The sequence below is a fragment of the Mesorhizobium sp. P2_D6 genome (genome assembly GCF_056404315.1).
The window spans coordinates 171,083-284,240 of sequence record NZ_JBFUEG010000001.1 but is presented as its reverse complement, the minus strand read 5'-3'; the positions used below and the strand labels follow the sequence as shown (position 1 = coordinate 284,240).

103 protein-coding genes, 1 tRNA gene and 1 riboswitch (2 of these 105 cut by a window edge) are annotated in these 113,158 nt (G+C 63.2%); of the genes, 59 read left to right on the top strand and 45 right to left on the bottom strand.

Annotation, left to right across the window (positions count from 1 at the left end):
• A protein-coding gene (gene metK, locus AC1D1L_RS01265) for a methionine adenosyltransferase (RefSeq protein WP_112566418.1) crosses the window boundary here: on the top strand, positions 1–509 show its final stretch. It extends 757 nt beyond the left edge of the window; only the last 509 of its 1,266 coding nucleotides appear in the window; its start codon lies beyond the left edge, outside the window; it ends in the stop codon at positions 507–509.
• A gap of 20 nt (positions 510–529) precedes the next feature.
• Positions 530–1,231 (top strand): tRNA (guanine(46)-N(7))-methyltransferase TrmB, encoded by a 702-nt coding sequence (gene trmB, locus AC1D1L_RS01260; RefSeq protein WP_477338166.1) that lies wholly within the window; start codon positions 530–532, stop codon positions 1,229–1,231.
• Between the two features lie 45 nt (positions 1,232–1,276).
• Here the strand turns inward: trmB and AC1D1L_RS01255 are convergent, their stop codons facing one another.
• A complete protein-coding gene (locus tag AC1D1L_RS01255; protein ID WP_352587157.1) occupies positions 1,277–1,441 on the bottom strand; it encodes a hypothetical protein in 165 nt (54 codons plus the stop codon).
• A gap of 375 nt (positions 1,442–1,816) precedes the next feature.
• Here AC1D1L_RS01255 and rimP point away from each other — a divergent pair, with 375 nt between their 5' ends.
• From rimP to AC1D1L_RS01205, 10 genes are all read left to right on the top strand, one after another.
• Complete coding sequence (gene rimP / locus AC1D1L_RS01250; protein ID WP_112566409.1) at positions 1,817–2,449, top strand: ribosome maturation factor RimP; 633 nt, start codon at positions 1,817–1,819, stop codon at positions 2,447–2,449.
• A 51-nt stretch (positions 2,450–2,500) separates the two neighbouring features.
• The gene (gene nusA / locus AC1D1L_RS01245; RefSeq protein WP_142868410.1) at positions 2,501–4,096 is read left to right on the top strand and encodes a transcription termination factor NusA; all 1,596 of its coding nucleotides are present in this window, start codon (positions 2,501–2,503) and stop codon (positions 4,094–4,096) included.
• Between the two features lie 38 nt (positions 4,097–4,134).
• On the top strand, positions 4,135–4,785 hold the full coding sequence (locus AC1D1L_RS01240) for an RNA-binding protein (protein ID WP_112566403.1): 651 nt from the start codon (positions 4,135–4,137) through the stop codon (positions 4,783–4,785).
• Entirely contained in the window at positions 4,782–7,346 is a 2,565-nt protein-coding gene (infB, locus tag AC1D1L_RS01235; protein WP_112566400.1) for a translation initiation factor IF-2, read from the top strand. The genes AC1D1L_RS01240 and infB overlap by 4 nt, the downstream gene beginning before the upstream one ends.
• Before the next feature lie 171 nt (positions 7,347–7,517).
• Positions 7,518–7,937, top strand: coding sequence for a 30S ribosome-binding factor RbfA (rbfA, locus tag AC1D1L_RS01230; protein WP_352555306.1), 420 nt, complete (start codon positions 7,518–7,520; stop codon positions 7,935–7,937).
• On the top strand, positions 7,937–8,902 hold the full coding sequence (gene truB / locus AC1D1L_RS01225) for a tRNA pseudouridine(55) synthase TruB (protein WP_352587171.1): 966 nt from the start codon (positions 7,937–7,939) through the stop codon (positions 8,900–8,902). The genes rbfA and truB overlap by 1 nt, the downstream gene beginning before the upstream one ends.
• Positions 8,903–8,946: 44 nt before the next feature.
• Positions 8,947–10,041 (top strand): magnesium/cobalt transporter CorA, encoded by a 1,095-nt coding sequence (gene corA / locus AC1D1L_RS01220; protein WP_477338163.1) that lies wholly within the window; start codon positions 8,947–8,949, stop codon positions 10,039–10,041.
• Between the two features lie 179 nt (positions 10,042–10,220).
• A complete protein-coding gene (gene rpsO / locus AC1D1L_RS01215; RefSeq protein ID WP_477328788.1) occupies positions 10,221–10,595 on the top strand; it encodes a 30S ribosomal protein S15 in 375 nt (124 codons plus the stop codon).
• Positions 10,596–10,874: 279 nt separating this feature from the next.
• The gene (gene pnp, locus AC1D1L_RS01210; protein ID WP_112566388.1) at positions 10,875–13,022 is read left to right on the top strand and encodes a polyribonucleotide nucleotidyltransferase; all 2,148 of its coding nucleotides are present in this window, start codon (positions 10,875–10,877) and stop codon (positions 13,020–13,022) included.
• A gap of 89 nt (positions 13,023–13,111) precedes the next feature.
• The gene (locus AC1D1L_RS01205; protein WP_477338160.1) at positions 13,112–14,248 is read left to right on the top strand and encodes a class I SAM-dependent methyltransferase; all 1,137 of its coding nucleotides are present in this window, start codon (positions 13,112–13,114) and stop codon (positions 14,246–14,248) included.
• 40 nt (positions 14,249–14,288) lie between these two features.
• On the opposite strand, the gene AC1D1L_RS01200 is transcribed toward AC1D1L_RS01205, so the two are convergent.
• The 4 genes from AC1D1L_RS01200 to fabA form a co-directional block, all read right to left on the bottom strand.
• Entirely contained in the window at positions 14,289–15,842 is a 1,554-nt protein-coding gene (locus tag AC1D1L_RS01200) for a putative bifunctional diguanylate cyclase/phosphodiesterase (RefSeq protein WP_477338158.1), read from the bottom strand.
• A gap of 284 nt (positions 15,843–16,126) precedes the next feature.
• Entirely contained in the window at positions 16,127–16,939 is an 813-nt protein-coding gene (gene fabI, locus AC1D1L_RS01195; RefSeq protein ID WP_192249988.1) for an enoyl-ACP reductase FabI, read from the bottom strand.
• 31 nt (positions 16,940–16,970) lie between these two features.
• A complete protein-coding gene (gene fabB, locus AC1D1L_RS01190) occupies positions 16,971–18,191 on the bottom strand; it encodes a beta-ketoacyl-ACP synthase I (protein WP_477338156.1) in 1,221 nt (406 codons plus the stop codon).
• 124 nt (positions 18,192–18,315) lie between these two features.
• Positions 18,316–18,831, bottom strand: a complete 516-nt coding sequence (fabA, locus tag AC1D1L_RS01185) for a 3-hydroxyacyl-[acyl-carrier-protein] dehydratase FabA (protein WP_477338154.1) — start codon at positions 18,829–18,831, stop codon at positions 18,316–18,318.
• Positions 18,832–19,177: 346 nt separating this feature from the next.
• Here fabA and irrA point away from each other — a divergent pair, with 346 nt between their 5' ends.
• Together irrA and AC1D1L_RS01175 are read left to right on the top strand one after the other, a co-directional pair.
• Entirely contained in the window at positions 19,178–19,609 is a 432-nt protein-coding gene (gene irrA, locus AC1D1L_RS01180) for an iron response transcriptional regulator IrrA (RefSeq protein ID WP_192249994.1), read from the top strand.
• Positions 19,610–19,620: 11 nt separating this feature from the next.
• Positions 19,621–19,980 (top strand): DUF4260 domain-containing protein, encoded by a 360-nt coding sequence (locus AC1D1L_RS01175; protein ID WP_477338152.1) that lies wholly within the window; start codon positions 19,621–19,623, stop codon positions 19,978–19,980.
• 18 nt (positions 19,981–19,998) lie between these two features.
• Here the strand turns inward: AC1D1L_RS01175 and AC1D1L_RS01170 are convergent, their stop codons facing one another.
• Positions 19,999–20,556: an SH3 domain-containing protein gene (locus AC1D1L_RS01170; protein ID WP_477338150.1), complete on the bottom strand. Its 558-nt coding sequence runs from the start codon at positions 20,554–20,556 to the stop codon at positions 19,999–20,001.
• Between the two features lie 157 nt (positions 20,557–20,713).
• Between AC1D1L_RS01170 and AC1D1L_RS01165 the strand changes: the two genes are divergently transcribed.
• The gene (locus AC1D1L_RS01165; RefSeq protein WP_477338148.1) at positions 20,714–21,715 is read left to right on the top strand and encodes a 2-hydroxyacid dehydrogenase; all 1,002 of its coding nucleotides are present in this window, start codon (positions 20,714–20,716) and stop codon (positions 21,713–21,715) included.
• 13 nt (positions 21,716–21,728) lie between these two features.
• Here AC1D1L_RS01165 and AC1D1L_RS01160 read toward each other — a convergent pair whose 3' ends face one another.
• The 11 genes from AC1D1L_RS01160 to AC1D1L_RS01110 all read right to left on the bottom strand — a co-directional run bounded on the left by AC1D1L_RS01160 (position 21,729) and on the right by AC1D1L_RS01110 (position 33,284).
• Positions 21,729–22,136: an aconitase X swivel domain-containing protein gene (locus AC1D1L_RS01160; protein WP_477338146.1), complete on the bottom strand. Its 408-nt coding sequence runs from the start codon at positions 22,134–22,136 to the stop codon at positions 21,729–21,731.
• A complete protein-coding gene (locus AC1D1L_RS01155) occupies positions 22,133–23,386 on the bottom strand; it encodes an aconitase X (RefSeq protein ID WP_477338144.1) in 1,254 nt (417 codons plus the stop codon). The genes AC1D1L_RS01160 and AC1D1L_RS01155 overlap by 4 nt, the downstream gene beginning before the upstream one ends.
• Positions 23,383–23,871: a GNAT family N-acetyltransferase gene (locus AC1D1L_RS01150; protein WP_477338142.1), complete on the bottom strand. Its 489-nt coding sequence runs from the start codon at positions 23,869–23,871 to the stop codon at positions 23,383–23,385. Before AC1D1L_RS01150 ends, AC1D1L_RS01155 begins: the two co-directional genes overlap by 4 nt.
• Before the next feature lie 4 nt (positions 23,872–23,875).
• Entirely contained in the window at positions 23,876–24,631 is a 756-nt protein-coding gene (locus tag AC1D1L_RS01145) for a molybdopterin-synthase adenylyltransferase MoeB (protein ID WP_477338140.1), read from the bottom strand.
• A gap of 31 nt (positions 24,632–24,662) precedes the next feature.
• Positions 24,663–25,808 carry a DNA replication/repair protein RecF gene (gene recF / locus AC1D1L_RS01140; protein ID WP_477338138.1) on the bottom strand — a complete coding sequence of 382 codons (1,146 nt, stop codon included), beginning with the start codon at positions 25,806–25,808 and terminating at the stop codon, positions 24,663–24,665.
• 59 nt (positions 25,809–25,867) lie between these two features.
• A complete protein-coding gene (dnaN, locus tag AC1D1L_RS01135) occupies positions 25,868–26,986 on the bottom strand; it encodes a DNA polymerase III subunit beta (protein ID WP_477338136.1) in 1,119 nt (372 codons plus the stop codon).
• Between the two features lie 357 nt (positions 26,987–27,343).
• A complete protein-coding gene (gene dnaA / locus AC1D1L_RS01130; protein ID WP_477338134.1) occupies positions 27,344–28,888 on the bottom strand; it encodes a chromosomal replication initiator protein DnaA in 1,545 nt (514 codons plus the stop codon).
• A gap of 850 nt (positions 28,889–29,738) precedes the next feature.
• Positions 29,739–30,005 (bottom strand): 30S ribosomal protein S20, encoded by a 267-nt coding sequence (rpsT, locus tag AC1D1L_RS01125; RefSeq protein WP_023681995.1) that lies wholly within the window; start codon positions 30,003–30,005, stop codon positions 29,739–29,741.
• Positions 30,006–30,244: 239 nt separating this feature from the next.
• On the bottom strand, positions 30,245–31,018 hold the full coding sequence (locus AC1D1L_RS01120; protein WP_477338132.1) for an enoyl-CoA hydratase: 774 nt from the start codon (positions 31,016–31,018) through the stop codon (positions 30,245–30,247).
• Between the two features lie 141 nt (positions 31,019–31,159).
• Entirely contained in the window at positions 31,160–32,050 is an 891-nt protein-coding gene (mutM, locus tag AC1D1L_RS01115; RefSeq protein WP_477338130.1) for a bifunctional DNA-formamidopyrimidine glycosylase/DNA-(apurinic or apyrimidinic site) lyase, read from the bottom strand.
• Positions 32,043–33,284, bottom strand: a complete 1,242-nt coding sequence (locus AC1D1L_RS01110) for a phosphopentomutase (protein ID WP_477338128.1) — start codon at positions 33,282–33,284, stop codon at positions 32,043–32,045. Before AC1D1L_RS01110 ends, mutM begins: the two co-directional genes overlap by 8 nt.
• Positions 33,285–33,453: 169 nt before the next feature.
• Here AC1D1L_RS01110 and AC1D1L_RS01105 point away from each other — a divergent pair, with 169 nt between their 5' ends.
• Positions 33,454–34,410: a phosphate/phosphite/phosphonate ABC transporter substrate-binding protein gene (locus AC1D1L_RS01105; RefSeq protein ID WP_477338126.1), complete on the top strand. Its 957-nt coding sequence runs from the start codon at positions 33,454–33,456 to the stop codon at positions 34,408–34,410.
• Positions 34,411–34,419: 9 nt separating this feature from the next.
• Here AC1D1L_RS01105 and AC1D1L_RS01100 read toward each other — a convergent pair whose 3' ends face one another.
• The 3 genes from AC1D1L_RS01100 to AC1D1L_RS01090 all read right to left on the bottom strand — a co-directional run bounded on the left by AC1D1L_RS01100 (position 34,420) and on the right by AC1D1L_RS01090 (position 36,271).
• The gene (locus tag AC1D1L_RS01100; protein ID WP_477338124.1) at positions 34,420–35,043 is read right to left on the bottom strand and encodes a TadE/TadG family type IV pilus assembly protein; all 624 of its coding nucleotides are present in this window, start codon (positions 35,041–35,043) and stop codon (positions 34,420–34,422) included.
• Positions 35,044–35,079: 36 nt separating this feature from the next.
• Positions 35,080–35,694, bottom strand: coding sequence for a TadE/TadG family type IV pilus assembly protein (locus AC1D1L_RS01095; RefSeq protein ID WP_477338122.1), 615 nt, complete (start codon positions 35,692–35,694; stop codon positions 35,080–35,082).
• A 154-nt stretch (positions 35,695–35,848) separates the two neighbouring features.
• Complete coding sequence (locus AC1D1L_RS01090) at positions 35,849–36,271, bottom strand: pilus assembly protein N-terminal domain-containing protein (protein WP_352555265.1); 423 nt, start codon at positions 36,269–36,271, stop codon at positions 35,849–35,851.
• 353 nt (positions 36,272–36,624) lie between these two features.
• Here AC1D1L_RS01090 and AC1D1L_RS01085 point away from each other — a divergent pair, with 353 nt between their 5' ends.
• The 9 genes from AC1D1L_RS01085 to AC1D1L_RS01045 all read left to right on the top strand — a co-directional run bounded on the left by AC1D1L_RS01085 (position 36,625) and on the right by AC1D1L_RS01045 (position 45,796).
• Positions 36,625–36,804 carry a Flp family type IVb pilin gene (locus tag AC1D1L_RS01085; protein ID WP_477338120.1) on the top strand — a complete coding sequence of 60 codons (180 nt, stop codon included), beginning with the start codon at positions 36,625–36,627 and terminating at the stop codon, positions 36,802–36,804.
• Positions 36,805–36,995: 191 nt separating this feature from the next.
• Complete coding sequence (locus AC1D1L_RS01080) at positions 36,996–37,514, top strand: A24 family peptidase (protein WP_477338119.1); 519 nt, start codon at positions 36,996–36,998, stop codon at positions 37,512–37,514.
• A gap of 216 nt (positions 37,515–37,730) precedes the next feature.
• On the top strand, positions 37,731–38,546 hold the full coding sequence (cpaB, locus tag AC1D1L_RS01075; protein ID WP_477338117.1) for a Flp pilus assembly protein CpaB: 816 nt from the start codon (positions 37,731–37,733) through the stop codon (positions 38,544–38,546).
• Positions 38,543–40,066, top strand: a complete 1,524-nt coding sequence (locus AC1D1L_RS01070) for a type II and III secretion system protein family protein (RefSeq protein WP_477338115.1) — start codon at positions 38,543–38,545, stop codon at positions 40,064–40,066. The genes cpaB and AC1D1L_RS01070 overlap by 4 nt, the downstream gene beginning before the upstream one ends.
• Positions 40,067–40,079: 13 nt before the next feature.
• On the top strand, positions 40,080–40,817 hold the full coding sequence (locus AC1D1L_RS01065) for a CpaD family pilus assembly protein (protein WP_477338113.1): 738 nt from the start codon (positions 40,080–40,082) through the stop codon (positions 40,815–40,817).
• 54 nt (positions 40,818–40,871) lie between these two features.
• Positions 40,872–42,155 carry a CpaE/TadZ family protein gene (locus AC1D1L_RS01060; protein ID WP_436257976.1) on the top strand — a complete coding sequence of 428 codons (1,284 nt, stop codon included), beginning with the start codon at positions 40,872–40,874 and terminating at the stop codon, positions 42,153–42,155.
• Between the two features lie 29 nt (positions 42,156–42,184).
• The gene (locus tag AC1D1L_RS01055; RefSeq protein WP_477338112.1) at positions 42,185–43,696 is read left to right on the top strand and encodes a CpaF family protein; all 1,512 of its coding nucleotides are present in this window, start codon (positions 42,185–42,187) and stop codon (positions 43,694–43,696) included.
• Between the two features lie 29 nt (positions 43,697–43,725).
• Positions 43,726–44,739, top strand: a complete 1,014-nt coding sequence (locus AC1D1L_RS01050; protein ID WP_477338110.1) for a type II secretion system F family protein — start codon at positions 43,726–43,728, stop codon at positions 44,737–44,739.
• Between the two features lie 40 nt (positions 44,740–44,779).
• Positions 44,780–45,796, top strand: a complete 1,017-nt coding sequence (locus tag AC1D1L_RS01045) for a type II secretion system F family protein (protein WP_477338108.1) — start codon at positions 44,780–44,782, stop codon at positions 45,794–45,796.
• A gap of 107 nt (positions 45,797–45,903) precedes the next feature.
• Here the strand turns inward: AC1D1L_RS01045 and AC1D1L_RS01040 are convergent, their stop codons facing one another.
• Positions 45,904–46,725 (bottom strand): tetratricopeptide repeat protein, encoded by an 822-nt coding sequence (locus AC1D1L_RS01040; protein ID WP_352555966.1) that lies wholly within the window; start codon positions 46,723–46,725, stop codon positions 45,904–45,906.
• A gap of 241 nt (positions 46,726–46,966) precedes the next feature.
• Between AC1D1L_RS01040 and AC1D1L_RS01035 the strand changes: the two genes are divergently transcribed.
• From AC1D1L_RS01035 to pdeM, 5 genes are all read left to right on the top strand, one after another.
• Entirely contained in the window at positions 46,967–48,328 is a 1,362-nt protein-coding gene (locus AC1D1L_RS01035) for a leucyl aminopeptidase family protein (protein WP_477338106.1), read from the top strand.
• A 70-nt stretch (positions 48,329–48,398) separates the two neighbouring features.
• Positions 48,399–48,749: a MarR family winged helix-turn-helix transcriptional regulator gene (locus tag AC1D1L_RS01030; RefSeq protein ID WP_181056278.1), complete on the top strand. Its 351-nt coding sequence runs from the start codon at positions 48,399–48,401 to the stop codon at positions 48,747–48,749.
• A 27-nt stretch (positions 48,750–48,776) separates the two neighbouring features.
• Positions 48,777–49,637: a C40 family peptidase gene (locus tag AC1D1L_RS01025; protein ID WP_477338104.1), complete on the top strand. Its 861-nt coding sequence runs from the start codon at positions 48,777–48,779 to the stop codon at positions 49,635–49,637.
• Between the two features lie 200 nt (positions 49,638–49,837).
• Positions 49,838–52,384, top strand: coding sequence for a ligase-associated DNA damage response DEXH box helicase (locus AC1D1L_RS01020; RefSeq protein ID WP_477338102.1), 2,547 nt, complete (start codon positions 49,838–49,840; stop codon positions 52,382–52,384).
• Position 52,385: 1 nt separating this feature from the next.
• Positions 52,386–53,102 carry a ligase-associated DNA damage response endonuclease PdeM gene (gene pdeM / locus AC1D1L_RS01015; RefSeq protein ID WP_477338100.1) on the top strand — a complete coding sequence of 239 codons (717 nt, stop codon included), beginning with the start codon at positions 52,386–52,388 and terminating at the stop codon, positions 53,100–53,102.
• Positions 53,103–53,104: 2 nt separating this feature from the next.
• Here pdeM and AC1D1L_RS01010 read toward each other — a convergent pair whose 3' ends face one another.
• On the bottom strand, positions 53,105–54,076 hold the full coding sequence (locus tag AC1D1L_RS01010; protein WP_477338098.1) for a quinone oxidoreductase family protein: 972 nt from the start codon (positions 54,074–54,076) through the stop codon (positions 53,105–53,107).
• 92 nt (positions 54,077–54,168) lie between these two features.
• Here AC1D1L_RS01010 and AC1D1L_RS01005 point away from each other — a divergent pair, with 92 nt between their 5' ends.
• On the top strand, positions 54,169–55,041 hold the full coding sequence (locus tag AC1D1L_RS01005; protein WP_477338096.1) for a LysR substrate-binding domain-containing protein: 873 nt from the start codon (positions 54,169–54,171) through the stop codon (positions 55,039–55,041).
• A 7-nt stretch (positions 55,042–55,048) separates the two neighbouring features.
• Here the strand turns inward: AC1D1L_RS01005 and AC1D1L_RS01000 are convergent, their stop codons facing one another.
• From AC1D1L_RS01000 to AC1D1L_RS00990, 3 genes are read right to left on the bottom strand one after another with little or no spacing between them, the layout of a single operon-like run.
• Complete coding sequence (locus AC1D1L_RS01000) at positions 55,049–55,987, bottom strand: dimethyl sulfoxide reductase anchor subunit family protein (protein ID WP_477338094.1); 939 nt, start codon at positions 55,985–55,987, stop codon at positions 55,049–55,051.
• Positions 55,988–55,990: 3 nt separating this feature from the next.
• Complete coding sequence (locus AC1D1L_RS00995) at positions 55,991–56,725, bottom strand: 4Fe-4S dicluster domain-containing protein (protein WP_477338092.1); 735 nt, start codon at positions 56,723–56,725, stop codon at positions 55,991–55,993.
• Complete coding sequence (locus tag AC1D1L_RS00990; RefSeq protein WP_477338090.1) at positions 56,722–59,652, bottom strand: molybdopterin oxidoreductase family protein; 2,931 nt, start codon at positions 59,650–59,652, stop codon at positions 56,722–56,724. The genes AC1D1L_RS00995 and AC1D1L_RS00990 overlap by 4 nt, the downstream gene beginning before the upstream one ends.
• Before the next feature lie 278 nt (positions 59,653–59,930).
• Here AC1D1L_RS00990 and AC1D1L_RS00985 point away from each other — a divergent pair, with 278 nt between their 5' ends.
• Entirely contained in the window at positions 59,931–60,824 is an 894-nt protein-coding gene (locus AC1D1L_RS00985; protein WP_477338088.1) for a LysR substrate-binding domain-containing protein, read from the top strand.
• Positions 60,825–60,829: 5 nt separating this feature from the next.
• On the opposite strand, the gene AC1D1L_RS00980 is transcribed toward AC1D1L_RS00985, so the two are convergent.
• From AC1D1L_RS00980 to AC1D1L_RS00965, 4 genes are all read right to left on the bottom strand, one after another.
• Complete coding sequence (locus AC1D1L_RS00980) at positions 60,830–62,086, bottom strand: Hsp70 family protein (RefSeq protein ID WP_477338086.1); 1,257 nt, start codon at positions 62,084–62,086, stop codon at positions 60,830–60,832.
• A gap of 176 nt (positions 62,087–62,262) precedes the next feature.
• A complete protein-coding gene (locus AC1D1L_RS00975) occupies positions 62,263–63,054 on the bottom strand; it encodes a TIGR02186 family protein (RefSeq protein ID WP_477338084.1) in 792 nt (263 codons plus the stop codon).
• On the bottom strand, positions 63,054–63,977 hold the full coding sequence (locus AC1D1L_RS00970) for a sulfite exporter TauE/SafE family protein (RefSeq protein ID WP_023669608.1): 924 nt from the start codon (positions 63,975–63,977) through the stop codon (positions 63,054–63,056). The genes AC1D1L_RS00975 and AC1D1L_RS00970 overlap by 1 nt, the downstream gene beginning before the upstream one ends.
• Before the next feature lie 193 nt (positions 63,978–64,170).
• Positions 64,171–68,130, bottom strand: a complete 3,960-nt coding sequence (locus tag AC1D1L_RS00965) for a peptidoglycan-binding protein (RefSeq protein ID WP_477338082.1) — start codon at positions 68,128–68,130, stop codon at positions 64,171–64,173.
• Between the two features lie 482 nt (positions 68,131–68,612).
• On the opposite strand from AC1D1L_RS00965, the gene AC1D1L_RS00960 reads away from it, so the two are divergent.
• The 8 genes from AC1D1L_RS00960 to AC1D1L_RS00925 all read left to right on the top strand — a co-directional run bounded on the left by AC1D1L_RS00960 (position 68,613) and on the right by AC1D1L_RS00925 (position 78,193).
• Positions 68,613–69,071, top strand: a complete 459-nt coding sequence (locus AC1D1L_RS00960) for a MerR family transcriptional regulator (protein ID WP_112560507.1) — start codon at positions 68,613–68,615, stop codon at positions 69,069–69,071.
• 278 nt (positions 69,072–69,349) lie between these two features.
• Complete coding sequence (locus AC1D1L_RS00955) at positions 69,350–71,140, top strand: acyl-CoA dehydrogenase (protein WP_477338080.1); 1,791 nt, start codon at positions 69,350–69,352, stop codon at positions 71,138–71,140.
• Between the two features lie 233 nt (positions 71,141–71,373).
• Positions 71,374–72,543, top strand: a complete 1,170-nt coding sequence (locus AC1D1L_RS00950; RefSeq protein ID WP_477338078.1) for an acyl-CoA dehydrogenase family protein — start codon at positions 71,374–71,376, stop codon at positions 72,541–72,543.
• A 33-nt stretch (positions 72,544–72,576) separates the two neighbouring features.
• Positions 72,577–73,785 (top strand): acetyl-CoA C-acetyltransferase, encoded by a 1,209-nt coding sequence (locus AC1D1L_RS00945; RefSeq protein WP_477338076.1) that lies wholly within the window; start codon positions 72,577–72,579, stop codon positions 73,783–73,785.
• A 22-nt stretch (positions 73,786–73,807) separates the two neighbouring features.
• Positions 73,808–76,027 carry a 3-hydroxyacyl-CoA dehydrogenase NAD-binding domain-containing protein gene (locus AC1D1L_RS00940; RefSeq protein ID WP_477338074.1) on the top strand — a complete coding sequence of 740 codons (2,220 nt, stop codon included), beginning with the start codon at positions 73,808–73,810 and terminating at the stop codon, positions 76,025–76,027.
• A gap of 11 nt (positions 76,028–76,038) precedes the next feature.
• Positions 76,039–76,584 (top strand): thioesterase family protein, encoded by a 546-nt coding sequence (locus tag AC1D1L_RS00935; RefSeq protein WP_477338072.1) that lies wholly within the window; start codon positions 76,039–76,041, stop codon positions 76,582–76,584.
• 89 nt (positions 76,585–76,673) lie between these two features.
• The gene (locus AC1D1L_RS00930) at positions 76,674–77,321 is read left to right on the top strand and encodes a S24 family peptidase (protein ID WP_477338070.1); all 648 of its coding nucleotides are present in this window, start codon (positions 76,674–76,676) and stop codon (positions 77,319–77,321) included.
• Positions 77,321–78,193, top strand: a complete 873-nt coding sequence (locus AC1D1L_RS00925) for a thermonuclease family protein (protein ID WP_477338724.1) — start codon at positions 77,321–77,323, stop codon at positions 78,191–78,193. The genes AC1D1L_RS00930 and AC1D1L_RS00925 overlap by 1 nt, the downstream gene beginning before the upstream one ends.
• On the opposite strand, the gene AC1D1L_RS00920 is transcribed toward AC1D1L_RS00925, so the two are convergent.
• Positions 78,156–79,805, bottom strand: coding sequence for a lysine--tRNA ligase (locus AC1D1L_RS00920; protein ID WP_477338068.1), 1,650 nt, complete (start codon positions 79,803–79,805; stop codon positions 78,156–78,158). The genes AC1D1L_RS00925 and AC1D1L_RS00920 overlap by 38 nt on opposite strands.
• 156 nt (positions 79,806–79,961) lie before the next feature.
• On the opposite strand from AC1D1L_RS00920, the gene AC1D1L_RS00915 reads away from it, so the two are divergent.
• On the top strand, positions 79,962–80,357 hold the full coding sequence (locus AC1D1L_RS00915; RefSeq protein WP_477338066.1) for a tellurite resistance TerB family protein: 396 nt from the start codon (positions 79,962–79,964) through the stop codon (positions 80,355–80,357).
• 43 nt (positions 80,358–80,400) lie between these two features.
• Here the strand turns inward: AC1D1L_RS00915 and AC1D1L_RS00910 are convergent, their stop codons facing one another.
• Positions 80,401–81,237 carry a transporter substrate-binding domain-containing protein gene (locus AC1D1L_RS00910; protein ID WP_477338722.1) on the bottom strand — a complete coding sequence of 279 codons (837 nt, stop codon included), beginning with the start codon at positions 81,235–81,237 and terminating at the stop codon, positions 80,401–80,403.
• A gap of 275 nt (positions 81,238–81,512) precedes the next feature.
• Here AC1D1L_RS00910 and AC1D1L_RS00905 point away from each other — a divergent pair, with 275 nt between their 5' ends.
• The gene (locus tag AC1D1L_RS00905; RefSeq protein ID WP_112560498.1) at positions 81,513–82,241 is read left to right on the top strand and encodes a helix-turn-helix transcriptional regulator; all 729 of its coding nucleotides are present in this window, start codon (positions 81,513–81,515) and stop codon (positions 82,239–82,241) included.
• A gap of 336 nt (positions 82,242–82,577) precedes the next feature.
• Positions 82,578–83,216, top strand: a complete 639-nt coding sequence (locus AC1D1L_RS00900; RefSeq protein ID WP_112560497.1) for an acyl-homoserine-lactone synthase — start codon at positions 82,578–82,580, stop codon at positions 83,214–83,216.
• An 84-nt stretch (positions 83,217–83,300) separates the two neighbouring features.
• Here AC1D1L_RS00900 and ppk2 read toward each other — a convergent pair whose 3' ends face one another.
• Positions 83,301–84,206 (bottom strand): polyphosphate kinase 2, encoded by a 906-nt coding sequence (ppk2, locus tag AC1D1L_RS00895; protein ID WP_477338063.1) that lies wholly within the window; start codon positions 84,204–84,206, stop codon positions 83,301–83,303.
• Positions 84,207–84,412: 206 nt separating this feature from the next.
• On the opposite strand from ppk2, the gene AC1D1L_RS00890 reads away from it, so the two are divergent.
• The 3 genes from AC1D1L_RS00890 (at position 84,413) to AC1D1L_RS00880 (ending at position 87,607) form a co-directional block, all read left to right on the top strand.
• Entirely contained in the window at positions 84,413–85,678 is a 1,266-nt protein-coding gene (locus AC1D1L_RS00890; RefSeq protein WP_477338061.1) for an ATP-binding protein, read from the top strand.
• Positions 85,679–85,793: 115 nt separating this feature from the next.
• Positions 85,794–86,516, top strand: coding sequence for a phosphate signaling complex protein PhoU (gene phoU, locus AC1D1L_RS00885; protein WP_352555202.1), 723 nt, complete (start codon positions 85,794–85,796; stop codon positions 86,514–86,516).
• Between the two features lie 83 nt (positions 86,517–86,599).
• A complete protein-coding gene (locus AC1D1L_RS00880; RefSeq protein ID WP_436258003.1) occupies positions 86,600–87,607 on the top strand; it encodes a magnesium and cobalt transport protein CorA in 1,008 nt (335 codons plus the stop codon).
• A gap of 113 nt (positions 87,608–87,720) precedes the next feature.
• Here AC1D1L_RS00880 and AC1D1L_RS00875 read toward each other — a convergent pair whose 3' ends face one another.
• The gene (locus tag AC1D1L_RS00875) at positions 87,721–88,239 is read right to left on the bottom strand and encodes a GcrA family cell cycle regulator (RefSeq protein WP_477338058.1); all 519 of its coding nucleotides are present in this window, start codon (positions 88,237–88,239) and stop codon (positions 87,721–87,723) included.
• Between the two features lie 358 nt (positions 88,240–88,597).
• Here AC1D1L_RS00875 and AC1D1L_RS00870 point away from each other — a divergent pair, with 358 nt between their 5' ends.
• The 3 genes from AC1D1L_RS00870 to AC1D1L_RS00860 all read left to right on the top strand — a co-directional run bounded on the left by AC1D1L_RS00870 (position 88,598) and on the right by AC1D1L_RS00860 (position 91,870).
• The gene (locus AC1D1L_RS00870) at positions 88,598–89,797 is read left to right on the top strand and encodes an acetylornithine transaminase (protein ID WP_477338056.1); all 1,200 of its coding nucleotides are present in this window, start codon (positions 88,598–88,600) and stop codon (positions 89,795–89,797) included.
• Between the two features lie 17 nt (positions 89,798–89,814).
• Complete coding sequence (argF, locus tag AC1D1L_RS00865) at positions 89,815–90,726, top strand: ornithine carbamoyltransferase (protein ID WP_352587336.1); 912 nt, start codon at positions 89,815–89,817, stop codon at positions 90,724–90,726.
• A gap of 112 nt (positions 90,727–90,838) precedes the next feature.
• The gene (locus AC1D1L_RS00860; protein WP_477338054.1) at positions 90,839–91,870 is read left to right on the top strand and encodes an Hsp33 family molecular chaperone; all 1,032 of its coding nucleotides are present in this window, start codon (positions 90,839–90,841) and stop codon (positions 91,868–91,870) included.
• Between the two features lie 184 nt (positions 91,871–92,054).
• On the opposite strand, the gene apaG is transcribed toward AC1D1L_RS00860, so the two are convergent.
• Complete coding sequence (gene apaG, locus AC1D1L_RS00855) at positions 92,055–92,447, bottom strand: Co2+/Mg2+ efflux protein ApaG (protein ID WP_112565540.1); 393 nt, start codon at positions 92,445–92,447, stop codon at positions 92,055–92,057.
• A gap of 208 nt (positions 92,448–92,655) precedes the next feature.
• On the opposite strand from apaG, the gene AC1D1L_RS00850 reads away from it, so the two are divergent.
• Positions 92,656–93,810, top strand: coding sequence for a ceramide glucosyltransferase (locus AC1D1L_RS00850; RefSeq protein WP_477338052.1), 1,155 nt, complete (start codon positions 92,656–92,658; stop codon positions 93,808–93,810).
• 39 nt (positions 93,811–93,849) lie between these two features.
• On the opposite strand, the gene AC1D1L_RS00845 is transcribed toward AC1D1L_RS00850, so the two are convergent.
• Positions 93,850–95,040 (bottom strand): O-succinylhomoserine sulfhydrylase, encoded by a 1,191-nt coding sequence (locus tag AC1D1L_RS00845; RefSeq protein ID WP_477338050.1) that lies wholly within the window; start codon positions 95,038–95,040, stop codon positions 93,850–93,852.
• 58 nt (positions 95,041–95,098) lie between these two features.
• Positions 95,099–95,176, bottom strand: a riboswitch (SAM riboswitch).
• Between the two features lie 78 nt (positions 95,177–95,254).
• On the opposite strand from AC1D1L_RS00845, the gene AC1D1L_RS00840 reads away from it, so the two are divergent.
• Both AC1D1L_RS00840 and AC1D1L_RS00835 read left to right on the top strand, forming a co-directional pair.
• Positions 95,255–96,349 carry a 2'-deoxycytidine 5'-triphosphate deaminase gene (locus AC1D1L_RS00840; protein ID WP_477338048.1) on the top strand — a complete coding sequence of 365 codons (1,095 nt, stop codon included), beginning with the start codon at positions 95,255–95,257 and terminating at the stop codon, positions 96,347–96,349.
• Between the two features lie 97 nt (positions 96,350–96,446).
• A complete protein-coding gene (locus AC1D1L_RS00835; RefSeq protein WP_477338046.1) occupies positions 96,447–97,217 on the top strand; it encodes an ABC transporter substrate-binding protein in 771 nt (256 codons plus the stop codon).
• A 175-nt stretch (positions 97,218–97,392) separates the two neighbouring features.
• Here AC1D1L_RS00835 and araD1 read toward each other — a convergent pair whose 3' ends face one another.
• The 4 genes from araD1 to chvE all read right to left on the bottom strand — a co-directional run bounded on the left by araD1 (position 97,393) and on the right by chvE (position 102,596).
• A complete protein-coding gene (gene araD1, locus AC1D1L_RS00830) occupies positions 97,393–98,385 on the bottom strand; it encodes an AraD1 family protein (RefSeq protein WP_477338044.1) in 993 nt (330 codons plus the stop codon).
• Between the two features lie 196 nt (positions 98,386–98,581).
• Positions 98,582–99,874: a multiple monosaccharide ABC transporter permease gene (gene mmsB / locus AC1D1L_RS00825; RefSeq protein WP_112565523.1), complete on the bottom strand. Its 1,293-nt coding sequence runs from the start codon at positions 99,872–99,874 to the stop codon at positions 98,582–98,584.
• Positions 99,871–101,403, bottom strand: a complete 1,533-nt coding sequence (mmsA, locus tag AC1D1L_RS00820; RefSeq protein WP_112565521.1) for a multiple monosaccharide ABC transporter ATP-binding protein — start codon at positions 101,401–101,403, stop codon at positions 99,871–99,873. Before mmsA ends, mmsB begins: the two co-directional genes overlap by 4 nt.
• Before the next feature lie 122 nt (positions 101,404–101,525).
• Positions 101,526–102,596, bottom strand: coding sequence for a multiple monosaccharide ABC transporter substrate-binding protein (gene chvE, locus AC1D1L_RS00815; RefSeq protein ID WP_192258872.1), 1,071 nt, complete (start codon positions 102,594–102,596; stop codon positions 101,526–101,528).
• Between the two features lie 314 nt (positions 102,597–102,910).
• Here chvE and AC1D1L_RS00810 point away from each other — a divergent pair, with 314 nt between their 5' ends.
• Complete coding sequence (locus tag AC1D1L_RS00810; protein ID WP_352587406.1) at positions 102,911–103,900, top strand: LysR family transcriptional regulator; 990 nt, start codon at positions 102,911–102,913, stop codon at positions 103,898–103,900.
• Between the two features lie 279 nt (positions 103,901–104,179).
• The gene (locus AC1D1L_RS00805) at positions 104,180–104,638 is read left to right on the top strand and encodes a hypothetical protein (RefSeq protein WP_477338041.1); all 459 of its coding nucleotides are present in this window, start codon (positions 104,180–104,182) and stop codon (positions 104,636–104,638) included.
• A 66-nt stretch (positions 104,639–104,704) separates the two neighbouring features.
• Here AC1D1L_RS00805 and AC1D1L_RS00800 read toward each other — a convergent pair.
• Positions 104,705–104,778: transfer RNA gene (locus AC1D1L_RS00800), tRNA-Gly, on the bottom strand.
• Between the two features lie 298 nt (positions 104,779–105,076).
• On the opposite strand from AC1D1L_RS00800, the gene AC1D1L_RS00795 reads away from it, so the two are divergent.
• Positions 105,077–105,340, top strand: coding sequence for a DUF6460 domain-containing protein (locus AC1D1L_RS00795; protein WP_477338039.1), 264 nt, complete (start codon positions 105,077–105,079; stop codon positions 105,338–105,340).
• Positions 105,341–105,350: 10 nt separating this feature from the next.
• Here the strand turns inward: AC1D1L_RS00795 and AC1D1L_RS00790 are convergent, their stop codons facing one another.
• Positions 105,351–106,253 carry a histone deacetylase family protein gene (locus AC1D1L_RS00790; RefSeq protein WP_477338037.1) on the bottom strand — a complete coding sequence of 301 codons (903 nt, stop codon included), beginning with the start codon at positions 106,251–106,253 and terminating at the stop codon, positions 105,351–105,353.
• Between the two features lie 133 nt (positions 106,254–106,386).
• On the opposite strand from AC1D1L_RS00790, the gene AC1D1L_RS00785 reads away from it, so the two are divergent.
• Positions 106,387–107,724 carry an MATE family efflux transporter gene (locus tag AC1D1L_RS00785; RefSeq protein ID WP_477338035.1) on the top strand — a complete coding sequence of 446 codons (1,338 nt, stop codon included), beginning with the start codon at positions 106,387–106,389 and terminating at the stop codon, positions 107,722–107,724.
• Here the strand turns inward: AC1D1L_RS00785 and AC1D1L_RS00780 are convergent.
• The gene (locus AC1D1L_RS00780; protein ID WP_477338033.1) at positions 107,721–108,791 is read right to left on the bottom strand and encodes a quinone-dependent dihydroorotate dehydrogenase; all 1,071 of its coding nucleotides are present in this window, start codon (positions 108,789–108,791) and stop codon (positions 107,721–107,723) included. The genes AC1D1L_RS00785 and AC1D1L_RS00780 overlap by 4 nt on opposite strands.
• A complete protein-coding gene (locus tag AC1D1L_RS00775) occupies positions 108,788–109,138 on the bottom strand; it encodes a DUF952 domain-containing protein (RefSeq protein ID WP_477338031.1) in 351 nt (116 codons plus the stop codon). The genes AC1D1L_RS00780 and AC1D1L_RS00775 overlap by 4 nt, the downstream gene beginning before the upstream one ends.
• Positions 109,139–109,244: 106 nt before the next feature.
• On the opposite strand from AC1D1L_RS00775, the gene AC1D1L_RS00770 reads away from it, so the two are divergent.
• Both AC1D1L_RS00770 and AC1D1L_RS00765 read left to right on the top strand, forming a co-directional pair.
• A complete protein-coding gene (locus tag AC1D1L_RS00770; protein WP_477338029.1) occupies positions 109,245–109,679 on the top strand; it encodes a hypothetical protein in 435 nt (144 codons plus the stop codon).
• 101 nt (positions 109,680–109,780) lie between these two features.
• Positions 109,781–110,440, top strand: a complete 660-nt coding sequence (locus tag AC1D1L_RS00765; protein ID WP_477233728.1) for a response regulator transcription factor — start codon at positions 109,781–109,783, stop codon at positions 110,438–110,440.
• A gap of 54 nt (positions 110,441–110,494) precedes the next feature.
• Here the strand turns inward: AC1D1L_RS00765 and AC1D1L_RS00760 are convergent, their stop codons facing one another.
• A complete protein-coding gene (locus AC1D1L_RS00760) occupies positions 110,495–111,145 on the bottom strand; it encodes an O-methyltransferase (RefSeq protein ID WP_477338027.1) in 651 nt (216 codons plus the stop codon).
• A gap of 94 nt (positions 111,146–111,239) precedes the next feature.
• On the opposite strand from AC1D1L_RS00760, the gene AC1D1L_RS00755 reads away from it, so the two are divergent.
• The gene (locus AC1D1L_RS00755; protein WP_477338720.1) at positions 111,240–111,872 is read left to right on the top strand and encodes a TetR/AcrR family transcriptional regulator; all 633 of its coding nucleotides are present in this window, start codon (positions 111,240–111,242) and stop codon (positions 111,870–111,872) included.
• 15 nt (positions 111,873–111,887) lie between these two features.
• Here AC1D1L_RS00755 and AC1D1L_RS00750 read toward each other — a convergent pair whose 3' ends face one another.
• Positions 111,888–113,158 carry the final stretch of a PAS domain-containing hybrid sensor histidine kinase/response regulator gene (locus AC1D1L_RS00750; protein ID WP_477338025.1) on the bottom strand. It continues 2,218 nt past the right edge of the window, so only the last 1,271 of its 3,489 coding nucleotides appear in the window; its start codon lies beyond the right edge, outside the window; its stop codon occupies positions 111,888–111,890.

The window sequence follows — 113,158 nt, the reverse complement described above, 5'->3', positions numbered from 1 at the left end:
ATTGCATGTGGTATATCAACCCGACCGGCAAGTTCGTCATCGGCGGCCCGGATGGCGACGCTGGCCTGACCGGCCGCAAGATCATCGTCGACACTTATGGCGGCGCGGCCCCGCATGGCGGCGGCGCTTTCTCCGGCAAGGATACCACCAAGGTCGACCGTTCCGCTGCCTATGCGGCGCGTTACCTCGCCAAGAATGTCGTGGCGGCCAAGCTCGCCGATCGCTGCACCATCCAGCTTTCCTACGCCATCGGCGTTGCCCAGCCGCTGTCGGTCTATGTCGACCTGCACGGTACCGGCAAGGTCGACGAGGCTAAGCTCGAGGAGGCGCTGCGCACCGTGATGGATCTGTCGCCGTCCGGCATCCGCAGGCATCTCGACCTCAACAAGCCGATTTACGCCAAGACGTCGTCCTACGGCCATTTCGGCCGCAAGGCCGGCCGTGACGGGTCCTTCTCCTGGGAGAAGACCGATCTGGCCAAGGCGCTCAAGGACGCGGTCGCCGCCTGAGGGCGGCGCGCGACCCAGCCATGGATCCAAAGGAAAGGCGGAGCCGGGCGACCGAAGGGTTCTTCGGCCGCCGGCATGGCAAGACCATTCGCCCGCAGCAGGCGGCCGCGCTGGAAAGCGGTCTTGGCGCCTATGGCCTCGACCTCTCGGCCCATGCACCGGCAGACTTGCGCACGCTGTTTGCCGCGGATGTTTCAACGGTTCGGCTGGAAATCGGCTTCGGCGGCGGCGAGCATCTGCTGCATCGGGCCACGGAGGCCCCGGCGGCCGGCTTCATCGGTGTCGAGCCGTTCGTCAACGGCATGGCCAAGCTGATGATGGCGGTGCGGGAAAAGCCGCTCGCCAATCTTCGCGTTCACAATGACGACGCCACGCGGCTGCTCGATTGGTTGCCTCAGGCTTCGCTCGACGGCATCGACCTGCTCTACCCCGATCCCTGGCCGAAGAAAAAGCACTGGAAGCGGCGCTTTGTCAGCCCGCTCAATCTCGATCGGTTCGCGCGTGTTCTGAGGCCCGGCGGAAAATTCCGCTTCGCGTCTGACATCGACACCTATATTAATTGGACCTTGTTGCACTGCCGGGCGCATGGCGCGCTCCTGTGGCAGGCTGAGGACGCGGCCGACTGGCATCGGCCCTATGAAGGCTGGCCTGGCACACGCTACGAGGCAAAAGCCATTCGCGAGGGCCGGCGGCCGGCCTATCTCACCTTCTTCAGGAAATAGTCCGATGCGGGACCAACGGTCCCGGCATCGTGGTCCGCTTCAGATTTAGAAACGGCCGATCTTGTCGAAAGCGGTCGGGTCCATGCCGAGCCGGCGCAAATCGTTCGCGCGCGGCTTGCGGCCGGCTTCGACGGCCCGCGAGGCAGCAACGGCGCTGCCGAACAGGGCGAAAGCGTCGCCTATGGTGGAAAACACAGTACGCTTGTTCATTGTCTTGACCTTTCGCGCGCCACCGCGCGCCATCTCGGTTTGTGCAGTGCAACGCAGATAGGGATGCGACGTCTGAAATCACAGGGCCGTTACCGCATAGGCGGCATGCGCTCCGCGCAATCCTGGCCAGCCGTCGCCAGCTGCACTTTGCCCGGCCCGTCAACAGGCTTGAAACACCGGCCGGGATCGTTTATATCAGCCTCAAATTCTTGGTCGGTATGACGAAGAGTGGGTCCACCCGGTCCCGCTCTTTTTTATTACCTGCCGGTCAGTATCAGAGCATGATCCCGAAAAGTGGGACCCGGTTTTCTCGGACAAACGGGAACCGTTTTGTCCAGGGACCATGCTCCAACGAAGAGTTGGATTAGGAACCGCATGACTGCAACGGCAAGCGAAGCCGACGACCGCATCATCCGCGAAAGCGGCATCGATGCGCGCATCGCGCTGATCGTTCAGCCGGTGTTGCGCGGCATCGGCTTTCGCCTCGTGCGGGTGCATCTGTCGGGCCAGAATGGGCTGACGCTGCAGATCATGGCCGAACGCGAGGACGGCACCATGACCGTCGAGGATTGCGAAGAGGTCAGCCGCGCTGTGTCGCCGGCGCTCGACGTCGACGATCCGATCGAAAAGGCCTATCATCTCGAAGTGTCGTCGCCCGGCATCGACCGGCCGCTGGTACGCAAGTCGGATTTCGTCACCTGGACCGGCCATCTGGTGAAGATGGAAACCTCGGTGCTGGTCGCCGACCGCAAGCGCTTCAAGGGCAAGATCGCCGAAGCCGCTGAAGACGATGTGCTGATCGAGCGCGACAAGGCCGCGTATGGCGAAGAGCCGACGGTGCGGGTTCCCTATGACGCGATCGCCGATGTGCGGCTGATCCTCACCGACGACCTCATCCGCGACGCCCTGTCGAAGGACAATCGGGAACGCAAGGAAGCCAAGAAACGCCGCGGCGAGCCGGAAGACGATGTTTCCGAAGACGCCACGGAAGAACACGAACAGGAATAACGATTGAGCTGCCGGGCCAAAGCTCCGGCACCCAGTTCGGGAGATAAAGACATGGTTGTAAGCGCCAACAGACTTGAACTGCTGCAGATAGCCGATGCGGTCGCGCGTGAAAAGTCGATCGACAAGTCGATCGTCATCGCCGCCATGGCCGATGCGATCCAGAAGGCTGCGCGCTCGCGCTACGGCCAGGAAACCAACATCCGCGCCGACATCAACGCCACCACCGGCGAGATGAAGCTGCAGCGGCTGATGGAAGTGGTCGAGAAGGTCGACGACTACGCCACCCAGATCGCCATCTCCTCGGCGCGCGAGCGCAATCCCGACGCCCAGCTCGGCGACTTCATCGCCGAACAGCTGCCGCCGATGGATTTCGGCCGCATCGCCGCCCAGTCGGCCAAACAGGTCATCGTGCAGAAGGTGCGCGAGGCCGAACGTGACCGCCAGTATGACGAATACAAGGACCGCATCGGCGAGATCGTCAACGGCACCGTCAAGCGCGTCGAATATGGCAACGTCATCGTCGATCTCGGCCGTGGCGAGGCGATTATCCGCCGCGACGAGCTGATCCCACGCGAAAACTACAAGTATGGCGACCGCGTCCGCGCCTATGTCTACGACGTGCGCCGCGAACAGCGCGGCCCGCAGATCTTCCTGTCGCGTACCCATCCACAGTTCATGGCCAAGCTCTTCACCATGGAAGTGCCGGAAATCTACGACGGCATCATCGAGATCAAGTCGGTCGCCCGCGATCCGGGCTCGCGCGCCAAGATCGCCGTCATTTCGCGCGATAGCTCGATCGATCCGGTCGGCGCCTGCGTCGGTATGCGCGGTAGCCGCGTTCAGGCCGTCGTCGGCGAATTGCAGGGCGAGAAGATCGACATCATTCCGTGGTCGCCTTCGGCCGCGTCCTTCATCGTCAACGCGCTGCAGCCGGCGGAAGTCGCCAAGGTCGTGCTCGACGAAGATGCCGAGCGCATCGAGGTGGTGGTGCCGGACGACCAGCTGTCGCTGGCCATCGGCCGCCGCGGCCAGAACGTGCGTCTTGCCTCGCAGCTCACCGGCTGGGATATCGACATCCTGACCGAGGCCGAGGAATCCGAGCGCCGCCAGAAGGAATTCGTCGAACGTTCGTCGCTGTTCATGGAAGCGCTCGATGTCGACGAGATGGTCGGCCAGGTGCTGGCCTCCGAAGGCTTCACCAGCGTCGAGGAAGTTGCCTATGTCGATTCGGGTGAGATCGCCTCGATCGACGGCTTCGACGAAGACACCGCTTCGGAGATCCAGACCCGCGCCCGCGAATATCTGGAGAAAATCGAAGCCGAGCATGACGAGAAGCGCAAGGCGCTGGGCGTCACCGACGAGCTGCGCGAAATCCCCGGCGTCACCACCGCAATGATGGTGACGCTCGGCGAGGATGGCGTGAAGACGATCGAGGATTTCGCAGGCTATGCCGCCGACGACCTCACCGGCTGGAAGGAACGCAAGGACGGCGAGACCAAGGTCTATCCGGGCGTTCTCGCCAATCACGGCGTGTCGCGCACTGACGCCGAGCAGATGGTTCTGGCAGCCCGCCTCAAGGCCGGCTGGATCACCGAAGACGAGCTTGCAGCCGAACAGGTCCCGGCTGACGAAGCTGTTGGTGCGTGAGGTGAAACCGCATCGCACACAACCCGCCCCAGGACGAGATGAACGATCGCACCTGCATCGTTACCCGCAGGCAAGCCGAGCCGGATGAGCTGATCCGTTTCGTCGTCGGCCCGGATTCGGCCGTCGTTCCGGACATCAAGAGAAACCTGCCCGGCCGTGGTTGTTGGGTGAGCGCCGACCGCCTACATATCGACAAGGCGGCGGCGAAGAACCTGTTTGCCCGCGCCTTCAAGGCGCAAGTGACCGTGCCGCCCGATCTCGGTGGCATGGTCGACGGACTGCTTGCACGATCCGCTCTGGGCATGCTCGGCCTTGCTCGCAAGGCCGGCGCGATCGCTCTCGGCGCCACCAAGGTCGAGAGCGCGGTGCGCAGTGGACTGGCGCTTTTCGTGCTCCACGCGACCGAAGCATCCGACGATGGCGTGCGCAAGATCAGCCAGGCGCGGCGGGCAACTGTCCACCTCGGCGGGCCTGCAGTCCTTGCCTACAAACTTTTCTCCGAGGCCGAGTTGAGCTTGGCATTGGGGGGCACAAATGTGATACATGCTGCCGTTCTCGCGGGAGACGCGGGCAAGGCGGTTGAGAAGCGCATGGTTGCGCTCGACCGATATCGGGGCGGAACCCCCGACGATCTGGCAATGCTTGCGGCCGTTGCTGACGAAGATGATGCTGCAGAGGATATGGAATGAGCGATACGAAATCGGGCGACGACAAGACGTTGAGTGTTACACCGAAGAAGACCTTGACGCTGAAGCGCCCCGGTACCGAGCAGAGCGTCGTGCGCCAGAATTTCTCGCATGGCCGCACCAAGCAGGTCCAGGTCGAGATCAAGAAGCGCAAATTCTCCATGCCCGGCGACAAGCCGGAGCCGGTGGCTGCACCTGTTTTGACGCCCAAGCCCGCGGTTGTGGCAGCCCCCGTGGTGCAGGAAGCGCCCAAGGCGCCGCCCCCGCCGCCGCCGGTCGAACGCAGCGGCATGGTGCTGAACGAATTGTCGCGTGGCGAAATGGAAGCCCGGCGCAGGGCGCTCGAAGGTTCCAAGGTTCGCGAAGTCGAGGATCGCCAGCGCGCCGCCGAAGACGCCAAGCGCCGTGCTGAGGACGAGGAGCGCCGCAAGCGCGAGCGCGAGGAATCCGCGCGCCGTCAGGCCGAGGAAGAAGCTCGTCTGCAGACTGAGGCCGAGTCCCGCCGCCGTGCCGAGGAAGAGGCGCGCCGTCGCGCGCCGCTGGCCGCCGAACTGGCGACGGTCGATGACGAGGAAGAGGTCAAGCCGAAACGCACCGGCGTCGGGGCACCGGTTCGCCGTCCGGTCACGCCCGAAGTGGCGCGTCCGGCCAAGCCGACCAAGGCCGAGGAAGACCGTCGTCGCGGCAAGCTGACCCTCAACACGGCGCTTTCCGACGAGGATGCGCGCGCCCGCTCGCTATCGTCGATGCGTCGCCGCCAGGAAAAATTCAAGCGCGCGATGCACAATGAGCCGCGCGAGAAGGTTATGCGCGAAGTGATCCTGCCCGAAACCATCACCATCCAGGAACTGGCGCAGCGCATGTCCGAGCGCGCCGTCGATGTGGTCAAGTACTTCATGAAGCAGGGCCAGATCCTGAAGCCGGGCGACATCATCGACGCCGACACGGCCGAACTGGTCGCCACCGAATTCGGCCACACGGTCCGCCGCGTCGCTGAGTCCGACATCGAGGAAGGCCTGTTCAACATCGCCGACAATGCCGAAGACCTGGTGTCGCGTCCGCCGGTCGTGACCATCATGGGCCATGTCGACCATGGCAAGACCTCGCTGCTCGATGCCATCCGCAATGCCAATGTCGTCTCCGGCGAAGCCGGCGGCATCACCCAGCATATCGGCGCCTACCAGGTCGAGAAGAACGGTCAGAAGATCACCTTCATCGACACGCCCGGCCACGCCGCCTTCACGGCGATGCGCGCCCGCGGCGCCCAGGCCACCGACATCGCCATCCTGGTGGTAGCGGCCGACGACAGCGTCATGCCGCAGACGATCGAATCGATCAGCCATGCCAAGGCGGCCGGCGTTCCGATCATCGTGGCGATCAACAAGATCGACAAGCACGGCGCCGATCCGCAGAAGGTACGTTCGGAACTGCTGCGCCATGAGGTGTTCGTCGAATCGATGGGCGGTGAAGTGCTGGACGTCGAAGTGTCGGCAACCAAGGGCACCAATCTCGACAAGCTGCTCGAGGCGATCCTTCTGCAGGCCGAAATTCTCGACCTCAAGGCCAACCCGGACCGCACCGCCGAGGGCGTCGTCATCGAAGCCCAGCTCGACAAAGGCCGCGGCCCCGTCGCCACCGTGCTGGTGCAGACCGGCACCTTGATGCCCGGCGACATTCTCGTCGCCGGCAACGAATGGGGCCGGGTGCGCGCGCTGGTCAACGACCGTGGTGAACAGGTCAAGGAAGCCCCACCGGCTATGCCGGTCGAGGTGCTTGGCCTGCAAGGCACGCCGCAGGCCGGCGACCGCTTCGCCGTCGTCAACAACGAGGCCCGCGCCCGCGAGATCACCGAGTATCGTCAGCGTTTGGCCCGTGAGAAGGCGGTGGCCAAGCATGCCGGCCAGCGCGGCTCGCTCGAACAGATGATGTCGCAGTTGCAGACGAGCGGGCTGAAGGAATTCCCGCTGGTCATCAAGGGCGACGTCCAGGGTTCGATCGAGGCGATCAGCGCTGCTCTGGACAAGCTCGGCACCGACGAGGTGCGTGCGCGCATCGTTCATGCCGGCGCCGGCGCCATCACCGAAAGCGACGTGTCGCTGGCGGAGACTTCGGGCGCCGCCATCATCGGCTTCAATGTCCGCGCCAATGCGCAGGCACGTGCTGCCGCTGTCGCTGCCGGTATCGAGATCCGCTACTACTCGATCATCTACAACCTCGTCGATGACGTGAAGGCGGCGCTTTCCGGCCTGCTGTCGCCGGAACGTCGCGAGACCTTCATCGGCAATGCCGAGATCCTAGAGATCTTCGACATCACCAAGGTCGGCAAGATTGCCGGCTGCCGTGTCACCGAAGGCAAGGTCGAGCGCGGTGCGGGCGTACGCCTGATCCGCGACAACGTCGTCATCCACGAAGGCACGCTGAAGACGCTCAAGCGCTTCAAGGACGAAGTTGCGGAAGTCCCGGGCGGTCAGGAGTGCGGCATGGCCTTCCAGAACTACGAGGACATGCGCGTCGGCGACATCATCGAGTGCTTCCGCGTCGAGATGGTGACCCGGACGCTCTGAGTTCGTATACTGTCGATACGACCGGGCGGTGGTCGAAAGACCGCCGCCCTAACTTTAATGCCTGTCGCCCAAAAGTGCGTAGCGGTTTTGGGACAAACGACATGCATAGAACAAGTATGAGACGTGCGGCACGGTCCCATCCCGCGCCTCACGCTTTCAGGATTGAGAACAATGCCCCGTCCAACCGTCTCCAGCCCATCCCAGCGCATGTTGCGCGTCGCCGAACAGGTGCGCCATGCACTCTCCGAAACCTTGCAGCGCGGCGAGATCATCGATCCGCTAATCGAGAATACCGTGGTGTCGGTCTCGGAAGTGCGCATGTCGCCCGACTTGAGGGTTGCCACTGCTTTTGTCTCGCCGCTCGGCGCCAAGGACACCGGTGCCGTGATCGACGCGCTCAACAAGCACGCGAAATTCGTCCGTGGCCGAGTCTCCGGCGCGCTGCGGCAAATGAAGTTCATGCCTGAGTTCCGCTTCAAGCTCGACACGTCGTTCGACAATTTTGCCAGGATCAACGATCTCTTGAAGTCGCCCGAAGTCGCGCGAGACTTGGGTGCCGATGGCGAAGACAACGACAAGGACCAGAAATAGTGGGGCGCCGCGGCAAGAAGAAGGGCCGGCCGATTTCCGGCTGGGTGGTGCTGGACAAGCCTGTCGGCATGGGCTCGACCGAAGCAGTCTCCAAGATCAAATGGCTGTTCCAGGCCGAAAAGGCCGGCCATGCCGGCACGCTCGACCCGCTGGCCTCCGGCATGCTGCCGATCGCGCTCGGCGAGGCCACCAAGACAGTGCCTTACGTCCAGGACGGCGCCAAGATCTATCGTTTCACCGTTGCCTGGGGCGAGGAGCGCTCGACTGACGACCTCGAGGGTCCGGTAACGCAAAACTCCGACCGGCGTCCGGCCGAGGTCGACGTCAGGGCGCTGCTGCCGAAATACACCGGCGTCATCATGCAGACGCCGCCGCAATTCTCGGCCATCAAGATAGCGGGCGAACGCGCCTACGACCTCGCCCGCGAGGGCGAGACGGTCGACATACCCGCGCGGGAGATTGAAATCGGCCGCCTCGATATTGTGGAGCACGCCGCCGACCGCACCCTGTTCGAGGTCGAATGTGGCAAGGGCACCTATGTGCGCTCGCTGGCCCGCGACATGGGCCGCGACCTTGGCTGCTTCGGTCATATCGCCGAACTACGCCGGGTTGAGGTAGAGCCGTTTACCCAGGAAGATTTCGTCACCGTCGCTGAGTTGGAGGCCGCCCGTTTCGGCGAACAGCGCGAAGCTGACGGCGACGCCGATGTTGTCGATGCGCCGATCGACTTCGGCGCCATCGATGCGCTGCTTGTCGATACGGCGGCCGCGCTCGACTGCCTGCCGCAGATCGCCATCAGCGACGAAGCGGCGACCAAGATTCGTCTTGGCAACCCCGTCATCATCCGCGGTCGCGACGCGCCCGTGGAAGCCGAGGAAGCCTGCGCCACCGCGCGCGGCAAGCTGGTCGCCATAGGCGCCATCGAGCAAGGCATGTTCAAGCCGAAGCGGGTCTTTGCCGGCTGACCACTCTCGTCTAGTTTCACTTCGAGGTTACATCCGAGGGGCAGATGGCAAAGGCTGAGGCTGTGAAGAAGCGGGCGCCGGTGAAAACGCGGCGACCGCCGGTCGGCGCCTCGCCGGGCACGCTGATCGCCGATCCGGCAGCGCGCCGCTCCGAGCTCCGGCTGACGCTGATCTCACCGGAAAAATTCAAGACCATCGACAAGGCCAGCATCGATGATCTCAACACCAATTGCGACAACTGGCCGGTCGTCTGGCTGGATTGCACCGGGCTGGCCAACATCCAGCTGATCGAGGAGATCGGCCGGATTTTCAACCTGCATCCGCTGGCTCTGGAAGATGTCGTCAACACCGGCCAGCGGCCGAAGGTCGATTTCTTCGAGGATCACGCCTTCGTCGTCATGCGCATGATCGACGACGTCAAGGCGCATCGCTACGAGCAGATCGCGGTGTTCTTCGGCAGGAATTTCGTCGTCACCTTCCAGGAGCGCGAAGGAGATCCCTTCGATCCCGTGCGCAAGCGCATTGCCGCCTCGCTGCCCAACCGCTTGCGGATGCGCGGCGCCGACTATCTGGCCTATGCGCTCATCGACTCCATCGTCGACAGCTATTTCCCGCCGATTGAGGCCGCGAGTGAGGAGGTCGACGGCATCGAGGACGAGATGCTCAACACGCCGCACAAGCATCAGATGCGGCAACTGCACGAATTGCGGCGCGACGCCAATGTGCTCAAGGGCGTGCTGTGGCCGATGCGCGACGCACTGGCGACGCTGATCCGCAACGACGTGCCTTATGTGAAGCCCGAGACGAAAATCTTCTTCAACGACACCCTCGATCACGCACTGCGGCTGATCGAGCTGGTCGAGAACCAGCGCGACATGCTGACCGGCCTGATTGAAATGCATCTGTCGCTGAGCCAGGCGCGCACCAACGATGTCATCTCTTATCTGACCATCGTCTCGGTGATCTTCATGCCGTTAACCTTCCTGGTTGGTATCTGGGGGATGAATTTCGACCCCGAAAGCTCGCCATGGAATATGCCGGAACTGAAAGCCTATTATGGCTACCCGGCTTCGCTGCTGTTCATGCTGGCCGTTGCTGTCGGCCTGATCGTCTTCTTCAAACGCAAGAAGTGGCTCTAATGCATGTCGCCCAGAAGTGTCAGCGGTTCTGGGTCAACGACATGCGGAACAAAGATCTCAAGCGCGTAGCCCACGCGCTTGAGGCCTCCGGCATCAAGGAAATCTTGAATTCCCCAGCAAAAGCCTGCGACAAGCCGGCTTTATGAATTGGGCTGGTGTTTTCCAGGGAATTGCCCTATATGCGCCGCAGCATCGCGCCATGTCGCGTTGCTTGCACCGGCCCCTGCTGGACGACATCCCGGCTGAGGGCGACCCGTTTCCTCAAACAGATAAGGAAAAACACGATGTCGATTACTGCCGAGCGCAAACAGGAATTGATGGGTGAATTCGCAACCGCCAAGGGCGATACCGGGTCTCCGGAAGTCCAGGTGGCCATCCTTTCCGAGCGCATCAAGAACCTGACCGACCACTTCAAGGACCACAAGAAGGATAACCATTCCCGCCGTGGTCTGCTCGCTCTCGTCTCCCAGCGCCGCAGCCTGCTTGATTATCTCAAGCGCAAGGACGACGCGCGCTATCAGACGCTGATCGAGAAGCTCGGTCTGCGCCGTTGACGAATTGACCGGCGGGCTTTCTTCGGAGAGCCCGCCGGTCGCGCATTCTGCCAGTCGCATCGATTGGCCAGACCCGGTTTCGAGCGTGCAGAGGGCCACTCGAAACCGCCCATGGACGGTCATGGGGCAGGATTGCAGGACGCTCGTGCGCTGACCAGCGCCGAAATTTACCCGAGCTTCCCGTTGTCTTGCCCGTGGCTGCCCGAGAAAGGAAGCCAGGGAAAGGGCATCCGCGCACCGTGAAACGGCGCGGCCCTTTCCGCTTATTAAGGACAAGACATGTTCAATCACCACAAAGTGGAAATCGAATGGGGCGGTCGTCCGCTCATCCTGGAAACCGGCAAGATCGCGCGTCAGGCTGACGGCGCGGTGCTCGCGACCTACGGCGAAACCAAGGTTCTCGCCACCGTCGTTTCGATGAAGGAGCCGAAGCCGGGTCTCGATTTCTTCCCGCTGACCGTCAACTACCAGGAAAAGACCTACGCCGCCGGCAAGATCCCGGGCGGCTACTTCAAGCGCGAAGGCCGTCCGAGCGAAAAGGAAACGCTGGTTTCCCGTCTCATCGACCGCCCGATCCGCCCGCTCTTCGCCGACGGCTACAAGAACGACACCCAGATCGTCGTCACCGTCGTCCAGCATGACCTCGAAAACGATCCGGACATCCTGTCGATCGTTGCCACCTCGGCCGCTCTGACGCTCTCGGGCGTCCCCTTCATGGGCCCGGTCGGCGGCGCCCGCGTCGGTTACATCAACGGCGAATATGTGCTCAACCCGCATGTCGACGAGATGCAGGAATCCAAGCTCGACCTCGTTGTCGCCGGCACCGCCGACGCCGTTCTGATGGTCGAGTCCGAAGCCAAGGAACTTGGCGAAGAGCTGATGCTCGGCGCCGTCATGTTCGGCCACAAGGGCTTCCAGCCGGTCATCGACGCCATCATCAAGCTGGCCGAAGTTGCCGCCAAGGAGCCGCGCGATTTCACCGCGCCGGATTATTCCGCGCTTGAAGCCGAGATGCTGAAGATCGTCGGCGACGAACTCAGCAATGCCTACAAGAATGTTGACAAGCAAAAGCGCTACGCCGCCGTCGACGCCGTCAAGGCCAAGGTCAAGGCAGCGTTTGCCCCGGCCGAAGGCGAAGACGCCAAGTACACCTCCGAGCAGATCGGCTCGGTGTTCAAGGAACTCCAGGCCAAGGTCGTGCGCTGGAACATCCTCGACACCGGCTCGCGCATCGACGGCCGTGACCTCAAGACGGTCCGCAAGATCGTCTCCGAAGTCGGCGTTTTGCCGCGCACCCACGGTTCGGCGCTGTTTACCCGCGGCGAGACCCAGGCGCTGGTCGTTGCCACGCTCGGAACCGGCGAAGACGAGCAGTATGTCGATTCGCTGACCGGCATGTACAAGGAGAAGTTCCTCCTTCACTACAACTTCCCTCCCTACTCCGTCGGTGAGACCGGCCGCATGGGTTCGCCAGGCCGCCGCGAAATCGGCCACGGCAAGCTCGCCTGGCGCGCCATCCGACCGATGCTGCCCTCCGCTGACCAGTTCCCCTACACGCTGCGCGTTGTCTCGGAGATCACCGAGTCCAACGGCTCGTCGTCGATGGCCACCGTCTGCGGCACCTCGCTGGCGCTGATGGATGCCGGCGTGCCGCTGGCCAAGCCCGTCGCCGGTATCGCAATGGGCCTGATCAAGGAAGGCGAGCGCTTCGCGGTTCTGTCCGACATCCTGGGTGACGAAGATCACCTCGGCGACATGGACTTCAAGGTCGCCGGTACCGCCAACGGCATCACCTCGCTGCAGATGGACATCAAGATCGAGGGCATCACCGAGGAGATCATGAAGATCGCGCTGGACCAGGCCAAGGATGGCCGCCAGCATATCCTCGGCGAGATGGCGCATGCTCTGACCGGCGCCCGCCCGGAACTCGGTGAGTTCGCACCGCGCATCGAGGTCATGCACATCCCGACCGACAAGATCCGCGACGTCATCGGCTCCGGCGGCAAGGTCATCCGCGAGATCGTCGAGAAGACTGGCGCCAAGATCAACATCGAGGATGACGGCACGGTCAAGATCGCTTCGTCGAACGCCAAGGAGATCGAGGCGGCCAAGAAGTGGATCCACACCATCGTCGCCGAGCCGGAAGTCGGCGAGATCTACGAAGGCACGGTCGTCAAGACCGCCGACTTCGGCGCTTTCGTCAACTTCTTCGGCCCGCGTGACGGCCTCGTCCACATTTCGCAGCTTGCCAACGACCGGGTCGCCAAGACCTCGGACGTCGTCAAGGAAGGCGACAAGGTCTGGGTCAAGCTGATGGGCTTCGACGAGCGCGGCAAGGTCCGCCTGTCGATGAAGGTCGTCGACCAGGCCACCGGCAAGGAAATCGTCCGCGACAAGAAGGCCGAAGGCGAAGAAAACGCCGCCTGAGCGGTCTGATAGTGAAATTGAACGGGCGCGGCATAGGTCGCGCCCGTTTTCGTTTAAGACCCGGTTTGTTTCAGGCATGAGATCGAAGAATGGCCGCTGAGCCGCTGAAGACACTGTTCCATCCCTTCGAGGCCGAGGCGCTGCCTCTGCCGCAAAAGGGCGAACGTGTGCTGTTCCTCGGCGCCGAGCCCGGCTTCCGCCTGCCGGGAGGTTTTGAGGCGGCGCTTCACCTCGTGCAGGGCTTCCGGCCGCATTTCCGCGCGCTGGAGCGTGCCGGCAACACGGTGACGCCGCGTCCGGAAGGCGATGCATTCGATGCAGCGCTCGTCCTCGTTGGCCGCCATCGCGGCCAGAACGAAATGCGCATTGCCGAGGCGATCGAACGCGTCGCCCTTGGCGGGCTGATCGTTGTCGCCGGCGGCAAGGAAGACGGCATCGACAGCCTGCGCAAGCGCATGGCCGACAACGAGGACAAGCTCGCAGCTGCTATCTCGCGCCGAGAATCGGGCCGTGTTGTCGTTGAACGGCAGGGCCAGGCTCCAGAGATAGTCAGCGAAAGGCGCTACCATCCTTCGAAGGCGAATGTGCCTCTGGGTGGACACCTGTCGAAGAACCATGGCGTTGCGTTCTGGCTGGCGCGCACGCCTCAGGCAGAGGCGTTTGCGAAGTCCATCAAGGATTGGCAAGGCGACTGGCCGTTGATCGAAGGCCGCTTCCGCACCGCGCCCGGCATGTTCTCCTTCGACCGCATCGACGCCGGCTCAAAGCTTCTGGTCGACAACCTGCCCAAAGACCTGCGTGGCAACGTCGCCGACTTCTGCGCCGGCTGGGGCTATGTCGCCGCCGAGGTCGCGGCAAGTTCGCCCGGCATAACAGGGCTCGACCTCTACGAGGCGGATTTCGACGCACTGGAGGCGGCAAAGGGCAATATCGGCGTGACCAGCCTCGAGCCGGGCTTCTTCTGGATCGATCTGCTGAGCGAGCCGGTCGAGCGGCGCTATGACGTGATCGTCATGAACCCGCCCTTCCATCGCAGCCGGGCGGCCGAGCCGGAAATCGGCGCCGGCATGATCCAGGCGGCAGGCAAGGCGCTGAAGCCGGGAGGGCGGCTGTTCATGGTGGCAAACCGCCAGCTGCCTTATGAGCCGGTTCTGAAGGCTGTCTTCTCCAGCCATGCCGAAATCGCCCGCGATGGCATGTTCAAGGTCTTTTCCGCACGCCGCTAGAACATCGTCCTAAGGCGATCATGCGCGGAACAGAACCGCCTCAATGCATGCTGACGATGCGCGCCGGCTCGTGGACGGGAATGGTCGCTCTGATCTCGCCGGGCTTGATCTTGAGCGGCGCCGGCCTGCCGAACAGATAGCCTTGCACCATCTCGCAGCCGGCCGCTCTCAAGAGCGTCGCCTGGTTCTCGGTCTCGACGCCCTCGGCGATAATGCCGACGCCGAGCGCCCGTGACAGGCCGACGATGGTCGAGACCACGGCGCCCGAATTGGAATCGGTGTCCATGCGGCTGATGAAGGAGCGGTCGATCTTCAGCTTGCCGAAAGCGAAGTCGATCAGATAGCTCAGATTGGAATAGCCTGTGCCGAAATCGTCGACGGCCACCGAAATGCCCATGTCGGCAAGTTGCTGCAGGATGATGGCGGCGCGGTCGCGGTCCTGCATCATCGCCGTCTCGGTCAGTTCGAGCTCCAGCCGTGACGGCTTGATGCCGGTGCTGGCCATCGTGTCGCGCACGATACCGACGAAATCCTTGGTCATGAACTGGACCGGCGAGATGTTGACGGCAACAAAGCAGTCCTCGGGCAAATGGCGGGCATCGCTGCAGGCCTTGTGCAGCACCCAATTGCCGATCGGGTGGATCATGCCGGTCTCTTCGGCGATCGGAATGAACTCCATCGGCGGGATCATGCCCCGTTCGGGATGTTTCCAGCGGATCAGCGCCTCGTAGCCGACGATGCGGCCGCTCGGGAGATCAAGCTGCGGCTGGTAATGGAGGTCGAAATCGCCGCGGTCGAAGGCAATGTGCAGCTCGGATTCGACCCAGTGGCGGTAGTCGGCGACCTGGCCCATGTCGGAATGGAAGACCGCCCAGTTGCCCACTCCGCCGGCGCGCGCATTCTGCAGCGCCAGGTTGGAGCGGCGCAGGACGAGGACCGGATCGACGCCGTCCTTCGGCATCGCCACGATACCCACCGACAGGCCGACCGATTGCAGGTGGGAATCAAGCTGGTAGGGCTTCAGCATCTCCTCGATCAGGGTTTCGACAGTGGCTTCCATCGATCCCTGCATCTCATGTTCCGAGACGAGGATGGCGAACTCGCCGGCGCCGATGCGCCCCATCACCGTGCCTTCAGGCATGCAAGCCCTCAGTCGCTTGGTGAAGGCGCGGATCAGTTCGTCGCCATCGCTGTAGCCGATCGCGTCGTTGATCTGCTTGAAGCGGTCGATGTCGATGTCGATGAGGAACACAGGCTCGCCGGTCTTGATCGTCGCCGACGCCGCGTCGGCAATCTTGCCGACCATGGCCGGCCGCGCCAAAAGCCCGGTCAGCTTATCGAACTGGGTTTCGTTGAAGACGTAGTCCACCGATTCATCGACGCCGGCAAAGAACGAGAGTGCAGCACCGGCGGCGGCCAGCGCGCACAAAGCCGATGCGATGCCGACCATGGTTCCCGCCTGCATGCCGGCAAAGCCGTCACCTAAACCGAACCGGAGACCCCAGAGTCCGAGAACGAAGCTGCCAAGGCCCGAGGCGGCGACGGTGAGCAGCCGGAACACAGGTGTTCGCTTCGGGTTGCTGACAGCAGGCATTACTCAGTCCCTGTTGCATGATCCCAAAAATCAACTCGACTTTCCGGAAAGATCACACGCGAATTCACAAATCCTAAAGCACGCGCAGTGCCCTAGCCATAGGACTTATAGCGGGTATCTCCTTAAAATGAGTTTCTACCAATGCATCTAATTTTACTGGAAGAACTGGAGCATGATAGCGAAAGGTGGTCTCAGCTTTTCTCGGACAAACGGGAGCCGTTTGTCCGGAGATCATGCTTAACCAAAAGAGATAGAGCCCCGATTTCATCGGGATGGAACAGGCTCTAATCGCGTCCGCTGTCGGTCTGCTTCAATTCATCCAGCGTCGGCATGGACACGATGTGATAGCCGGAATCGACATAATGGATCTCGCCGGTCACGCCTGACGAGAGGTCGGACAAAAGATAGAGCGCCGAGCCGCCGACCTCATCGATGGTCACCGTGCGGCGCAGCGGCGAGTTGCGCTGCTGGTAGGAATACATGTGCCGCGCGTCCGAAATCCCTGCGCCGGCCAGCGTACGTACCGGCCCCGCCGATATGCCGTTCACCCTGATGCCGCGCGGGCCGTAATCATTGGCGAGATAGCGCACGCTGGCCTCGAGCCCGGCCTTGGCGACGCCCATGACGTTGTAGTTCGGCATGACGCGGACGGAGCCGGCATAGGTCAGAGTGATCATCGCGCCGCCATCGCTCATCAGAGCGGCGGCATGCCTGGCGATCTCGGTAAAGGAATAGCAGGAGATCACCATGGTGCGGACGAAATTGTCGCGGCTGGTGTCGGCGTAGAGCCCCTTGAGTTCGTTCTTGTCGGAAAAGCCGATGGCGTGGACGACGAAGTCGAGCCCGCCCCATTCCTTGCCGAGCGTCTCGAAGGTGGCCGCGACTGATGCGCTATCCTCGACGTCGCAGGGCACGACCAGCGACGCCCCGAGCTTCTCGGCGAGCGGCTTGACGCGGCGTCCGAAGGCATCGCCCTGATAGGTGAAGGCGAGCTCCGCCCCGTGTTCGGACAATTTCCTGGCGATGCCCCAGGCGATCGAATGATCGTTGGCGACGCCCATGACAAGCCCGCGCTTGCCCTTCATCAGTCCGTCCATGGCCGGCAATCCTTATATAAAAGCGCTGGCCTTATGCGGAATAGCGCTGGAAAACGAGCGTTGCGTTGGTGCCACCGAAACCGAACGAATTTGACAAAACCGTGTCGATCCTGGCGTCGTCGATACGCTTGCGCACAATCGGCATGCCCTCGAATTCGGGATCGAGGTTTTCAATATGGGCGCTTTCGCCGATGAAGCCGCCTTGCATCATCAGGATCGAGTAGATCGATTCCTGCACACCGGCGGCGCCCAGCGAATGGCCGGTCAGCGACTTGGTCGAGGTGATGAATGGCATCTTGTCGCCGAACACCTCGCGGATGGCGGCCATTTCCCGGGAATCGCCGACCGGCGTCGAGGTGCCGTGGGTGTTGATGTAGTCGACCGGCGTAGACACCGTCGCCAGCGCCTGGCGCATGCAGCGCACCGCGCCTTCGCCGGACGGCGCCACCATGTCATAGCCATCCGACGTCGCGCCGTAGCCGACGATCTCGGCATAGATCTTGGCGCCCCGCGCCTTGGCGTGTTCGAGTTCCTCCAGGATGAGGACGCCCGCGCCGCCGGCGATGACGAAACCGTCGCGATTGGCGTCGTACGCGCGGGACGCCGTTGACGCCTTGTCGTTATACTTCGACGACATCGCGCCCATGGCGTCGAACAGGTCCGACATCGTCCAGTCGAGGTCTTCATGGCCGCCGGCAAACATCACATCCTGCTTGCCCCATTGGATCAGCTCGTAGGCATTGCCGATGCAATGCGCGGAGGTCGAGCACGCCGACGAGATCGAATAATTGACGCCGTGGATCTTGAACCAGGTGGCGAGCGTCGCCGATGCGGTTGACGACATCGCCTTCGGCACCGCGAAAGGACCGATGCGCTTGGGGCTGTTGTTCTTGAGCGTGATCTCGGCCGCCTCGACGATGGTGCGGGTGGACGGACCGCCCGATCCCATGACGATGCCGGTGCGCTCATTGGTGATGTCGCTTTCGCCAAGGCCGGCGTCGGCGATGGCCTGGTCCATGGCGACATGGTTCCAGGCTGCACCCTGGCTCAGGAAGCGCATGGCGCGACGGTCGATCATGGCCGACGGGTCGAGCGTCGGCGCGCCCCAGACCTGGCAGCGGAAGCCGTGTTCGGCGAAGGATTCGGAGAAGCTGATGCCGGATTTGGCATCGTAGAGCGAGGATTGCACCTCGTTGGCATTGTTGCCGATCGACGATACGATGCCGAGGCCTGTGACGACGACCCTTCTCATTCGCAACTCCTTCCAGCGGATGATCCCGAAACCGTAGCCGGTTTTGGCCGGCGATCATACGCAAAATCAAAATGCTGCAGCGTCATTGCGCGTTCCGGGAAACGCCCTGCTGCAGTGGCGCCGGTCAGGTGGCCGATTGCTTGGACAGCCCCACCTTGAGGTCTGTCGCCGCGTATATGGGTTCGCCGTCGGCCTTAAGCCAGCCATCGGCGATGCCGAGCACCAGGCGCCCGCGCATGACGCGCTTGAAATCAATGCCGTATTCGACCTTCTTGACCGATGGCGTCACCATGCCCTTGAATTTCACTTCGCCGGTCGACAGCGCCATGCCCTTGCCCGGTTCGCCGAGCCAGCCGAGGTAGAACCCCGTCAATTGCCACATGGCGTCGAGGCCGAGGCACCCCGGCATGATCGGATTGCCGATGAAATGGCAGGCGAAGAACCACAGGTCCGGCTTGATGTCGAATTCGGCGCGGATGAAGCCCTTGTCGTGGGCGCCACCGGTCTCGCTGATCTCGGTGATGCGGTCGAACATCAGCATCGGCGGGTAGGGCAACTGGGCGTTGCCGGGTCCGAACAGCTCGCCGCGGGCACAGGCCAGCAATTCCTCATAACCGTAGCTGGATTTCGAACCCGCCATCAATCTCGTCCCCATAATAGTCCCGGGCGGTGGGCGCCCTTGTCGTTGGTTTCCTAACACAATCCATTTCGAGCCGGAAACCGGCGTTTGCGCTTAACCCGCCCGTCTGCCCGGGTCAATGCGCGCTCTCGCATCGGCCCGGAAATCGATTTCGATTTCCGGAAAGCACGATGCGACGCCAAAAAAGTGATAGAGCGCACTTAGTGCGTCCAACTGGACGCACGTCGCTCTATTGATCGCATTCGGCCAACAGAATATATGTCGAGAGGTGTCCAGTTTCGGTCGATGACGTTTTTTCGCCACTCTGGGGGTGTCTTGAGGCGGAACTGTGGGCTTGGACGAATAGATGGATCTGGGCTGCCGGAAGGAAAATGTCGCTGTGGACAAGCGGGTTCGCGAAGCCGGCCTAAGGCCGACGCGCCAGCGCATTGCGCTGGCCGATCTGCTTTTTGCCAAAGGCGACCGCCACCTTTCGGCCGAGGAACTGCATGAGGAGGCGATCGCCGCCGGCGTGCCGGTCTCGCTTGCCACCGTCTACAACGCCCTTCACCAGTTCACCCAGGCCGGCCTGCTGCGCATCCTCGCGGTCGAGGGGTCGAAGACCTATTTCGACACCAACACCTCCGATCACCATCATTTCTACATCGAAGGCGAAAACAGGATCTTCGACATCGAAAGCGGTCCGGTGACCGTCTCCAACCTGCCGGAGCCACCCGCGGGCATGGAGATCGCCAATGTCGACATCGTGGTGCGGCTGCGCCCGAAGCGCGGCGCCTGAATAGCACATCAATGAAACCGGTCGATCTGGTGATCCGGCTCGAATGGGCCGCCGTCGCAGTGGTGGGCATCGTCCTTTACGCGCTGTCGGGTACTTCCTGGTGGCTGTTTGCCCTGCTCATCCTGGCGCCTGACCTGTCGATGCTGGGCTATCTCGCCGGGCCGCGCGTTGGCGCCGTCGCTTACAATGCTTTGCATATCCTGATTGTCCCGCTTTTCCTGGCGCTCGCCGGATACGTCCTGGCCAATTCGATGGCGACGGCAATCGGGCTGATCTGGATTGTCCACATCGCGGTCGACCGTGCTCTCGGCTACGGTTTGAAATTGTCGAGCGGCTTCCAGGATACCCATCTCGGCCGCATCGGCCGTTAGCCGGCCCTTCCAGCAATCTCAGTTCTTGACGTGCTCGCCGGGATAGGCGCCCCAGACCTGCGACTGGGCGATCCAGCCGGTGTGGCCGTCGAAGGTCATTTCGCACCACTGGCCATCGCAGGTTTTGATCGTGCCCGTCACGCCCGGTTCGATGATGGCGACGACGCTGGCGTCCTTGTCCGCATCGTCGAGCAGATTGATTCGGCCACCCTTGCTGCGCTGCCAGGGGGCGACGATCGCCGTGCGGCGGCCCGACAGCAGCGACTGGTTGATCCAGCCCTCCGAACCGTCGGCATCGCGCACGCGCCGCCACGTATCGAATTCCTGGATGATTTCCATCGGCAGCCCGGCCTTTGTGTACATCCAGTCGACGGAATAGTTGGCGCCCGGGCCGACGCGCGAGTTGACGCGGGCTGATTTCAGGCTGACGAAACGCGGCAGCGGCAGGCCGCTCGGACCGAGCGTCACCGTCTGCACCGGTGCGGCGGCACCTTGCGCCGCGGCTTGCGGGGAATGCAGGAGAGCGCCGAGAAGCGCTGCGCTGAGGACCAGGCGAAGCGACGCGAAACCAGACACTTTCGTTCCTTTCGGCGCCTGCCCTTTGGCCATGGCGCCCCTTTTTCTTTGTCTTCGGCGGCACCGCTTGTTACAGGAGTGGCAGGCACCGCGACCGGTATTCAGTTTCGCCTGTCTTGGTTAAAGAGGTCTCAACGAGATCGGGTTCGAGGAAACAATGGCAGGCAAAAAACGGCCCCTCGTCGTCATCACGCGCAAGCTCCCTGATCCGGTCGAGACCCGCATGCGCGAACTCTTCGACGCCAGGCTGAATGTCGAGGACAGGCCGATGACGCAGCCGGAGCTGGTCGCGGCGGTCAAGGAAGCCGACGTGCTAGTGCCGACCATAACCGACCAGATCGACGCGGCGCTGATTGCCCAGGCCGGCGACAATCTCAAGCTGATCGCCAATTTCGGCAATGGTGTCGACAAGATCGACGTCGAAGCAGCGGCGAAAAAGGGCATCACCGTTACCAACACGCCGAACGTGCTGACCGAAGATACGGCCGACATGACCATGGCGCTGATGCTGGCGCTGCCGCGGCGATTGGCGGAAGGCGCCAATGTCTTGACCGGCGACAAGAAATGGGTCGGCTGGTCGCCGACCTGGATGCTGGGCCGGCGCATCTGGGGCAAGCGCCTCGGCATTGTCGGCATGGGCCGCATCGGCACCGCGGTCGCCAAGCGCGCCAAGGCCTTCGGCCTGTCGATCCACTACCACAACCGCCATCGCGTGCTGCCGGCGGTCGAGGAAGGTCTGGAGGCGACCTATTGGGAAAGCCTCGATCAGATGCTTGCCCGCATGGACATCATCTCGGTCAATTGCCCGTCGACGCCGGCCACCTTCCATCTCCTGTCGGCGCGGCGGCTAGCGCTGATGCAACCCACCGCTTACATCGTGAACACCGCGCGCGGCGACATCATCGACGAGGAGTCTCTGGTCAAGCTGATCCAGGACGGCAAGATCGCCGGCGCCGGCCTCGATGTCTACGAGCACGAACCGGCGCTGAACAACAAGCTCTTGAAACTCGCCGCCAAGAACAAGGTGGTGCTGTTGCCGCATATGGGCTCGGCGACGCTCGAAGGCCGCATCGACATGGGCGAGAAGGTGATCATCAACATCCGCGCCTTCGTCGACGGCCACCGTCCGCCAGACCGCGTGCTGCCACTGCGGACCTGAAGTCGGCGGGCGCTCAAGCAGTGATGGCGCCGTCCGCTGCAACCCGCACATGTTTGCCGCGATAGGCCTCGAACGCATCGCGCCCGAGCCGCAAAGCCAGCGGTGTCTGCCAGCCCATTTCCTTGGCCACGATCAGTCCGAGTAGCAGGATCGCGTCCGGCTCGTGCAGCACCAGTGCTGCCGGCGCATGACCATTGTGGACGAGCTCCATCAGCACGGCCGACGCCGAGGACGAGCCGATCGTGCCGGGCAGGAACAGCACGCGGCCGGCAATGGTCTCGCCATGCTGCGGGTGGCGGACATCGGCGATGCGGCCACTCTTCGGATCGACGCCGCCCCAGAAGCTGATCGGCGCCGTCAGCACCAGCGCGGCGCCTTCGCCGCCACTGCCGGCCACCAGGATTTTGGCCAAGGCGCTCATACGGCGATATCCGTAAAGCACGGCTTACCGATGACGGCGCTTTCGACGCAGTCGGCCAGCGAGCCATAAAGCACGGCGTAACCGGTATTGCCCGGCGCGTATTGCGCGAATTTTCCCGAATTGGTCATCAGCACGCCGCCGGCAAGCTTCGGCAGGATCGGCGTCACCACAACACAAGTGTCGGCGACGATGACCACGCCGCTCGCCTCGAGCGTCTTGCGCTGGCCGTTCCGTTCGAGCGTCGTGAGCACATGGCGGCCGGTGCAGGCATATATCGGCACGCTAAGCCGCCGCCCAGCGATCAACCGCTCCAGCGCATCGAATTCGGCCGAAGACAAATGCGGACTGCCGATCGCCACCGCATCGATGGCGGTTTGCGTGATTGCGGTGGACAGGCCGACGCGGGTCTTCGCGGCCATTTCCGGCGTGACGCGGATCACCGTTTCCGGCCTGCCGCCGGCCAGGATGGTCTCAGCGTCGGGTGCCTCAGGCGTGACGCCGGCAATGTGGAAGAGACCGACTGCGCCGGACGATGCTGCCGCCGCGCCGAAAGCTTTCAGCGCGTCCTCGCCGGGATGGTGGGATACGCCGGTGACGACGCCGACGGCATTGCCCACCTCGCGGCCATAGAGGCTGCCCAGCACCGGGCAGGCGATCTCCGAACCGAGGAACGAGGCGGAGAGGCCTGAAACATCGAACACCAGCCGCGCCTGCCGGTTCTCGACGCGGTGCAGGCCGTAATCCGGCGCCCGGCCCGATATGGCGCAAGCAATGTCCAAAAAGTCGCCATAACGGTTGGTGCGCGCGCCGAGCACCGAATTGCAGAAGACCACGGCGTTGGATTCACCCCAGGCGACGTCAGTGCCCTGGGCTGGCCTGTGGCCGGCCTGATAGGGCGCGCAGGTCCAACTCTGCTCGCAGCCCAGCTTGCGGTAGGCCTCCATCATCCGCCGCGCCATGCCGCGCGCCGGCTCTTCGAGGCGCACGCGCGAGCAGCCCATCAAATCGAGTGCGCCGACATTGAGCGTCGAGCGCACGGCAACGCGCGCGCCGCTCTCGACCAGCCTTTCGGCAAACAGCGTGCCGGAATCGCCGTGATAGAGCGCGCCGTCTATATGCGCCGAGGCGATCGGGATCAGCCGCGGCGCGCCGAGCAGCGCAGCACTTTCGGCAACGATGCGCATTGCCATCGCAGTCCCGTCATGGCCCGAGGCGACAGCCTGTTCCTGCGCGCTGAGGGAGAGGCTCACTTAAGCTCCTTGCGCATGGTGATGGAAGTCGGCCGGTCATAGCCCTGATGCGCGGTGCGCGCGATTTCGTGAAAGCCGAGACGGGCAAAGGTCGCGTGATTTGCCGTAAGTTCGATCCGTGTCTGAAGTTCGATGGCTGGCTTGTTACGGCCGCGGGCAAAATCCTCGACAGCCTGCATCAGCCGCCGGCCGATGCCTTGCCCCTGAAATTCAGCTTCGACGGCGAGCTTGCCGACATAGAAATCGGCGGACCTCTCCAGCGCGAAAACGCAACCGGCGATCCGGCCATCCTGCAGCGCCAGGAACACCGCCTCCTGGCCGGCCTTGTCCCGGAGCCTTTCAGTGCTCAGCAGATGGGCCGAGGAAGGTGGGTCGATGACGCCGTCCATCGGCGCAAAGGCTCGCATGATCAGGCCAAGTACTTCGTCCCAGCACTCGAAGCCGGGGGCAAGCTGCGTGACCAAAACACCGATGGACCGATCCATACGATCAGCTTCTCTTGTAGCGGATCGTATCGAAGCGCGCCGACAGCGCATCGTAGAGCAGCAGCCGGCCGACCAGCGGCTCGCCGATGCCGGTGATCAGCTTGATCGCTTCCATCGCCTGCAGCGTGCCGATGACGCCGGTCAGCGCGCCGACAACGCCGGCCACGGCGCATGACGGTACCAGCCCTTCCGGCGGCGCTTCGGGAAAGAGGTCGCGATAGCTCGGGTTAGGTTTGCCGTCGGCGCCGGTGTCGAACGGCATCAGCACCGTCACCGAGCCGTCGAAGCGGCCGACGGCGGCGTGCACCAGCGGCCGCTTTTCCGCCGCGCAGGCATCGGCCACGACATAGCGCGTCTCGAAATTGTCGGAGCCGTCGACGACGATGTCGTAGCGCGCAATGAGGGCAGCGGCGTTCTCGGCCGTCAGCCTGAATTCGTGCTGTTCGACAGCGACATGGGGATTGATACGGGCGATCGCCGCCTTGGCGCTCCCGGTCTTTGCGGTGCCGACCGCGTCGGTGGCATGGATCACCTGCCGCTGCAAATTGGACAGCGAGACGATGTCGTCGTCGACAATACCGAGCGTGCCGACGCCGGCGGCAGCAAGATACTCCAGCACCGGCGCGCCGAGCCCGCCTGCGCCGATGACCAGCACCCGGGCCCGCTTCAGCCTCTGCTGGCCGGCGCCGCCGATCTCAGGCAGCACGATGTGGCGGGCGTAACGTTCAAGCTCTTCGTCGGTGAGGGCGGCAGGGGTCATTGCCGGACCATATAGTGAGAGGAAAATCTTGTCAGGGGGCTTCGGTTGGCCCAACCGTGCCGTGGTCGACCGTGAGGAATTGCGCGCGTCCTCTAAGGCTGGAAAACAGCGAGGCGTCGGTTCCGGTCATGAAGGCCTGGCAGTTCAGCTCTTCCAGGATCGAGAACAGTGCGGCGCGCCGGCCGGCGTCGAGATGCGCGGCGATCTCGTCGAGCAGCAGGATCGGCGTCATCCCCGACATCTCGCCCGTCAGCCTCGCATGCGACAGCACGATGCCGACCAGCAGCGCCTTCTGCTCGCCGGTCGAGCAGAGTTCGGCCGGCATCGCCTTCGGGCGGTGGCGCACGAGAAGATCCGAACGGTGCGGACCGTCCAACGTGCGTCCGGCAGCGCGGTCACGCTCGCGGCCTTCGGCGAGGGCGGCGCGATAGCGTTCCTCGACGTCGACCGCTGGCGAAGAGGCCACATCGCTTTCCAGGTCGCCGAACAGGCTGATGTCGGCCTGCGGAAACGGCCCGCTGCTGGGCAGCCTGTCGATCATGGCGGCGAGCAGGCGCACCAGTTCGGCGCGCGCCGCGGCAATCGCCACGCCGGTCTCGGCCATCTGCATCTCGATGGCATCGAACCAGGCGCTGTCGCGCGAGCCTTCCGTAAGCAATCGGTTACGCCCGCGCATCGCCTTCTCATAGTCGAGCGCGCGCTGGCCGTGGCCGGGATCGATCGCCAGCACCAGCCGGTCGAGGAAACGCCGGCGGTCGGCGGCAGGTCCCGGGAACAGGCCGTCCATGGCCGGCGTCAGCCAGACGACGCGCAGCCACTCGAGCATGGCATCGGCAGAACGCGCCGGCGCGCCATTGATGCGCACCTTGCGGCCGCCTTCGCCGGCGGCTTCGCCCCCGGTGATTCCGGTGCCGATCTCGACCTGGCCATCCGGTCCGTCGAGCCTTGCATGCAGCGCAAAGCCACCATCGCCGCCTTCGCGGGCCACGTCGGCATAGGGCGCGCGGCGCAGGCCGCGGCCGGGCGTCAACAGGGAGATGGCTTCCAGGAGATTGGTCTTGCCGGCGCCATTGTCGCCGGAAAACACCACGGCGCCCGGAGAAAAGCCGATCGACAACGCCGCATAGTTGCGGAAATTCGTAAGTGTAAGCTTACTTATATGGCTTTGCTGGGGCAACCGCTATCCGCCTGTAGAAGTCGCCGCAGCCGTCACGCCGAAGGTTTGCCGCAGCGCGGCTACACCCGCATCGGCATCAGCACGTAGAGCGCGGTTTCGTCGGCCATGTCGTGGATCAGCGTCGGCGAACCGGCATCGGCCAGCATGAATTTCGCTTCCGTGCCGGTCAGCTGGGCGGCGACGTCGAGCAGATATTTCGCATTGAAGCCGATCTCGATTGGATCGGACGAGTAATCGGCGGCCAGTTCCTCGGTGGCGCTGCCAGAATCCGGATTGTTCACCGCAAGCGTCACCTGGCCTTCTGTAATCGAAAGCTTTACCGCGCGGCCTCGCTCCGAGGAGATGGTCGAGACGCGATCGACGGCTGCGGCAAAACTCTGGCGATCAATGATCAGCTTCTTGTCGTTGCCGGTCGGGATGACGCGCTGATAGTCCGGGAAGGTGCCGTCGATCAGCTTCGAGGTCAAAACCACGCTGCCGATGGTGAAGCGGATCTTGGTGTCGGACAATTCGGTGGTGACAGCGACATCCGGATCATCGACCAGCTTCTGCAGCTCACTGACCGTCTTGCGCGGAATGATGATGCCCGGCATGCCTTCGGAACCCGCCGGGGCGTCGATCTCTGCGCGCGCCAGGCGGTGGCCGTCGGTTGCAACGGAGCGCAGCTTCAGCTTGCCGCCGGTCTCATGCGTGTGCAGGTAGATTCCGTTGAGATAATAGCGCGTCTCTTCGGTGGAGATGGCGAACTGCGTCTTCTCGATCAGGCCTCTCAAGGAGACGGAATCGAGCCGGAAGATGTGCGAGAACGACCCGGCCGAAAGCTCGGGGAAATCGGACTGCGGCAGGCATTGCAGGCGAAAGCTCGATCGCCCCGACGTCACCGTCATGGCATTGCCGTCCTCGTCGGTCTTCAGCATCACCTCGGCGCCGTCGGCCAGTTTGCGCACGATGTCGTAGAGCAGGTGCGCCGGAACCGTCGTCGCCCCGCCGCGCTCGACCTTGGCGGGTGTCGCTTCGGTTACTTCGAGGTCGAGGTCGGTGGCTTTCATTTCAAGGCTGGCGCCCTCGGCGCTGAGCAGCACGTTCGACAGGATCGGTATGGTGTTGCGCCGTTCGACCACGCGATGAACGTGGTTGAGCGACTTCAGGAGATTTGACCGTTCCAGGATAACACGCATGACGAAACAGGCTCGCTTGAATGAATGAACGGGTCACCAGTGGGCGGCGCCCCGCGAAAGGTCTGAACAGGCTCAGAATCTATGCAAACTGACAGGAAAAAGCCGTTAAACGCAAGCCCGCGCCACCGGTTCGCGCCGGTTACGCGGGCTTTCTGGGGATAAAGCGGGCAATGGCTGCCAACCTATGCATGTCGCCCAAAAGTGCGCAGCGGTTTTGGGACAACGACATGCATCAAAAAGGACTATGTCGCCCAAAAGTGCGCAGCGGTTTTGGGACAACGACATGCATCAAAACAAGAAATTTAAAGCGCGCCGACCGAATACTCTAAACCCGGCGCGCTCTGTTTGCCTCGCCGCTCAGGCCTGGTCGTTGATCAGCCGCCTGAGTAGTTCCAGCTCTTGCGCCAGCGTGTTGTCGACGCCGGAAAGGTCCTCGATCTTTCGCACGGCATGCAGCACCGTGGTGTGATCGCGACCGCCGAAACGCCTGCCGATCTCCGGCAGCGAACGCGGCGTCATCACCTTCGACAGGTACATGGCGACCTGCCGTGGCTTGACGATGGTGCGCGTGCGCCGGTTGGACAGAAGCTCTGTCTTCGACACATTGTAGTGGCGCGCCACGATGCGCTGGATGTCCTCGATGCGCACCCGCTTCGGCTCGCCCGAGCGATAGATATGGCCGAGGATTTCGTCGATGCGGTCGATGGTGATCGCCGGCTCGAACGACTGACGGAACAGCAGCTGGTTGAACGCACCTTCCAGTTCACGCCCGCTGCCGGTCACGGTGCGGGCGACATGGTTGAGGATCTCCTCCGAAATATTGAGCGACGCATCGTCGACCTTGGCTGTGGCAAGCCGCAGCTTGAGCATGCCGATGCGCATGGCGAAATCCGGCGCCGACATTTCCAGCGCGACACCGCCATTGAGGCGCGAGCGCACGCGCGGCTCCAGCGATTCCAGTTCCGACGGCGGCCTGTCGGCTGCGACCACCACCTGCTTGGCGCTGTCGAGCAGCATATTGATGAGATGGCAGAATTCATGCTGGATCGACTTGCCCTGCAGGAACTGCATGTCGTCGATGATCAACAGGTCGATGTCGCGCAGCTGTTCCTTCAGCGTCAGCGCATTGTTGTCGCGGATCGCGGTGGCGAAGCGCCACATGAAATATTCGGCCGTCAGGTAGACCACGCGCGATTTCGGATTCTGCTTCAGCGACTCGGCCGCGATCGCCTGCAAAAGGTGGGTCTTGCCGAGGCCGACGGTGGCATGGATGAACAGCGGATTGAAGCGAACCGCGCTCGACTGCGATTCCGCCACGGCTTTGGCGGCAGCGAAGGCCACCCGGTTCGACGGGCCTTCAATAAAGGAGCCAAACGTGTAGCGCGGGTCGAGCGGCGACCCCAGCACATTGTGCCGGAACTCGGCCTCGATCGGCGTGCCGGGGCGAGGGGCGGGTGCCCGCTCCACCCGGCCTGGACCCGCCGTACCGGCCGCCAGTGCGGTCTGCGTCTGCTTGGTCATCTTGCGCGCAGGTACGGCTTCGGGCTCGACGCCATTGCGGGCCGGACGGGTCGCGGTGCGCACGACGATCTCGATTTTCAGGACCTCGGGGTCTTCGTGCTTCCACAGGTCGGCGATGAGATCGAGATAGTGACCATTGATCCACGAGCGCAGGAAGGCCGTGGGCACAGAGATGCGTACAATGCCCCGGGACGCCTCCGCCACCTTCATCCGCCCGAACCAGCTCGAATAGACCTCGGTTCCCAGACGCGCCTTCAACTGGGCCTTGACCCGGTCGAACTTCTGTTCCGCGTCGCTGGAAGCCCCCATGTCGTGCGCTCCGACCAATGTTCCAGGAAATGGCAGGTCGCCCGTAAGCTCCCGCTCGATGCCGCTCTGCATGATTGTGCGTCCCTTGTTCTTCTGTACCTTTTTTCCGCCGGGGATGCGCCTCCTGCACCCATGTTTCCGACGACCGTATCTTCGCTACAACACCACCACCGCCGCCGGCGAATGACGTTGCCTCGTCAACAAGGGATCGGTCCCGGCTGCTTAAAGCCAGTCCGTCTGACATGTTCGGGCAAAGCGACACCACCCGGCGAAAACGCCGGTGTGCCATCGACCTGCCATGTACAAATTACGCCAGTCCCCTACCGCATCGAACAGACAAACCGTACCCGTTCGCGGAATTGATCCGCGTCATGAATTCTGCCACTGTGAGCTGGCCGATTCAGGCTGGGTTATGGGCTAACGGCCCGTCCCTTTCGATAGATCGACATTACCGAAATCGCTGTGGATAGGGCAAGGCCACGTCTAACGGATTTTTAAGGAATCTGGCTACTGATGAACGGTTCGGGTCCCGTCCTGGAACCGTAGATTTTGACAAAGCCATTGTGATTCAAACCCTTTTGCCGCGAATATGAAAATGGCTGTGCGGTTTGAAATTTTCTGAAATAATTCGCTTGACACCAACTTGCCGCCTGTCGCCCACAGGCGATGTGAACAAGCTGTGGATCACCGACTGCAAGCCATTGAAAAATATCAGTAATTTGTGACAGTCAAATTTATTGGCGTGGGCCGTTTCGGCGGATTGGGATATCAGTGGGAGTGTATATGCCGGCAAAGCATTCCGAACTCTGGAATGCGGGCCGGGCGCGCTTTGCGGGCGTTCTTTTTTAAGTACTTGCCGGCAAACGAAAAAACCCGGCGCGATCGGCCGGGTTTGAAAGAACGACAGTTCAGGAACGGTCGATCAGGCCGACAGCACCTTGAGGCGGTGTGCCAGACGCGACACCTTGCGCGATGCCGTATTCTTGTGGATCACGCCCTTGGTCGCGGCGCGCATCAATTCCGGCTCTGCGGTCTTGAAGGCTTCCAGCGCGGCTGCCTTGTCGCCGGCAGCCAGTGCCTCTTCGACCTGGCGGACATAGGTACGCACGCGCGAGCGGCGGTTCTTGTTGATCGCTGCGCGGCGGGCGATCTTGCGCGTTGCCTTTTTGGCCGAGGAGGTATTGGCCATGGTGCCTCTCTTCTGATCTGGTGAGCGCATGCGGGATGCCGCAGGGCGCAAAAAACAAACGGGCAGCCAACGGCCGCCTCGGTTGGAGCGGCTTATAGTTCAGCTTTCCTGGCACGTCAACGCCGCTTTGGCTTCTTTTTGGCCTCCGCCGCCAGAGCCTGATGCCGAAAGGTGTGAAGCCGTTTTTCTCGGACGAACGGAAACCGTTTGTCGCGGCATCATGCTCTAACGCGTTGACGCTAGCGGTTGGTGAAATTCGGCTTCCGTTTCTCGGCAAAGGCCGCCATGCCTTCCTTCTGGTCGTCGAGCGCAAACAGCGAGTGAAACAGCCGGCGTTCGAAGCGTAACCCCTCGGCCAGCGTCGTCTCGTAGGCGCGGTTGATGGCCTCCTTGGCCATCATCACCGAGGGCAGCGAAAATTCGGCGATCCTGGCTGCGGCCTTCAGCGCTTCGTCGACCAGTTCTCCAGCCGGCACGACGCGCGACGCCAGGCCGCTCCGCTCGGCCTCCGCGGCATCCATCATCCGTCCGGTCAGGCACATGTCCATGGCCTTCGACTTGCCGACCAAGCGAGTGAGCCGTTGCGATCCGCCCATGCCGGGAATGACGCCAAGCGTTATTTCGGGCTGGCCGAATTTTGCCGTGTCGGCGGCAATGATGAAATCGCACATCATCGCCAGTTCGCAGCCGCCGCCCAGCGCATAGCCGGCGACCGCCGCGATCATCGGCTTGCGCGTGCGTGTGAATTCCTCCCAGCCGACGAAAAGATCCTGCACATAGGCGTCGGCGTAGGCGATGGTCTGCATTTCCTTGATGTCGGCGCCCGCCGCAAAGGCCCTCTCGGAACCGGTGATGACCATGGCGCCGATGCCCGGATCAGCATCGAACCCCTTTGCTGCCACCAATATGTCCGCCAGCACCTGGGTATTTAGTGCGTTGAGCGCCTTGGGCCGGTTCAGCGTGATCAGGCCGACCTTGCCGCGCGTCTCCGCGATGATGGTTTCATAGCTCATGGGCTGGCCTCCTCGTTCCGGCATTGAAGGATCGGTCTAGAGCAATTCCAGGAAAAGTGTGAGCGGTTTTCCGTCCGGATTTGCGTCAAAACAATAGCTAGAACGGGTGGCCGTTTCCGTGAAACGGTGAGCCGCTCTAGCTCACCGCTGACAGGTCCGGCAATAGAAGGTCGAGCGGCCGCTTTGCACGACGCGCTCGATATGGCCGCGGCAGCCGGGCGTCGGGCAGGGCTCACCCTCGCGATCGTAGACCGCGAAGGAATGCTGGAAATAGCCCAGCGACCCGTCTGTGTGCACATAGTCGCGCAGCGACGACCCGCCGGCGGCGATCGCATCGGCGATGACCGAACGGATTGCCTCGGCCAGCCGTTCGCTCTGTTCCTTGGCCTTCTTGCCGGTCCCGGCGATAGTGCCTGCCTCGCGCAATGGCGACAGGCCGGCGCGCCACAGCGCCTCCGACACATAAATGTTGCCGAGTCCGGCGATCAGCTTCTGGTCGAGCAGCGCCGCCTTCAACGGCGATCTGCGGCCCTTCAGCAGCGAGGCGAGCAGGGCGCCGTCCAGCGCGTTGCCGGTCGGCTCAACGCCCAGCCCCGCCAGCATCGGATGCGCGTCGGCCAGCCCTTCGGCAAACAGCATGAAGCCGAAGCGGCGCGGGTCGTTGAAGACCACGCGAGATTGGACGCCGGCTGGCGATACGAGGTGGAACACGACATGGTCGTGCTTGGCATCCTTCGAGCGCTCGTGATGGAACGTGCCTGGCGTCGCGCTGTCATCAGCGGTTTCGATACGAAACGAGCCCGACATGCCGAGATGGCAGATAAGAACCGGGCCGCCGTCCAGATGCATGGTCAGATATTTGGCGCGGCGGCCAAGCGCGGTGATGGTCTTGCCGGTCAGCCGCTGCGCAAATTTCGCCGGAAACGGAAATCTGAGATCGGGCCGGCGTGCCTCGACGCGCACGACGCGCGAGCCTTCCAGAACCGGCTGAAGGCCACGCCGGACCGTTTCGACCTCAGGCAGCTCAGGCATGGCCGCCTATCGTCGCATGGAAGGAGGTACCGTGTCGGCCTTGCCCCAGCGCGAGGTGTTCGGCCACGGTTTCACCGATATCGGCGAAGGTCGTCCTGAGCCCAATGTCGCCGCCCGTGAGACCCGGTGCGGTGCCGATGACCGGAATGCGTTCACGCGTGTGGTCGGTGCCGCGCCATGTCGGGTCGTTGCCGTGGTCGGCGGTGAGGATCAGCAGATCGCCCGGCTTCAGTTTCACCAGCGCCTCGGGCAGCCGGCGGTCGAAGGCTTCGAGCGCCGCCGCATAGCCGGCGACGTCGCGACGGTGGCCGAATTCGGTGTCGAAGTCGACGAAATTGGCGAACACCAGGTCGCCGTCGCCGGCATCGTCCATCGCGCCCAGCGCCTTGTCGAACATTGCCATGTTGCCGGGCGCCTTGCGCACTTCCGAGATGCCGCGGTGGGCGAAGATGTCGCCGATCTTGCCGACCGCGATCACCCGGCTGCCGCGCCCGGTCAAGCGGTCGAGCAGCGTCGGCTCGGGCGGCGGCACGGCGTAGTCATGGCGGTTGTAGGTGCGCTCGAAGGTGGCGGATGTTTCGCCAAGGAAGGGCCGTGCGATCACCCGTCCGATTTTCAGCGGGTCGACCAGCCGGCGCACCGTCTTGCAGAACTCGTAGAGACGCTCCAGGCCGAAATGCACCTCGTGCGCTGCTATCTGCAGGACGGAATCGACCGAGGTGTAGCAGATCGGCTTACCGGTGCGGATATGCTCCTCGCCGAAGCGCTCGATGATCTCCGTGCCCGGCGCATGGCAATTGCCGAGAATGCCCGGCACGTTGCCTTCGCGGATCATCGCTTCGGTCAGTTCGGCAGGGAAGGCGGGCACCGTATCGGGGAAATAGCCCCAGTCGAAGCGCACCGGCAGGCCGGCGATTTCCCAGTGGCCCGACGGCGTATCCTTGCCGCTCGAAATCTCCTGCGCGGCGCCGTGGAAGGCGGAGGCCGAAACAGCGTCGGCCGTGCTGTCGAACCGGAAGCCGGTCGCAGTGTGCGCGGCGCGGGCTAGACCGAGTGAAACCATGTTGGGCACCAGAAGCGGTCCCTTGCGCAGGCCTTCGCGATCGGCGCGGCCTTCCGCGCAGGCCTGGGCGATATGTCCGAATGTGTTCGACCCGGCGTCGCCATAGCGTTCGGCATCGGCCGCGCCGCCAATGCCGAAAGAATCGAGAACGAAGAGGAAAGCGCGCGCCATCGGTGCCGTCATTGCCAGTCTGGGTGACCAGACATAAGGTCCCGTCGCGGCATTGGCAAATCGGAAACCAGGCGGCAACGCAATAGTCGCAACGGCGGGCAGGCGCGGGTGTACGCATCCTTGCGACACGCGGCGCGCTTCGAGGAACGGCGGTACGAGGCATGAAACGATGACACGGGCGGATCTCGCCATAGGGCCGGGTTGGAGGGCATTGGCGACCAGCGTGGCGTTGCTGGCCTTGCCGCACGCCGCGCACGCCGACTGGCGCGACCAGATCGGGACGTTTCGGATCGGCATCGTCGCCGAGCCGGGCTCAGGCAACACGGTTCCGGGTCTGGCCCTGCTGACAGACGCCTACGGCAAGGCGCTTGGCATGAAGGTGGAATTTGTCGTCGCGCATGACTATGCGGCGCTGATCGAGGCACAGGCCACTGCCCGGATTCAGTACGCGGTCTATTCGGCGACCGCCTACGCCACCGCCTTGGAGCGCTGCGGCTGCGTCGAACCTCTGGTGGCGCCGGTCGATGCCGACGGCGCCACCGGCATCCGCTCCGTGCTTTTGACGCGCGACAGCAAGCTTCCCGATCTTGCAGCCATGCAAACGCACCGCATCGCCATGGCGCCTTCCGATAATGTCGGCGGTTCTCTTCTGCCGCTCGCCGGGCTGGCCGCCGATGGCATCAAGATCAGCCAGGATGCGCCATTCCTCACCCATGCCGGCTCGGCCGCCGCTGCCGAAGCGATGCTGGTCGATGGCCAGGCCGATGCCGTGTTCGGCTGGGAGCGGGCCACGGCGGAAAACCGGACCGCCATCGCTGGCGATCAGCCGACTGACCCGGACGGCACTGCGGCGCGGCTGGAGGCGGCGGGAATTCCAAAAGCCGCGCTCCAGATCATCTGGACCTCCGATGTACTGCGATACGGCCCCCACGCCGTCCGCAGCGATCTCGATCCCGAAGCCAAGCGCCGGCTGACCGTCTTCCTCACCAATCTCCGATCGCAGTCGCCGGAAGTGTACGACTTCGTGGAAGCGAAACATTCCGGCGGCTTCATATCAGCCGCCGCTGGCGACTATGCGATGGCAACAGCCATCGTGCGCCTGCTGTCGGATAGCAGCGGCCAATAGATCCGGGGATCAGCAGTTGCTGCAGGGCAGCGTCAGAACCCGGCGCGGCCTGAGATAGTAGGTCTCGCCCATGTTGATGGTGCTGAAGAAGGAGCTGGTCAAGCCAACCCGTTTCGCATTGTCGACGTCCCATGCGATGATGGGCTGGTAGCCGAGCTGGCTTTCGACACGGATAAGGAAAGTGTTCCTGATCCTAAGCGTAGCGGGCACCGTGGTTGGATCGTCCTTCTTAGCGTCGGCGGAATAGGTGCCGTTCACCACCTTGCGCGACCACACTACTCTTGCCGTGGGCGAGGCCTCGTCCGTCATCTGTATCGCCGTGACGATGATGTTCGGCGTTGAGCGGTTGTAGGGCTGCAGGGTCGAGGTACCGATCTTCATGATCGCATCGACGTCTGCTTGCGTGACCGACGTCTGCTGCGTCACGAGATCCGCAACCATGGAGCCGATGCGGCTGACCTTCTTGCTGGTCTCGATGGCCTGCGAGGCCTCCATGGTCACGAAATACATGACCAGGAGCACAGGCACGATGAAGGCGAACTCGATGGCCGCGACGCCGCGGCGATCCGAGCAGAATCGCATCGCTCTTGCCCAGATACTCGAAAACCCCTGATGCGCCCCCGCACGATACATGCCTGTTTCCCTTTAAGCCAAAATGACGCTGCGTTCTCAGTCGTCGAACGGTTCGTTCTGCCAGGTCACCGATGCGAAATGCAGCGTGTTGCCGTCTTTCAGATTGGCCATCGATTTGGCCATGAAATCGGTCATGACCGGCCATTTGTAGAAGACCCGCAGCATATTCTTCGTTTCCGCCAGGCCCGGCGTCACGGCTAAGCTCATCGAGTTCGTGCCTTGCGTCAGCACGATCTCGCCATTGACGATCTTGAAGCCAGCCGTGGCGGCATCGGCAAAGGTCGGATATTCGCGCAGATCCACCAGCAGTCCGGGGCAGGTCTTGGCGACCATGATCTCCAGTCTGGTGCAGATGAGGTCCCGGAGCTTGGTTCCGGTCAGGTCGGCCGGCTTCAACTGGCCGGTGCGTACCTGGCGGGCAACGTCGTCGGTGATGTTGGCCATCACCTCCTGGCCGGCAAATGAAATGCAGCTCTCGAGGATGGCGAAGACGAGAAGCGCAAACGGGATCGCCAGCATGGCGAATTCCATCGCCGTGCTGCCGCGACGATCGCCAAGGAAGCCGCGGGTAAACGTTACGCGTCCAGCCTTGCCCTTCGCGATCTCGCGTCCTGAATCCTCGTCCAAACGCCCGTCCAAAACGTCGCCCATGTCACGTCCCTGCCGATCCTGATGCGGTACCGTCAGCAACATTAGCGAGAACCCATTGAGGTCCGGTTTGGATGACCGCTAAATTCGGCGGGAAGGCATTAACCCGCCGCTAACCGATGCGACATTTCGATGAAACAGCGAGCAGCCCGGGCGCTTACTGGCCGGCGCTCATTTCGGCTTCGGAGGCCTTCTCCGACTCGCTCTTGAACGAGCTCTCGCAATAAGGCGTGCAGGACATGGTCTGCACCGAAGCGCGCCTGTAGATACGCACCGACGACGCGTCCTGGCGCACCACCGTCACCTGCTCGTCGATGATTGGGCTGCCCTCCTGGTCGAGGACAACCAGATTGGTGACGCCGAACCCCTTGCCCGTTAGCACGATCGTCGATGCATCCTGGACGGATGCGTCGGCAATCGCCGGATTGCCGACCACGATGGTGTCGGCTGGGCGTGTCAGTTTGACGATCTTGGCCTGGTTCATCGTCACTTCGATGCCGGCTCCGGCCTTGGCCGGCAGCACAAAGGCCGGAACGGCGAGAAGCGCGGCAAGCAGGAATGACGATTTCATGGCGGTCATCGAGGCGCTCCACGGCAACTTGTTCAACGGAACATGAAGGAGATTGGTGAACCAACGGTTAAGCCGATGACCGGGCCTGGGATATTCGCAGGCATTTTGCCACTGGCTAATATAAAGAGCGTCCTGTCGATAGCCCTGAAGTTCCAGCTTTCGCGGCCTTTTCACGGGTAGGCGAGCCGCTGTCCGGCGTTTAGTTTACGGTTAACCACGCAAGCTGTTCGAAGCGCTAAAGGAATCGGTAAGGCTGTTTATTAAGCCGATTGAAAGAGCTTCTCCCTAGATTGGCAGCATCCGATCAACCACCACACAGAAGTTGACGGAAGTGCTGTAACACGTGGAGTAGGAGCTCTCGAATGTCTAATCTCATCGCACGTTTCGTGAAGGACGAGTCCGGCGCGACCGCTATCGAATACGGTCTGATCGCCGCTCTCATCGCGCTTGCCATCATGGTCGGTGCTGGTTCGCTCGGCAACGCCCTGGGCGTCAAGTTCAACGACATCGCCACCGCCGTCTCGACCGGCAAGGCTCCGTAATACTTACGGATCAGTGGTTGTTTGGGAACAAGGGCCGCTGTTTGCGGCCCTTGTTTCATTTGTGCGATGCGCAGGATCTGAATCCGCAATTCGCAGGCGATACCTGTGAATTTGAGATCGCTGCCTCATCAATCGTTAATCGAACCTGTCTAGGCTGAAGTCCGGTACAATTTGACCAAGGCGCCGCGCCGATGCTTGAAGCCCTGATCTTCGTCGTCTTTCCCTTCTGCATGCTCTTTGCCGCGATCTCCGACATGCTGTCGATGACGATCGCCAATCGCGTACCGGTGTTGCTGCTGGCGGTATTTGCCCTGGTTGCGCCGTTGACGGGCATGGACTGGGCAACCTATGGCTGGCATTTCGCTGCCGGGGCCATGGTGCTGGCCGTGACGTTCGGTCTGTTTGCGCTTGGCGGCATGGGGGGCGGCGACGCCAAGCTGCTGGCCGGCACCGCCGTCTGGATGGGGTTCAGCCCTCACCTTGTCGAGTATCTCGTCATCTCGACGTTCATTGGTGGTCTGCTGACGCTCGCCATCCTTCTCTATCGGAAATCGCCGCTGGCGACTTATACCAGCCACAATCCGTTCCTGCGCCATTTCGCCGACGACACGACTGGCGTTCCCTACGGCATTGCACTCGGCATTGGCGGGCTGCTGACCTATCCGGATTCACCTTTGATGGTATGGGCATTGGCAAGGCTGGCGAGCTGATACAGCGAACCTCTTTGCCGCTCCGGCATCGATGAAAAGAGGCGGCTTGGCCGGCGGCTTGGCCGCCTTTTTGTTGTCGCAGCGTTGGATGTGTCCAATTTATGTAAACCTTAAATTAATCACGATCGTAAGCATTATATTAACCTTGTTTTGACGATTGCCGCTGCAAAGTCCGGCCTGGCTAGGTGGTTTGCCTAAAGGCGAGGGTTCGGACAGATGCCAGCATCCCGACTGATCATTCTGGGCGTGGCGGTGGCTGCGGCGGGTGGTGCAGGTTACGTTGCAAAGAACATGGTGGCGGTCTCGCCGCCCCAACAGGTCGTCGTCGACGCGCCTCAGGCGCCTGCAATCGCCTTGCAAGATGTGCTCGTGCTTTCCGGCGACGTCGCCATGGGCAGTCCGCTTGAGAACAACATCAGCTGGGAGTCCTGGCCGGCCGAAGGGATCAACGCAAATTTCATCACCCGCGCCGTCGAACCCGACGCGCTGGAGAAGCTGAAAGGCTCAGTTGCCCGCGTCGCGATGTACACCGGCGAGCCGTTGCGGCGCTCCAAGCTGATCGGCGAGGGGCAGAGCTTCATGTCGTCGATCCTGCCGAGCGGCATGCGGGCCGTCGCCACTGCGATCTCGGCCGATACGTCGGCAGGCGGCTTTATCCTGCCCAACGATTTTGTCGACGTCATCATGACCCGCAGATCCGACACCGGCAACGCCGGCAGCGGATTCACCACAGAAACAATCCTTAAGAACATCCGGGTCCTGGCGATCGACCAGACCATCCAAGAGGACGAGGAAGGCAAGAAGACCAGGGTTGGACAGACCGCGACGCTGGAGCTGACGCCGCAGCAGGCCGAGATCATCACTGTCGCCCAGCAGATGGCCGATCGCCTGACGCTGGCATTGCGCTCGATCACCGACAACAATGAAAAAGGTACGGATGAAGCCGACTACCTCGTTTCCGGCAATGGGCGGCGCGGAACTGTACGGTTGATCAAATCGGGCGAAGTTTCCGAAGTAGGGGCAAGGAAATGAGGTTAATCGCTAAACTGCCGGTCACCATGGCTGCGGCAATCGGCCTGCTTTTCCTCGGAGCCCATGCAAGTGGCCTCCTCGAGGCCAAGGCCGCCGGCAAGAGCGCCGGGGTTACCGCTTCGACGGCCACGCAACGGGTCAAGCTCGGCCTCAACAAATCGGTGGTCATCGACCTGCCGAGCGATGCCTACGACATCCTCGTCGCCAACCCCGCGGTCGCCGATGCGGTGACTCGCACGGCAAGGCGCATCTATCTGTTCGGCAAGGCAGTGGGCGAAACCAACATCTTCGTCTTCGGTCCCAATGGCGAGCAGATCGTCAGCCTGGATCTGGCCGTCGAACGCGACGTCGCCGGATTGGAGGACTACCTCAAGCGCTTCCTTCCGAACGCCGAGATCAAGGTTGAACTGCTGAACGACAACGTCGTCCTGACCGGCACGGTGGATACGCCGCTCGATGCCAAACGCGCCGTCGATCTGGCAACCATCTTCGTGTCCGGCGGTGAAGCGACAACCGGCCAGTATTCGCAGACAGCGGCCGGCGGCTCGGCCAATGGCGGCGTCGACATCGACAATCCGGATGCCGAACGACGGGTCTCGAAGATCGTCAATCTGCTGCAGATCATCGGCGACGACCAGGTGACGCTGAAGGTAACCGTGGCCGAAGTCAGCCGCTCGGTGATGAAACAGCTCGGCGTCAACATGGTCGGCAGAGGCAGCATCGACGGCATTTCCTACAGTGCGCTGAGCTCGCCCAACTACGGGCTGGGCAAACCGCTTTCGCAGAATTCGGCGCTGAATCTGCTGGGTGACGGGAAAGGCAATGGCCTTCAAGCCTACATCAACGCCATGGAGCAAAGCGGCGTCATGAAGACGCTTGCCGAACCGACCCTCACGGCGGTTTCGGGCGAGAAGGCAACGTTCAGGGCCGGCGGCGAATTCAATCTTATCACCGCACGTACGGGCACCGCACCGGTAACCTATACCAACGAAAAGCTCGAATACGGCATCGGCCTGGAGTTCCAGCCCGTGGTGCTGTCGGCGGGGCGGATCAGCCTCAAGGTCAGGACGTCCGTGTCTGAGCCGACCATGGAAGGTTCGACCACCCTGGAAGGCCTCGGCAGCTTGCCCGGCACGACGCTCCTGTCGATCCGCAAGCGACTTGCCGACACCACCGTCGAATTGCCGTCAGGCGGCTCGATGATGATCGCCGGCCTCGTTCGCGACGACGTCCGCCAGGCCGTATCGGGCTTGCCCGGCCTGGCCAAGATCCCGGTGCTCGGCACGCTGTTCCGCAGCCGCGATTTCGTCCGCAACGAAAGCGAGCTGGTCATCATCATCACGCCCTATCTGGCGCGGCCGGTGGCGCGCAACGACCTGGCCAAGCCGGACGACAATTTCAATGCTGCCGGCGATGGCCCGGCCATGTTCCTTGGCCGCGTCAACCGCGTCTACGGCACCATGCAGACCGACAAGCCCAACGGCCGCTACCACGGCGTTGTTGGCTTCATCTACAAGTAAGCGGGGAGCGGACATGTCTCAGTCAGCATCGAAGGCAATGGCGGTCGCCGCAACAATGCGGTCCGGTCGTGCCCGGATCCGCCGATCGGCAATGCCGATCCTGGCGATCGCGATCGCGGCCTCGCTTTCCGGATGCGCCAAGCGCGACAGCATCACCGTTGGGGCAATTCCCGATGACTATCGCACCACGCATCCGATCGTGATTGCCGAGAAGAACCAGAAGATCGACCTTCCGGTCGGCGCCGGTGATCGCGGCATGACCGGCTCGCAGCGCGATACGCTTCTCGGCTTCCTCGACGGCTACGACAAGAGCGCTGCCCCGGCGCTGACGATCGCAACCCCCATCGGCTCGGCCAATGAGGTGGCAGCGACCGCCGCGGCGCGCGATTTCGCCAGGCTGGCGGTTGCCAGCGGCATCAAGCGAAACCGGATCGTCGTGACCTCCTATCAGTCGGTTTCCCCGGAAGCCTCGGCGCCTATCCGCGTCTCCTATATTTCGGTGAGAGCCCAAACCGACAAATGCGGGCGCTGGCCCGAGGACTTGTTCGAGACCTCGGAAAACAAGCACTACGCCGATTACGGCTGCTCGTCTCAGAACAACCTCGCCGCGCAGCTCGCCAATCCGGCCGATCTGCTGGGGCCAAGAAAGTCGACCGATATCGACGCCGAGAACCGCGGTGCGGTGATCGACGTCTATCGCGGTAGGGGTATTTCGGACGAGTTCCTCGGCAATTCGGAAGTGACGTACTAGGAGCGCCAGTCCCGCGTAGAGACCGGAAAGAGAAGTCACGGAAAGAACATGACGATGAGCAATCTTGCCTACGACGCGCCCGTAGACGGCGGCGACAGCTCGCAATCAGATATTGCCGCGATGCAGGCGCTGCGGCCGGTCCCGCGTATTTCGATCCAGGCATTTTGCGAGACCGAAGGTGTCGCGCATCCGGTGGAGCGGGCCGGCGAGGATCGCCGCATGGCGAAGGCGCATCTGAAAGTGCATATGGGCGGCATCGCCACGGCGATCGAATTCTACCAGTCGGCTCCCACGCCGAACCTGATCCTGCTGGAGTCGCGCAGCGAACCGAAGCAGTTGCTGGAGCAGCTTGCCCAGCTTTCCGAATATTGCGATCCCTCCTCGAAAGTCGTGGTGATCGGCCACTACAACGATGTCGGGCTTTACCGCGAACTCATCCGCTTCGGTATTTCCGAATATGTCATCGCGCCGGTGTCGATGGCCGATGTCGTCTCCGTGGTGTCGTCGATCTTCGTCGATCCGGAGGCTGAGCCGATCGGCCGCTCGATTGCCTTCATCGGCGCCAAGGGCGGCGTCGGCTCCTCGACCATCGCCCACAATGTGGCGTGGGCGATGTCATCACTGTTCAAGTCGGAAGTGGTCGTCGCCGATCTCGACCTGGCTTTCGGGACGGCCAACATCAATTTCGACCAGGACCCGGCGCAAGGCATAGCCGAGGCCGTGTTTTCACCCGAACGCGTCGACGAGGTCTATCTCGACCGGTTGCTTGCCCAATGCGCCGAGCATCTGTCGTTGCTTGCCGCGCCCTCCACTCTGGAGCGGGTCTACGACTTTGATCCCGAGGCCTTCACACAACTCATCGACACCGCGCAGCGTAGCGTGCCGCTGCTGGTGCTCGACGTCCCCCATGTCTGGACCGGCTGGACCAAGAACACACTGATGAAGGCCGACGAGATCGTCATCACGGCGACACCAGAACTGGCCAATTTGCGCAACACCAAGAATATGGTCGATATGCTGACGCGGCTTCGCCCGAACGATGCGCCGCCGAAGCTCATCATCAATCAGGCCGGGGTGCCGAAACGACCCGAAATATCAGCTTCCGACTTCGCCGAGCCGCTCGGCATCACGCCGATGTCGGTGATCGCCTTCGACCCGTTGCTGTTTGGAAACGCCTCCAACAACGGCCGCATGCTGGGCGAGATGGATGCCAAGAGCCCGGTCGTCGGGATGATCAATGAAATCGCGCATGTGCTGACCGGTCGCAGCGAAATCAAGGCCAAGAAGAAGGCAGGCCTTGGCGGCCTGCTCGGCAAGCTCTCGCGTAACAAGAAATGACGCTTCTCAAGCGGAATTGGTAGTCGATCATGTTTGGTAAAAGAGGCTCCGACGACGGCAGCCGGTCCACCCCGGAATTCCGTCAGCCAGCACCGCCACCCGCGGCGCCGGCGGCTGCAAAGCCCGCGGACACGGCCGTTCTTTCCCGGCCCGCCGCAGCGTCGCCGTCTGCTGCGCCGGCAATGCCGCCCGCTCGCCGTGCTGTTGAGGCACCGCCGATGGCGCCGGAGCCGGCAAGAAAGGTCCAGCGCGAACGCAGCGAGACCTACTACGACACCAAGAGTCAGGTCTTCTCCGCGCTTATCGACACCATCGACCTGTCGCAGCTCGCCAAGCTCGATCCCGAGAGCGCGCGCGAGGAAATCCGCGATATCGTCAACGACATCATCGCCATCAAAAATTTCGCAATGTCGATTGCCGAGCAGGAAGAGCTGCTCGAAGACATCTGCAACGACGTGCTGGGCTACGGCCCGCTGGAGCCGTTGCTTGCCCGCGACGATATCGCCGATATCATGGTCAACGGCTCCAAGAACGTCTACATCGAAGTCAACGGCAAGGTCGAACAGACCGGCATCCGCTTCCGCGACAATCAGCAACTGCTCAACATCTGCCAGCGCATCGTCAGCCAGGTTGGCCGCCGCGTCGACGAATCGAGCCCGATCTGCGACGCCCGCCTACCCGACGGTTCCCGCGTCAACGTCATCGCCCCGCCGCTGTCCATCGACGGCACAGCGCTCACCATCCGCAAGTTCAAGAAGGACAAGCTGACGCTCGATCAGCTGGTCAAGTTCGGCGCCATCTCGCCGCAGGGCGCCGAGATCCTCAAGATCATCGGCCGCGTCCGCTGCAACATCGTCATCTCCGGCGGTACCGGCTCCGGCAAAACGACGCTGCTCAACTGCCTGACCAACTATATCGACCGCGAGGAACGCGTCATCACCTGCGAGGACTCGGCCGAGCTGCAACTGCAGCAGCCGCATGTGGTGCGTCTCGAAACCCGCCCGCCCAATCTCGAGGGTGAAGGCGAGGTGACCATGCGCGACCTGGTCAAGAACTGCCTGCGCATGCGGCCCGAACGCATCATCGTCGGCGAAGTGCGCGGACCGGAGGTTTTTGACCTGCTGCAGGCGATGAACACCGGCCATGACGGTTCGATGGGAACGATCCACTCCAACAGTCCGCGCGAATGTCTGAACCGTATCGAATCGATGATTGCCATGGGCGGCTATTCACTGCCGCAGAAGACCGTGCGCGAAATCGTCGTCGGCTCCATCGATGTCATCATCCAGGCAGCACGCCTTCGCGACGGGTCGCGCCGCATCACCCACATCACCGAGGTGATCGGCATGGAAGGCGACGTCATCATCACGCAGGATCTCGTGCTCTATAACATCAAGGGCGAGGACTCGAACGGCAGGCTGCTGGGCGAGCATGTGTCGACCGGCATTGGCCGTCCGCATTTTTGGGATCGTGCCCGCTACTACGGCGAGGAACAGCGCCTCGCCAATGCGCTGGAATCGATGGAGAAACGCGCTGACTGACACATCTGGAGGCGTGGGGACCAAGGTTGATGTTCGGAATTGACACCACCGTACTGGCGTTCATCGTGCTCGCCGGCTTCAGCGCCGGCGCGGTCGCCTATGCCTTCCTGTTCACCCAGATGAGCAACGAGAAGCAGGCCGGCAAGCGGCTCGAGACGATCAAAGCCGCCGAGACCGATCGTTCGGTCGTCAAGGCTTCACGCGACCGTGTCGCGGAGGCGGCCAAGCGGCGCAAATCCGTCCAGGATTCATTGAAACAGCTCGACGAAAAGCAGAAGACCACCGAACGCGTTGTCAAGAAGCCGCCGCTGAAGGCCCAGCTCCGTCAGGCCGGCATGCAGGTCTCGATTGAGCGTTTCTATCTCTACTCCCTCTTTTGCGGCATCGCGCTGACGGCGCTTGCCTATTTCGCCGGCGCGCCGCTGCTGGTCTTGCCAGGCGCGCTGCTGGCCGGCGCGCTCGGCCTGCCCCGCTGGTTCGTCTCGCTTCGCCGCGCGCGCCGGGTCAAGGCGTTCCTCAACGAATTTCCCAACGCCCTCGATATCATAGTGCGCGCCGTCAAGTCCGGCCTGCCGCTCAACGACGCCATTCGCCTGATCGCCAATGAATCGCCGGAGCCGGTCAAGACCGAGTTCCGCCGCATCGTCGATTCACAGCAGGTTGGCATGTCCATCCCCGATGCCACCTTGCGCATGGCCGAAACCATGCCATGCAGCGAGGCAAGCTTCTTCGGCATCGTCATCCAGATCCAGTCGCAGGCCGGCGGCAATCTCTCCGAGGCGCTGGGCAACCTTTCGCGCGTGCTTCGCGATCGCAAGAAGATGAAGGCCAAGGTCCAGGCGCTGTCGATGGAAGCGAAGGCCTCGGCCGTCATCATCGGCGCGCTGCCTTTTGTCGTCGCCCTTCTCGTCTACCTGTCGAGCCCGAATTACATCATGCCGTTGTTCACCACCAGCACCGGCAATCTGATCCTCGGCTGTTCCGGCGTCTGGATGTCGATCGGCATTCTGGTGATGCGCAAGATGATGAACTTTGAGGTTTAGGCCCGACTTCGGAAAGCTCGAACGAAAAGACTGAAAACGAATGACAGACCAAGTCGTCAAATCGCTGACCGATCCTGCCTTCCTGATCGCATTGCTGGTCGGCATCGCGGTGTTCGCGACCGTCTTCACGCTGCTGCCGGCCCTGGGTGGCAATCAGCTCAAGGCACGCATGAAATCGGTGGCGCTGGAGCGGGACGAACTGCGCGCCAAGCAGCGCGCGCGGCTGGCCAACGAAGCCGATCGCCGCCGCAAGGGCCTGCGCGAGGAACAGTCTATCGGCATGCGTAACATCGTCGACAGGCTGGACCTGCGGCGTGCGCTGGCCGATGAAGGCACGCTGCAGAAGCTCAAAGTGGCGGGCTTTCGTGGCCAGAACCCCCTGACGCGCTTCCTGTTTTTCCGCCTGGTCCTGCCCTTTGTCGGTTTCGCGCTGGCGGCGATCTATCTGTTCGTGCTCGGCGGGCTGCCGGACCGGCCGGCTTTCGTGAAGGTGTTCGTCTGCATCCTTGTCGCCTATGCCGGTTTCTACGCGCCGATCCTTTACGTCAACAACCGTGCCGCCAAGCGCAAGCAGTCGATCCAGCAGGCGTGGCCGGATGCGCTCGACCTGATGCTGATCTGCGTCGAGTCGGGCATGTCGGTAGAGGCTGCAATGCGCAGGGTCGCCGATGAGATCGGCTCGCAGTCGGTGGCGTTGGCGGAGGAGTTCGTGCTGACCAATGCCGAACTCTCTTATCTGCAGGAGCGCAAGCAGGCTTATGAAAACCTCGCGGCTCGTACCGGTCTGGAATCGGTGAAGTCGGTGTCCCAGGCGCTGGTCCAGGCCGAGCGCTACGGCACGCCCGTGGCGCACGCATTGCGCGTGCTGGCCTCGGAAAGTCGCGATATGCGCATGAATGCGGCCGAGAAGAAGGCCGCCGCCCTGCCGCCGAAGCTCACCGTGCCGATGATCCTGTTTTTCCTGCCGGTGTTGTTCGCCATCATTCTTGGACCGGCCGGCATGCAGGTCAGCCAGCGCGGCATCTTCGGCGACCAGCACAATTCCTCAAGCCAGTAGGCTTCGTTGCAGCCATACGAAAGAGCCGCGTTGCTGATGCAATGCGGCTCTCGGTTTTCAGCTTTGATGCGAATGGATTTTGCGCCGCGCGGAGGTGTATTCGGCGCTCAGTTGGTCGCCGGCTTGCCCTTGTCCTGATCCTTGAGCTGGCTCCAGGCGTTCTGCTGGGCAAGCATCTGGCGAAGGTAGGCCACATTGGCTTGCGCCTGTTCGGGCGAAAGCTCCTGCGAGGCGATCTTCTCGGCCTCGTCGAAACGGCCCTGAAGTCCCACGACCAGCGCCAGGTTCTGGCGCACCCGGCTGTCGGCGTTCGGTTGCTGGGCGGCCGAGCGCATATAGGTCTCGGCGGTGCGCAGATCGCCTTCCAGCACATAGGACATGCCGAGATTGGAAAGGATCGAAGGCTCGTTTGGCTTGAGGTCCAGCGCCTTGCGGTAATCCTGGCGCGCTTCATCCTTCTGGCCGATCTGGTCGAGGATGGCAGCCTCGGCCGACATCAGCCGCCAGTCCGGATATTCCGGGGTCTGCGCCCGGCGCACCGCGTCGAGCGCGGACTCAAACTGGCCGTTGGCGGCGAGCGCCTTGCCATAGGCGGCGAGCACGTCGCGATCCTTGGGGTAGGCGATCGCCAGCTTGCGCATCACGGCAAGCGACTGGTCGGCATCGCCGTCCATCTGCAGCGCCGCCGCAAAATTTGTCGCCAGCCGTTTGTCGTTGGGATTTTTTGCGTAGGATTCGCCGAGCCGCGTGGTCGCGCTGTGCAACTCGCTGGCCGACATGGTTTCCAGCGGTTTGCCGCTGGTGCGCCCGATCGAGCCGGTCGTGAGCTTGCTGGTTCCGCACCCGGCAACACCGGCCGCGAGCGCCATCAGCAACGCCGTGGTGACCAACCGTTTGCCCGTGACGTTCATCCTGCGGTTGGTCGGCATCGGCACGGGGCTCTCCATTCCTGCGCGCGGCCATTGCGTGGCCGTCTTCATTCCCCCAGAAATATTCTGTTAACCCTAACGGATAGTTAAAAAGTGGCCCGTTGAGATCGGTACGCCGCCCGCCGGAAGCCATTGGCTTGGCATTTTCCTATGCCTGGCCTCTGTGCATAGAGGTTGAAATCATTCGACGTCCCTGTCAGGTGACTGGGGACGACTTGCAAGCCTGCGCGGAGACCATCGAATGCCCGTCGAACTCGTCGAGACACTAAACACTGCTTTGCCCGTCCATCTGGTCGCGAGGGATGGCCTGGAGGCCTTGGGGCTTTCGCCTTCCACGATCACCTGGGCGGCCGCCAACGGCTTTTCCGGCGAAGCCGGCAGGACGCTCGCCGTGCCCGGCGAAAACGGCGCGCTTGCCGGCGCGCTGTTCGGCATCGGCGAAGGCGAGGGCGCACTGGCCATCGGTGCGCTGGCGAGAGCCCTGCCGGAAGGCGACTGGTACCTTGCCTCGGCGCATGCCGAGCCGGAACTCTCGGCCATAGCCCTGGTTCTCGGCGGCTATGTCTTCACCCGATACGGCAAGAAACCGGGCAAGGCATTGCGCTTTGCGATGCCGTCCGGCGCCGATGCGGGCCGTGTCCGCCGCATCGCCGACGGCGTCTTCCTGACGCGCGATCTCGTCAATACGCCGACCAGTGACATGGGACCGGACGAGTTGGAAAAGGCCGTGCGGGCCTTGGCGGCGACACACAAGGCCGAGGTGTCGGTGATCAAGGGCGACGATCTGCTCAAGCAGAATTTTCCGATGATTCATGCGGTCGGCCGCGCCTCCATCGGCGCGCCGCGCCTGATCGACATGATTTGGGGACGGGCCGATGCGCCGAAGGTGACGCTGGTCGGCAAGGGCGTCTGTTTCGACACAGGGGGTCTCGACATCAAGCCGTCGTCGGGCATGCTGTTGATGAAGAAGGATATGGGCGGCGCCGCCAATGTTCTGGGCCTGGCCTCGATGATCATGGCTGCCGGGTTGAAGGTAAGGCTGCGCGTCCTGATCCCGGCGGTTGAGAATTCCATTGCCGGCAATGCGTTCCGGCCTGGCGATGTGCTGACCAGCCGCAAGGGCACCACCGTCGAGATCGGCAACACCGATGCCGAAGGGCGGCTGGTGTTGGCGGATGCACTGGCGCTGGCCGATGATGAGGAGCCTGAACTGTTGATCGACATGGCGACGCTGACAGGCGCCGCGCGCGTCGCGCTCGGTCCCGATCTGCCGCCTTTCTACACCGGCGACGAAGCGCTGGCGTCCGAATTGGTGGCGGCCTCCGTTGCCGTCGAGGATCCGTTGTGGCGCATGCCGCTGTGGCGGCCCTACGATGCCAGGCTGGCCTCGAAGATCGCCGACATCAACAATGTTACCACCGACGGCTTTGCCGGTTCGGTCACCGCGGCGCTGTTCCTGAAACGCTTTGTCGAGCGGACGCCGGGCTGGGCGCATTTCGACATCTTTGCCTGGAATCCGTCCGACCGCCCTTACGGCCCTGCCGGCGGCGAGGCGCAAGGCATCCGTGCGCTGGAGCGGATCATTTCGAGGCGCTATGCCTGAGGTCGTGAGGTATAGCGCACGGCCTCCAAACTGAAACGGAACCGAAACAATTTGCCGTCATGCTCGGGCGATGTCGATTTCGATGCGTCCGAGCCAGGCGATGCGACTGTGGCAGCAGGTGATGCTGTCGCAGGTGCGCGATGACGCGCCCGATCTCACCATGCGCCAGACGGCGATCCTGTTCACCATCTATCTTGACCCGCCGCCGCATACAGTGCGCGGCCTGGCAGCCCGGCTCAACGTCACCAAGCCGGTCATCACCCGCGCGCTGGATACGATGGGCGCGCTGAAGCTGGTGTCGCGCCATCGCGACGAGCTCGACAAGCGCAACGTGCTGATCAGGCGCACCGTCGAAGGCGCGCTCTTTGTCGAGCGCTTCGGGGATGGTATTGTCGCCAAGGCTCACGAATTGCCTATCTGACCGATTACCATTAGCTGGATTGATGATTTGACTGCCAGGGATGCCCGCCTTCACGCCTTCCGTTCCGACCTCGCCGATGCCAGGCTGAAAGGCGAGGTATCGGCCGATCGCTTCGTCACCGGCCGTCCGGCGCGCATCGCGGCCTCCGTGGCCGATATCCGCAAGGCGCCGCGCCCCGACGCGGGCGTCAACACGCAGGTGCTGTTTGGTGACGATGTGCTTGTCTTCGAGGAAGCCGAAGGCTGGGCCTGGGTCCAGGCCGAACGCGACGGCTATGTCGGCTATGTCGGTGCCACCATGTTGGGTGCTCGCGAGCATGTGCCCACCCATATTGTCGCGGCGCCGCGCACCTTCCTCTATCCCGGCGCCGATCTGCGCTTCCCGATCAGCGGGCAATTGTCGATGGGCTCGACGGTGACAGTGACCGGCACTGCCGAAACGCGCGGCACGTACTATGCGTTGCTGCCCTCCGGTGAGGCGCTGATCGCCGGCCATCTGCGCCCGCTTGGCGACGTGGCTCACGACTACGTCGCGGTGGCCGAGATGTTTCTCGGCACGCCCTATCTCTGGGGCGGCACCTCCGGCTTCGGCATCGACTGTTCGGGCCTTGTGCAGCTGGCCATGCGCATGGCCGGCCGCAATGTCCTGCGCGATTCCGACATGCAGGCGGCAGGCCTTGGCGAACCGCTCGATCCCGGCCCGGATTATGCCGGGCTGAAGCGCGGCGACCTGGTGTTCTGGAAGGGCCACGTCGCCATCATGACCGACGCCCGCGACATGATCCACGCCAACGGCCACACCATGCTGGTATCGCGCGAAGGGCTGAAGGACGCGATCGACCGCATCGGCTATCTCTATGGCGGGCCGACGGGGTTCAGGAGGTCTTAGCCTCTTCCTCCCCGTCACTATACGGGGAGAAGGTGCCCGAAGGGCGGATGAGGGGCGGCGCGAACTTTCGATTATCAGCGCTGCGCCGCACCTATCTGCCGGCATCCTTTCCCCGTAAACGGGGCGAGGAAAGCTCTCTTCGATCACCTTTTGTTCCGATTTTGCTTGGCGTTTGCGCGCGCGCGCGCTACCTCTTTCGCGTGACCGAGCAGCCGCGCCTTGCCGAACAGAATGCCAGTGTCGCCTTGCCCGAACCGTTCATCAGATGGTTCGGCGAGAAGGGCTGGTCGCCGCGCGCCCATCAGATCGAACTTTTGGCGAGAGCCCAGGCCGGGCAATCGGTGCTGCTGATCGCGCCGACCGGGGCCGGCAAGACGCTGGCCGGCTTCATGCCGTCGCTGACCGAACTGGCCAACCGTCCCAGGCGCAAACCCGGTCAGGCCCATCGCGGCATCCACACGCTCTACATTTCGCCGCTCAAGGCGCTGGCGGTCGATATCGAGCGCAATCTCGGCAAGCCGGTGGAAGAGATAGGGCTTCCCGTCACCATCGAGACGCGCACCGGCGACACGCCCTCGCACAAGCGCCAGCGCCAGAAGCTGGCGCCTCCCGATATCCTGCTAACCACCCCGGAGCAGCTGGCGCTGCTGATCGCGGCGCCTGATGCCAGGCGCTTCTTGGAGGATCTGCGCTATGTCGTGCTTGACGAATTGCATTCGTTGGTGATTTCGAAGCGCGGCCATCTGCTGGCGCTCGGCCTTGCGCGGCTGCGCGCTTACGTGCCTGGCCTGCAGACCATCGGCCTGTCGGCGACGGTGGCTGAGCCCGATGAATTGCGGCGCTGGCTGGTCGGACAAAATCCACCCGGCGAGATGGCTGGGCTGATCACCGTCACCGGCGGCGCCAGGCCCGACATCTCCATCCTCGATTCGCGCGAGCGTGTGCCGTGGTCGGGACATTCGGCGCGCTATGCCATCCCCGAGATCTACGAGGCGATCCAGAAACATCGCATGACGCTGCTGTTCGTCAATACCCGCAGCCAGGCCGAGATGCTGTTCCAGGAACTGTGGCGGGCGAACGAGGATTCGCTGCCGATCGCGCTGCATCACGGCTCGCTCGATGTCGGCCAGCGCCGTCGTGTCGAGAAAGCGATGGCCGACAATGCGCTGCGCGCCATCGTCGCCACTTCGACGCTCGACCTCGGCATCGACTGGGGCGATGTCGACCTGGTCGTGCATGTCGGTGCGCCCAAGGGCGCCAGCCGGCTGGCGCAGCGCATCGGCCGCGCCAACCACCGCATGGACGAGCCGTCGAAGGCGATCCTCATTCCGGCCAACCGCTTCGAAGTGCTGGAATGCCGTGCGGCCCTCGACGCCAACTATCTCGGCGCGCAGGACACGCCGCCGCTGATCAATGGCGCGCTCGACGTGCTGTCGCAGCATGTGCTGGGCGTCGCCTGTGGCGCGCCTTTCGACGCCGATCTTCTGTTCGAGGAGGTGCGCAGCGCGGCCCCCTATGCGGGGCTTGAGCGCCAGACCTTCGATCGTGTCGTCGACTTCGTCGCCACCGGCGGTTATGCCCTGAAGAACTATGAGCGCTACGCCCGCATCCGCAAAACCAAAGACGGGTTGTGGCGCGTCTCCAATCCGCGCGTCGCGCAACAATACCGGCTGAATGTCGGCACCATCGTCGAAATGCCGGAGCTCAACGTCCGCTATGTCCGGCAGGGCCGCGGCATGGTTGGGCGCGGCGGACCGGTGCTGGGCAAGATCGAGGAGTATTTCGCCGAGACGCTGCGTCCCGGCGACAATTTCCTGTTCGCCGGCAAGGTGCTGCATTTCGAGGGCATCCGCGAGAACGAATGCGTTGTCTCCAACGGCGCCGGCGCCAACATCATCGTGCCCTCCTATGCCGGCGGCAAGTTTCCGCTGTCGACCTATCTCGCCGAGCAGGTGCGCGGCATGCTGGCCGATCCCCACAAATGGCAGGCATTGCCCGAGCAGGTTGCCGACTGGCTCAGACTGCAGAAGGAAAAGTCAGTGCTGCCCAAGCGGGGCGATCTTCTGGTCGAAACCTTTCCGCGCGGCAACCGCCACTACATGGTCGCTTATCCGTTCGAGGGCAGGCTGGCGCACCAGACGCTCGGCATGCTTTTGACGCGCCGGCTGGAGCGGGCCAACGCCCGTCCGCTCGGCTTCGTCGCCACCGACTATTCGCTGGCCGTCTGGGCGCTCGACGACATGGCGGCCTTGTTCAAGGCGAAGAAGCCGTCGCTGGCTGCTCTGTTCGACGAGGACATGCTTGGCGACGACCTCGAAGCTTGGCTGAACGACAGCTGGATGCTGAAGCGCACCTTCCGCACCTGCGCCGTCATTGCCGGGCTGATCGAGAAGCGTTTCCCGGGGCAGGAGAAGAGCGGCCGCCAGGTGACGGTCTCGGCCGACCTGATTTACGATGTGTTGCGCAGCCACGAACCTGACCATATCCTGCTGCAGGCGACCCGCACCGATGCCTCGGCCGGCTTGCTCGATGTCAGCAGACTTGCCGAGATGCTCTCGCGTGTGCGCGGTCGAATCATGCATAAGCATCTCGACCAGATTTCGCCGCTAGCTCTGCCTGTGATGCTGGAGATCGGCAGGGAATCGGTCAATGGCGGCGCCAACGAGTCTCTGCTCATGGAGGCCGCCGATCTGGTTGAAGAGGCCATGGGGCCAAGGGCGAAACCGGACCAAGAGGGTCTGACTTGAAATGAATTTTTCGCTGGCGCGCGCAACACTGATCGGCGAGGCCGACATGGTCGGCATCGCCGGCGAACGCGCGGTCTGCGATCCCCGCGGCGTGCTTTATTTCCCCGATCTGCGGCTGCTCGCGGTCTCCGACCTGCATCTCGAAAAAGGCTCGTCCTTCGCCAGGCGCGGCGCCCTGATCCCGCCTTACGATACCGGCGCCACCTTGTTGCGGCTGCAGGCGGTGATCGCGGACTATCAGCCTTCGATCGTCATCAGCCTGGGCGACTCCTTTCACGATGGCGGTGGCGCCGAGCGGATGCATCAATCCTTCCGCGAACGGCTGGAGGCGCTGATGGCCGGCCGCGACTGGTTCTGGGTCGCCGGCAACCATGATCCGGAAGCGCCGGCCGACCTGCCGGGCGAGACGGTGCGCGAACTCGCCATCGGCTCGCTGCTCTTCCGCCACGAGCCGTCGAAGGTGCGAACCGAGGGCGAAGTCGCAGGCCATCTCCATCCCTGTGCGCGCATCGTCCAGCGCGGCCGCTCGGTGCGGCGGCGCTGTTTTGCAGGCGATGGCGGCCGCATGATCATGCCGGCCTTCGGCGCCTATACCGGTTCGCTCAACGTGCTCGACCGCGCCTATGCCGGTCTGTTCCGCCGCGAGACGCTGATGGCCTATATGCTGGGCGCCGAGCGCATCTTCGCCATTTCCGGTTCGATGCTGCGGCCGGGCTAAGCCTACGGCAGCAGAACTGTTGCGCCGGTTGTCTGCCTCGCCTCGAGCCGGCGATGCGCCTCAGCCACTTCGGCGAGCGGCATGCTTGTGTGCACGGGGATTTTCACCGCGCCGCCGAGCACGACGCTGAAGAGATCCTCGCTCATGGCGACAACGTCCTCGCGCCTGGCGAGATGATGGAACAGCAACTGCCAGGTGGCGAACAGCGATCCTTTCTGCATCAAAAGCATGATGTCGAAGGACGGGATCGATCCCGACGCCGTGCCGAAGCTGACAAACGTGCCGAACGGCCGCAGGCAGTCGAGCGAGGCCGGGAAGGTCGCCTTGCCGACGCCGTCATAGACGACGTCGCAGCCTTCGCCACGAGTGATCTCTTTCACCCGCGCGGCAAAATCTTCCCTGCTGTAGTCGATGACATGGTCGCAGCCATTGGCGAGTGCAAGTTCGGTCTTCTTCGGCGAACCGACCGTGCCGATGACGGTCGCGCCGAGATGCTTTGCCCATTGCGTCAGGATGAGGCCGACACCGCCGGCCGCCGCATGCACCAGGATGGTGTGGCCGGCCTCGACGCGGAACGTGCGGCGCAACAGATATTGCGCCGTCAGCCCCTTCAGCATCATTGCCGCACCCGTCTCGAAATCGATGGCGTCGGGCAGATGCACGACGAAATGCGCCGGCACGATGCGCTCCTCGGCATAGGCGCCGAGCGTCTCGACATAGGCGACGCGATCGCCCGGGGCAAAGCCGCTGATGCCTTCGCCGACCGCGATGATTTCGCCGGCGCCTTCATTGCCCGGCGTGAACGGCAAAGCGGGTGGCGCATATTCGCCGGTGCGGAAATAGACGTCGACGAAGTTGAGGCCGACCGCCCGGTTGCGCACGCGGACCTCGCCCGGCCCGGGCTGGCCAATGTCGACATCCTCATAGGCAAGCACCTCTGGCCCGCCATGGCGGTGAACACGGATCGCTTTCATGATTTCTTCCCTGCCTGTTCTTGTGGGAGGGAGATAGCGCGTGGCACGATATCATTATAGATTGATATCAATGACATCAGAGTTCACAGAAAATGATATCTGAACAGATCGGCCTCGACCTTCTTCGCACCTATGTCGCGGTCTGCCGGCAAGGCAGCCTGAGCAGGGTCGCCGCACAGACCCGCAGAACCCAATCGTCGCTGAGCATGCAGATGCGCCGGCTCGAGGGCCTGCTCCAGCGGCATCTGTTCCAGCGCACCGGCCGCGGCGTCGTGCCGACCGCGGAGGGAGAGCTCTTTCTGGGCTATGCGACCCGCATCCTGGCCCTCGGCGATGAAGCGGTGGCGCGGCTGCAGCAGGCCGGCATTGGCGGCGGCGTGCGCATCGGCCTCGCCGAGGAAGTCACCACCGCAGCGCTCTCGGCCGCGCTGGGACGGCTGCACCGCACCTATCCCGACATCAGCCTCGACGCCATGGTCGAGCACAGTGTCGCGCTGGGGCGGCTGTGGAGCGAGGACGCGCTGGATGTCATGATTGCCCCGACATCGGTCGTCGCAGCCGATGCCTTGACGACGTGGAATGTCGAACTGCAATGGGTCTGCGCTACGGACTATGTGCTGGATCAGGAACGGCCGTTCGATCTCGTCGCCTTCGGTGCAACCTGCCCTTGGCGCAGGCGCATGATCGAGGCGCTGGTTGCCGCCGGCCGAGAGCACAGGATCATTCTGTCGTGCCAGAGCGTCACCGGCCTGCAGGCGGCGATCGAGAACGGACTGGGCGTCGGACTGCTTCCACCGGAATCGGTGCGCACTGGCTCAATGCGCGTGCTGAAGACATCGGTGCCCGACCCGCTCATCGTGCAATACGGACTCTATGCGCACGACCGACGGACAGCGGTGGTCGATGCCGCTATCGAAATCCTGCTGAAGGACTTGCCGGCGGCGCCGGAAGCGCGGGCCGCCTGACGGCGCGCTACCGCCCGTAATAGAGGGTAACGGTGTGCTTGGCCTCGGCGAAAAACAGCCAGCGCTCGACCAGCATGCCGACGAACTGGACAATGGCCGCAAGCACCGACGGCACCGCCGCGAGCGGCCAGGGCAAAGCGAATAGAACAGCAAGCAGAAACAGAGCCGGCAAGGCAAAAGCCAGCACTTGCGTGATCCCTCGCAACTTGGCGCCGTGCTTGCGGGCGATACGAAAGCCCATTTCCTTGAGCAGATAATTTTCTTCGGTATGCGGCCACTCCAGCGAGCGCACCGTGCCGCCGGCAAGCCCGGTTGCCGTGTTGGCGGTGGTCGCGATCTCCAGCGCATCATTGTATCGCCAGGTCGCCACCTTCCAGCCCCAGCCGAGCAAGGTCAGCAGCAGGGCGGCGGCCACGACGGGGTTCGAGCCGATGGCGAATGCCTGCAGCAGCGAATTGAGCAGCACGCTGCCGGTCATCACTGAGAAGATGAGGTAGCCGGGCAGTGTGTAGCGGCTGTGCCACTGCGCGATCGGCTTCAGCGACGCATAGATCATGCCGGTTGTGCAGACGGTGACGACCGCGCCAATGGCCGCGAGCAGCCCTGCAACAGTCACCCAGCCGCCGGTGCGGCCAAAAAACACCCAGCCAAGGCCGAACAGCCCGGCCGGAATGAAGGTCACGACCGAAGCCACGCCTTCGCGCGACAGCCAGGAACTGCGCCATTGCGAGAAGGCGCGCCAGGCACGTTCGGGGCGGCCGAGATGGCCGGTCGACGACAACAAGCCGGCGGCGATCAGGCCGAGCGCCAGCCCCATGCCGATGAGGCCGAGCCAGAAATCGGCCGGGATGAACCCCAGTCCGCTAAGCACGCCAAGCAGTGCCAGCAGGCCGTAGCCGGCGCCGGTGGCAGTGGTGAAGAAGACGACGGAAAAGGCTGGATGCATTGGTCAGTTAGAAAGCATGCGGTCGACCCAACCGAGGAAACCGCCTTCGGCCTTGACCGCCTCGAGCCTCGGTGCCGCCACTGAAGCTGCACGCTCGGTGTGGGCACGCGGCGGCAGGTACTTGTTGGTCGGCTTGTAGCCCATCTCTGGCATCAGGTCGACGCCGCCACGGCTGGCGACCAGTTGGGACACCGCCGAGGCGGGATCGCCGAGATCGCCGAAATGCCGGGCGCTGGTCGGGCAGGCGGCAACGCAGGCCGGCACGCGGTCCTCCTCGGCCAGATTATCGTTGTAGATGCGGTCGACGCAGAGCGTGCATTTCTTCATCACGCCGACATCGGTGTCGAATTCGCGCGCGCCATAGGGACAGGCCCAGCTGCACAATTTGCAGCCGATGCATTTGCTTTCGTCGATCAGCACGATGCCGTCCGACGCCCGCTTGTAGGAGGCGCCGGTCGGGCAGACGGTGACGCAGGCCGGCGTCTCGCAATGCAGGCAGGAGCGCGGGAAGTTGACGGTGCGCCCGCCCGCCTCCGTCGTGTGCTCGTAGCTGTGCACGCGGTTGAACCAGACGCCGTCGACATCGCCGCCATAGGGGTGAATGTCGGTCAGCGGCGCCATGTGGCCGCCGGTGTTCCACTCCTTGCAGGCGGTGACGCAGGCCTGGCAGCCGACGCAGGTGTCGAGGTCGATGACAAGGCCGAGCTTCTTGTCGGTATGGGTGGGAAGGCAGGTCATTCCACGGCTTCCCTGTTGACGCGGAATTCGGCGCCGTAGCGAAGGATGTCGGGCGATGGCGCGACATTTGGCGGTTGGCTGAAACGCTCGAATTGCGGCTCGGTGAAGCCGGCTTCCTCGGCCGCGCATTTGACGATGCGCACCCGCAAATCGAACCACGCCGCCTGTCCGGTCACCGGATCGGAATTCGAATAGCGCTTGCCGTTGGCATCGACCGAGGTCTGGTCGCCGATAATGTGGTTGAGCAGGAAGCCGCGATTGCTTTCGGCGGCATCGTCCTTCAGCCCCCAGCTGCCGCGCCTCTTGCCGATGGCGTTCCAGGTCCACACCGTATCTGGATTGACGCCGTCGACCAGCTTGATCTGCCCCTTCACCCGGCCATTGATGCTTTCGATCCACACCCAGTCGTCGTCGACAAGGCCGAGGTGAGCCGCTTTTCTGTGGTGCACGAACAGCCGGTTCTGACTGGTGATTTGCCGCAGCCACGCATTCTGCGAACCCCAGGAATGATACATGTGCATCGGCCGCTGCGTGAGCGCGTGCAGCGGATATTTTTCGAGATCGACGGCGGCCTCTTCGAACGGCGTAAACCAGAACGGCAGCGGGTCCATATAGGTCTCGATACGGCCGCGCTCGGCTTCCGGCGGCTGCACGCGGCCATGGCCGCGCGCGGCGAGGCGAAAGCGCTGCATCGGCTCGGAATAGAGCTGGAACACGATGGGCTCGGCCTTGGGAATGAACCCCAACTGCTCCGCGAAGTCGAGATAGGAGCGGTTGGCCATCTTGTAATAGCGCTGGTCGGCGGCAAAGTCCTGGTGCCAGAAGCCGCCATTGTCGATGTAGCGCTGCAGCTGGTCCGGATTGACTTCGCCCTTGCCGACAGACGTGCCGTCCTTGCCGCGCCAGCCGGCGAGTGGGCCGATGCCCGGCGTGCGCTCGTGATTGACGATGTAGTCGGCATAGTCGCTGTATTTCGCGGACCCATCGTCGTTGACGAAGCAGGGCAGGCCGAGGCGCGCGCCGAGTTCGATCAGCACCGACTGGAACGGCCTGACATCGCGGTCGGGCTCGACCACGGGATGGCGGATGGCGTCGCCCGGTCCATCGGCATGGCTTATCGGCCGGTCGAGTAGGCTGATGCAATCATGCCGTTCGAGATAGGTGGTGTCGGGCAGCACCAGGTCGGCGAACGGCACGGTCTCCGAATAATAGGCGTCGGAATAGATTATGAAGGGGATCTTGTAGTTGCCCGCCTCGTCATGGTCGGTCAGCATGGCAATGGTCTCGACGGTGTTCATCGAGGAATTCCACGCCATGTTCGACATGTACATCATCAGCGTGTCGATCGGGTAAGGGTCGCTGGCCCAGGCATTGCGGATGACCGTATGCATCAGCCCATGCGCGGCCAGCGGCGCGTCCCAGGAATAGGCCTTGTCGATGCGAAGCGGCGTGCCGGCCTCATCGACCAGCAGGTCATCCGGCCCACAGACGAAGCCAAGCGGCACGCCGTCCAGCGGCGTCATCGGCTTTACGCTTTTGCCGCACGGCTTCGGCCCCGGCGGCGCCGAGCGCGGGTAGGGCGGCTTGAAACGAAAGCCGCCGGGCACGTCGATCGTGCCGAGCAGCACCTGCAGCAGATGGATGGCGCGGCAAGAGTGAAAACCGTTCGAATGGGCCGATATGCCCCGCATGGCATGCATCGACACCGGCCGTCCCTTGATCGTGTCGTGCCGACGCCCGGCCCAGTCGGTCCATGCCACCGGCAGTTCTACCGTCTGTTCGAAGGCGACATGCGCGAGTTCGGCCGCGATCCGGCGGATGGTGTCGGCCGGAATGCCGCACTGCGCCGCGACTGCGTCAGGCGCGTAGCTGTCGTCCATGTAGCGATCGGCGACGAGCTGGAACACCGGCACACAGCGGCGGCCGGCGACGGTGTAGCTGCCGGTCAGCGCCGGCTTTGCATCTGGGTCGGCGGCATTGATGGAGGCCTTCGCCACCCGGTCCCAGGCGACGGGATTGTTGTCGCTGTCGCGCAGGAAAAGCCCGTCATCGGCCCCGCCCGGCTCCTGGATGACCAGAACATGAGCGTTGGTGTAGCGCAGCAGATAATCGAGATCGACGCGACCGGCTTTGAGCAGTTCATGGATGAGGGCGAAGACGAAGAGGCCGTCCGTGCCGGGCCTGATGCCGATCCAGTCGTCGGCGATCGCGTTGTAGCCGGTGCGGCAAGGGTTGATCGACACCACCTTGGCACCGCGCGCCTTGAGCTTGCCGAGCCCGATCTTGATCGGGTTGGAATCATGGTCCTCGGCGACGCCGAACAGCATGAAGTATTTGGTGTTGTCCCAGTCCGGCTCACCGAACTCCCAGAACGAACCGCCGATCGTGTAGAGCCCGCCCGCCGCCATATTGACCGAGCAGAAGCCGCCATGGGCAGCGAAGTTCGGCGTGCCGAACTGGCTCGCCCACCAGCCGGTCAGCGACTGCGACTGGTCGCGCCCGGTGAAGAAGGCGAGCTTTTTCGGATCGGTGCGGCGTATGTTGGAAAGTCGTTCCGTCGCAATCGCAAAGGCTTCTTCCCACTCGATCTCGCGGAATTCGCCGGAGCCGCGCGGACCGCTGCGCAGCAGCGGCTTCTTCAGCCGCGCCGGGCTGTAATGCTGCATAATGCCGGAGCTGCCCTTGCCGCAGATCACGCCGCGATTGACCGGATGGTCCTTGTTGCCGTTGATGTAGCGCACCTTGCCGTCCTTGATGTGGACGTCGATGCCGCAACGGCAGGCGCACATATAGCAGGTGGTCTTGGCGATGCTGTCGGAGACATCGGGCGAGGTGTCGACGCCGTCGCCTTCATCCGGCGCGCGCGTATCGGCAAGCGGCCGTTGCGACGGTGCGGAATTGGCCCCGCGCGGCGCTCCGTGGCTCATGGACCCGGCGTGCTTTTGCTGCCTGAGAATTTGGCCCGCGTCTTCGGTCCGGGGCCGCGCATATAGTGTTCTTCAGGGTGATAGCGGTCGCCAGCCAGCCGCCGCCTGAGGCCACGGGTCCAATGCGCAAGCAGGGATCTGAACCGCCCGATCATTTTGTTGGCTGCGATCTGTTGGCGAATTTCTTCTAACTTCGGTCGAAAAAGTAGAATAAAGCTATCGATCTGTCTAATCAGTTGTTCTTGTAAATTCGATCGAAATTGGTTCTTAATGCGCGCATGACCCTGGATCAGTTGCGCATTTTCATCGCCGTCGCCGAACGCGGCCACATGACCAAGGCGGCAGAGCTTTTGGGCATCTCCCAGTCGGCTGCGTCGGCGGCCATCCGTGCGCTCGAGGAGCAGCACGGCGTTCATCTGTTCAACCGGGTCGGCCGCAACATTGAGCTGGCGCAAACCGGCCACCGCTTCCTGCCTGAGGCCAAGGCGGTGCTGGAGCGCGCGGCCGCCGCCCGCAACGTGCTGGAACATGTCTCGCAGACCGTCGCCGGCAGCCTGTCGATCGCCGCCAGCCTGACCATCGCCAGCTACTGGCTGCCGCGCCGGCTGGCGTCCTTCCATGAGGCCTACCCGGCGGTGCGCTTAAGCGTCACCATCGGCAACACCAGGCAGGTGGAGGCCAATGTGCTGGACGGCACTGCCGATCTCGGCCTGGTCGAGGGGCGCACCGAGTCCGATATCCTGCGCCGCACCAAGGTTGACGTCGACAGACTGATGCTGGTTGTCGCCGCCTCGCATCCCGAGATCGTCGAAATCGCGCCGGGCCGCCCCGACATCAGGGGGCTGCGCTGGATAATTCGCGAGGGCGGTTCGGGCACGCGCGAGGTGCTGGAGGATCTGGCCCGCCGCGAAGGGATTTCGCTCGCCGATCTGCAGATATTTTTGGTGCTGCCAAGCAACGAGGCGGTTCGCCAGGCGGTCGAGGCCGGCGCCGGCGCCACCATCATTTCCGATCTCGTCGTCGGGCGCGCCGTGGCCGAGGGCAGCCTCCGGTCGGTGCCGCTCGAACTGCCGAAGCGCGACTTCGCCATGATCACCCATCGCGATCGCCAGGCGAGCCTGGCGCAGATGGCGCTCAAAGCGCATCTCAGCGCCTCTGCAGACCATGCGTGAGGGGGCTAGCCGAACTTCCGCTTTGCATCCAGCGCCAGGCCAAGCCCGACCGAGCCGAACATGTCGCCCTCGATGACAGCGGCTTGCGGCACCAGCGACAGGATTTCTCGCCTCGCCAGCGGGATCGCGGTCGAGCCGCCGGTGAGGAACACGGCGGTGATGTCGGACGCTTTCACGCCTGCGTCAGTGATCGTCAGCCGCACCGTCGCGGACACCCGTTCGATGTCGGCGGCGACAGTCTCTTCCAGGCCTGTCCGCGTGATTTCGGCGGCAAAATGCACGTCGGGCAGCGCCACCGTCACATCAGCCGAAGCCTGATCCGTCAGCGCGATCTTCGCTCGTTCGACCAGCCCGGCGAGCGCATGGCCGTAGCGATGCTCGACAATGTGGATGAAGCGCTCGACCAGGTCGGCACGCTTGGCCTCGAAGCGGATCTGCCTGAGGTCCGTCATCGCCTTAGCGGTGTAGACAAGGTTGATGCGCTGCCACGTGGCCAGATCGATAAAGTAGCTCGCCGGCAGATTGCGCTTGCCGTCTTTCGTCGGTGAGAGATAGCCGAGCTTGGGCATGACATGGGCGATGCTGAGCAGCCGGTCGAAGTCGGTGCCGCCGATGTGGATGCCGCGATTGGCCAAAATATCGTCCTTGCGATCGCTTGAGCGGGCGCGCTGGGGCGAAACCCGCACGATCGAGAAGTCGGACGTGCCGCCACCCATGTCGACGATCAGCGCCAGCTCCTCACGTGCCACACCCTGTTCGTAATCGAGTGCAGCGGCGATCGGTTCGAACTGGAAGGCGATGTGCTTGAAGCCTTGCGCGCGCGTTGCCTTTTCAAGCTCGCCCTGCGCCTTGGCATCGGCTTCCGCATCATCGTCGACGAACTGCACGGGCCGGCCGAGTACGACGCTCTCCACGGGAGCGCCGGCATCTTCCTCGAGCCGCGTCTTGAGATGGCTGACGAACATGCCGACAATGTCGATGAAGCCGATCTGGCGCGCCTTGATGCGCGTCTTCTCATGCGCCAGCGAACTGCCGAGCACGCTCTTCAGCGACCGCATCAGCCGCCCTTCAATGGCGTCGGTGTAGTCGGCGATGGCGCGGCGGCCGAAATAGGTGTGGCCGTCCTCGAAGTTGAAGAACACCGCACTTGGCAATGTCGGCTGTTCCGCTTCCAGCGCCACCAGTCGTGCCTGGCCGTTCCGGATTACGCCCACCGTAGAATTGGACGTGCCGAAATCGATGCCGCCAAATGCCTGATGCATTGCAGCCTCCTGTCATTGGGTCGCGGTGGCCAGCGCTGAAAAGCACTGTCATCCGGATGTCCGGACCGCTTGCCGAATTGATTGTCCGTAATTGCCCGAGGGTTGGGAGGCGGCGATCTATCGCATAAACGCGGAAAGGGGAACCCTGTTTTTCCGGGAAAATGGGCTTCTGGGCGTCAATCCTTGCGGAAGATCAGCCTGCCCAGCCAGCCGGTGATCATGGCCAGCGACACGGCAAAGACGCCGTAGAGAAAGGAATAATCGTGCGCGACGCGGAAGATCGACTGTTCGAAACCCGACTTGCGGATTTCGAGCTGGGCCGAGCTTTCCTTGAGGAACAGGCCGCTCTTGAACAGGAACGCGCGGGCTTTATGCGTTCCAACCGGGACATTCGGCGCCAGCCGCACCGTGGCGCGGAACAGGTTCTGCGACAGGAATTGCACGCCACCGACATTCTCGCTGTAGAGGCCGGTCGCCGCCTTGCGTTCGCGCAGGGCCGTGGTGAATTCCTCGATCGTCGCCGGGCTGTCGGTGGCGTCGGCCGGCTGCATGTAAAGGTTGGAGGCGCCGAGCGACAGCTGCTTGTAGCTGTTGGGTTCGGTGATGTCTTGCAGCGGCCGCGTCGTGGCGACGGAATAGGACATCGGCACATTCTCGAAGGTCTCGGATTCCAGATTGACCCAGACGCCGAGCACCCGGTCCTTGCGGCGCACCACCACAGGGCGCGGCGGCCCTTCCAGCACGACGATGACGTCATAGCGTCCCTGCCGCGCCACCAGCGGATCGGGGTTTTCCAGCGAACCGAAAATGGTCAGGTCGGCGCCGGAAAAACCGGCGGTGATCGACACGGCGTCGGTGGAGAGACCGATCTGGATGCCTTCCGGCAGCGGGTTCGGCGCCTGTGCTGTCGCCGGCAGGGCGAGGGCGAAAAGCAGAGCGGCGGCCGAAAAAATCCTCCATCCCCGCATCAGTTCAGGCCTGCCGCGGTCAGCGAATAGAGGTTTGGCGGCGTGACGAAGAGATCGATGGCAAGCCGGATCGCGACCGCCAGCACCAGCAGCGCCAGCAGCGCCCTGAGCTGTTCGCCGCGCAGCTTCTGGCCGGCCTTGGCGCCATATTGCGCACCGGCGACGCCGCCCGCCATCAGCAGGAAGGCAAGCATGACGTCGACCGTCTGGTTGGTGGTGGCGTGCACCAGCGTGGTGTAGGCCGAGGTGAAGATGATCTGGAACAGCGAAGTGCCGATGACGACGTTGGTCGGCACTTTCAGGAGGTAGATCAGCGCCGGCACCATGATGAAGCCGCCGCCGACACCCATGATCGACGACAGGAAGCCGATACCCGCGCCGAGCCCCAGCACCGGAATGACACTGACGAACAGTTTGGAGGCCCTGAAGCGCATCTTCAGCGGCAGCCGGTGGATCCAGTTGTGCTGGCCGGACTTCTTCAACACCGGCGCAGCGCCGCTGCGCGTGGCGCGCAGCGCATTGACGCTTTCGACCAGCATCAGTCCGCCGACCGTGCCGAGCAGCACGACGTAGAGCAGCGAAATGAATAAATCGAGCTGGCCGAGCCGACGCAGGAAGGCAAAGACGAAGATACCGCCGGTCGAGCCGACAATGCCGCCGGCCAGCAGCACCCCGCCGAGCTTGAAGTCGAGCGTGCCGCGCTTCATGTGCGACAGCGCGCCGGAGAAGGAGGAGGCGATGACCTGGTTGGCGCCGGTAGCGACCGCGATGGCCGGCGGGATGTTGTAGAAGATCAGGAGCGGCGTGATCAGAAAACCGCCGCCGACCCCGAACATGCCCGACAAGAAACCCACCGCCGCGCCCATCGCCAGCAGGACGAAGACGTTGACGGAAATTTCCGCGATCGGGAGATAGATGCCCACCCGTCAGTCTCGATCAGTTTGCCTGTCGGCGATTGCAGCCATTCGCGGGCATTGTCGCACCGAAAAGCCAATTTTTCCTTGCGCCGACGGGGCAGTCGGGTCAAACCCCGCCGCCCTGCCGAAACAAAAAACATCTCAATCAGTTAACAGGCAAATGTGTGGCAAGGGCGTCGCGTTAGCGACGCATCTGCCGTTATTTGTGCGCCAGCAGCGCCTTCACCAGCTTTTCGTCGATTTCGCCGGTCGCCTGCATCTTGTTGTCGGTCTGGAAAGCCATGATCGCGGTCTTGGTCTTGCCGCCCATCACGCCATCGGCGCCGCCGGCATCGTAGCCGTTTTTGTTGAGGATGAGCTGGATGTTCTTGACCGCCTTCTTCATGTCGACGCTGGCGGTCGTCTGCGGCGTGCCTTCCTGCCAGGATTCAGGAATGTCGGCCGAGTTGGACGCCGGGTCGAGCGGCTTCGGCTTCCACAGTTCGGTGGCGGCGCGCGCCCGCTCGAGCTGTTCGGGCCGCAGCGCACTGGCGACCTCGTCGCGCTTGGCCTCCGCATCCTTGTCGCCGGTCTTGGCGACCAGTGCGAACCATTTGTAGGATTCCTCCAGGCTCTGCTTCATACCGACGCCCTTGGCCGCCAGGATGCCGAGATTGAACTGGCTGTCCTTGACGCCGACATCGGCAGCCGCCTGGAACCAGTGCGCGGCAGATTCATTGTCGGTCACGCCGTCCGCGGCCATGGCAAACAGCACGGCGAGGTTGTGCATGGCGCTGGCGTTACCTTGCGCGGCGGCGAGCTGGTAGAAGGTCTTTGCCTTCTTGATGTCGCGCGTGACGCCGATGCCCTTTTCGTAGAAATTGCCGATGCGGTACTCGGCCGGCGCGAAGCCGAGTTCGGCCGACTTTTCGTACCATTTGGCCGCTGCCGCCATGTCTTCTTTGACGCCGCGCGATTCGGCGTAGCGCGAACCGAGCTCGAACAGCGCCTTGGCGTCGCCGCCGGCGGCCGCGTCGCGCAAGGCTTGCGGGCCGGCATCGGCCGGAACGTCGATCTTGGCGACGACAGGCGTTGCCGCGGTGTCAGCGGGCGGAACGGCGCCGGTCGTATCCGATGCCGATGGCGCCACGACAGCGGCCGCAGGTTGCGCGTCAGCCGCCGGTTCCGCAGTGGCGGTCGTCGGCAATGTTGCGTCTGGCGCCGGGGCCGGATCGGCCAAAGCCATCGGCGCGGGCGCGGGTTCGACGGGCGGCACGTCAGGGCCAACAGAACTTGTCGAAGCAGCCTCGATCGGCGCGTCATCCTTGGCGGGCGGCTGCGATGGCTCCGCCTGCCTGACCATCCGGGCCGATGCATCCTGCACGGTTGCCTGCGTGTCTACCTTGGGTTGGCTGGGAGCGTTGACCGAGGCGGTCTCGACCGGCGGCGATGCGACAATCGGCGCGGCATCGTTGCTGGCGACCTCGACCGGGTCGGCGAAGAAGGCCTTGCCCAGTTGCAGGCCGGCAAGCGCCAGCATGATCGCGATCGCTCCCATCAGGATCGGCTTGCGCCGTGCCTTGAGCAGGTCGCCGATCCGCAGCGCTTTCACCGGACCCTTCATGGTGGACTGGCGTTTCAGGGCGTCGGCCTCGGCGGCAGCGGCCTGCGCCGCGCGCCGGGCCGCGGCGATGAAGTCGGATTTCGACGCATCGCCGGTGCTTTGGCGCGCCGGCGGGCCGCGCTCATCGCGCACCCGCTTCATGATGGCGTTGAGGTCGGGCGCGCCGGAGCCTGGCTCCAGCGGCCGGTTGGCGAACTTGGGGTCGAGCGGTTCATCGAGATCGACGCTCGGCATGTCGGCATCGGGCGCCGAACCGGCAAGCGGCGGCATGTCAGCCTGCTTCTTGCCCCTGAAGGCGCGCGCCAATCCGCCGAACAGCGATTTCTTGGCCGTGCCTTCGCCTTTCTCGGCAATCGCATCGGAACCGAGCGCCGCCTGCGCGGCGGCCGCGGCAGCCTCGGCCGGCGAGCGGCGTACCGGCTCGCTGCGCATGTCAGGTTCGGCGCGCATATCGGGCTCGTTGCGCATGATCGCGGCGGCGCGGCCGTCGAGGTCGGCCATGTCTCCGGTCAGGGGCAGCGGCTGGTCGATATCCATCGACGGCGCGTCCTGCACTGCGATCTTGGAGGCACGGGCAGCGCGCGCCCGCCGCGCCGGCTCGGCCGGCGTATCCAGGAGTTCGCTCACCGCCTCGGCCGGTTCGCTGGTTTCCAGCGAGCCCAGGCGATCGACGATCTTGAGCAGCGTGTCGTGAATGGCCTCGAATGTCCGCGAATTGCGCTCGTCCGAACGGCGTGTCAGCGCTTCCAGCGTCTTCAGATCCTGGGCGAGGCCGGTGACGGCCGCGGTGTTGGCATTGGAATCGGCCAGCGAGCGCACGGCGCTCTCGGCCGCCTCGCGTGCCGCGCCCATGATGGACTCGCGGGTTCCGGCCAGCGACTTCTCGATTTCGTTGAGGCGCGGGCTGATGTCCTCGAATTCCGGCAGCGGCGTGCCGGGCTTCGACAGATGCGCCGACAGGCCGGAGACCTGAGCCTCGAGACTGCGGATCAGTGCCGGATCGATGCCGGCGACCTGCGCGGCCGACGATTCCAGCCGGCTTGAAATGTCTTCGAGCCGGCTTTCCAGGCCGCGGATCGCCGCCTCGTTGGCAGGATCGGGAACACGCGTCTCCATGCGCTTGGCAAGCGCGGTGAAGCGGGCGTCGATAGCGTCCATGATTTCGGCACTGTCGGCTTGCGGCTGGCGCTGGTCCAGGCGGTCGGCAACCTCGTCCAGCCGCCGCTCGAGGTCGCGAAACAGCATGTTGCCCTGTTCGATGGCATCACCTTGCCGGCGTTCCATCATGCCCGACAGCACGTCGAAGCGCTGTTCCAGGCCCTGGAAAATATAGTCGACGTCCGGCATGGCCGGGGCGCGGTCGATTTTGTCGGCAATCATCGCGATCTGGTTGCCGAGGCGCTCCATCGCCTGTTCCGGCAGATTGGCGCGGCCGGCGAGGTCGTCGACCCGGTTCGACAGCATGCTGAGACGGTCAAGAACCTCCCCGCTCGGACGGACCTGCACCACTTCTTCGATCTGCTGCGCCAGCGAGGCGATCCGCTTCTCGATGCGCTCGAAGGGCTCGGGGTCGAAGGAATTGGCCTGGGCGGCGACGGTCGAGGCGACGATGGCGCGCGTAATCTCGTCAAGCCGTTCGTCGATCAGGCCGAGCGTGTCGCCGCCGCGGTTGTTCTGCTGGCTGACGAAGTGGTCGACGGCGCCGGCAAGCGTGCGGACCTTTTCCTCCATCGAGCGCAGCGACAGCGATTCCGGCAGATTGTTGACGGCATTGCTGATCTGCTCGAGCCGATCGGTCAGGGCCGAAAATCCGGGGCCGTCCGCGCGGTTGCGCTGGTCGGCGTCCACGCGGTCCTCGAATGCGCTCCAGCGGCGGTCGAAATCGTCCCAGCGGCGGTCGACCTTCAGCACGCTCTCTTCCCGCGCCAGCGTGTCGAGCGCGGTCTTTACCTGCTCGAGTTCGAGCCGCAGCATGTTGACGCTTCTGTCGTCGCTCTTTTCGGCCAGCGTCTGGATGGCGCCGGACAGCCGCTCGAATTCGAGGCCGAGTTCGGCGCTGCCCTTGCCGGGCAAGCCGCCTGATTGGCCTCCCGATTGGTTGCTCGCCTGGAACGCCCGTTCGATGTCTTTGCGCAGCGCCGCGAATTCGCGCTGCAGGCCGGCGGTCATCTGATGGCGCAATTCCTCGCGCAGGCCGCGCAATTCGCCGGCGATCTTGCCGACCACGGCGACGCTGTCTTCCTGGCCGCGCACGCGGTCGATGTCGCGCGCAAGCCCCTGATAATTCTGGTCGAAGCCGGACGTCACAGGGCTTTTCGGCCGCGGCGCGGGCTGCGGGTCCTCATACCAGCGCGGCGGGGCGTAGGGCTGGGCGCTGGCGTAGCGCGGCTCGACCGGTGGCCGGCGCGGATCGAAGCGCTCTCCCACGTCCTCGCGCTTGCGCTCCAGCCGCTGCTCCAGCGTTTCCAGCGAGCGGTTCAATTCATCAAGCGTGGTGTTCGGCCTGCGTGGCCTGCCGACGTTGAGTGTATCGAGATAGGACCGCTTGCTGTTCATCGATGCGTCCGTTTTTCAGAATGGCCGGCTTGCTGCCAGTTTTCCCCAAAGTCCCTGTCGGGAACGAAGGCGGCCGCGCGGCTATGCTGCGGCGGAAGAACGAGCTTCCCGGGCCAGGCCCGCTCTCCGAAAAACCGTGAAAAATTCGCTACAGGATAAACACGGGTGACCGACATGCGCACATTTCACCCATCGTGGTAAACAAGGCGTTAACCAAGCTTAAGAAGTTACGGCATTGCTGAAATACAGGCGGCGCCTTTCGGACCCGGCACCAGGGGTGCGGCATAAGGTTTCGCAATCCCAGAACGCCCTTGCGTCATGAGGCGGCTATCGATATAGAATTGACGTAAACGTAAGAGGGGCGCTGTTCGTGCCTTTTGCGATGAATTAGTTGAAACCCACGACTGGAAGCATGCCCCCGCTTCCACTCAGGCGCTGCACGGTCCGGACCGCGACGCCACTACAGGGGAAAGCCAGTGACCATGAAACTTGTTTCGCCCGGCGAAGCCGCGGCCAACACCAACAATATGTCTGTCGAAGCCGGCGAGGAACTCGTGCGCATCGGCGAGATGGCCAAGAAGTACGGCGTGACCCTGCGCACGCTGCGTTTCTATGAAGACAAGGGCCTGCTCAATCCGAAGCGCGACGGGGCAACGCGCCTCTACACGCGTCGCGACAAGGCGCGGCTGAAGCTGATCCTGCTCGGCCGCAAGGTCGGGTTCTCGCTGCGCGACGTCAAGCAGATGATGGATCTTTACGATCCCACGGGATCCAACACCAAGCAGCTGCGGCTGGCTCTCGACAAGTCGGAGAAGCAGCTTGCCCGCCTGCAGAAGCAGCGCGCGCTGATCGACGACGCGATCAACGAGCTGAGCGGCTCAATGTCGGCCGTGCGCCAGATGCTGTCCGAGCGTTCAGCCCCGGCCAGCGCCGCCGGCTGATCTCGCTCCGCCGAGACGTTTGACAAGAGCCGCGCGGGACTGCCCGCGCGGCTCTTTTCGTTTGCCATCTTCGTCTGATCAACCCAACCACCGTGGTGGTGTCCGCTGAGCTGTGCCGATAGGCTGGCACAGGAAATTTTGTCGCGGCAATAAAATTGACGTTTACGCAAACGTCAATTTTTGCTATCCCGCTTTCAACGTTGGTCCGCATGCTGCCCCGACCTCGTGTTTCGGGGGCCTGATCTCGCGGCCAAAGACCCGCATGGTGGAGGAAACACATGCCGATCTACAGGGCTCCGGTCCAGGACACGCTGTTCGTGCTCAATGAGGTACTGGGCTACCAGCGCTATTCCAACCTTCCCGGATTTGCCGACGCGACGCCCGATGTGGTCGAGGCGATCCTCGCCGAGGGCGCCAAGCTCGCCGAAAACGTCATGCATCCCTTGAACCGCGTCGGCGACATGGAAGGCTGCGTGCGCCATGAAGACGGCTCGGTGACGACGCCGAAGGGCTTCAAGGAGGCCTACGACCAGTATCGCGAAGGCGGCTGGATGGGGCTGGCGGCACCGGTCGAGTTCGGCGGCCAGGGCCTGCCCTATGCCGTGCACACCGCGGTTGCTGAATACATGGTCTCGGCCAACATGGCGCTGATGATGTATCCCGGCCTGACGCAAGGGGCGATCGCGGCAATCATCACCCACGGCACTGACGAGCAGAAGGCGACCTGGCTGCCGAAGCTGGTCGAGGGTTCCTGGACCGGCACCATGAACCTGACCGAGCCGCATTGCGGGACCGATCTAGGCCTGCTGCGCACCAAGGCGGTGCCGAACGGCAACGGCACCTACAAGATTTCCGGGCAGAAGATCTTCATCTCGGCCGGCGAGCACGACATGTCGGACAACATCGTCCATCTGGTTCTGGCCCGCATCGAAGGTGCGCCGGCAGGCGTCAAGGGCATCTCGCTGTTCATCGTGCCGAAGCTCAAGCTCGATGCGTCGGGCAATCCGGGCGAGAAGAACACGCTCTCCTGCGGTTCGATCGAGGAGAAGATGGGCATCCACGGCAATTCGACCTGCGTCATGAACTATGACGAGGCCGAGGGCACGCTGCTCGGCGAGGAGAATGGCGGCCTGAAGGCGATGTTCACGATGATGAACGAAGCCCGCCTCGGCGTCGGCCTGCAAGGGCTGTCGCTGTCGGAAATCGCCTACCAGAACGCGGTCTCCTACGCCAAGGACCGGCTGCAGGGCCGTTCGCTCTCAGGCGCCAAGGCGCCGGATAAGAAGGCCGATCCGATCATTGTCCATCCCGACATCCGCCGCTCGCTGATGACCATGAAGGCCTTCAACGAGGCCGGCCGCGCGCTGGCGCTGTGGACGGCGATCAAGTCCGACATCGCCCACCGCTCCGCCGACGACAGGGACCGCCAGGCCGCCGACGACTACACCGGCCTGTTGACGCCGGTGATCAAGGGCGTGCTCACCGACAAGGGTTTCGACCACGCCGTCATGGCGCAGCAGGTGTTCGGTGGCCACGGCTATATTGAAGAGCACGGCATGAGCCAGTTCGTGCGCGATGCCCGCATCGCCATGATCTATGAAGGCGCCAACGGCATCCAGGCGCTCGACCTCGTCGGCCGCAAGCTGGGCCTCAATGGCGGCCGCGCCATCCAGGCCTTCTTCAAGGACGTCGGCGAATTCTGCGAGGAAAACCGTTCCGACGAGAAGCTGGCGCCCTTCACCAAGGCGCTGAAGAAGGGCCTCAACGATCTGCAGGCGGCGACGATGTGGCTGCTGCAGAACGGCATGGCCAAGCCCGACAATGCCGGTGCCGCCTCGACCGACTACATGCATCTCTTCGGCCTGGTGGCGCTGGGCTATATGTGGGCGCAGATGGCCAAGGCGGCTCAGGCCAGGACCGGCGCCAACGGCTCCCAGCCCTTCTACGACAACAAGGTGGTGACAGCGCGCTTCTTCATGGAGCGGATCATGCCCGAGACGTCGGCACATCTCGCCCGCATTTCCAGTGGTGCGGACACGCTAATGGCGCTGCCTGCGGAAGCGTTCTAAAAATGGCCGGTGTCCCCCTCCCCCTTGAGGGGAGGGTGGCCCGAAGGGCCGGGAGGGGTCCTGCGTGCAGTGCGCCGGCCTCCATGGGAGCGCTGGCAGGAGGAAAATCGCAAAATGCATTCGGCACAGATGTTGAAGGACAAGGTCGAGTACTTCACCGGCGACCCCACCCGGCCGCTTCGCGGCCACCCACCCCTCGAGGGGGAGGGGGACGCCGACGCGGGAGAAACGGCATGACAAATCCAGCCGAAGTGCTCTCTTTGCCGAAGCCCGCCTGGGCGGCGGACGAGGTCGGCATGCTTTACGACATGGCGCATCGCTTCATGTCGGAAGAGATCGCGCCGCGTTACGACGAGTTCGAGAAGAACGAGATGGTCGACCGTGAGAGCTGGCGCAAGGCCGGTGCGGCCGGCCTGCTTTGCGCTTCGATGCCGGAGGAATATGGCGGCTCCGGCGGCACCTTCACGCATGAGAGCGCCATCATCGAGGCGATCGGCCATGTCGGCGTCGACGGTTTCGGCATCGGCCTGCACAATGCGATCGTCGCTCCTTACATCCTTCACTACGGCTCGGACGAGCAGAAGAAGAAATGGCTGCCGAAGCTGGCGACCGGCGAGTTGATCGGCGCCATCGCCATGACCGAGCCGGGCGCCGGCTCCGACCTGCAAGGCGTCAAGACGCGGGCCGAGAAGGACGGCAACCAGTACAAGATCAACGGCTCGAAAACCTTCATCACCAATGGCCAACTGGCCAATTTCATCATCGTCGTCACCAAGACCGATCCGGCCAAAGGCGCCAAGGGCACCTCGCTGATCGTCGTCGAGACCGACGAGGTCGACGGTTTTCAGCGCGGCCGAAACCTCGACAAGATCGGCCTGAAGGCCAACGACACCTCGGAATTGTTCTTCAACGACATGCGCGTGCCGACCTCCAACCTGCTCGGCCACGAGGAAGGGCAGGGCTTCATCCAGCTGATGCAGCAATTGCCGCAAGAGCGGCTGCAGATCGGCACCGGCGCCATTGCCATGATCGAACGCGCGCTGGCGCTGACCATCGACTACGTCAAGGAACGCAAGGCCTTCGGCAAGGCGATCATCGAGTTCCAGAACACCCAGTTCAAGCTCGCCGAACTCAAGACCGAGGCCACCATCGGCCGTGTCTTCTACAATGATTGCGTCACCCGCCACGTCAATGGTGGCCTCGATCCGGTGACGGCGTCGATGGCCAAATACTGGCTCTCGGACCTGCAGGGAAAAGTCGTCGACGAATGCCTTCAATTGCATGGTGGCTATGGCTACATGAATGAATATCCGATCGCCCGCATGTTCCGCGACGCCCGCGTCCAGCGCATCTACGGCGGCACCAACGAGATCATGAAATTGCTGATTGGCCGCTCTCTCTGAGAGCCACGACCGGCAAACCCAAGGAGCAAGAAAATGGCCGAAGCTTATGTCTATGACGCCGTGCGCACGCCGCGCGGCAAGGGCAAGAAAGATGGCTCGCTGCACGAAGTGCCGGCGGTGCGGCTTGCTGCAAAGACGCTTGAAGCGCTGCGCGACCGCAACGGGCTCGACACTGCAAACGTCGACGACATCATCTTCGGCTGCGTCGATCCGGTCGGCGAGGCCGGCTCGGTCATTCCGCGCGCCGCCGCCTTCGAGGCCGGCTATGACAACAAGGCTCCAGGCATGCAGATTTCGCGCTTCTGCGCTTCCGGCCTCGACGCCATCAATTTCGGCGCCGCCAAGATCGCGCAAGGGGCGGACGAGATCGTCATTGCCGGCGGCGTCGAATCGATGTCACGCGTCGGCATGGGCGCCTCGGGCGGCGCCTGGTTCATGGACCCGTCCGTCGGTCTGCCTGGCTGGTTCGTGCCGCAAGGCATCTCGGCCGACCTGATCGCCACCAAATACGGCTTTTCGCGCGACGACGTCGACGCCTATGCGGTCGAGAGCCAGAAGCGCGCCGGCAAGGCCTGGGCCGACGGGCGTTTCAAGAACTCGGTCATCCCGATCAAGGACCAGAATGGCCTGACCATCCTTGACCATGACGAGCATATGCGGCCGTCGACCGACATGCAGTCGCTGGCCTCGCTCAACCCGTCCTTCGTCATGCCCGGCGAAATGGGCGGCTTCGACGCGGTTGCCGTGCAGAAGCATCCGGAAGTCGAAGAGGTGAACCACGTCCACCATGCCGGCAATTCGTCCGGCATCGTCGACGGTGCAGCCGCCGTGCTGCTCGGCTCGAAGAAGGCCGGCAAGACGATGGGTCTCAAGCCACGCGCCCGCATCCGTGCCTTTGCCAATATCGGCTCCGAGCCGGTGCTGATGCTGACTGGTCCGGTCGACGTCACCGAAAAGCTTCTGAAGCGCGCCAAGATGAAGCTGTCGGATATCGACCTGTTCGAGCTCAACGAAGCCTTCGCCTCGGTCGTATTGCGCTACATGCAGGCCTTCGACATTCCGCACGACAAGATCAACGTCAATGGCGGCGCCATCGCCATGGGTCATCCGCTTGGCGCCACCGGCGCGATGATCCTGGGCACGGTGCTCGACGAGCTGGAGCGGCGCGACCTGAACACCGCCTTGGTGACGCTCTGCATCGGCGCCGGCATGGGCACCGCAACGATCATCGAACGCGTCTGATTTCGGCCGGAAGGAGAGAGACATGACCTACACGAACTTCTCGGTCGACACCGACGCAGACGGCATTGCGCTGGTCACCTGGAACATGCCTGACCGCTCGATGAACGTCTTCACCGAAGAGGTGATGAACGAGCTCGACAAAATCATCGACCAGGTGGTGGCCGACGCTGGCATCAAGGGTGCGGTGATCACCTCGGGCAAGGACAGCTTCTCCGGCGGCGCCGACCTGACCATGCTGCAGAAGATGCTGACGGTCTTTGCCAAGGAGAAAGGCAAGGATCCAGAGAAGGCCGCAAAGCTTTTGTTCGACAATGCCGGGCGTATGGGCGCGCTTTGGCGCAAGCTCGAAACCTCGGGCAAGCCCTGGGTTTCGGCCATCAACGGCACCTGCATGGGCGGCGCCTTCGAACTGTCACTTGCCTGCCATGGCCGCGTTGCAGCCGATAGCGACGAGGTCAAGATGGCCTTGCCAGAAGTCAAGGTCGGCATCTTCCCCGGCGCCGGCGGCACCCAGCGCGTGCCGCGGCTGACCGACCAGCAGCAGGCGCTGCAGATGCTGACCACAGGCCAGAACCTGTCGCCGCAGAAGGCCAAGGCCATGGGCCTGATCCACGAGATCGCCGAACCGAACAAGCTGATCGAGACCGCCAAGGCGATGATCAAGAACGGCTTGAAAGCCGTCCAACCCTGGGACGAGAAGGGCTTCAAGCTGCCGGGCGGCCAGATCTATTCGCCCGCCGGCTTCAATCTGTGGCCGCCGGCCATCGCCATCCTGCGCCGCGAAACCTATGGCAATTATCCGGCCGCCGCGGCCATCCTGAAATGCGTCTATGAGGGCCTGCTGGTGCCGTTCGACACCGGTCTGCGGATCGAACAGCGCTATTTCACCGAAATCATGCAGTCGAAGGAAGCGGCGGCGATGATCCGCTCGCTGTTCGTCTCGCTGCAGGAGCTCAACAAGGGCGCCCGCCGCCCCGCCGGCGTGCCGGAAACCAGGTTCAAGAAGATCGGTATTCTCGGCGCCGGCTTCATGGGCGCCGGCATCGCCTTCGTCACCGCCAAGGCCGGCATCCCGGTCGTGCTGCTCGACCGCGACATGGCGTCGGCCGAAAAGGGCAAGGCGCATTCCGACAGCCTGATCTCGGATCAGGTCAAGAAGGGCCGCGCCAAGCCCGAGGAGAAGGACAAGCTGCTGTCGCTGATCACGCCGACGGCCGACTATGCCGATCTCGCCGGCTGCGATCTGGTGGTCGAGGCCGTGTTCGAGGATTCGGCCGTCAAGAAGGCTGCGACCGAACAGGCCGAAGCGGTGCTGAAATCGCCGGCGATCTTTGCCTCCAACACCTCGACCATCCCGATCACCGCGCTGGCCAAGAATTCGGCGCGGCCGAAGAATTTCGTCGGCATCCACTTCTTCTCGCCGGTCGACAAGATGATGCTGGTCGAGATCATTCTGGGCAAGAAGACCGGCGACAAGGCGCTCGCCACCGCGATCGACTTCGTGCGCGCCATCAAGAAGACGCCGATCGTCGTCAACGACACGCGCGGCTTCTACGTCAACCGCTGCGTGCTGCGCTACATGTGGGAAGCCTACAAGATGCTGATCGAGGGCGTTCCGGCGCCGATGATCGAGAATGCCGCCAAGGCCGCCGGCATGCCGGTCGGCCCGCTGGCGCTGACCGACGAGACGGCGATCGACCTTGCTCAGAAGATCATGAAGCAGACCATCAGGGACCTCGGCGACAAGGCCGTCGACCCCAAGCAGATGGCGCTGATCAACACGCTGGTCGACACCCATGGCCGCTTCGGCCGCAAAAACGGCAAGGGTTTTTACGACTATCCCGCAAAGCCCGCCAAGAAGAAGCTGTGGCCGGGGCTGAAGGACCTCTATCCGCAGCTGAAGCCGGAGAAGGTCGACTATGAGGAGCTGCAGCAGCGCCTGCTGGTCACCATCGCGTTGGAAGCGGCGAGGGTGATGGAAGAGGGCATCGTCACCGACCCGCGCGAGGCCGATGTAGGCTCGATCCTCGCCTTTGGCTTTGCGCCGTTCACTGGCGGCGCGCTGTCCTATATCGACGGCATCGGCGCCAAGGAGTTCGTCAGAATAGCCAAGGGCCTGCAGAAGAAATACGGCGCCGAGTTCAAGGCGCCAAAGCTGCTGCTCGACCTGGCCGAAAAGGGCGAGACCTTCTACCAGCGCTTCGACCCCTATGCGAAGGGCGAAGTGAAGAAGGCCGCTTGATCTAGCGCCCCATGTATGTCTGGGGGCGCCTGGCGCGCATGATGGCCACGGCATCACGCCGTGGCCCCTATATGGTCGGCAGCGAAAGCCGCCTGGCTTTCCGCTGCCTGCCGACCGACATCGACTTCAACAGCCATCTCAACAACGCCCGCTACATGATGCTGGCCGATCTCGGCCGCATCGACATCTTCCTGCGCGTCGGCCTGATCGCGCTGGCGCGCAAGAAGGGCTGGGCGCCGATGATCGGAGGTCTGGAGTCGGTCTATGTGCGCGAGATCAGGCTGTGGCGTCGCTTTGAGGTGATGTCCTCGATCGAGACCTGGGAAGGTACCCAGGTCATCGGCAGGCACCGGTTTGTCCTCGACAATGGCGAGACGGCTGCTCTGATCATGACGACGGGCGGTGTCTATGACCGTCCCTGCCGCCGCTTTGTCGACATCGACGAGGTCGTGGCGGCACTTGGCCGTTCCGTTCAACCGCGGCCGCCGACAGAGGCCGAGCGGACTTTCATGACCTCCCACCAGGGATTGCGCAGCCTGGCCAAGGGGGGCGGCTGAACCCTTTTGTGATCGGGACTGCCGGTGGACAAGCGGACGGTCGCGCGCTAGAAAGGAAAGGTATTTTTTCCTGTTTTGAGGAGAGCGAATTGCTCTCGCATGACCGCGTTTGGGCCGCCATCGACGCTCTCGCCGAGCGTTATTCGCTGTCGGCCTCAGGCCTTGCCCGGCGTGCCGGCCTTGATTCGACCGCGTTCAACAAGTCGAAGCGGTTGTCCTCGGATGGGCGGCCGCGTTGGCCCTCGACCGAATCGCTGGCCAAGATCATCGAGGCGACGGGCGCCTCGCTCGACGAATTCACCGGGTTGGTCGAAGGCCGCGCCAAGACCGCAGGCTCCACGACAGCGCAGCGTTCAGCGGTGCCGCTGCTTGGCTTTGCCCAGGCCGGCGCCGGCGGCTTCTTCGACGATGCCGGCTATCCCTCCGGCCAGGGCTGGGATCTGGTCGAGCTTCCGGCGCGGGCGACGGAAACCTCCTATGCGCTGAAGGTGCAGGGCGATTCCATGCTGCCGCTCTACCGCAATGGCGATGTGCTGATCGTCGAGCCGGGCGCCGCCACCCGCAAGGGCGACCGCGTCGTCGTCAAGACCAATGCCGGCGAGGTCATGGCCAAGGTGCTCGACCGTCAGACGACGAAATCGATCGTACTGATCTCGCTCAATCCCGACCACCCGGACCGTGATATCGCGATGCGCGATGTCGAATGGGTGGCGCGGATCGTCTGGGCAAGCCAGTAGTGCGGCTGCTGCAACTGGCCCTGGCCGTGCTGGCAGTCCCGGCGATGGTGGCTCTGGTTGTCGCCGGTGGCCGCGTCCTGCAGCCCGAGCAGAGCAGCGTCGTCATCGACCAGATCGACCCGGCCTCTGACATCGTGCCCGAAGAGCCGGCGACGTCGGCGATCCCCGAGATCCAGCCCCCCAGTCCTCCGGTGCATTCGCCTCCGCTGCATTCGAGGGCGATCGATCCCGAGGCCATCGCACCGCCGCCGCTGCCGGCGGAGGAGCTCGAACGGGTCGAACCGCGCGCACCGCTGAGCGATCTGGCGCTGGCCGGACCGCCCAAGCCGCGCCGGCCGAAAGCAGTCGACGACTGGGGCGGGACAAAACTGTTCCAGCCGGTTGCATCCGCCGCCGGCCTGATCGAAGCCAATGGTTATTCCGTGGCGGTTTCCGGCATCGACATCGTCAGGCAAGACGAGATCTGCACCGATGACGGCAAGTCCTGGGCTTGCGGCGTTCGCGCGCGCACCGCGTTCCGGTCTCTCCTGCGCGGCCGGGCCGTGGCGTGCAAGGTGCCGCCGGAGGCCGACCGCAACCGGATCGTCGCCGAGTGCCGCATCGGCAAGCAGGATGTCGGCCGGTGGCTGGTCGAAAACGGCTGGGCGCGCGCGGTCGCCGGCGGCCCCTATGTCGAAGCGGGCGACAAGGCGCGCACCGCCAAAAAGGGCATCTTCGGCGCCGCGCCCGATCTCGGCGGCCTGCCACCGGCGCCAACGCCGGTTGCCGCACCAACGGCCTCGCAGCCGATCCTCGAGGCCCCGGCGACAGATGTCGCGCCGGCCGGGACGGACGTTACGCCGCCAACTGACCAGCCAGCGCCCGCTCAATGAGGGCGCGCGTCTCGGCAATGCCGTAAAGCGCCGCGAACGAGCCGAAGCGCGGGCCGCGTTCCTGGCCGATCAGCACCTGGTAGATCATCTGGAAGAAAGCGCCGGAAACGCCGGGGCCCCCGTCCGGACTCCGCTTGGAATGATCCTGATAGCGTTCGATCTTGCGCGCGACGTTGAGCGAAGCGTTCTGGATCGCTTCGCCGTCCGCGCCGGCCGGCAGGCCAGCAAGCGCGTTGCCAAGAGCTTCGAGTGCTGCGCGTTCGACATCGTCGGCCGGCCGGAAGGTTTTCGTTGGCTTCACGAAATCGTCGAAATAGCGGATGGCGAAGCCGACCAGCTGATCAAGCTCGGGATGTGTTGCCGGCGTCACGCCGGACGTATGGCGCGAGATGAAGCCCCACAGCACATCCTTGTTCTGCGCGTTGGAGGCGCTGACCAGATTGAGCAGCAGCGAGAACGGCACCGGCAGGTCGATCGCCGGCGGCTCGCCGTCATGCATATGCCAGACCGGATTGCCCAGCCGCTCCTTCCAGTCCTGGCGCGGATAGGCGCCGAGGAAGGTGTAGTACTCGTCGACGGCGCGCGGGATGACGTCGAAATAGAGTTTTTTCGCCTGCCTGGGCCGCTGGTACATGTAAAGGCCGAGGCTTTCGGTCGGCGCATAGCGCAGCCATTCGTCGATGGTCAGCCCGTTGCCCTTCGATTTCGATATCTTCTGGCCGTTCTCGTCGAGAAACAGCTCGTAGACGAAATGCTCCGGCGCACGTCCGCCAAGGATGTTGCAGATGCGATCGTAGACCACGGCATTGGTCTGGTGGTCCTTGCCGAACATCTCGAAATCGACGCCAAGTGCTGCCCAGCGCATGCCGAAATCCGGCTTCCACTGCAGCTTGACCTTGCCGCCGGTCACCGAAAGCGTGGTCTCGGTGCCGTCATCGTCGAAGGTGATGGTGCCGGCCTTGGCGTCGACATGCTTCATCGGCACGTAGAGCACGCGGCCGCTCTTGGGCGAAATCGGCAGGAACGGGCTGTAGGTCGCCTGGCGCTCCGGCCCGAGCGTCGGCAGCATCACCGCCATGATCTGGTCATAGCGTTCGGCAGCGCGCAGCAGCATCGCATCGAAGCGGCCGGCCTTGTAGTACTGCGTCGCGCTGGCGAACTCGTAGTCGAAGCCGAACGTGTCAAGGAACCGGCACAGCATCGCATTGTTGTGGTCGGCAAAGCTCGCATAGTCGCCGCCGAACGGGTTGGGCACCGATGACAGGGGCATGTGCAGGTACGGCTCAAGGGCGGCGCGATCCGGCACATTGTCGGGGATCTTGCGCATGCCGTCCATGTCGTCGGAGAAGCACAGAAGCTTGGTCTTGACCTTGTTTCCGGTCAGCACGTGGAAGGCATGGCGCACCATCGAGGTGCGCGCGACCTCGCCGAACGTGCCAATATGCGGCAGGCCCGATGGCCCGTAGCCGGTCTCGAACAGGATGGTCTCGGGAAAGTCGGCGCCTTTGTAGCGCTCGATGATCTTTTTCGCTTCCTCGAACGGCCAAGCCTTGCTTTCGGCTGCCGCCGCAAGCATTTCGGGGTTGAGATCGGCGATGTTTGATCCCGTCATGTCAAAGTTCCAGTCAGGCGCCGGCTTTCGCGGCTGGTAAAATTTTTCAATCGGTCTCTATGCGTGACAGGCCGGAGCGTCAACGATTTGCGCTGTTTTCCTTGCGGCGCCTTCGTGGCGTCCCTACGTTCCAGCCTCACTATCGAGGAGTTTTGAATGCCGTTGCCGTCCACGCATGAAGCCCTGATCTACCTGATGGTCATCACCTCGGCGTCCGACCGCGACATGACCGATGTCGAACTGGCACGCATCGGCGACGTCGTCCGCAGCTGGCCGGTGTTCGAGGATTTCAATCAGGACAGGCTGATTGCCATCGCGCAGGACTGCCAGAAGATGCTGCAAGAAAAGGATGGGCTGGATGGCAAGGCTTTGCCCGAGCGGCTGCACGACACCGCCTATGCCGCCGCCTTTGAGGTTGCCGCCGTCGATCTCGAAATGCGCATGGAGGAATTGCGGGTGCTGCAGCTCATCCGGCGCCAACTCGATCTCGATACGCTGACCGCCGCGGCCATCGCGCGCGGCGCGAAGGCCCGGCTGCGGACATTGACCTAAAAGTCTCGTCGGTAGCCCCTAGAAAAAGCTGACCAGGACCGGATCAGAAGAAACTGACCGGGAAATAGCGTAGATAGAATTCGGCGAACGTGCCCTTCACCGATATCTCCTGCAGCGCGTAGTCCATGGCCGCTGCCAGCGCCGGGTCGCCGGCTCTTGTGGCAATCGTCATGCCGGATCCCAAATATTCCGGGGCCAGGTACGGGCCACCGGCGAAGCGGCAGCAGCCTGCCGCGTCCGTGCCGCCCAGCCAGAAGGAAAAGCGCATGCCGTCGCCGAAGGCGGCGTCGATCTTGCCGCCTTTCAAATCGCTGTAGAGGTCTTCAGGGCTGTTGAAGGGGACGATCTGCACCGTGCCGAAATAATCACGCAGCATCTTTTCATGCGCTGAGCCGGCCAGTACGCCGACCCGTTTGCTGCGCAATTTGTCGAGGATAGGCTCGGCAAAGGCCTTGGTCTTCGGCATGATGAAGCGCGCCGGAAACTGCAGATAGGAGCGCGAAAAACTGTATTTCGCCCGCGTTTCCGGCGTCGCGGCGATGCCGGCGATGATCGCCTCGCCTTCGCCTTTCTGCAACGCGTCGTCGAGCTCGGCCCAGGGCAGCGCCTGGATCTGGCATTTGTCGGCGATGTCAAGTTCAGCGCAAATCGCCCGCGCCAGGTCGATGTGAAAGCCGGACAGCCGGCCGGCGCCGTCGAGAAAGTTGAAGGGCGGAAAATCGGTTGTGGTCAGGAATCGGAGCCTGGGCAGCGCCGAGAGATCCGGTTTCGGCAGCCGCTCCTTGGCGTCCCAAAGCACCGGCACCTGCGGTTCCGCCGCCCGTGCGACGCCGGCAAAAGGCTGCGCTCCGACCAGCAGCGACAGCAAGGCGATGGCCATCCAGCGAGATGTCACGAAAGAACTCCGCCCGTTCTGTCATTGGCTTTTGGTACGAAAACGGCGCGGGCACAATTGTTTTTGATTTCAAAGGGCAAATTTCGGGTTATGCTTCAAGGAGACTGCAAATAGCTGCGCAGATTCGGTCCGAGGGCAAGCGGTCGCTGCGCTATAAAAAAGCAAACATGCGGCTTGCAATCCGGGGTTGATGGCGAAGTGCGCATCAGGCACGTAACATCGGTCTCAAGAGCGATAGGCAACATGGGGTAGATGTTGCGATGGGTCATTTCGATCGCACACTGGAATATATTGATCAGGTGCAGCGAGCCGGCACCGCGGCTGCGGTGTGCGAGCGCCTGCTGAGTGTCACCTCGAATTTCGGATTGACGGCTCTGATAGCGGCGACGGTGCCGCAGCCCGGCACGCCAAGCAGCCAGACGAAGGACCACGTGCTGCTCTGCGACTGGCCTGTTGATTGGCTGGAGCGTTACCTGGCGCGCAACTATGTCGACCACGATCCGGTCGTCAGCCATTTGAAGCAATTGCGGGCGCCATTCCAATGGCGCGAGGCCGTCAAGAGCATACCCGCCGACAAAAGCAGCGATGAGGTGATGCAAGACGCCCGCGCATTCAAGCTGCGTGACGGCCTCGCCTTCCCGCTGGTGACGCTTGAAGGCCAGATCGCGCTGGTTTCGCTGGGCGGTGAGGCGGTCGAGCTGTCCGACACCGAATTTGCAATGGTCTCGCTGGCGTCCACCTATGCCATCGGCCGCGCCATGCAGCTTCAAACGAGCAGCAAGGTTATCGATCATATCGAATTGACGCCGCGCGAGCGCGAGTGCCTGCAATGGGCGGCGGTCGGCAAATCCGAGTGGGAGATTTCGCAGATACTCGGCATCTCGGAGCATACCTCGGAGAAACACCTTCTCAACGCCAAGAGCAAACTGGGCGCCGCCAATCGCGTGCAGGCAGTCGCCGAGGCAATCCGACACGGCTATATCAGCTAATGCATGTCGCGCAAAACTGACCTCGGTTTTGCGATAACGACATGCATCAAACAAAGACCCAAAGCGCGTCGTGCGACGCGCTTTAGCCCGGTTCTGGCGGCCCGCGTAATATCTTCAAAAAAGACCGCCCCTGTCGTCCTCGTGAGACGGCTAATGCTTTCTTAACGCCAAAAGCAGACTCGGCGTCGCCAACGGGGTGTACGCATCGCGGAGGCGATTAGGCGCGGCTATATTAGCCATGTCGGCTGTGGCAGCCTGGAAATCCTTGCCAACACCTTCGCGCAATTTTTTCGGGAAAGCCCGGCCGTATCTTCCTCTTAAGCCCAGGAGACGGCTATGTTATTTTCCCTTACCACTCAACAACTGATGGAGCGTCCCGACCTATGGGAGGCGGTCCATCGCCTGCGTTACAAGGTCTTCGTCGATGAGATGCGGTGGACCGATCTCGATCGCCCGGACGGCCTCGAAATCGATCAATTCGACCATGATGAGGCCGAACACCACCTTGTCATCCGCAATGGCGAGCTTGCCGGCTATCATCGGATGCTGCCGACCACACGGCCCCATCTCCTTAGCGATGTGATGCCGGAACTCTGCGAGGGAAAGCGCCCGTCGGGACCGAATGTCTGGGAACTCACCCGCTACGCAGTGGCGCCAGGCTTTCGCGATGGCAAGCGCGGCGTGTCTACGGTCGGCACCGAACTGATCGCCGGCTTCGTCGAATGGGGCCTTGCTCGCAATATCAATCAGGTCATTATCGAGGTCGAGCCGGTGTGGGTGCTGCGGACGCTGCAGTTGCACTTCCTGGCGACGCCGCTCGGTTACCAGCGCACCTACGGCAATCAGCAGGTCGTCGCCACGCTGCTGACCTTCAACGAGCATACGCTCGATGTCGTGCGTTCGCGCCGCAACCATCACGCCCCGGTGTTGGTCAGGGGCACCCCCGATATGCTCGGCATGCGGCAGGCGTCGTGAGACTGTCTTCACCCGACGCGCTTTAGACAATGGCCACAGAGCCCACCTCGGTGCGGGGTGGGCTCTGTATTTTCAAGCCAGCTTTTACTTCTCGAGCAATGAAGGCCCTTCGCCGATGATCTTCTTGTCTTGCTTGCCGATGGCGTCGAGATCGCGCCCGTCATAGGGCAGCGACAACAGGATGCGCCGCATGACGGCCAGGCGCGCGCGCCGCTTGTCATTCGCCCGCACGATGATCCAGGGCGCAAATTCCTTGTGCGTGCGCTCGACCATCTGGTCGCGGGCCTTGGTGTAATCGTCCCATTTGCTGATGCCGGCAATGTCAATCGGCGAGAACTTCCAGTTCTTCAGCGGAGACCAGCGGCGGTCGTGAAACCGCTCGAGCTGGGTTTCGCGGCCGATGTTGAGCCAGAATTTGAAGAAATAGATACCCTCGTTGGAGATCATCCTTTCGAAATGCGGCGTCTCGTCGAGGAACTTCTCGTGCTGTTCCGGCGTGCAGAAGCCCATCACCGGCTCGACGCCGCCGCGATTGTACCAGGAGCGGTCGAAGGTGACGAATTCGCCCGATGTCGGGAAATGGTCGACATAGCGCTGGTAGTACCATTGCCCGACTTCGGTCGGCGTCGGCTTGGTCAGCGCCACGTTGCGCGCGGTTCGAGGGTTGAGATACTGGCGCAGCACGAAGATGGTGCCGCCCTTGCCGGCGGCATCGCGCCCTTCGAACAGCGACATCACCCGCTTGCCGGTCGCCTGCAGCCAGGCCTGCGCCTTGACCAGCTCGATCTGCAGCCGCTCCAGCGTCTCGTCATACTCCTCGCCCTTCATTTTCTTGTCGTAGGGATAGTCGCCGGCGGTCAGCTTGTGGTCCTCGATCCAATCCGGAAGCTCGGGATTTTCGATGTCGAACTCCCGCTCCTTGCCGCCGATCCTGATCTTCAGAGGACCTTTTGCTGGCTCTGCGGCAGGATTTTCCTTGGGTTTTTTCATCGAGACGAACCTTTCCAGCTTGCGAACTCATGCTATGGGGAGGCCACGGCAGCGCCGCGCGTCCCGTTTGGACGCGCAAACGACGCTGTAGCATTTTTGATTTGCGCATGATCCTTTCCGAAAATCGATTCCGATTTTCGGGGTCATGCGGCAACCCGGTCCAGTGGAAGTTTCGGTCGACCGGTGCAGGGGCACGAGACGCGCGAATGGCCGACATCGGCGCAGAGCGGATAACCACGACGCAGGCTGTAGCCGCCCGGCTGTGGAACAGCCGCTGGCTGCTCGCTGCCGGCATCGTGGCGGTTGCGGCCGTCTATGGCTATGCCGGCATGTCCGTCTATGTCGCCCTGCTCGCCTGCGCTGTGTTGTTGGCCGCAGCGATGCTGCCGACCGGCGGCGCAAGCCAGTCCATCCAAAGCGATGCCGCGATCGAGGCGAGCGGGCTGCAGCGGCTTTCCGGCGAATATCTTGCGGCCGCCGTTGCCGATCCACTGATCATCTTCGACCGCACCGCCACCATCGTCCATGCCAATGCCGCCGCCTTCGCTGACTTTGGCGGGATCGCGCCCGGCCTGTCGCTGTCGTTGAAATTCCGCGCCCCTGAGATGCAGGCACTGCTGGACAGCGTGCTGTCGGGGACGGTCGCCTCCGATGTTGTCGACTACACCGAGAAACTGCCGGTGGAGCGGGCCTACCGGGTCAGTGCGTCCTCGGTCGGCCACGCCACCGATCTCTTTGTGCTGGTGTTCAAGGACCAGAGCGAGACGCGCCGCATCGACCGCATGCGCGCCGACTTCATCGCCAATGCCAGCCATGAGCTGCGCACCCCGCTTGCCTCGATCTCGGGCTTCATCGAGACGTTGCGCGGCCCGGCCCGCAACGATCCGGCGGCGCGCGAGCAGTTCCTGCAGATCATGCAGAACCAGACCGGCCGCATGGCGCGCCTGATCGACGACCTTCTGTCGTTGTCGCGGCTGGAAATGAAGCCCTATCTGAAGCCGGGAACCGAGGTCGATTTGCGCCAGACCATCGACAGCGTCATCGACTCGCTCGGGCCGCTCGCCAGGGAGAACGGCGTCGTCATCGAGCGCGACTATGCCGAAGGGCCGCTCGACGTGCCCGGAGACCGCGATGAGCTGTTCCAGGTTTTCGAGAACCTGGTGGAAAACGCCTGCAAATACGGCCAGCCGGGCGGACGTGTCACGGTGTCGATTGCGCGCGGCGAGGCCGGTCCCGAACCGGGCATCGACGTCACCATCAGGGACTACGGTCCAGGCATTCCCGAAGAGCACATTCCGCGCATCACCGAGCGCTTCTATCGCATCGACGTCGAGAGCAGCCGCACCCAGAAAGGCACCGGCCTCGGCCTGTCCATCGTCAAGCACATATTGACGCGTCACAATGCCAGGCTTTCGATCAAGTCGGAAGTCGGCAAGGGCGCGGCGTTCACGGTCCATTTGCCAGAGCGCTGAGGCAGTACTATTTGCTAACTGCCTGTTTCTTCTTTCTGTCATCCGGCTAGCGTATCAGCACAGGATTCGAGGAAACGACTCAAAAGGCCAAGGATTCTAGGAAGGCATTTCATCCATGCAGTCCGTACACATCGTCAGCGCCTATGACGAAGAGCTGAAATACCTGTCGAAACGCATCGCCGCGATGGGCGGGCACGCCGAGCGCATGGTCGAGCAGGCGATCCAGGCACTGGTCAACGCCGATCCCGGCCTCGCCCAGAAGGTCATCCGCGACGACATTGTCCTTGATGAGGGCCAACGCGAAATCGACGACAAGGCCATAGTGATCATCGCCAAACGCCAGCCGATGGCGACGGATCTGCGCGAGATTGTCGGCGCGATCCGTATTTCCGCCGACCTCGAACGAATCGGCGACCTCGGCAAGAATGTCGCCAAGCGAGTGGTGAGCGTCATCGACGGCCGCCAGCCGACCAGCCTGTTTCGCGGCCTCGAGGCGCTGGCCGATCTGGCGCTGACCCAGCTGAAGGAGGTGCTAGACGTCTACGCATCGCGTTCGGTCGACAGAATAGGCTTCGTGCGCGACCGCGACGACCAGATCGACGCCATGTACACCTCGCTGTTTCGCGAGCTCCTGACCTACATGATGGAAGATCCGCGCAACATCACGCCGTGTACTCATCTCTTGTTCTGCGCCAAGAACATCGAGCGCATCGGCGATCACGCCACCAACATCGCCGAGACCATCTATTACATCGTCACCGGCGACCAGATGCCGGCCGAGCGTCCCAAAGGCGACAAGACCGACAAGGTGGCGCTTCCGTCGCTGCCGGTGAAGTGATCGCGCGCCCCTCGAACGCTTAATCATATTGCGCTAAGCTATCGCAGCGTTAAGCTTCTCAGGTTCTGCTTCCGGAGGCTGCGATGGAATATGTCCGAGAGTTCAAGCCGGCGCCGGCATCGTCCGGCATCATCGCGTCGAGCGTCTACACCGCCGGCAAGCGCATCGCCGACATCCCGATCGAAGAGGCCGGCGAATGGGCGAGGAAATCGGGCCATGTCGTCTGGATCGGCCTGCTCGAACCCGACCGCGAGCTGTTGCTGCGCGTCAAGGCGCAGTTCCATCTGCATGAGCTGGCGATCGAGGATGCCGAGCATCCGCACCAGCGGCCAAAGATCGAACAATATGGCGATGCCTTGTTCATCGTCGCCCGCACCGCCCAGCTGATCGACGGCCGCGTCACCTTCGGCGAAACCCACCTATTCGTCGGCTCTGGCTACATTGTCAGTGTCAGGCATGGTCCCTCGACCTCCTATGCCGCCGTCCGTCAGCACTGGGAAAGCTGCCCGCATTCGCTGGCCAAGGGCGAGGACTTCGTCCTCTACGCCATTCTCGACTTCATCGTCGACAATTACATGCCGGTGCTCGAGCAGATCGAGGACGAGGTCGAGGCGATCGAAGACAAGATCCTGCTGAAGCCGATGACCGGTCCCGACATAGAGCGGCTCTATATGCTGCGCCGCGATCTGTTGCGCCTGCGCAATGCCGCACTTCCCTTGGTCGAGGTCTGCCGCCGGCTGACCAGCGCCGAACTGCCGCAGATCCATAGCGCCATGCACCCGCTGTTCCGCGATGTGACCGACCACATTCGCACCGTCCAGGAAAAAATCGACAGTCTGCGCGAGGTTCTGGCCTTCGCCTTCGAAGCCAGCTTGCTGGTTGGCCAGAGCCAGGAAACGGCGAATACCAAGAAGCTGGCGTCATGGGCCGCCATACTGGCGGTGCCGACGGCGCTCGCCGGCATATACGGCATGAATTTCGATGACATGCCGGAACTGAAGATGGAATACGGCTACCCGGTAGTGCTGACCGCGATCGCCTGCATCTGCTCGTTTTTGTATTGGCGTTTTCGCAAGAATGGATGGCTGTGAGGGTAGGGCAGTAGGGCAGTAGGGCAGTAGGGCAGTAGGGCAGTAGGTTAAGACGACGCCTCACGAGCGCAGTTCAAAAACATACTGCCCTACTGCCCTATTCCCCTGACACCTTACCTGCTCCGCCGCCGCTCCGAAGCCGGCTGGAACGCGACCCTTGCGTGGTACTTGCAGTAAGGTCCGGTTTCGGCGGCCTCGTTGCCGCAGAAGTTGAAGTCTTCCGACAGCGGATCGCCGTTCGGCCATTTGCAGGTACGCTCGGTGAGGTCGGTGAGCTGCAGGTGCCGCGAGATCGGCACGACGACGTTCTCGACCGGGCGGATGTAGTGGCGAGCCACCGGCTCGGCGTCGAACTGTGCCTGCAGCGCGGTTGCCCCGATCGAGGTGGTGACGTGACGCTGCGTGGTTGCGGCGCGCGACACCGACTTCTGGATCGAAGATCCCTGCGTCGTCTTCTTCTGGCGCGCCGGCGTTGCGGTCGAGCGTCCGCGGCCCGACAGCTTCAGCCGATGCACCTTGCCGATGACGGCGTTGCGGCTGACCCCGCCGAGTTGGGCCGCGATCTGGCTTGCGCTCAAACCTTCCGACCACAGTTTTCTGAGAAGTTCTACCCGCTCGTCAGTCCAGTTCATGAGACCGCGCTCCTGCTAAGCGTGCGGCAGCCGGAATCCATTCCCGACCCGGCAACCTTTGCCGGGGCAGACACCACATATATTAGGTGATTAGGTCCGCCGCACGAAATCTAGTTATTTCCCGACTACAATTACCTCATGTGTTGACTCGGTGACAAGAGTCCCAGGTGCAACACGAATCGGTTTTTTCGGTTTTCCCCAACTTGCCCGGTCGCTTATGAGCCGGCGTCTCGTCGGGAGCTTGCCGCGCGCCTTTGCACGACGTTTTCGTTGACTTCATGGCCGAAAAACACGATAAGCCGCACAAGGCCGCCGCTTTGGCGGCTTTTTTGATTTTCCGGTACCGGAGACGCATATAATGAGCGGTTCGGCGCTTTACGAGACCTTTGCTCGCGCACCCCTGGCCTTCGACCACGGTGAAGGCACTTGGCTGGTTACCGACAAGGGCGAGCGATATCTCGATTTTGCTGGCGGCATCGCGGTCAATTCGTTGGGCCACAGCCATCCGCATCTGGTCTCGGCGCTGACCGAACAGGCGGCCAAGCTCTGGCACGTCTCCAATCTCTACGAGATCCCGGGGCAGACCCGGCTGGGCGAGCGGTTGGCCGAGGCTACCTTCGCCGACAAGGTGTTCTTCACCAATTCCGGCGCCGAGGCCTTGGAATGCGCGATCAAGACGGCGCGGCGCTACCAGTTCGTCAAGGGCCACCCCGAGCGCTTCCGCGTCATCACCTTCGAAGGCGCCTTCCATGGCCGTACGCTGGCGACCATCGCCGCCGGCGGCCAGTACAAATATCTCGAGGGTTTCGGCCCCAAGGTCGAGGGTTTCGACCAGGTCGGCTTCGACGACATCGATGCCGCCGAGAAGGCGATCACATCAGAGACCGCCGCGATCCTGATCGAACCGGTGCAGGGCGAGGGCGGCATCCGCCCGGTGCCGACGCAATCTCTTAAGCGGCTGCGGCAGCTTTGCGACCAGCACGGCCTGTTGTTGATCTTCGATGAGGTCCAGTGCGGCATCGGCCGCACCGGCAAGCTGTTCGCGCATGAATGGACCGGCGTGACGCCCGACATCATGGCGATCGCCAAGGGCATTGGCGGCGGCTTCCCGATGGGCGCGTGCCTAGCCACCGACGAAGCTGCCGTCGGCATGACGGCAGGCGTGCATGGCACCACCTTCGGCGGCAATCCGCTGGCCATGGCGGTCGGCAATGCCGTGCTCGACGTCGTGCTGGAAGACGGTTTCCTCGAGGACGTCCAGCGCAAGGCATTGCTGATGAAACAGGGCTTGGCGGCCGTCGCCGACGAATTTCCCGATGTCATCGAAGACATCAGGGGCACCGGCCTGATGCTCGGCCTGAAATGCGCCATGCCCAACACCAAGGTCAATATGGCGCTGCGCGACCAGCATCTCCTGGCGGTACCGGCCGGCGACAACGTCATCCGCCTGCTGCCGCCGCTCACCGTCACCGACGCCGAGATCAAAGAGGCGCTCGATCGCATCCGCGCCGGCGCCAAAGGCCTGGCCGACGCCATCACCGCGGCCGCCGCGAAGTAACCCCGGAACCATTCCTGATGTCACTTCGTCATTTCACCGATCTTTCCGCCGTTTCCGAAGGCGATCTGCGGTTCATGCTGGACGATGCGGTGGTGCGCAAGGCGCGCCTCAAGGCCGGCGAGCGCACCAGGCCGCTCGAGGGCAAGGTGCTGGCGATGATCTTCGACAAGCCGTCGACGCGCACGCGTGTCTCCTTCGACGTCGGCATGCGCCAACTCGGCGGCGAGACCATCATGCTGACCGGCACCGAGATGCAGCTCGGTCGCTCCGAGACCATCGCCGACACCGCCAAGGTGCTGTCGCGCTATGTCGACGCCATCATGATCCGCACGACGTCGCATGAACGGCTGCTGGAGCTTACCGAGAATGCCACCATTCCCGTCATCAACGGTCTGACGGATGACACCCATCCCTGCCAGCTGATGGCCGACATCATGACCTTCGAGGAGCATCGCGGTCCGGTGGCCGGCAAGACCATCGCCTGGACCGGCGACGGCAATAATGTGCTGCATTCGCTGCTCGAAGCCTCGGCGCGCTTCCGCTTCAACCTCAATGTCGCGGTGCCGGAAGGCAGCGAGCCGGCGCAGAAGCATATCGACTGGTCGAAGACCAATGGCGGCAAGCTGCATTTCACCCGCTCGCCGGAGGAAGCCGTCGACCAGGTCGATTGCATCGTCACCGACTGCTGGGTGTCGATGGGCCAGGAACACCGCGCCCGCGGCCACAATGTCTTCTCGCCCTATCAGGTCAATGCGGCGCTGATGGCTCGGGCCAAGCCCGACGCCCTGTTCATGCACTGCCTGCCGGCGCATCGCGGTGAGGAAGTCACTGATGAGGTCATCGACGGCCCGCATTCGGTGGTCTTCGACGAGGCCGAGAACCGGCTCCACGCCCAGAAGGCTGTGCTCGCCTGGTGTCTTGGGGCTTGAAGTGTCTTGGTGCCTGACGTGCTTGGGCGCTTGATCTGGGGCGGCGTGATGCCTATCTGCGCCGCATCACGCAAATCAAGCGCGTTTGGACGCATGCACCCCTCCGGGCCGCATGGCCGCGCCCTGGAGCTTTGTCATGTTGGAAACGCATCAAGTGACTGAACATCACCCCAAACTCGGCGAGTTCGGCTATGCCGGCGACGATCACGTCGTGCCGTTCGAGGTCGGCCCGCTCGACGTGCGCGGCCGCACCGTGCAGCTCGGGCCGATGCTCGACGCCATCCTCAGCCGCCACGACTATCCCGAGCCGGTTGCCCGGCTGCTGGCAGAAGCCTGTGTGCTGACGGTGCTGCTTGGCACCTCTTTGAAGTTCGAAGGCAAGTTCATCCTGCAGACCCGCACCGACGGGCCGGTCGACATGCTGGTTGCGGATTTCTCCACGCCCTCGGCATTGCGCGCCTATGCCCGCTTCGACGCCGATCGGCTTGAGGCCTTGGTGGCTGCCGGCGAGACCTCGCAGCAGACGCTGTTGGGCAGCGGCGTGCTGGCGCTGACCATCGACCAGGGCGCGCACACGCAACGCTATCAGGGCATCGTCCAGCTCGACGGCGAGACGTTGGAAGACGCCGCGCGCACCTATTTCCGCCAGTCGGAACAGATCCCGACCGAGCTCAGGCTTTCGGTGGCCAAGCTTCTGACGCCGGGCCCCGGTGGCGCGCGCGAACAATGGCGCGCCGGCGGCATCCTGGCGCAGTTCCTGCCGCAGTCGCCCGAGCGCATGCGCGTGCCCGACATTTCGGGCGGCGACGGCGATCCGCGCGACGTCACGCATGAACCGGCCGACAATTCATGGCTTGAACTGGTGGCCCTGCTCGGCACCATCGAGCCAACCGAACTGATCGACCCGACCATCGGCGCCGAGCGGTTGCTCTACCGGTTGTTCCATGAACACGGCGTGCGCGTCTTCGGCGGCGTTCCGGTCGCCGACCGGTGCTCGTGCTCGCGCGACAAGATCCGCGGCATTCTCGAAGGCTTCTCCGCCGAAGAGATCAAGGAGAGCACCGAGGATGGCGGCATTCACGTCGCCTGCGAGTTCTGCTCGAAGCAGTATGACTTCGACCCAGCGGAATTCGCGGCTCAGTAAGGCCTCTTCTTTCTCCCCGTTTCACGGGGAGAAAGTGCCCGAAGGGCGGATAAGGGGCAGCGCGACCATTGGTGAATAGTCGTGCGCCTAGTCTCCATCATACGCGTAGAAGATAACCTCACGAGCCAGCGCCGCCCCTCATTGCCCTGCCGGGCATTTCTCCCCGTAAACGGGGAGAAAGACGCTAATTCACCGTCCGCCGTGTCCCCGGCAGATCCAGCGAAAACGCCGGGATAGCGATGTCGAACGTCTCGCCCCTTTTATTGCGCATGGTGTAATGCCCGACCATGAAGCCCGACGGGGTCGAGAGCGGGCAGCCGGACGTATATTGATAGCTGTCGCCGGGATTGAGCTCGGGCTGGTCGCCGACGACGCCAGCGCCGCGCACCTCTTCGACCCGGCCGCTGCCGTCGGTGATGTGCCAGTAGCGCGACATAAGCTGCACGAACTCGTCCGACTGGTTGTCGATCGTCACCTGGTAGCCCCAGACATAGCGGTTCTCCGACGGATCGGAGCGATCCTCCAGATAGAACGGTCTGACCTGCACTTCGATGTTGCGCGTGACGGCGCGGTACATAGGCTGCTCCAAACGACACCAACGGACCTGTCGGCGCTCTTGCTCTACTCCCGATTAGGGTCTCATGCGCAGGTGCCGAACAACAATGTCATTTAAGTGACACATGACAATGATGGTGTGCACGAACCGTATCGGGCGACTCAGCGCTCTGTCGAACTGTTGAAAACGGCCATTCCTGGCCGCTTTTTCCCGGAGTGACCAGATCTCGATGGAACTGACAGTCATAGCAGCGCTGCTTTCGACACTCCTGCTTCTTTCCAATCTCGCCAGCATTGTGCTCGCCTCGCTCAGCTTGAAGCGGCCGCGCCAGATTGCTCCGCCGGCCAGAAAGGCGCCGCCGGTGTCGATCGTGGTGCCGTCGCGCGGCGTCGAACCGTTTACCGAGGAGACGCTTGCCCGTGCCTTCTCGCTCGACTGGCCGCGCTACGAGCTGATCTTCTGCGTCGCCCATGCCGACGATCCGGTGGTCAAACTGATAAACCGGGCGATTGCCCGGTTTCCAAAGGTGGCGGCGCAGCTGCTGATCGGCGATGACCGGGTCAGCGCCAACCCCAAGCTCAACAATTGCGTGAAGGGTTGGGTGGCGGCGCAGCACAACTGGGTCATCCTGGCCGATTCCAACGTGCTGATGCCTGTCGACTATGTCCAGCATCTGATGGCGGCCTGGCGGCCGGACACCGGGCTTGTCTGCTCGACCCCGATCGGCTCGCGGCCGGACGGTTTTTGGGCCGAGGTCGAATGCGCCTTCCTCAACACGCTGCAGGCGCGCTGGCAATATGCCGGCGAAGCCCTTGGTCTCGGCTTTGCCCAGGGCAAGAGCATGCTGTGGAACAAGTCGATGCTCGACGCCAATGGCGGCATCGAGGCGCTTGCCGCCGAGATCGCCGAGGATGCCGCCGCGACCAAGCTGGTCAATGGGCTCGGCCTGCGCGTCAATCTCATTGCCTCGCCCTTCGAACAGCCGCTCGGCCAGCGTACGTTTGCCGAGATCTGGTCGCGCCAGACGCGCTGGGCGCGGCTGCGCCGCGTCACCTTCCCGCTGTTCTACACGCCCGAGATCCTGACGGGTGTGGCGGTGCCGCTGCTGCTGGCACTGGTCGCGGCGGCAAGCGCCGGCGTCAGCATGCCCACCACGGCTTTGTGCGTTCTGGCCTTTGCCTATGTGCCGGAATGCCTGCTCGCCTGGGCCAAGGGCTGGTATTTGTCACCGCGCATCGTCACCGCCATGATCGTGCGCGATGTGATGCTTCCCGCCATCTGGTCGCGCGGTTGGCTCGGCGGCGCGGTCGAATGGCGCGGCAATGCCATGACCATCCGCACCAAGGCGATGACGGAACTCGAAGAGGCCGCGTCGGGCACCTGAGCGCCGCCCAGGCCTTTGCCTTGCTTTCGGAGCAGGCCGCTACTTCGCCGCCTTCAGCGCCTGTGCAACGTCCTCGAGCAGATCGTCCGTATCCTCAAGACCGACCGACAGCCTCAGCGTTCCCGGCCCGATGCCGAGTTCGGCGCGCGCCTCGTCGCTGAGGTTCTTGTGTGTTGTCGTTGCCGGATGGGTGATCAGGCTCTTGGCGTCACCGAGATTGTTGGAGATCAGCACGATGTCGAGCGCGTTCTGCAAGGCGAAGGCCGCCTGCTTGCCGCCCTTGACGTCGAGGCAGATCAGCGTCGAGCCGCCCGCCATCTGCTTCTTGACGATGTCAGCCTGCGGATGGTCGGCGCGGCCGGGATAGATGACGCGGGCGATCTCCGGCTGTCCGGCCAGGAAATCGGCGATCTTGCCGGCACTTTCCGTCTGCTGGCGCACCCGCACCGGCAGCGTCTCCAGGCCCTTCAGCAGCGTCCAGGCGTTGAACGGCGACAGGCTCGGACCCGTGTGGCGGAAATAGTCGTGCAGATTTTCGTCGATCCACTTCTTGTCCGACAGGATGATGCCGCCCAGACAGCGTCCCTGGCCGTCAATGTGCTTGGTTGCGGAGTAGACGACGATGTGGGCGCCGAGCTGCAAGGGCTTCTGCTGCAAGGGCGTGGCAAAGACGTTGTCGACGATCAGCCTGGCGCCGATCGAGGTGGCGAGCGACGCGACAGCGGCGATGTCGACCACTTCCAGCGTCGGATTGGTCGGGCTTTCCAGGAAGAACAGCTTTGTGTTCGGCCTGACCGCCTTTTCCCAGTTGGCGATGTCGGTGCCGTCGACCAGCGTCGCCTCGATGCCGTATTTCGGCGCCAGCGTTTCGACCACCCAGCGGCAGGAGCCAAACAGCGCGCGCGCCGCAACGATATGGTCGCCGGCCCTGGCGCTGCACAGCAGCGCTGCCGTCACTGCCGCCATGCCCGATGCCGTGGCGCGGGCATCTTCGGCGCCTTCCAGCGCGCACATGCGCTTTTCGAACATGTCGACGGTCGGATTGGCATAGCGCGAATAGATGAAGCCCGGCTCCTCGCCCTTGAAACGGGCTTCGGCGGCCTGCGCCGTCTCGTAGACATAGCCCTGGGTGAGGTACATCGCTTCCGACGTTTCGCCGAACTGGGAACGCAGCGTCCCCCCATGCACGAGTGCGGTCTGAGGCTTCCAGTTACGCTTCTTGGTGCTCATCGCTTTTCTTCCAGACACAAAAAAAACCGGCCGCGAAAGTCGCAACCGGTCCATACGGCCTTGCGGCCCGACGGTCCTTTAGCGACTTGTTTAACGTGGCTGCAAGCCGACCGGCCAAATCACCACGGGAAAACGACCCTTTAGACCTCAGCCATGCTTGCGTCAATTGCCGGCTTCATTAAGAGGTTTGTACCAGTTGGAGCGGAGCCAGCCATTGCGGCAGACAGGCATTCTTCCCGATCAGGATATTTCCGCGCTGTTCCAGTCCGGCGCGCTGAAGTCGCCGCGCGCGCTCGATGTCGACCAGGTACAGCCGGCCAGCCTCGATCTCAGGCTCGGCGACAAGGCTTTTCGCGTCCGCGCCTCCTTCCTGCCCGGCCCCAACCACAAGGTGTCGGAGAAGCTCGACCGGCTGAAGCTGCACGAGATCAGCCTGACCGAAGGCGCGGTGCTGGAGACCGGCTGCGTCTACATCGTGCCGCTGCTCGAGAGCCTCGCCCTGCCGGCCAATATTTCCGCCTCGGCCAATCCCAAGAGCTCGACCGGACGGCTCGACATCTTCACCCGGGTGATGACCGACCGCGGCCACGAGTTCGACAAGATCGCCGCCGGCTATCACGGGCCGCTCTATCTCGAGGTCAGCCCGCGCACCTTCCCGATCGTCGTGCGCGCCGGCTCGCGCCTGTCGCAGATCAGGTTCCGCACCGGCAATGCGCTGTTGTCGGAGGCAGAGCTGAATGAATTGCACCGGGCCGAGATGCTGGTCGCGACCGAGCCGCCAAACATTTCCGGCGGTGGCATTGCGCTGTCGATCGATCTCGACGGCGATTACAACGGGCTGGTCGGCTATCGCGGCAAGCATCACACCGGCCTGGTCGACGTCGACAAGCGCGCCGCGCAGGATGCCGTCGATTTCTGGGAGCCGCTCTACAAGAGCGGCGCCGGCGAACTGGTGCTCGATCCCGACGAATTCTACATTCTGGTCAGCCGTGAGGCTGTGCACGTGCCGCCGCTCTACGCCGCCGAGATGACGCCTTTCGATCCGCTGGTCGGCGAGTTTCGCGTCCACTATGCCGGCTTCTTCGATCCCGGCTTCGGCCATTCGGCCTCAGGCGGGACCGGCAGCCGGGCGGTGCTCGAAGTGCGCAGCCATGAAGTGCCGTTCATCCTCGACCATGGCCAGATCGTCGGCCGGCTGGTCTACGAGCATATGCTTAAGCGGCCGCAGGCGCTCTACGGCACCGATCTAGGTTCGAATTACCAGGCGCAGGGCCTGAAGCTCTCCAAGCATTTCCGCACCGCCGGCTAGCCTCACCGTCAGGCAAAATACTTGCCTGCGTTGGCTCACCGTGCTTGGCTGCCTTTTAATGGCCGGCAAGAGACCGGCGTGCAAGGGGAACCTAAAAATGCAGATTTCAAGATGGATCATATCGGCGGCAAGCGCTGCCATGCTGGTGATGGCGGCCGGATCGCTGGCGCAGGCGCAGGAGAAGTTGAAGATCGGCACCGAAGGCGCCTATCCGCCCTTCAACACCATTACATCTGACGGCAAGGTCGAAGGCTTCGACATCGACATTGCCAATGCGCTGTGCGCGCAAATGAACGTCGAATGCGAGATCGTCACCCAGGACTGGGACGGCATCATTCCAGCGCTGCAGGCGAAGAAATTCGATGCCATCATCGCCTCGATGAGCATCACCGAGGAGCGCAAGAAGCAGGTCGCCTTCACCAACAAATACTACACCACCCCGCTGGCGCTGGTGGCGCCGAAGGACAGCGACCTCACGTCCACCGAACCGGCCGCCCTTGCCGGCAAGACGGTCGGCGCGCAGGCGTCGACCACCCAGGCCGACTACGCCCAAAACGCCTATGGCAAGGCCGGTGCGGAGGCAAAACTCTACCCGACTCAGGAAGAGGCGATCACCGACCTGCAGAATGGCCGTCTCGACGCGGTGATCTCAGACAAGTTCGTGCTGATGGACTGGCTGAAGAAGGCGAGCGACGGCTGCTGCAAGCTGGTCGGCGACGTCAAGGGCACCGAGACGCAAGCCGGCATCGCGGTGCGCCTGGAAGACACCGCACTGCGCGACAAGCTCAACGCGGCGATCGACGCCATCGTCGCCGACGGCACCTACAAGAAGATCCAGGCCAAGTATTTCGATTTTGATATTTATTGAGATTGGAGCTGCTAATCTCCCCCCTTGAGGGGGAGATGGCCGGCAGGCCAGAGGGGGTCGCTGCGCGTAGAACGCCAGCGCCCTCTGGGCCGCGGAAGACGTCGGCGCTTCACGCGCTATGACCCCCTCTGTCGCCTTCGGCGACATCTCCCCCGCAGGGGGGAGATCACCCTTTCTACAACGCCTTCACTGCCACCTTCACCGGCTGCTCGATCTCCAGCGGGTTGCGCAGCGGCAGGCCGAAATCTCCGGCCTCGATCTCGAAGACGTCGCCGGCCTGCGTCCTGATGCCGTCGGCGAAGGACAGCGTCGCCGTACCGAACATGTGCACATGCACGTCCCCGGGCTGGCGGAAGGCCGAATATTTGAAATGGTGGTGCTCGAGATTGGCGATGGTGTGCGACATGTTCGCTTCGCCCGACAGAAACGGCTTTTCCCACAAAAGATTGCCGTCGCGCAGGATGCGCGAAGCGCCTCTGATGTCGGCCGGCAGATCGCCGATCAGGATCTCCGGCCCAAACGAGGCATTGCGCAGCTTGGAATGCGCCAGGAACAGATAGTTCACCCGCTCGGTGATGTGGTCGGAAAACTCGTTGGACAGCGTGAAGCCGACGCGGAACGGCGCGCCGTCGTCGCCGATGACATAGATGCCGGCGATCTCCGGCTCTTCGCCGGCGTCCTGCGCGAAGGCCGGTGACATCAGCGCCGCGCCCGGCGCCACCGCCATGGTGCCGTTGCCCTTGTAGAACCATTCCGGCTGCACGCCGGTCTGGCCCTTGGCCGGCTTGCCGCCTTCCAGACCCATGCGGAACATCTTCATGGAATCGGTGAGTTGTTCCTCGCCGCCGTCGCTGAGCTTCTTGTGCATGGAATCGCGCGTCGCCGCCGATCCGAGGTGGGTGAGCCCGGTGCCGGTCAGATGCAGATGCGCCGGATCGGGATGGTTGATCGGCGACACCAGCCGCCCCTTCTTGTAGGCGGCGTCGAGATCGACGGCTTCACCGTATCCCTTGCGCTCGATCAGTGCGGCCAGCCCGGTGCCGGTGCGCGCGGCTTCCATCGCCAGCGAATAGACGCTGCGGGCGCCGTTGATGATCCGGGTCTTGCCGCCATTGCGGGCGACGACGCGGATCGTCTCGGCGTCGTCGAGGATCTGGGAGATCAGCATGATGAACCCTCTCTCAATTGTCTTGGCTCGGTTGCCGCTTTGACAAACCTTACCGGCGCGGCGCGGACCTATCCGTGTCACGGGTTAAAACTCTTCGTCCGGATTGCGCTCGCGATCCTGGTCCTTCAGGGGACTTCTTGCACTGCCCGGCAGCGCCGCGATGTGACCCGTATGCCGTCCTGGTTCCGCTCCCGGTCTAACCTTTGTTTTTGTTGTATACGTCGAAGACCACTGCGCCGAGCAGCACCAGGCCTTTGACCACCTGCTGCCAGTCGACATTGACGCCCATGATCGACATGCCGTTGTTCATCACACCCATGATGAAGCCGCCGACCACCGCGCCGATCACCTGGCCAACGCCGCCCATCGCCGAAGCGCCGCCGATGAACACCGCGGCGATGACGTCGAGCTCGCTGCCGAGGCCCGCGGCAGGCACGGCTTGTCCCAGGCGCGCCGCTATGATCAGGCCGCCAAGCGCCGACAGCACACCCATGTTGACGAACACCATCAGGGTCAGCCGCTCGGTCTTGATGCCCGACAGTTGCGCCGCCTTGGCATTGCCGCCCATGGCGTAGATGCGGCGGCCGATCGTCATGCGTTTTGTGACGAAGACGAACAGCGCGATCAGTGCGCCCATCACCATGAGTACGATCGGCAGGCCCCTGTAGCTGGCAAATTGGTAGACCAGGAACAGCGCCAGCGCGCTGGTAACCAGGGTCTTGATGACGAACAGCGTGAAAGGCTCGGCTTGGTAGCCGTGCGCTTCGCGGGTACGCCGTGCCTTGAGCCCGAAATAGGCATAGGCGAGCACGGCGACCAGGCCCAGCACGATCGTCGTCATGTGCAGGGTCATGCCGCTACCTACAATGGTCTTGCCGGCCGCATTTACCGTTGGTGGGATCAGCGTCAAAGGGCCGATGACATCCGGGATGAAGCCTGAACTAAGCGCCTTGAAGCCGGCTGGAAGCGGCCCCACCGAAGACCCGCCACCCAGCAGCGCCTGGCAGATGCCGCGGAAGATCAGCATTCCCGCCAGCGTCACGATGAAGCTCGGTATTCGGTGATAGGCAATCCAGTAGCCCTGTGCCGCGCCGATGAGGCCGCCGACGATCAGGCAGACGATTGAAACCACCAGCGGATTGCTGAACGGTCCAAGTGGCCAGATGACCATCATCATAGCCGCCAGCGCGCCGATGAAGCCGGCGACGGAGCCGACGCTGAGGTCGATATGGCCGGAGACGATGACCAGAAGCATGCCCAGCGCCATCACGATGATGAACGAGTTCTGCTGCACCAGGTTGCTCAGGTTCACCGGCTTGAACAGCGTGCCGGAGGTGGTGAACTGGAAGAACACCATGATGGCGATCAGCGCCAGTATCAGGCCGTAGTCGCGCAAATTGGTGATCAGCGCCGAGACGGCAACGCGCGGCCCCTGTTGCACATCTTCGGCGACGCCGCTTTTCGGCGCGGGACCGCTTTCGGTGGTCATGATGGCTTTCCTTCTCCCCGAACGATGGCGCGCATGATCTTTTCCTGGCTGGCGTCGCTCGCCGCCATTTCTCCAACCATGCGCCCTTCATTCATGACGTAGATGCGGTCGGTGATGCCGAGCAGTTCAGGCATCTCCGACGAGATGACGATGATCGCCTTACCTTCGGAGGCGAGGCGGGCGATGATGGTGTAGATTTCGTACTTGGCACCGACGTCGATGCCGCGCGTCGGCTCATCGAGGATGAGCACTTCCGGATTGGCGAACAGCCATTTCGACAGCACCACCTTCTGCTGGTTGCCGCCCGACAGATTGCCGGTCATCTGATAGACGCTGGACGAGCGGATGTTGGTCTTGGCCTTGTAGTCGTTGGCGACGGCGAGTTCGCGCAAATCGTCGATGACGGCGTGGCGCGACACGCCGCCAAGGTTGGCCAGCGTGATGTTGTGCTTGATATGATCGATCAGGTTGAGACCATAGGTCTTGCGGTCCTCGGTGACGTAGGCAATGCCATGGTCAACCGCCTTGCTGACCGAGGAGACATCGATAGGCTTGCCCTTGAGCAGCACTTCACCGGTGATATGGCGGCCATAGGAGCGGCCGAACAGGCTCATGGCGAATTCGGTGCGGCCGGCGCCCATCAGCCCAGCAATGCCGACGACCTCGCCCTTGCGCACATTGATGTCGATGCCCTTGATCACTTGCCGCTCGGCATGGATCGGATGATAGACAGACCAGTTCTTCACCTGCAGCACAACCTCGCCGATCTTTGGCTCACGTGGCGGGTAACGATCGTCGAGCGAGCGCCCGACCATCGAGGTGATGATGCGGTCTTCCGAAATGTCTTTCTTGGAAAGTGTTTCGATGGTGCGCCCGTCGCGGATGACCGTGACCTTGTCGGCGACCCGGTTCACTTCGTTGAGCTTGTGCGAGATCAGGATCGAGGTCATGCCTTGCCGCTTGAACTCGAGCAGCAGGTCGAGCAGCGCCTGGCTGTCCTTTTCGGACAGACTCGCCGTCGGCTCGTCCAGGATCAGCAGCTTGACTTCCTTGCTCAGCGCCTTGGCGATCTCGACCAGCTGCTGCTTGCCGACGCCGATATTGGTGATCAGCGTCTTGGGGTCCTCCTTGAGGCCCACCTTCTTCAGCAGGGCGCTGGTGCGCGTCTCGTTGGCATTCCAGTCGATGACGCCGAATTTGGCGTGTTCATTGCCAAGGAAAATGTTTTCGGCGATCGACAGCATCGGCACCAGCGCAAGTTCCTGGTGGATGATGACGATGCCCTTGTGTTCGCTGTCGTGAATGCCCTTGAAATGGCATTCCTCGCCACGGTAGACGATCGCGCCGTCATAGGTGCCGGTTGCATAAACGCCAGAGAGAACTTTCATCAGCGTCGATTTGCCGGCGCCGTTCTCGCCGACAACGGCATGGATCTCGCCTTCCTCGACACTGAGGTTGACGTTCGACAGCGCCTTCACGCCGGGGAACGTCTTGGTGATGTCGCGCATCTCCAAAATCGTCGAGGCCATGGGAACTACCGCTCCTTGAGAGGTCGGCAAACACTGCCGGCGAGGTCGGCAACAATACCGGGCTCGCTGGTGAACGAAAAGGGGCCCTGCGTTGAGCAGGACCCCTGATTTTACAACCGAATTTACTTCAGCTCGTCGGCCTTGATGTAGCCGGAGTCGACCACCAGCGCCTGGTAGTTCGACTTGTCGACATCATGCGGCGTCAAAAGGATCGAAGGAACGACCTTGACGTCGTTGTTGTAGGTCTTTTCATCGAGGCCTTCCGGCTTGCCGCCCGAGAGCACCTTGTCGACGAGTTCGACAGTGGCCTTGGCCAGTTCACGGGTGTCCTTGAACACGGTCGAGTACTGCTCGCCGGAGATGATCAGCTTGACCGAGGCGGTCTCGGCGTCCTGGCCGGTCACGATCGGCCAGGGCTGGGCGTCCGTGCCATAGCCGACAGCGCGCAGCGAGGCGGTGATGCCGCGCGACAGGCCGTCATAGGGCGACAGAACGCCATCGACGCGGCTGCCGTCCGAGTAGTTGGCCGACAGGAGGTTGTCCATGCGCGCCTGGGCGGTGGCGGCGAGCCAACGCAGCGTACCGACCTTGTCCATGCCGGTCTGGCCGGACTTGATCTTGATCGAGCCGTCATCGATCAGCGGCTGCAGGACGGAGATGGCGCCATTGTAGAAGAAGAAGGCGTTGTTGTCGTCCGGCGAGCCGCCGAACAGTTCGACGTTCCACGGCTTGGTGTTCGGGAAGCGCTCCTTGAGACCCTTGACCAGCGAGTTCGCCTGGATCACGCCGACGCCGAAATTGTCGAAGGTGGTGTAGTAGTCGACATTGGCGGTCTTCTTGATCAGGCGGTCATAGGCGACGACGACGACGCCGGCGTCAGCGGCCTTCTGCAGCGCGTCCGACAGCGTGGTGCCGTCGATCGAGGCGATGATCAGCGCCTTCGGGCCTTTGGTGATTTCATTTTCAAGCTGGCTGAGCTGGTTGGGGATGTCGTCCTGCGCGTACTGCAGGTCGACCGTGTAGCCGAGAGCCTCGAGCTGGGACTTGACGGCGTCGCCATCATTGATCCAGCGCTGCGAGGTCTTGGTTGGCATCAGCACGCCGACGAGACCCTTGTCGGCTGCATGCGCCGAGTAGGTCATGGCAGCGATGCCGAGGGCCGCGACGGCGGCCAGTGTCTTGATGATTTTCACTTAACTCTCCCTGGTTGATGGACGCGGCACCCCGGGGCTTCGCGGGCCGCGCAGTCGAACGGAAGCGAAACGCGCCACCGCCGGCATGTCGATCTCTGGTATTCCTCCCAATAATCTCGAGACGCTGATTTCGATCGATACGATTTTGCTCGTCAACGACCGTCAAGTCTCAAGACGCGCTCAGGGTGTGTCCCTTTGCCATAACTGTCAAATGCGATCTTTGATAGTTGCTATATCGAAACTGATATATATTAGGAGCGGATAAAGGCCTGGTCGGATTGCCGGCCGATCACGCGCGGGAGCAGGGGAAAATCATGGCGGCGCTGCGCAATTCCTCAGGAATCTCAAGTGGTTACGACGAGGTCCCGGGCGGCAGCGAAACCCTTTTGCGCAGCGGCCTCAGCCTGCGCCATATGCGCATGATCGTCGCCCTCGACGACCACGGCCGTGTGAGTGCCGCGGCGCAGGTGATGAACATCTCGCAGCCGGCGGCGTCACGCATGATCGCCGAGATGGAAGCCGTGCTCGACGTCAAGCTGTGCGAAAGGCTGCCGCGCGGCATCACGCTGACCCCTTACGGCAAGGCGCTGGCCAGGCGCGCCCGCTCCATCCTGCTCGAGATGCGCGAGGCCGACCGCGAGATTTCCGAGCTCAAGGCTGGCAAGGGCGGCGCGGTGTTTCTAGGCGCAGTGACCGCGCCGGCGATCGAACTGGCGGTGCCGGCGATCCGCGAAATCCGCCGCATCTATCCGCGCATCGAGATCACCATGCAGGTCGAGACCTCCAACGTGCTGGCGCGCGAGCTGATTGCCACGCGCCATGATTTCATCATCGCCCGCATTCCCGACGATCTCAATCCGCGGCTGTTCGAGGCCCGCGTCATCGGCGTCGAAAAAGCCTGCCTGATCGTGCGCCGCGGCCATCCGCTGAGCAACGGCAAGGCCGTGCGGCTGGAGGATACGGCTGCGTATGACTGGGTCTTCCAGTCCGGCGGCTCGCCGCTGCGCCAGGCGATGGAAAGCAATTTCCTGAACCGCAACATCGCGCTGCCGGACCGCATCCTCAACACCTCTTCGCTGCTGCTGACCCTGGTCATGGTGGCGCAGTCCGATGCCATCGCTCCGGTGTCGATCCAGGTGGCAAAATTCATCCAGAACCCCGACGGTCTCGCCGGCGCCATCGACGTCGTCCAGACCGAGTTCGACATCGAGGTCCGCCCCTACAGCCTGATCACGGTGAAGAACCGCGCGCTGTCGCCGGCCGCCAAAATGCTGCACGACTTCATCCTGCGCGAAGTGGGATAACGGCCGGGAACTCCATCCTTGCGCGGAACGGGACTATAGCCGGACCTGGTGCGGCCACACGGATGGCGGCATTGGCGTGCCCGCCAACGTGATCCTTTGCGGCCCCCAAGAAAATTGGAAAACGGGTCACGCGCCCAGCCCTGCGCCGCAGGTTGGAGCGGGTGGAGGGATCTCGTTCGCGCCAGTGTGACAGACTGATCGGAAAATTGATGAGCGCCGCCTAATGTTAACCATCTTGATGCTAGCGTTGGCGTCGCGAAACAAACGCGAGGCCACAGGATGCACACTGAACTGCCGCTTGCAAAGCTTGGATGGACGTTGAAGACCATGGCGATTGGGCTCTTCGCCGCCACCCTGACGGCGCTGCCCGCGAACGCGGAGACGGTGAAAGGCAATCCCGGTGGCCAGATCGTGACCTTCGCTTTGCACGTCGCCAAACTGCGCGCCGCCGATGAGCCAGTGCACTTTGACGGGGCGTGCGACAGCGCCTGCACGCTCTATCTGTCCCTGCCCGTCGAGCAGCTTTGCGTTACCCCGCGTGCATCCTTCGGCTTCCATCTGCCGTACGGCGTCGGCGCTCATCAGAACGCCGTCGCTGCCAACTACCTGCTCTCGCAATACCCCGATTGGGTGCGGCAGTGGATCGCCGAGCATGGCGGCCTGTCGCACACCCTGATGCGGATGGAAGCCGATGAGGTGGCAATGCACCTTCCCATATGCGCCGGGGTGCAGGCATGAACAGGGTCGCAATGCGCAGGCCTGCGGCAGGCGCCGGCAAACTCCGTCTAGATCATTGATTTTTGCTGGAGCGGGTAGCGGGAATCGAACCCGCGCGTTCAGCTTGGGAAGCTGACAAGCTACCATTACATCATACCCGCGTCGGCACTTCGATATCATGATGGGCCCGCTTCGGGCAATCGCTCTTGGATAGCTCGTCGGAAACGGCTGTTGGAAACCCGGCCGGCCGGAGCATCTTCGGCGGCGCGAGCTAGGGTGGCATTTGGAGAAGGTCTAACCCTAGCGGCTGACCTCACAGCCTGTCCGCAATATGTCGGAGGGACCTGCTGCACGGTTGCTCGGGCGACAGCGAAGCCGCCCCGGCTTGATGCCGGGCGGCTAAGTGCGTATTCGTGGACCTGTACCCCGAATCCGGGCACACGAATCTGGAGGCAGGCCTTGTCCGCAGTGACGCGCTTTCTCGGCGACTCGCCCGTCAGGGTGATCGTCAAGCTGCTGGTCATATCGTTCCTCGTCGGCCTGGTGATGAACGCTTTCGGCTGGACGCCGATGGACGTCTTTTATGGCGTCCAGAAATTCTTCATCGACCTGTGGAACCTGGGTTTCCACGCCATTGACCGCTTCCTCGGCTATATCTTGCTTGGGGCCGCGATCGTCGTGCCGGTCTTTATCTTCTTGAGGATTGCCAACTACCGGAAGTAACTTTCGTTCCTCAGGCGAAGGTCGCCGCCACCTCGAACAGGATGGCGTGGCGGGCCGCCAGTGCTGCCACGTCGGTCGAATAGCCGCCGCCGATGACGCCGCAGACCGGAATGCCCAGCGCGCGGAAATGGCCGATCACCATCGCGTCGCGGGCACGCAAGCCGGCATCGCTGAGCGAGAGCCGGCCAAGCCGGTCCTCGGCATGGACGTCGACACCGGCATTGTAGAAGACGATGTCCCAGCCCGCCTTGGCCGAGAGCTCCGGCAGGATGGCGCCCAGCCGTTCGCGATAGGCGGCATCGCCGGTGCCGTCCGGCAGCGCGATGTCGAGATCTGAGGCGATCTTGCGCACGGGATAGTTGCGCTCGCCATGCATGGAGAATGTGAAGGCGCGTGGTTCGTTTTCCAGAATGTCCGCGGTTCCGTCACCCTGATGCACGTCGAGATCGACGATCAGGATGTTTTCGGCGGCACCTTCGGCGCGAAGCACCAGCGAAGCGACGGCGACATCGTTGAAGGTGCAGAAGCCGGCGCCCTGCGCGCGCCGCGCATGGTGGCTGCCGCCGGCGGTGTTGCAGGCAATGCCGTTGACGAGCGCCAGCCGCGCCGCCAGTACCGTGCCGCCGGCGGCGAGCTGCGCCCTGAGCGAAACACGTGGCCCCACGGTAAAGCCGATCTCGCGCTCGATCTTTTCGGGCACCGCACAAGCGATGACCTGGTCGACATAGTCGGCCGCATGGGCGAGCTTCAGCCAGGAGGCCGGCGCCGGCTCGGGCATCGACAGCGCCTCGGCGTGGATCAGACCCCGCGCGTGCAAGGCCTGCATCAGCAGCGGATATTTGCTCATTGGAAAGCGATGATTGACGGCGAAGCCGGCGTCGTAATCGGGGTGGTGGACGATCTGCAGGGGCATGCACTGGATCCGGCGGGCTCGCGCCAGGCCGAAGATTTCGGTTGGCCCTCACGACAAGGGCAATTGCGCGGTGGCCGGAAAATGGGGCACATCGGCCGTTCGATCAAGCCGCAATCAGCAAGGCAGCTATCCCTTGGACACGGGTGCAATCCCAGCCGACGCGAGACCTTTCGCCGTCACCAACCGTTCGGTGCTTGCCATCGCCGTGCCGATGACGCTCGCCTATCTGACGACGCCCTTGCTCGGCATCGTCGATACGGCGGTGGTCGGCCAGTTCGGCGACGCCGCCCTGCTCGGCGGCCTGGCGGCTGGCGCGCTGGTCTTCGACGTCGTCTTCAACACCTTCAATTTCCTGCGCTCCGGCACGACCGGTCTCGTCGCTCAGGCTTTCGGGGCCGGCGACGAATTGGAGGAGCAGGCGGTGTTCTGGCGCGCCGTGCTGATAGCAGTCGCCGCCGGCATCGCGCTTGTCGCCCTTGCGCCGCTGATAGCCATCGCGGGCCAGAAATTCATCGGCGGCGAAGCGCGCGTTAGCGAGGCCATGGGCATCTATATCAGGATCAGGATGCTCGCCGCCCCCTTTGCGCTGATCAACTACGCCATCCTCGGCTATGTGCTGGGGCGCGGCGAGGGCGGGCTGGGGCTGATGCTGCAGGCGGTGCTCAACGGCATCAACATCGTGCTCTGCATCCTGCTCGGCCTGAAGCTCGGCTGGGGCGTCGCCGGCGTCGCCTGGGCGACCGTCACCGGCGAATTGCTGGCCATGCTGCTGGGCCTCGCCATCATTGTCTGGCGGTTCCGGGCCGCAGCACGCCTGCCGCGGCATCGCCTGCTCGACATGGACGCCTTCCTGCGCATGCTGTCGCTCAACCGCGACATCATGATCCGCTCGTTCTCGCTGCTCGCCGCCTTCGCGCTGTTCACCCGCCAGGGCGCGCAGTTCGGCACGCTGATGCTGGCCGCCAACGCCGTGCTGATGAACTTCTTCCTTGTCGCCGGCTATTTCCTCGACGGTTTTGCCACCGCCGCCGAACAGTTGGCGGGACGTGCCATTGGCGCGCGCGCCGAAACCTCGTTTCGCCGGGCGGTGCGCCTGACGCTGTTCTGGGGTTTCGGCCTGGCGGGAACCGCCACGCTGATCTTCTGGCTCGGCGGCGCCGGCCTGGTTTCTTTGATCACCACATCGCAGGACGTCCGCGATGTCGCCGATGTCTATCTGCCCTGGGCGGCGCTGACGCCGCTCAGTGGGGTGCTGGCCTTCCAGATGGACGGCGTCTTCATCGGCGCAACCTGGTCGCGCGATATGCGCAACATGATGCTGGTCTCTTTCTTGGCCTTCAGTGCCGCGCTGCTGACCTTGGCGCCGGCCCTGGGCAATCACGGCCTGTGGGCGGCGCTGCACGTCTTCCTGCTGGTGCGCGGCTTCAGCCTGCTGGCCATCCTGCGGCTGAGAATGCGCACGGCATTTTAGAGCGGCTTGGCAGCCCACTGATCGAGGCTGGCATCGCGTAGCGCGCGCAACGACTTCAGCCCGTCCTTGTCGGCAAACCGTACCATCCCGGCAAGGATGCGGCCCGGCAGCGCCGGTCCGGCATAGATCATGCCGGTGTAGAGCTGGACGAGGTCGGCGCCGGCGCGGATTTTCTCCAGCGCGGTCTCAGCGGAATCGACGCCGCCGACGCCGATGATGGCGCGCTCCGGCCCGAGCAGTCTGCGCATCTTGGCCAGCACGATGGTCGAGCGGTCGAACAGCGGCTTTCCCGAGAGACCACCGATCTCGCCGGTCGTGCTCCGCAATCCGGTCCGCGCCAGCGTCGTGTTGGAAACGATGACGCCGTCGATCTGCTTTTCGCTGACTTCGGCAGCGATGTCCTCAAGCTCTGCCTCGACCAAATCCGGCGCGATCTTGAGGAAGACGGGCGGCTGCGCCGAAGCTGCTGCACGCGCCGACATGACCCGAGACAAAAGCTCGCCGAGCTGTTCGCGCGCCTGCATGGTGCGCAGGCCGGGCGTGTTGGGCGACGAGATGTTGACGGTGAGATAGCTGGCATATTTCGCAAAGCGCGAGACGCCCAGCTCATAGTCACTGACGCGATCGGCGCTGTCCTTGTTGGCGCCGATGTTGACGCCGACAATGCCGCCGCGCCCCTTGCGCGCGGCAAGGCGCCTCTCGGCGGCCTCGTGGCCCTCATTGTTGAAGCCCAGCCGGTTGATCACGGCATCATCCTCAGTCAGCCGGAAAATGCGTGGCTTCGGGTTACCCGCCTGCGGCAGCGGCGTCACCGTGCCCACTTCGGCGAAACCGAAGCCAAGGCCAAGCAGCGCGTCGGGCACTTCGGCATTCTTGTCATAGCCGGCGGCCATGCCGAGCGGATTGGGAAAGGCGAGGCCACATAGGCTGACCTTCAGCCTGTCGTCGCGTACTGCCCGCGCGCCGACCGGCAGGCCGCAGCGCAATGCGGCGATCGACATGCCATGCGCCGTTTCCGGATCGAAGCTGAACAGCAGTTTCTGGCCGATGCGGTCGAGCACGCTCATTCGGCCTCCAGCGCCGGGAATTGATGCGCGCCGTCGGCGCCGAGCGGCAATGGCCGCACCCACAGCACGGCGTTCTTGTCGAGCACGCCATAGAGATGCGGGAACAGCGCGCCGCCACGGGAGACCTCGTATTTCAGGGCATCACCCAGCCGAGCCCCGTCGATGGCGACCAGGACCAGATCCGTCTGGCCGGCGAAGTGCTTGGCCGCCGTCTCGCGTGCTTGTCCTGCGGTGGAGAAATGGATGAAGCCGTCGGCGATGTCGATCGGAGCGCCGGTGAAGCGGCCGTTTTTCTCGGCCTCGCGCCAAAGCGCTTCGGGCGCGATCTTGTAGATAATCTGAGACATGGCTGCGCTATAATCCGGATGGCTCATGCGGGGAAGGGCAACTCTTCCGCATTTACGGCGCAAAGCTGTGATAGGCTCTCGTACACTGGCTCGTGGAGGATGGAACATGCGTCTGCAGCACATACTGATCCCCGCCGCACTGGTCTCGCTGGTTGCGGCATCGGCCTGGTCCGAGGAGACCGATCGCTACCGGCTGGAAAAATCGGCCAACGGCTATGTCCGCATGGACACGCAGACCGGCGCCATGTCGATCTGCGAGGAACGGTCCGGCCAGCTCGTCTGCAAGATGGCCGCCGACGAACGTGCCGCCTTCCAGGACGAGGTCGACCGTTTGCAGGCCTCGATGAAGGCCATGGACGAGCGCGTCACCAAGCTGGAGAGCTCGCTGTCCGCCCGCCTCGAATCGAAATTGCCGAGCGAGGAGGATTTCGACAAGACGATGAATTACATGGAGCGCATGCTGCGTGGCTTCATGGGTATCGTCAAGGAGATGGACAAGGATAATGGCGACGGCGCCAAGCTCAATTCGCAAAAGACCTGAGCCGCATCCGGCCATTGCCGCTTGAAAACAGAACGCTTCGCCGCATAATCGTCCGGTCCCGAAAAAGCCGATAATCAACAACGGGATTTGGGGAGGAATATTTGCCGTCGGGCTACACCTTCGTCATCGCCGACGATCATCCGCTTTTCCGCGGCGCGCTGAAAGAGGCGCTTGCCGGGGTCGGCGATGTCGCCGCCATTCACGAGGCCGGCGATTTCGAAAGCGCCAAGGCGCTGGTCGTGGCCAATGAGGATGTCGACCTGGTGTTGCTCGATCTGTCGATGCCGGGCGCCAGTGGCCTGTCCGGCCTGATCTCGCTGCGCGGCATCCATCCGGCGGTGCCGCTGGTGGTGGTGTCGGCGCATGATGACCCGGTGACCATCCGGCGCGCGCTCGATCTCGGCGCCTCCGGCTTCATCTCCAAATCGGCCAGCATGGAGGAGATCCGCAGCGCTGTGCAGACGGTGCTGGCCGGCGATATCGCCGCGCCCGTCGGCATCGATCTCGGCGTCGAGCGCGACCCCGAAATATCGGACCTGATCAAGCGACTGCAGGCGCTGACGCCGCAGCAGACGCGCGTGCTCGGCATGCTGGCCGAAGGCCTGCTCAACAAGCAGATCGCCTATGAGCTCAGCGTCTCAGAAGCGACGGTCAAAGCGCATGTCTCGGCCATCCTGCAAAAACTCGGCGTCGACAGCCGCACCCAGGCGGTGATTCAGCTGTCCAAGATCGGCAACGACCCGCTGCAGCCGGTGAGCTGAGCGCCGAAGGCGCTCAGCTCTGTTCGGATGCCGCAAACCAATCCGTCGGCGGCTTTAGCTCAGCTTCACCGACAGTTCCACGTCGTCGCCGAACGGCGTCGACATGTAGCCCGATGCAGGAGCGCGCACGCGCTCCAGATATTCGGGGCTGAAATCGGCATTGTCGGCGATCACCAGCGCGCCGGGCCTGAGCCGGCTTTCGACCAGGCTCAATATCTCCGGGTAGATCGCCTTGGCGCCGTCGAGCAGCAAGAGATCGATCGTTTCGGGGAGATCGGCGCTCAGCGTCTGCAGCGCATCGCCTTCGCGGACTTCCACCAGATCGATGAGGCCGCCCTCGGTCAGGTTGGCCTTGGCCCGCATCACCTTGGACGGCTCGAACTCGGTGGTGATCAGACGGCCGCCGCCATTGTCCCTCAGGGCGGCTGCCAGATAGAGCGTCGAGATGCCGAACGAGGTGCCGAACTCGATGATGACGCGGGCGCCGCTGCTGCGCGCCAGCATGTAGAGCAGCGTGCCGGTCTCCGGCGAAACCGCGAGCCACAGGTCCTTCAGCCGTCCGTAGAAGTCGACATATTCGGTCTTGCTGCGCAGCAGGCGCTCCCGCTCGTCGCGCGAGAAACTGGTCGCAGTTGGGCTCGTCGCTGCTTCCGCCTCCTTGAACAGGCGGGCGAGCAAGGGTGCAAGCGGGGTGAGGGTGGTCATGAAAAGTCTCCAGTCGAAAATCATTGCGTTCTTGTGTCGTGCCAAAAATACGAATAATCCTTCAGGTTTCCAATTCGCATTGCCGGACAGCACGATGGCCGAACGTCCAAGCCTTTCTATTTCCTCGCGAAAACAGCCCAAGCAGGCGCGTGCGGTCGAGCTTATCTCGGCGATTTTGCAAGCTGCTGTTCAGGTTTTGGCGAGCGAGGGCGCGCAGCGTTTCACCACCACGCGCGTGGCCGAAAGGGCCGGCGTGAGCGTCGGTTCGCTCTACCAATATTTTCCCAACAAGGCCGCACTGCTGTTCCGGTTGCAAAGCGATGAGTGGCAGCAGACCGGCGGCCTGCTGCGCACCATACTCGAGGACAACCAGCGGCCGCCGCTTGAGCGGTTGCGCAGGCTTGTCCACGCCTTCATCCGCTCGGAGTGCGAAGAGGCCGCCGTGCGCGGGGCGCTCAATGACGCCGCTCCGCTTTATCGCGACGCACCCGAGGCGCATGAGGCAAGGGACGCTGGCGAGCGCACCATTCAGAACTTCCTGCGTGAAGCCTTGCCTGAAGCCTCGGAAGCCATCCGTGCACTGGCCGGCGGCCTGATCGGCGCGACGCTGAGCGCCGTGGGCAAGGATTTTTCAGGCAGCCCCCGCACCGACGCGGAGATCGAGGCCTACGCCGATGCGATGGCCGATATGTTCTGCGCATACCTCATAAGCCTTGGACACCGCTGAGACGGGCCGGCGCGATTATTCCGCCGCCGAAGCCAGCGGCCTGACCCTGGCCATCATCGAGCGCAGCACCGCCGGTTTCAGCGGCTTGTTGATCACCGGCACGTCAAGCGCGGCGGCGGCGGCGCGGACCTCGGTGGAGCGGTCGGCGGTAACCAGCACGGCCGCTAGGTCGCGGCCGTGGATGTCACGTAGCCGCGCTATCACGTCGAGACCGCTCCTGCCGTCGAGGTGATAGTCGGCAAGCACGATGTCGGGACGATGGATGTCGGCCCTGGCGAAATCCTCCGAGCCGGAACATGTGCCGACGCTGCAGCCCCAACCTTCGAGCAAAAGCCGCATGCCGTCGAGGATGCGAGCATCGTTGTCGACGCACAGCACATGGAGGCCAGCGAGCGAGGCAGTGGTGCGGGCAGGCGCCTTGGGCTCGACCTCGCGCCGCGGCGCCTGCATCGCCGCAACCGGCAGGATGACGGAAAAGCGCGTGCCTTTGCCCGGGTTGGAAAAGATCCGAATCTCGAGCCTGAGCACCCGGGCGATGCGGTCGACGATGGAGAGGCCGAGTCCGAGGCCTTCGGCCTCGCGAACGCCTTCGTCGAGCCGGGTGAACTCGTTGAAGACCGTGTTCAGCTTGTCGCCGGCAATGCCGATGCCGGTGTCGATCACCTGGATTTCGGCGAGCTCGCCACGCCGCCGCACGCCGACGAGGATGCGGCCATGGCGCGTGTATTTGATGGCGTTGGAGACCAGGTTCTGGATCAGCCGGCGCAGCAGGTTGCGGTCCGTCATGACGCTGAGCGATGAGGCCATGATCGTCAGGTCGAGTTTCTTTTCGGCGGCGAGTGGCTGGAAATCGTTGCCGATCTGGCGCAGCAGCCCGTCCAGGCGGAAGGCACTGTCATCCGGCTTCATCGCGCCGGCGTCGAGGCGAGAAATGTCGAGCACGGCGCCTAGGATCGTCTCGACCGATTCCAGCGAGGATTCGATGTTGACGGCGGCCTTGCCAGCCGGGCCCTTGCCGGCCTTTTCGATCAGTGACGAGCAGTAGAGCCGGGCGGCGTTCAAGGGCTGCAGGATGTCGTGGCCGGCGGCGGCGAGGAAGCGCGTCTTGCCGAGATTGGCCTCCTCGGCCAGCATCTGCGCCTGCGCCAACTCCTCGTTGACGCGCGTCAGTTCGATGGTGCGCGTCTTGACCCGCTGCTCCAGCGATTCATTGGCGCGCTTCAGCGCCAGGTCCTGTTCGACGCGTCCCGAAATGTCGGCATAGGTGGCCACGATGCCGCCATCCG

What these genes read in the sequence shown, in the direction of transcription:
- trmB (WP_477338166.1), top strand. Translation starts at nt 530, where the DNA reads ATGGATCCAAAGGAAAGGCGGAGCCGGGCGACCGAAGGGTTCTTCGGC.
- AC1D1L_RS01255 (WP_352587157.1), bottom strand. Translation starts at nt 1,441, where the DNA reads ATGAACAAGCGTACTGTGTTTTCCACCATAGGCGACGCTTTCGCCCTG.
- rimP (WP_112566409.1), top strand. Translation starts at nt 1,817, where the DNA reads ATGACTGCAACGGCAAGCGAAGCCGACGACCGCATCATCCGCGAAAGC.
- nusA (WP_142868410.1), top strand. Translation starts at nt 2,501, where the DNA reads ATGGTTGTAAGCGCCAACAGACTTGAACTGCTGCAGATAGCCGATGCG.
- AC1D1L_RS01240 (WP_112566403.1), top strand. Translation starts at nt 4,135, where the DNA reads ATGAACGATCGCACCTGCATCGTTACCCGCAGGCAAGCCGAGCCGGAT.
- infB (WP_112566400.1), top strand. Translation starts at nt 4,782, where the DNA reads ATGAGCGATACGAAATCGGGCGACGACAAGACGTTGAGTGTTACACCG.
- rbfA (WP_352555306.1), top strand. Translation starts at nt 7,518, where the DNA reads ATGCCCCGTCCAACCGTCTCCAGCCCATCCCAGCGCATGTTGCGCGTC.
- corA (WP_477338163.1), top strand. Translation starts at nt 8,947, where the DNA reads ATGGCAAAGGCTGAGGCTGTGAAGAAGCGGGCGCCGGTGAAAACGCGG.
- rpsO (WP_477328788.1), top strand. Translation starts at nt 10,221, where the DNA reads ATGCGCCGCAGCATCGCGCCATGTCGCGTTGCTTGCACCGGCCCCTGC.
- pnp (WP_112566388.1), top strand. Translation starts at nt 10,875, where the DNA reads ATGTTCAATCACCACAAAGTGGAAATCGAATGGGGCGGTCGTCCGCTC.
- AC1D1L_RS01205 (WP_477338160.1), top strand. Translation starts at nt 13,112, where the DNA reads ATGGCCGCTGAGCCGCTGAAGACACTGTTCCATCCCTTCGAGGCCGAG.
- AC1D1L_RS01200 (WP_477338158.1), bottom strand. Translation starts at nt 15,842, where the DNA reads ATGCCTGCTGTCAGCAACCCGAAGCGAACACCTGTGTTCCGGCTGCTC.
- fabI (WP_192249988.1), bottom strand. Translation starts at nt 16,939, where the DNA reads ATGGACGGACTGATGAAGGGCAAGCGCGGGCTTGTCATGGGCGTCGCC.
- fabB (WP_477338156.1), bottom strand. Translation starts at nt 18,191, where the DNA reads ATGAGAAGGGTCGTCGTCACAGGCCTCGGCATCGTATCGTCGATCGGC.
- fabA (WP_477338154.1), bottom strand. Translation starts at nt 18,831, where the DNA reads ATGGCGGGTTCGAAATCCAGCTACGGTTATGAGGAATTGCTGGCCTGT.
- irrA (WP_192249994.1), top strand. Translation starts at nt 19,178, where the DNA reads ATGGATCTGGGCTGCCGGAAGGAAAATGTCGCTGTGGACAAGCGGGTT.
- AC1D1L_RS01175 (WP_477338152.1), top strand. Translation starts at nt 19,621, where the DNA reads ATGAAACCGGTCGATCTGGTGATCCGGCTCGAATGGGCCGCCGTCGCA.
- AC1D1L_RS01165 (WP_477338148.1), top strand. Translation starts at nt 20,714, where the DNA reads ATGGCAGGCAAAAAACGGCCCCTCGTCGTCATCACGCGCAAGCTCCCT.
- AC1D1L_RS01160 (WP_477338146.1), bottom strand. Translation starts at nt 22,136, where the DNA reads ATGAGCGCCTTGGCCAAAATCCTGGTGGCCGGCAGTGGCGGCGAAGGC.
- AC1D1L_RS01150 (WP_477338142.1), bottom strand. Translation starts at nt 23,871, where the DNA reads ATGGATCGGTCCATCGGTGTTTTGGTCACGCAGCTTGCCCCCGGCTTC.
- AC1D1L_RS01145 (WP_477338140.1), bottom strand. Translation starts at nt 24,631, where the DNA reads ATGACCCCTGCCGCCCTCACCGACGAAGAGCTTGAACGTTACGCCCGC.
- dnaN (WP_477338136.1), bottom strand. Translation starts at nt 26,986, where the DNA reads ATGCGTGTTATCCTGGAACGGTCAAATCTCCTGAAGTCGCTCAACCAC.
- dnaA (WP_477338134.1), bottom strand. Translation starts at nt 28,888, where the DNA reads ATGCAGAGCGGCATCGAGCGGGAGCTTACGGGCGACCTGCCATTTCCT.
- rpsT (WP_023681995.1), bottom strand. Translation starts at nt 30,005, where the DNA reads ATGGCCAATACCTCCTCGGCCAAAAAGGCAACGCGCAAGATCGCCCGC.
- AC1D1L_RS01120 (WP_477338132.1), bottom strand. Translation starts at nt 31,018, where the DNA reads ATGAGCTATGAAACCATCATCGCGGAGACGCGCGGCAAGGTCGGCCTG.
- mutM (WP_477338130.1), bottom strand. Translation starts at nt 32,050, where the DNA reads ATGCCTGAGCTGCCTGAGGTCGAAACGGTCCGGCGTGGCCTTCAGCCG.
- AC1D1L_RS01110 (WP_477338128.1), bottom strand. Translation starts at nt 33,284, where the DNA reads ATGGCGCGCGCTTTCCTCTTCGTTCTCGATTCTTTCGGCATTGGCGGC.
- AC1D1L_RS01105 (WP_477338126.1), top strand. Translation starts at nt 33,454, where the DNA reads ATGACACGGGCGGATCTCGCCATAGGGCCGGGTTGGAGGGCATTGGCG.
- AC1D1L_RS01100 (WP_477338124.1), bottom strand. Translation starts at nt 35,043, where the DNA reads ATGTATCGTGCGGGGGCGCATCAGGGGTTTTCGAGTATCTGGGCAAGA.
- AC1D1L_RS01095 (WP_477338122.1), bottom strand. Translation starts at nt 35,694, where the DNA reads ATGGGCGACGTTTTGGACGGGCGTTTGGACGAGGATTCAGGACGCGAG.
- AC1D1L_RS01090 (WP_352555265.1), bottom strand. Translation starts at nt 36,271, where the DNA reads ATGACCGCCATGAAATCGTCATTCCTGCTTGCCGCGCTTCTCGCCGTT.
- AC1D1L_RS01085 (WP_477338120.1), top strand. Translation starts at nt 36,625, where the DNA reads ATGTCTAATCTCATCGCACGTTTCGTGAAGGACGAGTCCGGCGCGACC.
- AC1D1L_RS01080 (WP_477338119.1), top strand. Translation starts at nt 36,996, where the DNA reads ATGCTTGAAGCCCTGATCTTCGTCGTCTTTCCCTTCTGCATGCTCTTT.
- cpaB (WP_477338117.1), top strand. Translation starts at nt 37,731, where the DNA reads ATGCCAGCATCCCGACTGATCATTCTGGGCGTGGCGGTGGCTGCGGCG.
- AC1D1L_RS01070 (WP_477338115.1), top strand. Translation starts at nt 38,543, where the DNA reads ATGAGGTTAATCGCTAAACTGCCGGTCACCATGGCTGCGGCAATCGGC.
- AC1D1L_RS01065 (WP_477338113.1), top strand. Translation starts at nt 40,080, where the DNA reads ATGTCTCAGTCAGCATCGAAGGCAATGGCGGTCGCCGCAACAATGCGG.
- AC1D1L_RS01060 (WP_436257976.1), top strand. Translation starts at nt 40,872, where the DNA reads ATGAGCAATCTTGCCTACGACGCGCCCGTAGACGGCGGCGACAGCTCG.
- AC1D1L_RS01055 (WP_477338112.1), top strand. Translation starts at nt 42,185, where the DNA reads ATGTTTGGTAAAAGAGGCTCCGACGACGGCAGCCGGTCCACCCCGGAA.
- AC1D1L_RS01050 (WP_477338110.1), top strand. Translation starts at nt 43,726, where the DNA reads ATGTTCGGAATTGACACCACCGTACTGGCGTTCATCGTGCTCGCCGGC.
- AC1D1L_RS01045 (WP_477338108.1), top strand. Translation starts at nt 44,780, where the DNA reads ATGACAGACCAAGTCGTCAAATCGCTGACCGATCCTGCCTTCCTGATC.
- AC1D1L_RS01040 (WP_352555966.1), bottom strand. Translation starts at nt 46,725, where the DNA reads ATGCCGACCAACCGCAGGATGAACGTCACGGGCAAACGGTTGGTCACC.
- AC1D1L_RS01035 (WP_477338106.1), top strand. Translation starts at nt 46,967, where the DNA reads ATGCCCGTCGAACTCGTCGAGACACTAAACACTGCTTTGCCCGTCCAT.
- AC1D1L_RS01030 (WP_181056278.1), top strand. Translation starts at nt 48,399, where the DNA reads ATGTCGATTTCGATGCGTCCGAGCCAGGCGATGCGACTGTGGCAGCAG.
- pdeM (WP_477338100.1), top strand. Translation starts at nt 52,386, where the DNA reads ATGAATTTTTCGCTGGCGCGCGCAACACTGATCGGCGAGGCCGACATG.
- AC1D1L_RS01010 (WP_477338098.1), bottom strand. Translation starts at nt 54,076, where the DNA reads ATGAAAGCGATCCGTGTTCACCGCCATGGCGGGCCAGAGGTGCTTGCC.
- AC1D1L_RS01005 (WP_477338096.1), top strand. Translation starts at nt 54,169, where the DNA reads ATGATATCTGAACAGATCGGCCTCGACCTTCTTCGCACCTATGTCGCG.
- AC1D1L_RS01000 (WP_477338094.1), bottom strand. Translation starts at nt 55,987, where the DNA reads ATGCATCCAGCCTTTTCCGTCGTCTTCTTCACCACTGCCACCGGCGCC.
- AC1D1L_RS00995 (WP_477338092.1), bottom strand. Translation starts at nt 56,725, where the DNA reads ATGACCTGCCTTCCCACCCATACCGACAAGAAGCTCGGCCTTGTCATC.
- AC1D1L_RS00990 (WP_477338090.1), bottom strand. Translation starts at nt 59,652, where the DNA reads ATGAGCCACGGAGCGCCGCGCGGGGCCAATTCCGCACCGTCGCAACGG.
- AC1D1L_RS00985 (WP_477338088.1), top strand. Translation starts at nt 59,931, where the DNA reads ATGACCCTGGATCAGTTGCGCATTTTCATCGCCGTCGCCGAACGCGGC.
- AC1D1L_RS00980 (WP_477338086.1), bottom strand. Translation starts at nt 62,086, where the DNA reads ATGCATCAGGCATTTGGCGGCATCGATTTCGGCACGTCCAATTCTACG.
- AC1D1L_RS00975 (WP_477338084.1), bottom strand. Translation starts at nt 63,054, where the DNA reads ATGCGGGGATGGAGGATTTTTTCGGCCGCCGCTCTGCTTTTCGCCCTC.
- AC1D1L_RS00965 (WP_477338082.1), bottom strand. Translation starts at nt 68,130, where the DNA reads ATGAACAGCAAGCGGTCCTATCTCGATACACTCAACGTCGGCAGGCCA.
- AC1D1L_RS00960 (WP_112560507.1), top strand. Translation starts at nt 68,613, where the DNA reads ATGAAACTTGTTTCGCCCGGCGAAGCCGCGGCCAACACCAACAATATG.
- AC1D1L_RS00955 (WP_477338080.1), top strand. Translation starts at nt 69,350, where the DNA reads ATGCCGATCTACAGGGCTCCGGTCCAGGACACGCTGTTCGTGCTCAAT.
- AC1D1L_RS00950 (WP_477338078.1), top strand. Translation starts at nt 71,374, where the DNA reads ATGACAAATCCAGCCGAAGTGCTCTCTTTGCCGAAGCCCGCCTGGGCG.
- AC1D1L_RS00945 (WP_477338076.1), top strand. Translation starts at nt 72,577, where the DNA reads ATGGCCGAAGCTTATGTCTATGACGCCGTGCGCACGCCGCGCGGCAAG.
- AC1D1L_RS00940 (WP_477338074.1), top strand. Translation starts at nt 73,808, where the DNA reads ATGACCTACACGAACTTCTCGGTCGACACCGACGCAGACGGCATTGCG.
- AC1D1L_RS00935 (WP_477338072.1), top strand. Translation starts at nt 76,039, where the DNA reads ATGTATGTCTGGGGGCGCCTGGCGCGCATGATGGCCACGGCATCACGC.
- AC1D1L_RS00920 (WP_477338068.1), bottom strand. Translation starts at nt 79,805, where the DNA reads ATGACGGGATCAAACATCGCCGATCTCAACCCCGAAATGCTTGCGGCG.
- AC1D1L_RS00915 (WP_477338066.1), top strand. Translation starts at nt 79,962, where the DNA reads ATGCCGTTGCCGTCCACGCATGAAGCCCTGATCTACCTGATGGTCATC.
- AC1D1L_RS00910 (WP_477338722.1), bottom strand. Translation starts at nt 81,237, where the DNA reads ATGGCCATCGCCTTGCTGTCGCTGCTGGTCGGAGCGCAGCCTTTTGCC.
- AC1D1L_RS00905 (WP_112560498.1), top strand. Translation starts at nt 81,513, where the DNA reads ATGGGTCATTTCGATCGCACACTGGAATATATTGATCAGGTGCAGCGA.
- AC1D1L_RS00900 (WP_112560497.1), top strand. Translation starts at nt 82,578, where the DNA reads ATGTTATTTTCCCTTACCACTCAACAACTGATGGAGCGTCCCGACCTA.
- ppk2 (WP_477338063.1), bottom strand. Translation starts at nt 84,206, where the DNA reads ATGAAAAAACCCAAGGAAAATCCTGCCGCAGAGCCAGCAAAAGGTCCT.
- AC1D1L_RS00890 (WP_477338061.1), top strand. Translation starts at nt 84,413, where the DNA reads ATGGCCGACATCGGCGCAGAGCGGATAACCACGACGCAGGCTGTAGCC.
- phoU (WP_352555202.1), top strand. Translation starts at nt 85,794, where the DNA reads ATGCAGTCCGTACACATCGTCAGCGCCTATGACGAAGAGCTGAAATAC.
- AC1D1L_RS00880 (WP_436258003.1), top strand. Translation starts at nt 86,600, where the DNA reads ATGGAATATGTCCGAGAGTTCAAGCCGGCGCCGGCATCGTCCGGCATC.
- AC1D1L_RS00875 (WP_477338058.1), bottom strand. Translation starts at nt 88,239, where the DNA reads ATGAACTGGACTGACGAGCGGGTAGAACTTCTCAGAAAACTGTGGTCG.
- AC1D1L_RS00870 (WP_477338056.1), top strand. Translation starts at nt 88,598, where the DNA reads ATGAGCGGTTCGGCGCTTTACGAGACCTTTGCTCGCGCACCCCTGGCC.
- argF (WP_352587336.1), top strand. Translation starts at nt 89,815, where the DNA reads ATGTCACTTCGTCATTTCACCGATCTTTCCGCCGTTTCCGAAGGCGAT.
- AC1D1L_RS00860 (WP_477338054.1), top strand. Translation starts at nt 90,839, where the DNA reads ATGGCCGCGCCCTGGAGCTTTGTCATGTTGGAAACGCATCAAGTGACT.
- apaG (WP_112565540.1), bottom strand. Translation starts at nt 92,447, where the DNA reads ATGTACCGCGCCGTCACGCGCAACATCGAAGTGCAGGTCAGACCGTTC.
- AC1D1L_RS00850 (WP_477338052.1), top strand. Translation starts at nt 92,656, where the DNA reads ATGGAACTGACAGTCATAGCAGCGCTGCTTTCGACACTCCTGCTTCTT.
- AC1D1L_RS00845 (WP_477338050.1), bottom strand. Translation starts at nt 95,040, where the DNA reads ATGAGCACCAAGAAGCGTAACTGGAAGCCTCAGACCGCACTCGTGCAT.
- AC1D1L_RS00835 (WP_477338046.1), top strand. Translation starts at nt 96,447, where the DNA reads ATGCAGATTTCAAGATGGATCATATCGGCGGCAAGCGCTGCCATGCTG.
- araD1 (WP_477338044.1), bottom strand. Translation starts at nt 98,385, where the DNA reads ATGCTGATCTCCCAGATCCTCGACGACGCCGAGACGATCCGCGTCGTC.
- mmsB (WP_112565523.1), bottom strand. Translation starts at nt 99,874, where the DNA reads ATGACCACCGAAAGCGGTCCCGCGCCGAAAAGCGGCGTCGCCGAAGAT.
- mmsA (WP_112565521.1), bottom strand. Translation starts at nt 101,403, where the DNA reads ATGGCCTCGACGATTTTGGAGATGCGCGACATCACCAAGACGTTCCCC.
- AC1D1L_RS00810 (WP_352587406.1), top strand. Translation starts at nt 102,911, where the DNA reads ATGGCGGCGCTGCGCAATTCCTCAGGAATCTCAAGTGGTTACGACGAG.
- AC1D1L_RS00805 (WP_477338041.1), top strand. Translation starts at nt 104,180, where the DNA reads ATGCACACTGAACTGCCGCTTGCAAAGCTTGGATGGACGTTGAAGACC.
- AC1D1L_RS00790 (WP_477338037.1), bottom strand. Translation starts at nt 106,253, where the DNA reads ATGCCCCTGCAGATCGTCCACCACCCCGATTACGACGCCGGCTTCGCC.
- AC1D1L_RS00780 (WP_477338033.1), bottom strand. Translation starts at nt 108,791, where the DNA reads ATGAGCGTGCTCGACCGCATCGGCCAGAAACTGCTGTTCAGCTTCGAT.
- AC1D1L_RS00775 (WP_477338031.1), bottom strand. Translation starts at nt 109,138, where the DNA reads ATGTCTCAGATTATCTACAAGATCGCGCCCGAAGCGCTTTGGCGCGAG.
- AC1D1L_RS00770 (WP_477338029.1), top strand. Translation starts at nt 109,245, where the DNA reads ATGCGTCTGCAGCACATACTGATCCCCGCCGCACTGGTCTCGCTGGTT.
- AC1D1L_RS00760 (WP_477338027.1), bottom strand. Translation starts at nt 111,145, where the DNA reads ATGACCACCCTCACCCCGCTTGCACCCTTGCTCGCCCGCCTGTTCAAG.
- AC1D1L_RS00755 (WP_477338720.1), top strand. Translation starts at nt 111,240, where the DNA reads ATGGCCGAACGTCCAAGCCTTTCTATTTCCTCGCGAAAACAGCCCAAG.